At 36.0% G+C, this 115,343-nt stretch carries 106 protein-coding genes and 2 tRNA genes (1 of these 108 running past the window's edge); 64 read left to right on the forward strand and 44 right to left on the reverse strand.

Going from position 1 to position 115,343, the window contains the following annotated elements; genetic code table 11:
• From IW15_RS19825 to fmt, 3 genes are all read left to right on the forward strand, one after another.
• On the forward strand, nucleotides 1–1,290 hold a 1,290-nt coding region (locus IW15_RS19825), incomplete at its 5' end, for an OmpA family protein (protein ID WP_034714937.1).
• A 77-nt stretch (nucleotides 1,291–1,367) separates the two neighbouring features.
• Nucleotides 1,368–3,269, forward strand: a complete 1,902-nt coding sequence (locus IW15_RS19830) for a RecQ family ATP-dependent DNA helicase (protein ID WP_034714938.1) — start codon at nucleotides 1,368–1,370, stop codon at nucleotides 3,267–3,269.
• A 229-nt stretch (nucleotides 3,270–3,498) separates the two neighbouring features.
• Entirely contained in the window at nucleotides 3,499–4,446 is a 948-nt protein-coding gene (fmt, locus tag IW15_RS19835; protein ID WP_034714939.1) for a methionyl-tRNA formyltransferase, read from the forward strand.
• Between the two features lie 103 nt (nucleotides 4,447–4,549).
• Here fmt and ribB read toward each other — a convergent pair whose 3' ends face one another.
• Both ribB and IW15_RS19845 read right to left on the reverse strand, forming a co-directional pair.
• The gene (ribB, locus tag IW15_RS19840; protein ID WP_034714940.1) at nucleotides 4,550–5,671 is read right to left on the reverse strand and encodes a 3,4-dihydroxy-2-butanone-4-phosphate synthase; all 1,122 of its coding nucleotides are present in this window, start codon (nucleotides 5,669–5,671) and stop codon (nucleotides 4,550–4,552) included.
• Between the two features lie 68 nt (nucleotides 5,672–5,739).
• Nucleotides 5,740–6,744 (reverse strand): LLM class flavin-dependent oxidoreductase, encoded by a 1,005-nt coding sequence (locus tag IW15_RS19845; protein WP_084681503.1) that lies wholly within the window; start codon nucleotides 6,742–6,744, stop codon nucleotides 5,740–5,742.
• A 195-nt stretch (nucleotides 6,745–6,939) separates the two neighbouring features.
• Between IW15_RS19845 and IW15_RS19850 the strand changes: the two genes are divergently transcribed.
• The 3 genes from IW15_RS19850 to IW15_RS19860 are packed head-to-tail and all read left to right on the forward strand — an operon-like array spanning nucleotide 6,940 to nucleotide 8,298.
• Nucleotides 6,940–7,377, forward strand: a complete 438-nt coding sequence (locus IW15_RS19850) for a hypothetical protein (protein ID WP_034714943.1) — start codon at nucleotides 6,940–6,942, stop codon at nucleotides 7,375–7,377.
• A gap of 24 nt (nucleotides 7,378–7,401) precedes the next feature.
• Nucleotides 7,402–7,851 (forward strand): hypothetical protein, encoded by a 450-nt coding sequence (locus IW15_RS19855; protein ID WP_185097432.1) that lies wholly within the window; start codon nucleotides 7,402–7,404, stop codon nucleotides 7,849–7,851.
• Nucleotides 7,852–8,298 (forward strand): hypothetical protein, encoded by a 447-nt coding sequence (locus IW15_RS19860; protein ID WP_131368601.1) that lies wholly within the window; start codon nucleotides 7,852–7,854, stop codon nucleotides 8,296–8,298.
• Between the two features lie 7 nt (nucleotides 8,299–8,305).
• Here the strand turns inward: IW15_RS19860 and IW15_RS19865 are convergent, their stop codons facing one another.
• Nucleotides 8,306–10,426, reverse strand: coding sequence for a helix-turn-helix domain-containing protein (locus IW15_RS19865; RefSeq protein WP_034714948.1), 2,121 nt, complete (start codon nucleotides 10,424–10,426; stop codon nucleotides 8,306–8,308).
• Between the two features lie 83 nt (nucleotides 10,427–10,509).
• Between IW15_RS19865 and IW15_RS19870 the strand changes: the two genes are divergently transcribed.
• The gene (locus IW15_RS19870) at nucleotides 10,510–10,962 is read left to right on the forward strand and encodes a hypothetical protein (RefSeq protein ID WP_034715220.1); all 453 of its coding nucleotides are present in this window, start codon (nucleotides 10,510–10,512) and stop codon (nucleotides 10,960–10,962) included.
• 104 nt (nucleotides 10,963–11,066) lie between these two features.
• On the opposite strand, the gene IW15_RS19875 is transcribed toward IW15_RS19870, so the two are convergent.
• Nucleotides 11,067–11,582 (reverse strand): gamma carbonic anhydrase family protein, encoded by a 516-nt coding sequence (locus tag IW15_RS19875; RefSeq protein WP_034714950.1) that lies wholly within the window; start codon nucleotides 11,580–11,582, stop codon nucleotides 11,067–11,069.
• A gap of 221 nt (nucleotides 11,583–11,803) precedes the next feature.
• Between IW15_RS19875 and IW15_RS19880 the strand changes: the two genes are divergently transcribed.
• The 5 genes from IW15_RS19880 to IW15_RS19900 all read left to right on the forward strand — a co-directional run bounded on the left by IW15_RS19880 (nucleotide 11,804) and on the right by IW15_RS19900 (nucleotide 14,974).
• Nucleotides 11,804–12,682 (forward strand): NifU family protein, encoded by an 879-nt coding sequence (locus tag IW15_RS19880; protein ID WP_034714952.1) that lies wholly within the window; start codon nucleotides 11,804–11,806, stop codon nucleotides 12,680–12,682.
• Between the two features lie 10 nt (nucleotides 12,683–12,692).
• Nucleotides 12,693–13,220, forward strand: a complete 528-nt coding sequence (locus IW15_RS19885; RefSeq protein WP_034714954.1) for an NADPH-dependent FMN reductase — start codon at nucleotides 12,693–12,695, stop codon at nucleotides 13,218–13,220.
• 16 nt (nucleotides 13,221–13,236) lie between these two features.
• The gene (hemH, locus tag IW15_RS19890; protein WP_034714956.1) at nucleotides 13,237–14,265 is read left to right on the forward strand and encodes a ferrochelatase; all 1,029 of its coding nucleotides are present in this window, start codon (nucleotides 13,237–13,239) and stop codon (nucleotides 14,263–14,265) included.
• Nucleotides 14,266–14,480: 215 nt separating this feature from the next.
• Nucleotides 14,481–14,711 (forward strand): hypothetical protein, encoded by a 231-nt coding sequence (locus IW15_RS19895; RefSeq protein ID WP_034714958.1) that lies wholly within the window; start codon nucleotides 14,481–14,483, stop codon nucleotides 14,709–14,711.
• A complete protein-coding gene (locus tag IW15_RS19900; protein WP_034714959.1) occupies nucleotides 14,711–14,974 on the forward strand; it encodes a hypothetical protein in 264 nt (87 codons plus the stop codon). Before IW15_RS19895 ends, IW15_RS19900 begins: the two co-directional genes overlap by 1 nt.
• A 109-nt stretch (nucleotides 14,975–15,083) precedes the next feature.
• On the opposite strand, the gene IW15_RS22205 is transcribed toward IW15_RS19900, so the two are convergent.
• Nucleotides 15,084–17,039, reverse strand: coding sequence for a M4 family metallopeptidase (locus tag IW15_RS22205; RefSeq protein ID WP_051882240.1), 1,956 nt, complete (start codon nucleotides 17,037–17,039; stop codon nucleotides 15,084–15,086).
• A 235-nt stretch (nucleotides 17,040–17,274) separates the two neighbouring features.
• Nucleotides 17,275–18,489, reverse strand: coding sequence for a type IX secretion system plug protein (locus tag IW15_RS19910; RefSeq protein ID WP_034714961.1), 1,215 nt, complete (start codon nucleotides 18,487–18,489; stop codon nucleotides 17,275–17,277).
• A 71-nt stretch (nucleotides 18,490–18,560) separates the two neighbouring features.
• Between IW15_RS19910 and IW15_RS19915 the strand changes: the two genes are divergently transcribed.
• Nucleotides 18,561–19,196 (forward strand): MBL fold metallo-hydrolase, encoded by a 636-nt coding sequence (locus IW15_RS19915; protein WP_034714963.1) that lies wholly within the window; start codon nucleotides 18,561–18,563, stop codon nucleotides 19,194–19,196.
• Between the two features lie 76 nt (nucleotides 19,197–19,272).
• Here the strand turns inward: IW15_RS19915 and IW15_RS19920 are convergent, their stop codons facing one another.
• From IW15_RS19920 to IW15_RS19930, 3 genes are read right to left on the reverse strand one after another with little or no spacing between them, the layout of a single operon-like run.
• Nucleotides 19,273–21,714: a TonB-dependent receptor gene (locus IW15_RS19920; RefSeq protein ID WP_034715224.1), complete on the reverse strand. Its 2,442-nt coding sequence runs from the start codon at nucleotides 21,712–21,714 to the stop codon at nucleotides 19,273–19,275.
• Between the two features lie 23 nt (nucleotides 21,715–21,737).
• Entirely contained in the window at nucleotides 21,738–23,219 is a 1,482-nt protein-coding gene (locus IW15_RS19925) for a trehalase family glycosidase (protein WP_034714965.1), read from the reverse strand.
• A 2-nt stretch (nucleotides 23,220–23,221) separates the two neighbouring features.
• The gene (locus IW15_RS19930; RefSeq protein WP_034714967.1) at nucleotides 23,222–24,451 is read right to left on the reverse strand and encodes an MFS transporter; all 1,230 of its coding nucleotides are present in this window, start codon (nucleotides 24,449–24,451) and stop codon (nucleotides 23,222–23,224) included.
• A 123-nt stretch (nucleotides 24,452–24,574) separates the two neighbouring features.
• Between IW15_RS19930 and IW15_RS19935 the strand changes: the two genes are divergently transcribed.
• Both IW15_RS19935 and IW15_RS19940 read left to right on the forward strand, forming a co-directional pair.
• Nucleotides 24,575–25,480, forward strand: a complete 906-nt coding sequence (locus IW15_RS19935; protein ID WP_034714969.1) for an AraC family transcriptional regulator — start codon at nucleotides 24,575–24,577, stop codon at nucleotides 25,478–25,480.
• Between the two features lie 104 nt (nucleotides 25,481–25,584).
• A complete protein-coding gene (locus IW15_RS19940) occupies nucleotides 25,585–25,872 on the forward strand; it encodes a DUF3892 domain-containing protein (RefSeq protein ID WP_034714971.1) in 288 nt (95 codons plus the stop codon).
• Between the two features lie 108 nt (nucleotides 25,873–25,980).
• On the opposite strand, the gene IW15_RS19945 is transcribed toward IW15_RS19940, so the two are convergent.
• The gene (locus IW15_RS19945) at nucleotides 25,981–26,538 is read right to left on the reverse strand and encodes a thioredoxin family protein (RefSeq protein WP_185097433.1); all 558 of its coding nucleotides are present in this window, start codon (nucleotides 26,536–26,538) and stop codon (nucleotides 25,981–25,983) included.
• 153 nt (nucleotides 26,539–26,691) lie between these two features.
• Between IW15_RS19945 and IW15_RS19950 the strand changes: the two genes are divergently transcribed.
• The 4 genes from IW15_RS19950 to IW15_RS19965 all read left to right on the forward strand — a co-directional run bounded on the left by IW15_RS19950 (nucleotide 26,692) and on the right by IW15_RS19965 (nucleotide 33,670).
• Nucleotides 26,692–27,288 (forward strand): TetR/AcrR family transcriptional regulator, encoded by a 597-nt coding sequence (locus tag IW15_RS19950; RefSeq protein ID WP_034714976.1) that lies wholly within the window; start codon nucleotides 26,692–26,694, stop codon nucleotides 27,286–27,288.
• Between the two features lie 361 nt (nucleotides 27,289–27,649).
• A complete protein-coding gene (locus tag IW15_RS19955) occupies nucleotides 27,650–28,810 on the forward strand; it encodes an efflux RND transporter periplasmic adaptor subunit (protein WP_034714978.1) in 1,161 nt (386 codons plus the stop codon).
• A gap of 42 nt (nucleotides 28,811–28,852) precedes the next feature.
• Nucleotides 28,853–32,035 carry an efflux RND transporter permease subunit gene (locus IW15_RS19960; RefSeq protein WP_034714980.1) on the forward strand — a complete coding sequence of 1,061 codons (3,183 nt, stop codon included), beginning with the start codon at nucleotides 28,853–28,855 and terminating at the stop codon, nucleotides 32,033–32,035.
• Between the two features lie 222 nt (nucleotides 32,036–32,257).
• On the forward strand, nucleotides 32,258–33,670 hold the full coding sequence (locus IW15_RS19965) for an efflux transporter outer membrane subunit (protein ID WP_034714982.1): 1,413 nt from the start codon (nucleotides 32,258–32,260) through the stop codon (nucleotides 33,668–33,670).
• A 285-nt stretch (nucleotides 33,671–33,955) separates the two neighbouring features.
• Here the strand turns inward: IW15_RS19965 and miaA are convergent, their stop codons facing one another.
• Nucleotides 33,956–34,870, reverse strand: a complete 915-nt coding sequence (gene miaA, locus IW15_RS19970) for a tRNA (adenosine(37)-N6)-dimethylallyltransferase MiaA (RefSeq protein ID WP_034714983.1) — start codon at nucleotides 34,868–34,870, stop codon at nucleotides 33,956–33,958.
• A gap of 132 nt (nucleotides 34,871–35,002) precedes the next feature.
• Here miaA and IW15_RS19975 point away from each other — a divergent pair, with 132 nt between their 5' ends.
• The 3 genes from IW15_RS19975 (at nucleotide 35,003) to nadA (ending at nucleotide 37,567) form a co-directional block, all read left to right on the forward strand.
• Nucleotides 35,003–35,860, forward strand: coding sequence for a YicC family protein (locus IW15_RS19975; protein ID WP_034714984.1), 858 nt, complete (start codon nucleotides 35,003–35,005; stop codon nucleotides 35,858–35,860).
• 70 nt (nucleotides 35,861–35,930) lie between these two features.
• Nucleotides 35,931–36,497 carry a guanylate kinase gene (gene gmk, locus IW15_RS19980; protein WP_034714986.1) on the forward strand — a complete coding sequence of 189 codons (567 nt, stop codon included), beginning with the start codon at nucleotides 35,931–35,933 and terminating at the stop codon, nucleotides 36,495–36,497.
• A gap of 50 nt (nucleotides 36,498–36,547) precedes the next feature.
• Nucleotides 36,548–37,567 (forward strand): quinolinate synthase NadA, encoded by a 1,020-nt coding sequence (gene nadA, locus IW15_RS19985; RefSeq protein ID WP_034714989.1) that lies wholly within the window; start codon nucleotides 36,548–36,550, stop codon nucleotides 37,565–37,567.
• Between the two features lie 38 nt (nucleotides 37,568–37,605).
• On the opposite strand, the gene IW15_RS22895 is transcribed toward nadA, so the two are convergent.
• The 5 genes from IW15_RS22895 to IW15_RS22655 form a co-directional block, all read right to left on the reverse strand.
• The gene (locus IW15_RS22895; RefSeq protein ID WP_165585233.1) at nucleotides 37,606–37,773 is read right to left on the reverse strand and encodes a bacteriocin-like protein; all 168 of its coding nucleotides are present in this window, start codon (nucleotides 37,771–37,773) and stop codon (nucleotides 37,606–37,608) included.
• A gap of 51 nt (nucleotides 37,774–37,824) precedes the next feature.
• A complete protein-coding gene (locus IW15_RS22640) occupies nucleotides 37,825–38,046 on the reverse strand; it encodes a hypothetical protein (RefSeq protein ID WP_131368602.1) in 222 nt (73 codons plus the stop codon).
• 34 nt (nucleotides 38,047–38,080) lie between these two features.
• A complete protein-coding gene (locus IW15_RS22645) occupies nucleotides 38,081–38,269 on the reverse strand; it encodes a bacteriocin-like protein (RefSeq protein WP_131368603.1) in 189 nt (62 codons plus the stop codon).
• 36 nt (nucleotides 38,270–38,305) lie between these two features.
• Nucleotides 38,306–38,488, reverse strand: a complete 183-nt coding sequence (locus IW15_RS22650; RefSeq protein WP_131368604.1) for a bacteriocin-like protein — start codon at nucleotides 38,486–38,488, stop codon at nucleotides 38,306–38,308.
• Nucleotides 38,489–38,563: 75 nt separating this feature from the next.
• Nucleotides 38,564–38,749 (reverse strand): bacteriocin-like protein, encoded by a 186-nt coding sequence (locus tag IW15_RS22655; RefSeq protein ID WP_131368605.1) that lies wholly within the window; start codon nucleotides 38,747–38,749, stop codon nucleotides 38,564–38,566.
• A 399-nt stretch (nucleotides 38,750–39,148) separates the two neighbouring features.
• Here IW15_RS22655 and thrA point away from each other — a divergent pair, with 399 nt between their 5' ends.
• The 8 genes from thrA to IW15_RS20025 all read left to right on the forward strand — a co-directional run bounded on the left by thrA (nucleotide 39,149) and on the right by IW15_RS20025 (nucleotide 49,420).
• The gene (gene thrA / locus IW15_RS19990) at nucleotides 39,149–41,599 is read left to right on the forward strand and encodes a bifunctional aspartate kinase/homoserine dehydrogenase I (protein ID WP_034714990.1); all 2,451 of its coding nucleotides are present in this window, start codon (nucleotides 39,149–39,151) and stop codon (nucleotides 41,597–41,599) included.
• Nucleotides 41,600–41,716: 117 nt separating this feature from the next.
• Nucleotides 41,717–42,664, forward strand: coding sequence for a homoserine kinase (locus IW15_RS19995; protein ID WP_034714992.1), 948 nt, complete (start codon nucleotides 41,717–41,719; stop codon nucleotides 42,662–42,664).
• A gap of 10 nt (nucleotides 42,665–42,674) precedes the next feature.
• Nucleotides 42,675–43,979 carry a threonine synthase gene (gene thrC / locus IW15_RS20000; protein ID WP_034715226.1) on the forward strand — a complete coding sequence of 435 codons (1,305 nt, stop codon included), beginning with the start codon at nucleotides 42,675–42,677 and terminating at the stop codon, nucleotides 43,977–43,979.
• A gap of 4 nt (nucleotides 43,980–43,983) precedes the next feature.
• On the forward strand, nucleotides 43,984–44,352 hold the full coding sequence (gene folB, locus IW15_RS20005) for a dihydroneopterin aldolase (protein ID WP_034715228.1): 369 nt from the start codon (nucleotides 43,984–43,986) through the stop codon (nucleotides 44,350–44,352).
• A gap of 34 nt (nucleotides 44,353–44,386) precedes the next feature.
• Nucleotides 44,387–45,751: a DUF4403 family protein gene (locus tag IW15_RS20010; protein ID WP_034714994.1), complete on the forward strand. Its 1,365-nt coding sequence runs from the start codon at nucleotides 44,387–44,389 to the stop codon at nucleotides 45,749–45,751.
• Between the two features lie 69 nt (nucleotides 45,752–45,820).
• A complete protein-coding gene (locus IW15_RS20015) occupies nucleotides 45,821–46,282 on the forward strand; it encodes an RDD family protein (protein WP_228384412.1) in 462 nt (153 codons plus the stop codon).
• 50 nt (nucleotides 46,283–46,332) lie between these two features.
• Nucleotides 46,333–46,403, forward strand: a tRNA-Cys gene (locus tag IW15_RS20020).
• Between the two features lie 2,186 nt (nucleotides 46,404–48,589).
• A complete protein-coding gene (locus tag IW15_RS20025) occupies nucleotides 48,590–49,420 on the forward strand; it encodes a glycosyltransferase family 2 protein (RefSeq protein ID WP_228384407.1) in 831 nt (276 codons plus the stop codon).
• A 524-nt stretch (nucleotides 49,421–49,944) separates the two neighbouring features.
• Here IW15_RS20025 and IW15_RS20030 read toward each other — a convergent pair.
• A complete protein-coding gene (locus IW15_RS20030; protein ID WP_034715000.1) occupies nucleotides 49,945–50,394 on the reverse strand; it encodes a hypothetical protein in 450 nt (149 codons plus the stop codon).
• 266 nt (nucleotides 50,395–50,660) lie between these two features.
• Between IW15_RS20030 and IW15_RS20035 the strand changes: the two genes are divergently transcribed.
• From IW15_RS20035 to IW15_RS20070, 8 genes are all read left to right on the forward strand, one after another.
• Nucleotides 50,661–51,212 (forward strand): YMGG-like glycine zipper-containing protein, encoded by a 552-nt coding sequence (locus tag IW15_RS20035; RefSeq protein ID WP_034715002.1) that lies wholly within the window; start codon nucleotides 50,661–50,663, stop codon nucleotides 51,210–51,212.
• 53 nt (nucleotides 51,213–51,265) lie between these two features.
• On the forward strand, nucleotides 51,266–52,897 hold the full coding sequence (locus IW15_RS20040; protein WP_034715004.1) for an LIC_10190 family membrane protein: 1,632 nt from the start codon (nucleotides 51,266–51,268) through the stop codon (nucleotides 52,895–52,897).
• Nucleotides 52,898–52,950: 53 nt separating this feature from the next.
• Nucleotides 52,951–54,021 (forward strand): chorismate synthase, encoded by a 1,071-nt coding sequence (gene aroC, locus IW15_RS20045; RefSeq protein ID WP_034715006.1) that lies wholly within the window; start codon nucleotides 52,951–52,953, stop codon nucleotides 54,019–54,021.
• A gap of 15 nt (nucleotides 54,022–54,036) precedes the next feature.
• Nucleotides 54,037–54,600, forward strand: coding sequence for a thioredoxin family protein (locus tag IW15_RS20050; protein WP_034715008.1), 564 nt, complete (start codon nucleotides 54,037–54,039; stop codon nucleotides 54,598–54,600).
• Nucleotides 54,601–54,645: 45 nt separating this feature from the next.
• The gene (locus tag IW15_RS20055) at nucleotides 54,646–55,185 is read left to right on the forward strand and encodes a TlpA family protein disulfide reductase (protein ID WP_034715010.1); all 540 of its coding nucleotides are present in this window, start codon (nucleotides 54,646–54,648) and stop codon (nucleotides 55,183–55,185) included.
• Nucleotides 55,186–55,267: 82 nt separating this feature from the next.
• Entirely contained in the window at nucleotides 55,268–55,612 is a 345-nt protein-coding gene (locus IW15_RS20060) for a YkvA family protein (protein ID WP_034715230.1), read from the forward strand.
• A gap of 124 nt (nucleotides 55,613–55,736) precedes the next feature.
• On the forward strand, nucleotides 55,737–57,095 hold the full coding sequence (pyrF, locus tag IW15_RS20065) for an orotidine-5'-phosphate decarboxylase (protein ID WP_034715012.1): 1,359 nt from the start codon (nucleotides 55,737–55,739) through the stop codon (nucleotides 57,093–57,095).
• A 73-nt stretch (nucleotides 57,096–57,168) separates the two neighbouring features.
• Entirely contained in the window at nucleotides 57,169–59,991 is a 2,823-nt protein-coding gene (locus IW15_RS20070; protein ID WP_228384408.1) for a gluzincin family metallopeptidase, read from the forward strand.
• A 58-nt stretch (nucleotides 59,992–60,049) separates the two neighbouring features.
• Here IW15_RS20070 and IW15_RS20075 read toward each other — a convergent pair whose 3' ends face one another.
• From IW15_RS20075 to IW15_RS22210, 3 genes are all read right to left on the reverse strand, one after another.
• Nucleotides 60,050–60,907 carry a lamin tail domain-containing protein gene (locus tag IW15_RS20075; protein ID WP_034715017.1) on the reverse strand — a complete coding sequence of 286 codons (858 nt, stop codon included), beginning with the start codon at nucleotides 60,905–60,907 and terminating at the stop codon, nucleotides 60,050–60,052.
• A 188-nt stretch (nucleotides 60,908–61,095) separates the two neighbouring features.
• Nucleotides 61,096–61,929 (reverse strand): lamin tail domain-containing protein, encoded by an 834-nt coding sequence (locus IW15_RS20080; RefSeq protein WP_034715019.1) that lies wholly within the window; start codon nucleotides 61,927–61,929, stop codon nucleotides 61,096–61,098.
• Between the two features lie 89 nt (nucleotides 61,930–62,018).
• Complete coding sequence (locus IW15_RS22210) at nucleotides 62,019–62,957, reverse strand: T9SS type A sorting domain-containing protein (protein WP_051882241.1); 939 nt, start codon at nucleotides 62,955–62,957, stop codon at nucleotides 62,019–62,021.
• A gap of 188 nt (nucleotides 62,958–63,145) precedes the next feature.
• On the opposite strand from IW15_RS22210, the gene IW15_RS20090 reads away from it, so the two are divergent.
• Together IW15_RS20090 and dusB are read left to right on the forward strand one after the other, a co-directional pair.
• Nucleotides 63,146–66,340 carry a hypothetical protein gene (locus IW15_RS20090; RefSeq protein WP_034715021.1) on the forward strand — a complete coding sequence of 1,065 codons (3,195 nt, stop codon included), beginning with the start codon at nucleotides 63,146–63,148 and terminating at the stop codon, nucleotides 66,338–66,340.
• A gap of 98 nt (nucleotides 66,341–66,438) precedes the next feature.
• A complete protein-coding gene (gene dusB / locus IW15_RS20095; protein WP_034715023.1) occupies nucleotides 66,439–67,434 on the forward strand; it encodes a tRNA dihydrouridine synthase DusB in 996 nt (331 codons plus the stop codon).
• 57 nt (nucleotides 67,435–67,491) lie between these two features.
• Here dusB and deoC read toward each other — a convergent pair whose 3' ends face one another.
• From deoC to IW15_RS20120, 5 genes are all read right to left on the reverse strand, one after another.
• Nucleotides 67,492–68,232 (reverse strand): deoxyribose-phosphate aldolase, encoded by a 741-nt coding sequence (deoC, locus tag IW15_RS20100; RefSeq protein ID WP_034715025.1) that lies wholly within the window; start codon nucleotides 68,230–68,232, stop codon nucleotides 67,492–67,494.
• 4 nt (nucleotides 68,233–68,236) lie between these two features.
• Entirely contained in the window at nucleotides 68,237–68,707 is a 471-nt protein-coding gene (locus tag IW15_RS20105; protein WP_034715028.1) for an Lrp/AsnC ligand binding domain-containing protein, read from the reverse strand.
• A 15-nt stretch (nucleotides 68,708–68,722) separates the two neighbouring features.
• Nucleotides 68,723–69,661, reverse strand: a complete 939-nt coding sequence (locus tag IW15_RS20110) for an endonuclease/exonuclease/phosphatase family protein (RefSeq protein ID WP_034715029.1) — start codon at nucleotides 69,659–69,661, stop codon at nucleotides 68,723–68,725.
• Between the two features lie 379 nt (nucleotides 69,662–70,040).
• A complete protein-coding gene (trmD, locus tag IW15_RS20115; RefSeq protein ID WP_034715031.1) occupies nucleotides 70,041–70,712 on the reverse strand; it encodes a tRNA (guanosine(37)-N1)-methyltransferase TrmD in 672 nt (223 codons plus the stop codon).
• Nucleotides 70,709–71,971, reverse strand: coding sequence for an NAD(P)/FAD-dependent oxidoreductase (locus IW15_RS20120; RefSeq protein ID WP_034715033.1), 1,263 nt, complete (start codon nucleotides 71,969–71,971; stop codon nucleotides 70,709–70,711). Before IW15_RS20120 ends, trmD begins: the two co-directional genes overlap by 4 nt.
• A gap of 65 nt (nucleotides 71,972–72,036) precedes the next feature.
• Between IW15_RS20120 and IW15_RS20125 the strand changes: the two genes are divergently transcribed.
• Nucleotides 72,037–72,900 (forward strand): glycoside hydrolase family 25 protein, encoded by an 864-nt coding sequence (locus IW15_RS20125; protein WP_034715035.1) that lies wholly within the window; start codon nucleotides 72,037–72,039, stop codon nucleotides 72,898–72,900.
• Between the two features lie 62 nt (nucleotides 72,901–72,962).
• Here the strand turns inward: IW15_RS20125 and IW15_RS22215 are convergent, their stop codons facing one another.
• Nucleotides 72,963–74,609, reverse strand: coding sequence for an alpha/beta fold hydrolase (locus tag IW15_RS22215; RefSeq protein ID WP_051882242.1), 1,647 nt, complete (start codon nucleotides 74,607–74,609; stop codon nucleotides 72,963–72,965).
• A 287-nt stretch (nucleotides 74,610–74,896) separates the two neighbouring features.
• On the opposite strand from IW15_RS22215, the gene IW15_RS20140 reads away from it, so the two are divergent.
• Nucleotides 74,897–76,789 carry an ABC-F family ATP-binding cassette domain-containing protein gene (locus IW15_RS20140; protein ID WP_034715037.1) on the forward strand — a complete coding sequence of 631 codons (1,893 nt, stop codon included), beginning with the start codon at nucleotides 74,897–74,899 and terminating at the stop codon, nucleotides 76,787–76,789.
• Between the two features lie 71 nt (nucleotides 76,790–76,860).
• Here IW15_RS20140 and IW15_RS20145 read toward each other — a convergent pair whose 3' ends face one another.
• Nucleotides 76,861–77,919 carry a Gfo/Idh/MocA family oxidoreductase gene (locus IW15_RS20145; RefSeq protein ID WP_034715039.1) on the reverse strand — a complete coding sequence of 353 codons (1,059 nt, stop codon included), beginning with the start codon at nucleotides 77,917–77,919 and terminating at the stop codon, nucleotides 76,861–76,863.
• Nucleotides 77,920–78,110: 191 nt separating this feature from the next.
• Between IW15_RS20145 and IW15_RS20150 the strand changes: the two genes are divergently transcribed.
• The 3 genes from IW15_RS20150 (at nucleotide 78,111) to IW15_RS20160 (ending at nucleotide 81,672) form a co-directional block, all read left to right on the forward strand.
• Complete coding sequence (locus IW15_RS20150) at nucleotides 78,111–80,309, forward strand: TonB-dependent siderophore receptor (RefSeq protein WP_034715041.1); 2,199 nt, start codon at nucleotides 78,111–78,113, stop codon at nucleotides 80,307–80,309.
• Nucleotides 80,310–80,404: 95 nt separating this feature from the next.
• Nucleotides 80,405–80,920, forward strand: coding sequence for a membrane protein (locus IW15_RS20155; protein WP_034715043.1), 516 nt, complete (start codon nucleotides 80,405–80,407; stop codon nucleotides 80,918–80,920).
• A gap of 161 nt (nucleotides 80,921–81,081) precedes the next feature.
• A complete protein-coding gene (locus tag IW15_RS20160; RefSeq protein ID WP_034715045.1) occupies nucleotides 81,082–81,672 on the forward strand; it encodes a hypothetical protein in 591 nt (196 codons plus the stop codon).
• A gap of 112 nt (nucleotides 81,673–81,784) precedes the next feature.
• Here IW15_RS20160 and IW15_RS20165 read toward each other — a convergent pair whose 3' ends face one another.
• On the reverse strand, nucleotides 81,785–82,420 hold the full coding sequence (locus IW15_RS20165; RefSeq protein WP_034715047.1) for a peroxiredoxin: 636 nt from the start codon (nucleotides 82,418–82,420) through the stop codon (nucleotides 81,785–81,787).
• A 235-nt stretch (nucleotides 82,421–82,655) separates the two neighbouring features.
• Here IW15_RS20165 and IW15_RS20170 point away from each other — a divergent pair, with 235 nt between their 5' ends.
• The gene (locus IW15_RS20170; RefSeq protein WP_034715049.1) at nucleotides 82,656–83,534 is read left to right on the forward strand and encodes a mechanosensitive ion channel family protein; all 879 of its coding nucleotides are present in this window, start codon (nucleotides 82,656–82,658) and stop codon (nucleotides 83,532–83,534) included.
• A gap of 71 nt (nucleotides 83,535–83,605) precedes the next feature.
• Here IW15_RS20170 and IW15_RS20175 read toward each other — a convergent pair whose 3' ends face one another.
• The 8 genes from IW15_RS20175 to IW15_RS20210 all read right to left on the reverse strand — a co-directional run bounded on the left by IW15_RS20175 (nucleotide 83,606) and on the right by IW15_RS20210 (nucleotide 92,757).
• On the reverse strand, nucleotides 83,606–85,798 hold the full coding sequence (locus IW15_RS20175) for a reprolysin-like metallopeptidase (RefSeq protein ID WP_034715051.1): 2,193 nt from the start codon (nucleotides 85,796–85,798) through the stop codon (nucleotides 83,606–83,608).
• A 19-nt stretch (nucleotides 85,799–85,817) separates the two neighbouring features.
• Nucleotides 85,818–86,267 carry a hypothetical protein gene (locus IW15_RS20180; protein WP_034715054.1) on the reverse strand — a complete coding sequence of 150 codons (450 nt, stop codon included), beginning with the start codon at nucleotides 86,265–86,267 and terminating at the stop codon, nucleotides 85,818–85,820.
• A gap of 113 nt (nucleotides 86,268–86,380) precedes the next feature.
• Nucleotides 86,381–87,571 (reverse strand): ADP-forming succinate--CoA ligase subunit beta, encoded by a 1,191-nt coding sequence (gene sucC, locus IW15_RS20185; protein ID WP_034715055.1) that lies wholly within the window; start codon nucleotides 87,569–87,571, stop codon nucleotides 86,381–86,383.
• 131 nt (nucleotides 87,572–87,702) lie between these two features.
• Nucleotides 87,703–88,980, reverse strand: coding sequence for a chloride channel protein (locus IW15_RS20190; RefSeq protein WP_034715057.1), 1,278 nt, complete (start codon nucleotides 88,978–88,980; stop codon nucleotides 87,703–87,705).
• 96 nt (nucleotides 88,981–89,076) lie between these two features.
• Nucleotides 89,077–89,745 carry a hypothetical protein gene (locus tag IW15_RS20195; RefSeq protein WP_034715059.1) on the reverse strand — a complete coding sequence of 223 codons (669 nt, stop codon included), beginning with the start codon at nucleotides 89,743–89,745 and terminating at the stop codon, nucleotides 89,077–89,079.
• Nucleotides 89,746–89,802: 57 nt separating this feature from the next.
• Nucleotides 89,803–90,189, reverse strand: a complete 387-nt coding sequence (locus IW15_RS20200; RefSeq protein WP_034715061.1) for a DUF423 domain-containing protein — start codon at nucleotides 90,187–90,189, stop codon at nucleotides 89,803–89,805.
• 2 nt (nucleotides 90,190–90,191) lie between these two features.
• A complete protein-coding gene (locus tag IW15_RS20205) occupies nucleotides 90,192–91,184 on the reverse strand; it encodes a hypothetical protein (protein ID WP_228384409.1) in 993 nt (330 codons plus the stop codon).
• 244 nt (nucleotides 91,185–91,428) lie between these two features.
• Nucleotides 91,429–92,757: a hydroxymethylglutaryl-CoA reductase, degradative gene (locus IW15_RS20210; protein ID WP_034715065.1), complete on the reverse strand. Its 1,329-nt coding sequence runs from the start codon at nucleotides 92,755–92,757 to the stop codon at nucleotides 91,429–91,431.
• A gap of 144 nt (nucleotides 92,758–92,901) precedes the next feature.
• On the opposite strand from IW15_RS20210, the gene IW15_RS20215 reads away from it, so the two are divergent.
• Nucleotides 92,902–94,161: a putative DNA modification/repair radical SAM protein gene (locus IW15_RS20215; protein WP_034715067.1), complete on the forward strand. Its 1,260-nt coding sequence runs from the start codon at nucleotides 92,902–92,904 to the stop codon at nucleotides 94,159–94,161.
• A 130-nt stretch (nucleotides 94,162–94,291) separates the two neighbouring features.
• Nucleotides 94,292–95,050 carry a TIGR03915 family putative DNA repair protein gene (locus tag IW15_RS20220; protein ID WP_034715070.1) on the forward strand — a complete coding sequence of 253 codons (759 nt, stop codon included), beginning with the start codon at nucleotides 94,292–94,294 and terminating at the stop codon, nucleotides 95,048–95,050.
• A gap of 80 nt (nucleotides 95,051–95,130) precedes the next feature.
• Here IW15_RS20220 and IW15_RS20225 read toward each other — a convergent pair whose 3' ends face one another.
• Nucleotides 95,131–95,931, reverse strand: coding sequence for a DNA alkylation repair protein (locus tag IW15_RS20225; RefSeq protein ID WP_034715072.1), 801 nt, complete (start codon nucleotides 95,929–95,931; stop codon nucleotides 95,131–95,133).
• A gap of 110 nt (nucleotides 95,932–96,041) precedes the next feature.
• Here IW15_RS20225 and IW15_RS20230 point away from each other — a divergent pair, with 110 nt between their 5' ends.
• The 4 genes from IW15_RS20230 to gap all read left to right on the forward strand — a co-directional run bounded on the left by IW15_RS20230 (nucleotide 96,042) and on the right by gap (nucleotide 99,485).
• Nucleotides 96,042–96,383 (forward strand): winged helix-turn-helix transcriptional regulator, encoded by a 342-nt coding sequence (locus IW15_RS20230; protein WP_034715075.1) that lies wholly within the window; start codon nucleotides 96,042–96,044, stop codon nucleotides 96,381–96,383.
• A gap of 128 nt (nucleotides 96,384–96,511) precedes the next feature.
• Nucleotides 96,512–97,384 carry a DUF4846 domain-containing protein gene (locus IW15_RS20235; RefSeq protein WP_034715077.1) on the forward strand — a complete coding sequence of 291 codons (873 nt, stop codon included), beginning with the start codon at nucleotides 96,512–96,514 and terminating at the stop codon, nucleotides 97,382–97,384.
• Between the two features lie 83 nt (nucleotides 97,385–97,467).
• On the forward strand, nucleotides 97,468–98,454 hold the full coding sequence (gene pfkA / locus IW15_RS20240; RefSeq protein WP_034715080.1) for a 6-phosphofructokinase: 987 nt from the start codon (nucleotides 97,468–97,470) through the stop codon (nucleotides 98,452–98,454).
• 26 nt (nucleotides 98,455–98,480) lie between these two features.
• Nucleotides 98,481–99,485, forward strand: coding sequence for a type I glyceraldehyde-3-phosphate dehydrogenase (gene gap, locus IW15_RS20245; protein ID WP_034715082.1), 1,005 nt, complete (start codon nucleotides 98,481–98,483; stop codon nucleotides 99,483–99,485).
• A 136-nt stretch (nucleotides 99,486–99,621) separates the two neighbouring features.
• On the opposite strand, the gene IW15_RS20250 is transcribed toward gap, so the two are convergent.
• A complete protein-coding gene (locus IW15_RS20250) occupies nucleotides 99,622–100,422 on the reverse strand; it encodes a hypothetical protein (protein WP_034715084.1) in 801 nt (266 codons plus the stop codon).
• Between the two features lie 434 nt (nucleotides 100,423–100,856).
• On the opposite strand from IW15_RS20250, the gene IW15_RS20255 reads away from it, so the two are divergent.
• The 9 genes from IW15_RS20255 (at nucleotide 100,857) to IW15_RS20295 (ending at nucleotide 109,733) form a co-directional block, all read left to right on the forward strand.
• The gene (locus tag IW15_RS20255) at nucleotides 100,857–101,633 is read left to right on the forward strand and encodes a LuxR C-terminal-related transcriptional regulator (RefSeq protein ID WP_034715087.1); all 777 of its coding nucleotides are present in this window, start codon (nucleotides 100,857–100,859) and stop codon (nucleotides 101,631–101,633) included.
• Between the two features lie 84 nt (nucleotides 101,634–101,717).
• Complete coding sequence (locus tag IW15_RS20260; protein WP_034715090.1) at nucleotides 101,718–102,914, forward strand: oxygenase MpaB family protein; 1,197 nt, start codon at nucleotides 101,718–101,720, stop codon at nucleotides 102,912–102,914.
• Nucleotides 102,915–103,116: 202 nt separating this feature from the next.
• Entirely contained in the window at nucleotides 103,117–104,124 is a 1,008-nt protein-coding gene (gene recA / locus IW15_RS20265; RefSeq protein ID WP_034715093.1) for a recombinase RecA, read from the forward strand.
• A gap of 330 nt (nucleotides 104,125–104,454) precedes the next feature.
• Nucleotides 104,455–106,350, forward strand: coding sequence for a molecular chaperone HtpG (htpG, locus tag IW15_RS20270; RefSeq protein WP_034715095.1), 1,896 nt, complete (start codon nucleotides 104,455–104,457; stop codon nucleotides 106,348–106,350).
• A gap of 89 nt (nucleotides 106,351–106,439) precedes the next feature.
• Nucleotides 106,440–107,525, forward strand: coding sequence for a hypothetical protein (locus IW15_RS20275; RefSeq protein ID WP_034715096.1), 1,086 nt, complete (start codon nucleotides 106,440–106,442; stop codon nucleotides 107,523–107,525).
• Between the two features lie 15 nt (nucleotides 107,526–107,540).
• Nucleotides 107,541–108,092 (forward strand): LemA family protein, encoded by a 552-nt coding sequence (locus IW15_RS20280; protein ID WP_034715099.1) that lies wholly within the window; start codon nucleotides 107,541–107,543, stop codon nucleotides 108,090–108,092.
• A gap of 2 nt (nucleotides 108,093–108,094) precedes the next feature.
• Complete coding sequence (locus IW15_RS20285) at nucleotides 108,095–108,457, forward strand: hypothetical protein (RefSeq protein WP_034715101.1); 363 nt, start codon at nucleotides 108,095–108,097, stop codon at nucleotides 108,455–108,457.
• Between the two features lie 10 nt (nucleotides 108,458–108,467).
• Nucleotides 108,468–109,253, forward strand: coding sequence for a hypothetical protein (locus IW15_RS20290; RefSeq protein ID WP_131368606.1), 786 nt, complete (start codon nucleotides 108,468–108,470; stop codon nucleotides 109,251–109,253).
• 99 nt (nucleotides 109,254–109,352) lie between these two features.
• The gene (locus tag IW15_RS20295) at nucleotides 109,353–109,733 is read left to right on the forward strand and encodes a helix-turn-helix transcriptional regulator (RefSeq protein ID WP_034715107.1); all 381 of its coding nucleotides are present in this window, start codon (nucleotides 109,353–109,355) and stop codon (nucleotides 109,731–109,733) included.
• A 290-nt stretch (nucleotides 109,734–110,023) separates the two neighbouring features.
• Here IW15_RS20295 and IW15_RS20300 read toward each other — a convergent pair whose 3' ends face one another.
• The gene (locus IW15_RS20300; RefSeq protein ID WP_034715110.1) at nucleotides 110,024–110,320 is read right to left on the reverse strand and encodes an MGMT family protein; all 297 of its coding nucleotides are present in this window, start codon (nucleotides 110,318–110,320) and stop codon (nucleotides 110,024–110,026) included.
• Nucleotides 110,321–110,408: 88 nt separating this feature from the next.
• Here IW15_RS20300 and IW15_RS22900 point away from each other — a divergent pair, with 88 nt between their 5' ends.
• Nucleotides 110,409–110,555, forward strand: coding sequence for a hypothetical protein (locus tag IW15_RS22900; protein WP_165585234.1), 147 nt, complete (start codon nucleotides 110,409–110,411; stop codon nucleotides 110,553–110,555).
• Nucleotides 110,556–110,840: 285 nt separating this feature from the next.
• On the opposite strand, the gene IW15_RS20305 is transcribed toward IW15_RS22900, so the two are convergent.
• The 5 genes from IW15_RS20305 to IW15_RS20325 all read right to left on the reverse strand — a co-directional run bounded on the left by IW15_RS20305 (nucleotide 110,841) and on the right by IW15_RS20325 (nucleotide 114,820).
• A complete protein-coding gene (locus IW15_RS20305) occupies nucleotides 110,841–111,815 on the reverse strand; it encodes a deoxyhypusine synthase family protein (RefSeq protein ID WP_034715114.1) in 975 nt (324 codons plus the stop codon).
• Between the two features lie 26 nt (nucleotides 111,816–111,841).
• On the reverse strand, nucleotides 111,842–112,486 hold the full coding sequence (locus tag IW15_RS20310; protein WP_034715116.1) for a hypothetical protein: 645 nt from the start codon (nucleotides 112,484–112,486) through the stop codon (nucleotides 111,842–111,844).
• Between the two features lie 149 nt (nucleotides 112,487–112,635).
• The gene (locus IW15_RS20315) at nucleotides 112,636–113,016 is read right to left on the reverse strand and encodes a GreA/GreB family elongation factor (RefSeq protein WP_034715239.1); all 381 of its coding nucleotides are present in this window, start codon (nucleotides 113,014–113,016) and stop codon (nucleotides 112,636–112,638) included.
• A 334-nt stretch (nucleotides 113,017–113,350) separates the two neighbouring features.
• Nucleotides 113,351–113,743 carry an alternative ribosome rescue aminoacyl-tRNA hydrolase ArfB gene (arfB, locus tag IW15_RS20320; protein WP_034715120.1) on the reverse strand — a complete coding sequence of 131 codons (393 nt, stop codon included), beginning with the start codon at nucleotides 113,741–113,743 and terminating at the stop codon, nucleotides 113,351–113,353.
• Nucleotides 113,744–113,785: 42 nt separating this feature from the next.
• Nucleotides 113,786–114,820 (reverse strand): AMP-binding protein, encoded by a 1,035-nt coding sequence (locus IW15_RS20325; protein ID WP_034715123.1) that lies wholly within the window; start codon nucleotides 114,818–114,820, stop codon nucleotides 113,786–113,788.
• A 99-nt stretch (nucleotides 114,821–114,919) separates the two neighbouring features.
• Between IW15_RS20325 and IW15_RS20330 the strand changes: the two genes are divergently transcribed.
• Together IW15_RS20330 and IW15_RS20335 are read left to right on the forward strand one after the other, a co-directional pair.
• A tRNA-Gln gene (locus IW15_RS20330) sits at nucleotides 114,920–114,990 on the forward strand.
• A 288-nt stretch (nucleotides 114,991–115,278) separates the two neighbouring features.
• Nucleotides 115,279–115,343, forward strand: partial view of a glycosyltransferase family 2 protein gene (locus IW15_RS20335; RefSeq protein WP_228384410.1) — the start only. 763 nt of this gene lie beyond the right edge of the window; 65 of the gene's 828 nt are visible here — the first part of the coding sequence; the start codon lies at nucleotides 115,279–115,281; its stop codon lies off the right edge, out of view.

The following is a 115,343-nucleotide window of genomic DNA, read 5'->3' on the forward strand; positions in this document are numbered from 1 at the left end:
AAGAGATTCAACGACTGGTCTATTTCAGCAGGTGCTGGAGTACCACTTATGCAGTCAGCAGATTTAACGTCTATAAAGAATGGTAATGGGAAAAACCTTTTTGGATATTCTGCCTATGTAAGTATCGATAAGGCCATTACTCATGCTTTTGGTTTGAAATTACAATATGACAGAGGTGAAACCAGACAAGGTTGGTTTAACACAAAAGATGCTGCTCCCGATGCAACAGCAGTAGGGGCAAGAACTCAATACGATGCACTCTCTTTATTAGGAGATATCAACTTCTCTAATCTTTTGAGAAGAGTTGATAACCACTCTCCTTTCAGATGGGCGTTGCACGGATATGCAGGGATTGGTACTATTGCTTACAGAGCTTACCAAAAAGATGCAACCGGTCAAAGAATGGTTACTGAAATCAAACCTTTCCAATTAGGCTCTATGTTCGCACAAGCGGGTGCAGGTTTGAAATTTAAAGTAAACAGAAGAATCGATATCGAAGGTAGATTGATGTACGTGGTAACTGGTGATGATGAATTCGATGGAGGTGGTGACAAATATAGTGCAATCAACCAACGTGAAGAGCAGGTATCTGATAACTTCTTTAACGCTACTTTAGGGGTTACTTTAAAATTAGGAAAACACGAATCTCACTTAATGTGGCATGATCCGCTTCAGGAAATCTATTACAAACTGGATGTTTTGGCTAACAAAAATCAAGATATTGAAGTTTGTAAAAAAGGTGATGCTGATAACGACGGAGTATGCGACGATTGGGACAGACAACTTGATACTCCTGCCGGTGCAAGAGTTGACGGTGCAGGTGTTGCCCTTGACACGGATCTTGATGGCGTAATTGACCTTTACGATAAATGTGTAACCGTTCCTGGACCTGTTGAAAACAACGGTTGTCCTACAACTCCTACAGGACCTGTAGTAGAAACGGAAACTAAATTAGAAGGGATTGAGTTTGATTTAAATTCTGATAGAATTTTACCATCAAATACTCCAATTCTAAACAACGCAGTAAACTATATCAATTCTTCAACTGGTTCTTACAGTGTAATTGGAGCAACAGATACAAGAGGTACTGATGCTTACAACCAAAAGCTTTCTGAAAGAAGAGCGAATAACGTTAAGAATTACTTAATCAAAAACGGAGTTCAGTCTACTAAGATTAACGCTTTAGGAAAAGGTGAAAAAGACCTTAAATACCCTGAATGTGAACCTGCTACTAAATGTCCTGAATGGAAAAACAGAGCAAACAGAAGAGTTTACTTCGAAGCTAAATAATAAACTTTTAGTAAATTATATAAAAGTCACGCTATGCGTGACTTTTTTTGTTGTAATACTTTCCTTATTTTTACCTCATGATTTCTCAGCAAGATTTTCAAAAATTAAAATATGATACCCTAAAATATTTTTGGGGATATGATGATTTTAGGGATTCTCAGGAAGAAATTATCAATGCTGTTATCAACGAAAAAGACGGTTTGATTCTCTTACCTACCGGTGCCGGAAAATCACTCTGCTACCAGCTTCCAGCTCTACTGAAAGAAGGAACATGTCTTGTTATTTCTCCATTGCTTGCCCTGATGAAAGATCAGGTCAATCAACTTAAATCCCGCGGGATAGAAGCCGAATATTTATCTTCTGAACTGGATGAATATGATGCAGAAACCATTTACAGCCGCTGTAAGGAAGGACTAACAAAACTTTTATATGTTTCTCCTGAAAGATTAACAAACAATCAATTCCTTCAAAATATTCAGGAAATACAATTGTCATTTATTGCCGTAGATGAAGCACACTGTATTTCAGAATGGGGGCAGGATTTCCGTCCAAGCTATCAGAATATAAAAAATTTCAGAACAAATATCCCTGAAATTCCTTGTCTGGCGTTAACGGCAACTGCTACTCCAAAAGTATTGGAGGAAATTAAAACCAAACTGGAACTTAAAAACCCTAAGGTCTTTCAAAAAAGTTTTAAACGAGAGAATATTAAAATTTTCACGGAAGAAGTTTCTGATAAATTCCAGCGTATTTTTGACATTTTAAAACATACCAATGATTCAGGAATCGTTTATGTACGTACAAGAAAAGAAGCTGAACTGCTAACTGAGTATTTACATAAAAACCAACTGAAAAATGTTGATTATTTTCATGCAGGATTAACGACAAAAGAGAAAAATGCCAGACAAACGATCTGGAGCAACAGTGAAACTAATGTATTGATTTCTACCAATGCTTTTGGGATGGGAATTGATAAGGATAATGTTCGTTTTGTAATCCATTATTCTCCGGCTCCTTCCATTGAAAATTATTATCAGGAAATCGGAAGAGCGGGAAGAGATGGAAAAGACAGTTTTGCGTTTATGCTTTGGAATAAGCAGGAACTTTTAAATTTCGATCAGATCTTAAAAAATCAGATTCCTAATAAAGCAGAATTTCTGAAAATTGTCAGTTACCTCTACTCTATTTTCCAGGTGGCAGAATTCGAATTACCTGAAAAAGTATTCCAGCTGAATACAGTCGGAATCCAAAACTTTACAAAGTTATCCAGAGCTAAAATTAATAATGTACTGAACTTCCTGCACAACCAGGAAATCATTTATTTTAACGACAACAAAAGCCTGTCTTCTTTACAGCTTTTAATGCAGGCTGATGAGATTGATCAGCTGCCTCAAAAAGACGCCTATTTCATAGAGCTTATGCTTCGTACCATTTCCGGTATTACTACCCATAAAGTAATGTTCAGTGAACAACAGGCCAGTAATAAATTAGGAATCAGTATCGACCTGATTAAAGAACGTCTAAAGGAATTGCAGAAGAAAAATTATCTGGAATATGTGGATGGTGCTTTATCAAGTATAAAATTCTTAAAACCCAGAGACGAAAGAGCTGTTAACGCTGCCTACTGGAAGTTGTTTGAACACATTCAGCGAAATAAGATCCAGAAGTGGGAGGAAATGAAGTTTTATGTAGAGAACAAAGATTACTGCAAAATGAAATTAATTCTTTCTTATTTCGGAGAGAAGAATTCTAAAAACTGTGGCCAGTGTTCTGTTTGTGAGAAAAATAAACAATCGATTTTTGGAAAAAATATTTCTTTGCAGATCATTAATTTATTATCCAAAAGAGCCTCAACGATTGAAGAACTGTCTGTTCAGCTGAGCTACCATTCCAAGGAGAACATTTTAGAAAATCTAATTTTTTTGTTGGATTCCGGAAAGGTAAGAATGGTGAATTTCAGAACGTATGCACTGGCGTAGGTGTTTTCTTTAGTGTTTAGTGTTTAGTGTTTAGTGTTTAGTGTTTAGTGTTTAGTGTTTAGTGTTTAGTGTGAAAATACTTAACCAAATTCTAAAAAGTATCAACTGCCAACCAAAAATTACCAGCCAAATACTAAAAACCAACAACTATCAATCATCAACCAACCACCCTCCATCAATATCTTCAATTTTTATTTTTCAATAATCAAAAGACTCCTATCTTTGCAGTATGAAATCATTGAAAGTCGTTTTCCTAGGTACTCCAGAGTTTGCAAAGACTTCACTGGAAGCCATCCATCAATCAAATCATGAAGTTGTAGGTGTAGTAACCGTTGCTGATAAAGCCAGCGGACGCGGACAAAAAATCAATCAATCTCCGGTAAAAGTATATGCAGCAGAACATAATATTCCGGTTTTTCAACCTGAAAAATTAAGAAATCCAGAATTTTTGGAATCACTCCGAGCATTAGATGCTGATGTTTTTGTAGTCGTTGCTTTCAGAATGATGCCTAAAGTTCTTTTTGAAATGCCTAGAATGGGTACTTTCAACCTTCACGCTTCTCTCCTGCCCGATTACAGAGGTGCTGCCCCTATTAATTATGCCGTGATCAACGGGGAAGAAAAAACAGGAGCCACTACATTTTTCATTAATGAAAAAATAGATGAAGGAAATATTCTTCTGCAGGAAGAAATCAATATTCTGCCTGATGAAAATGCAGGAAGTCTTCATGACCGGCTTATGGAAATGGGTTCTAAGCTGGTGGTAAAAACGTTGGACGGATTAGTAGAAAATGCTATTGAAGAAAGACCGCAGCCTCACGTAGAACACCCGAAAAACGCCTATAAAATCTTTAAAGAAGATACCAAAATAAATTGGGATGCTCCTTCAAAAACGGTTCATCAGTTTATCTTAGGAATGTCGCCTTATCCTGCAGCATTTACCACATTAAAAATTGGAGATGAGGAAAAAGGATTGAAAATATATGCCGGAAAATTTGAAATTGCAAACCACGGAAAACCTGCCGGTACCTTAGAAATTTCCAAAAACAGCTTTAAGATCTATACTCAGGATGGATTTTATGAGCCTTTGGAATTGCAGCTGGAAGGAAAGAAAAGAATGAATATTAAAGATTTTCTGAATGGATTCAGAAATTTCGACGAAATAAAAATGGCTTGATAAATCAAGCCATTTTTATTTCGTCGAAAGCCATATTCAATAATAAGTTAACAACACTGTAAATAATCAGTAAAATTGAATATTCAAATAGCAAACATGTATTTTATAATTGAACCAGCTCAGTTACCTCAACATCATATCCTCCTACCTGAGGTTTAACATCAGGATTCTGAGTAATTACTTTGAATTTATTAATTCCCAGATTTTTCAGAATCTGTGTTCCGATACCGTAATCTCTGTAATTGTATGCTAACGTTGGACGTTTTTCCTGACCATCCTGATAATCCAGAAACTGCTGTAATTTCTTTAATGTATTCTCAGAATTGGAAACATTATTGATGAAAATAATGACACCCTTCCCTTCTTCATTAATCATATTGGTCACTTTCTCCAATAGTGGCTTTTCACCATTGTTAAGTCTTGTCAATACATCAAAATAAGAATCTGAAGACTGAACTCTCACTAAAACAGGTTCATCCACGGTCCATGATCCTTTTGCCAATGCAAAGTGAATCTGTTCGTTGGAAGTTTCTCTGAAAGCATAAAAATCAAATTCTCCGTAATGGGTTTTAACTTTTCTTTCTTCCAGTCTGTCGATAAGATTTCCTTTTTTAAGCTGATAATGGATCAAATCTTCAATAGAAACGATCTTCATATCATGTTTCTGAGCAAATGCATAAAGATCAGGCAAACGGGACATGGTACCATCTTCATTCATGATTTCGCAAATCACCCCTCCTTCTTTCAATCCTGCTAAATTCGTAAGATCAATTGCAGCTTCAGTATGACCGGCTCTTTTCAAAACACCTCCTTTTTTTGCACGAAGCGGGAAAATGTGTCCAGGTCTCATGAAATCGGTAGGCTTTGAACGTTCGTCCATCAATGCCAAAATCGTTTTTGCTCTGTCACCTGCAGAAATACCTGTAGAAGTTCCATTTCCAAGAAGGTCAACGGATACGGTAAATGCAGTTTCTTTAGGATCGCTGCTTCTGCTTACCATGATATCCAAACCTAGCTCGTCACATCTTTTTTCCGGAAGCGGCATACAGATTAAGCCTCTTCCATGAACGGCCATAAAATTTATAAGCTCAGGAGTTGTAAGTTCCGCAGCACAAAGAAAATCACCTTCGTTTTCTCTGTTCTCATCATCTACTACTATGATTATTTTACCATTTTTAAGGTCTTCAATAGCCTCTGGAATAGTATTTAATTTAATATCAGACATTTTTACTTTTTGATTTTTGCAAAGATACTCATAATAATAAGCATCTGCCAATTAATATAAACGGTTTATTAAGCTTTGAATAAGGAGTCTGCTGCCTTTCTGAATATATCGTAAGACTCAAGTCTTTTCTGATGGTCATAAATATGGGAGTTGATCATTAATTCATCAACATTGAATTTTTCCTGAAAATTTTTCAGCTTTTCTTCTATTTCTGATTGATCTCCTATGAAACTGTATCGTAGCTTCTGCAATACCATAGATTTTTCCATGGGCGACCAGATATCGTCCATATCATCAACCGGTGGTGCAAAAGGCTTTCTGTCGTTCCTTACAATATTGATAAACGCCTGGAATAATGTTGTTGAAAGCTGATGAGCTTCTTCGGATGTTTCGGCGGCTATCCCATTAATACAGGCTAAAATATAAGGTTTATCCAGCTGTTTTGAAGGTTCAAAATGTTCCCGGTAGATCTTGAAAGCCATCTCCATCTGTTCAGGAGCAAAATGTCCCGCAAATGCATACGGAAGCCCTAATTCTGCAGCCAGCCATGCACTGTCGGTACTGGATCCTAAAATATAAATCGGAATATCCAATCCTTCGCCGGGAATGGCACGCACCAATGCATTAGAATTTTCTTTGGAAAAATATTTTTGCAGTTCCAGGATCTGTCTTGGAAACTGTTCATTAATGATTGCTGGGTTTCGGCCTAATGCCTGAGCGGTTAAACCGTCTGTTCCCGGCGCTCTTCCCACTCCCAGATCAATTCTTCCAGGGAAAAGAGATTCCAATGTTCCAAACTGTTCGGCAATGATCAGTGAACTGTGATTGGGCAGCATGATACCACCTGATCCCACTTTAATTTTTTTTGTTCCATTGGCTATAAAACCGATTAACACAGACGTGGCAGAACTTGCAATACTTTCCATATTGTGGTGTTCGGCAAGCCAGAATCTTTTATATTCCAAATTTTCAGTATGGTTTGCTAAAGACAAACTGTCCTGAAACGTATCATGAATGCTTTTTCCCTGCTTTACGGGAGCAAGGTCTAACACAGAAATTTCAAAATTTTTCATAATCTTTACATTGTTGGTCTAAAACCAAACAAATGTAAAACATATAAACTGCATTAGTTACTTTTTGTAATTGATATGTTTAATGGCTGTAGTGAGAGAAAAACTATTGAGAATTATTTAGTTTTCTTTATTTTTTTTGTAATAAAAAAATAGTTTATTTACACATTTAAATAAAAACTAAAATTTAAACTAGAAATGAAAAAATTTTATCTGTTAATGATCACATTCATTTTAACCAGCTGTTCTTTTAATCAAACTTTTTCTAATAGAGAATCGGATAAAGAGGACGCTGAAAAGATTTCGAAAAAATTTTATTGGGAACTGCGATATGGAACCGATCATGATAAAATTTATAAATTATTTAGTGATAAGTTTTTTGAAGTGACCAACAGAGAAACACTTGATAAAATGATTACCGTTTCAGAAAATGAAATCGGGCCGATTACAGAATGTAATCTGGTGAAATGGGAAACCTTAGTTGTAAAGGGAAGTAATTCAAAAAGTGAATACGACCTTACCTATGACATTAAAAGAAGCAATGGTAAAACAGAGGAAACTTTTTCAATGCATGAAGAAAATGGAACAATTAAAATTGTGGGATATAGGATTAACCAGGATATGTTAAATAAATAAACCCAACAATTAATACTCGTGACTATGAAATCTAAAATAATGTATCTCGAAAATAAATCAAATGGCCACAATGGATTGGCTTGGATTGGTTTTGTTGAGTTTTCAAAATCAGGCCAAACAGTTTATTTTGATAATAAAGCTTTGAAAAAGCTTAAAATATCAGGAATCAGCGGGAATTATTTTGATATAGAAACAGGAGAAGAATATTGGGTTTCTGGTATTAAAAAAAATGGACAGGACCGCCACCCTTTAGGCAGTGGAAAAATAATGCTCGACAAAAGTTCAATCGAAGAATATCTAAAATTGGTAGATTTTAAAACAATCAATGAACAAAAATATACAATAACCGAATTCAGCAAAACTGATAAAACACGTTTTGACATTAATGAAAATGCTGAAATTGAACTTAGAGACGAAAGTCGGCAGGCAACTTTCTATGATAATAATCGAAGAAAATTAATAAATAGTTATTAAATGAAAAAGTGTTATCCGATTATTATATCATTTCTAATGTCTTTCATTCTAGGTTGCAACCCATATAAAGAAGATAGTGCAACCTTGATGGAAACAAACAAATATATTGTTTATACTTCAAAAGAAAACATTAAAAGAGTGTTCCAAAAATGGTTAAAAAGTCAAAAATATAACACTTCAATTATTGAAGAGGATACAAATTTATATAATGAAATAGTAAAAAAAGAAAATAATAATCCTTGGAATATTTACAAAACTGCAGATAGCTTAAAACAAGGCCGAAGATTAAATTTTCATACAGCTTTTTTATTAGAAACAAATCAAGCCTTCATTTTTAATAAAGTTTCTCACAAATTAGAAAAATTAACTATCGAAAAATCCGATAGTGACAGAAAATTTAAAGTAAATGACACTATCATTTTACACGTAATAGATAAATTTTATTAATCTAAGTTCACTTTTGCTTCTTAAAATTATAATGATTAATCAGAATCCTGATTTCATTAAATTCAAACTCATTTGGTAACGCAGCTTTCCATTCTGACAAGGTTTCATGAGGGTTTTTATAGAATTCATTTTCAAAAGCCTTGATCTTATCTGTGGTGATTACTCTTGAAATATCCAATAATCCCTGCTCGGCAAATTTGGCCAAATGTCCAATGACCGTTTCTTTCACCAAACCTCTTTCAAAAGCGACTTCAGCAATCGTTTTTCCCTGCTCAAATAGTTGGAATGTAAGCACCTGAGAAGGTACTTTTGCAATAACCATGCTAACTTCCTTATCATTTTTCTCGTCCAGCAATCGGGTTTCCAGAAGGTAGATGTCTTTTAAACTGTTCAAATATTCTTCAATATCTTCCAGCCAGTCCCTTAATTCGTCATTATACTGCTTCAGTCCTTTAGCCCCTTTAATTTCAGCATAAAACTCTTTTAAAGGGTTAAAAATTTTATCCTTAACGGCCATAAAAAAGAAATTAACAGCTCCTTTTGACTTCGTTTCAATCTCCGTCCATTCTTCTTTTTCGATAATGAAATTACTGACTTTCTGAAACAGAATTTTCTCCAATTTTTCAAAAATTTTCCCAAGCTGGGTCGTTTCATGTTTTAACTGAAGATAAAGCTGGTTGCTTTTTGCATTGTCAATACTTTTTGTAGCCATAGAAAGTTTATTCCACTTTTCCACTTCATGTAAAAACCATCTTGAATCCAGTGTACGCAACACTTTTTTGATACTGTAATCATATTTTTCCTGGTTGAGGATAGCCTCTACATTATCATTGGCAAAAGTAGATCCCTGAAACTGCAAGATCCTGTTGTCTTTAAAAATAACTTCAGGAGTGATTTTGGATTTTAAAACAATTCCTTCCAGCGTACGGCATCTCGATAAAGCAACGTACACCTGACCTGCGGTAAAACTTTTCCCGGCATCAATAATCACTTTATCAAAAGTAAGTCCCTGACTTTTATGGATCGTCACGGCCCAGGCCAATTTGATTGGAAACTGTTCAAAGCTTCCCAATACTTCTTCTTTAATATTTTTATCGGTGTCCAGAAAATATTTTTTCTGTTCCCAAACTTCTCTTTTTACGGTAATTTCTTTTTCGCTTCCGTCCAGAACGACTCTAATCTCGCTTTCATCCAGACCAACAATTTCACCCAGTTTTCCGTTGAAATATCTTTTTTCGGGAGAGATATCATTTCTGATAAACATAATCTGGGCTCCCACTTTCAATTCTAAAAACTGTTCATTCGGGAACTGATTTTCTTTAAACTCCCCAAAAAGCTTCGCTTCATAGGTAGAACCATCCACTTTGATCTCTTTCAGTTTTTCCTGATTGATCTCATCAGCCATTTTATTGTGTGAACACAGATAAACATATGAATCTTCCCCCGCATTAAAACCAGGATCATATCTCTCATTAAGATGTTCAAAATCAATATTGTCTACATCACCGTCACGGATGGCATTCAGAATAGCTAAAAAGCCTTCATCAGACTGTCTGTAGACTTTGGTCAGCTCAATCGTCAGCAAAGGAATATCTTTGATTGCAAGGCTGTCGAAGAAGAACGGAGACTGATAATACATTTTTAAAATATGCTCATCCCTTACCACCGGTGGCAGCTGATAAAGATCCCCGATGAACAACATCTGAACCCCGCCAAAACGCTGGGTGTTCCGTCTGATGAATCTCAGAGAAAAATCCATCATATCCAAAACATCTGCCCGAAGCATAGAAACCTCATCAATAATAAGAACTTCTACTTCCCGAAGCAGCTTAAGCTTATCTTTCCGGTATTTGAAATGAGGCATAAGATCGGCAATATTATTCCCGATGCTCTCATCGATCCGTTCTGTAGTCGGTAAAAAAGTTCGCAAAGGCAAACCAAACATGGAATGAATGGTAACGCCACCTGCATTGATGGCAGCAATTCCCGTAGGTGCTACCACGATATGTTTTTTCCTTGTCTTTTTTACAAAATCATTTAGGAAGGTTGTTTTACCCGTTCCCGCTTTCCCTGTAAGAAAAACACTTCGGTTGGTATGTTCTATTAAGTCAAAAAAATGATTGTTCATCGCTGCAAAATTACGTAAATGAATTTGATTTTTCTATCTTGGCATACGTTTTGAAAATTATTGACCAGAAAAAAAGATTTATTGTGAAAAACTTATTCATAAAAATACCTCTGTTAGTATTATGTACTAGCTTAACCGTTATTTCGTGTAAAACCCAAACTCCTGCGACAGAAAATTTACCCAAAGACATTTCTGAAAGACCTGCCGATGAAAGCAGCCAGAAATATGATCAGGCGCAGCTGGATAAATTAAAGGCAACGATAAACAGTGAAATTTCCAAGGAAAAATGTACGGGCAACACCGACGAATGGGCATCTGCACCTATGGGATCAAAAGCCTGCGGCGGACCAAAGTCTTATATCGCCTATCCTAAAAAATTAGAAGCTTCCATCTTACCTAAAATTGAAGATTACAATAACAAAGAAAAAGATTTCAATACCAAATTTGGAATCACTTCAGACTGTACTTTAGTTGGAGAACCCGCAGGAATACGATGTGTCAATGGAAAAGCGGAAGTAATTTACCCTGCACAGTAACATATGATATCCCTTTTCAATCCATTGGATTGATCATTAATGATTTAATTAAAAAGCTTCATCTTTCGGATGAAGCTTTTATTTTTATAATGTTCTAAATTCTGTTATTCTTTATACCAAGAAGAATATTTCACATAATTATCTGCTATTCTATTCACTTCTCCTTCCAACAGCTGGGCAGAGATATCTTTAATTTTTCTGGCAGGAACGCCACCCCAAACTTCTCCGGATTTAATATGAGTTCCCTGCGTTACGACGGAACCCGCTCCTACAATAGAATTTTCCTCTACCAGGCAGTCATCCATAACGATAGAGCCCATCCCGATCAATACATTATCCTGAATGGTACATCCATGCACAATCGCGTTATGCCCGATCGAAACATTATTCCCGATTTTCAGAGGAAATCTTTCATAGGTACAGTGCAGCATCACATTATCCTGAACATTCACCTTATCACCCATGGTAATATAGTTTACATCTCCTCTTATCACTGCATTATACCAAACGCTGCAATTTTTTCCCATCGTAACATCACCAATGATAATTGCTGTTTCCGCTAAAAATGTATTCTCACCAATCTGTGGTGTTTTTCCTAAAAGTTCTTTTACAAGCGCCATATTTTTAATTTGATAAATTAAATTGTGTTAATCTGAAAATACGCTAATTTGATTATTATCATTGCTGCTTTCAATGCCGGTCAGCTTTTATGCGTGACATTCCCTGTCTTCCTTTAGCCTTCTCATTTTTTCTAAATCGCAGTGATAGCAAAAATCTAACTTCCAATCGCTAGCTTCTAACTTCTAATTGCGTATTTTTGTATCTCAAATTTAACGAAAAAATGCGTACGATACTTATAGAACCAACTGAAAACCCAAAAGTGATGAAATTTGTTGTTGATTACAACTTGATTCCCGGATCTTTAGAATTGGACAGAAGTTCAGATATTTCAGAAATTCCTCTTGCACAGGAGCTTTTCAATTATCCTTTTGTAGAAAGAATTTTCATCACAGCCAATTTTGTAGCAATTGCAAAGCAAGATACTATTGAATGGGAACATGTAGTGGAAAGCCTTAAAAATGTTATTGAAGATGAATTGCTTGCCAATCCGAGAATCTATCTTCAAAAGAAGAAAGAAATGTATCAGATTTATGCTGAAATGACTCCCAATCCTAATGTGATGAAGTTTGTTTCCAGCCAATTGCTGATTGATGGATTTGTTGAAGTAAAATCTAGAGACGAAGCAGAAGGTGTTCCTTTGGCTCAGATTATTTTTAAGGAGTTTGATTTCACTAAAGAAGTTTTTATCTCTGATAATTTCGTGGCGGTAACCAGAGATCATTCTGTAGAATGGCACCAGGTAATGATGGCTGTACGCGGACTGATCGCTGAATATTTACAAAATGGAGGCGAAATTTCCAATGTTGAAGCTCAGAGACATGAAAATCCGGTTGAAAAAATTATCAACAGAGAGTATACAAACGACGAACAGAAGATTTCTGATATATTGAATGAATATGTGGCTCCTGCTGTAGAAAATGATGGTGGAAAGATTTCTTTAATGGAATATGACGAAGCCAGCAAAACAGCAAAAATGCTTTTACAGGGCGCATGTTCAGGTTGTCCAAGTTCTACCGCTACCTTAAAAAACGGAATCGAAAGTATTTTAAAACAATTCGTTCCTGATTTGGTAGAAAGAGTAGAAGCTGTCAACGGATAATCACAACCAAATGGGTAATAGAAAAAAAATTGTAGTCATTATAGGCAGTGCTTCAAAAAACTCCAGTAATATGAAGTTAATTGAGCAAGCTATTGCATCAGACAATGGCACTGATTTTCAAATTTATGATGATCTTTCTATGCTACCCCATTTTGATACTTCGTTAACAGATTCTAATACACCTGCAGAAATACTTAAGATCAGAGACGATATTAATCATTCGGCAGGCGTTATATTTTCTACTCCGGAATATATTTTCAGTATTCCCAGCAGGTTGAAAAACCTATTGGAATGGTGTGTTTCCACCACCATTTTTTCTGAAAAGCCGACAGCTGTCATTACGGCATCAGCAAATGGAGAAAAGGGACATGAAGAATTAGTATTGATTCTGAAAACCCTGGGTGCAGCATTAGAAAATAACAATCAGTTGATCATACAAGGCATAAAGGGAAAAGTCAACAATGATGGCATTATTGAAGACAGTACTTTAGCCAAAGTATCAAAATTTATAGTTGATTTCGAAAACTCTATTTCATAATTAAAAATTAAAAATATTGGCTAAAAAAGGAATTTTACTGGTAAATCTCGGTTCTCCAAGATCTACGGAAGTAAAGGATGTAAAGGAATATCTTGATGAATTTTTAATGGACGAAAAGGTAATTGATTACCGATGGATTTTTCGTGCATTATTAGTACAGGGAATTATTTTAAATACAAGACCTCCAAAATCCGCTGCTGCCTACAGAACAGTATGGACAGATGAAGGTTCTCCCCTGATCGTCATTACAGAAAAAATTCAGAAAAAACTTCAGAAAATTGTTGACGTTCCTGTAGAAATAGGAATGAGATACGCGCAGCCAAGTATTGAAGCCGGAATTCAAAAACTTGTTGATAAAGGAGTTACTGAAATTGTTCTTTTCCCATTGTATCCGCAATACGCTATGAGTACTACGGAAACAGTGATTGATAAGGCAGAGGAAGTAAGAAAGAAAAAATTCCCGACAGTAAAGATCAATTATATACAGCCTTTTTATAACAGAGAGATCTACACCGACTGTTTGGCGGATAGCATCAGGGAAAAACTTCCTGAAAACTTTGACGCGTTACAATTCTCCTATCATGGCGTACCGGAAAGACATATTTATAAAACGGATCCTACAAAAACCTGCAATTTAAACGACTGCTGTTCAAGAGATGAAAATCCGAGCCACCAGTTCTGCTACAGACATCAATGTTTTAAAACAACAGAGACTGTAATTTCTAAATTGGGTCTGCCGAAAGAAAAAGTAATTGTGTCCTTCCAGTCAAGATTAGGAAAAGACAAGTGGATGGAACCTTATACCGACGAAACGTTAGAAACGATTCCTAAAAAAGGCATCAAGAACTTAGCGATTGTTTGCCCGGCTTTTGTTTCAGACTGTCTGGAAACCCTGGAAGAGATTTCTGTGGAAGGTAAAGAGCAGTTTCAGCATGCGGGTGGAGAAAATTTCCATTATATCCCTTGTCTGAATGATGAAGACCGATGGATTGAAGTGGTAAAAACACTATGTGAAGAAAAGCTTAATGAGTTTTATCTGGTTTGATACAAATTCGCGATATACATACAAGGCACTTGGTTTTTAACTAAGTGCTTTTTTTATTCAAAAACACAACTACCCCCACAAAAATCTCATACTTTAATTTATTTTTTTTTAAATAATTTAAATACACCCCTATAATTTTAATATTAAAATTACAAATTATATATTTTTTCATACCTTTACCCCATCAAAAACATTATTAACTTTAAAAAATAATAATGATGCATACTACAGCCGACTTATTAAAGCGGAAGATTGAAAATCTTACCCCCGAATTACTGAAAACCGTTGCAACAATGGTAGAAAATCTCGAAATGGAAAACAGCCTGTCTATTCCACAGTTTCAAATGGATGAAGTTTTGTACCGCATTCAGTTTCATGATGACTACCCTAAAACAAAACTTGATTTTTACGAAAATATTTCCGAGCTGAAAAAGAGCATCGCCTGATGAAAGTACTCCTCTCTTCTATCGCCAAAAATGACATCAAACTGCTGATGAGGGTATTCAATGCGGAAAGGGAAAATAAAGGGATTGAATTTCTTGATGATCTAAAGGAATCCATCACTAAAATCCAGGAACATTCCCAAACCCGGCTGATAATAGAAAAACAGATTACCGTTAATAAGATGCAGAATTTCCCTGTTCATATTCATTATATTTTTGAAAATGAAGACAGCTTGCTGGTGACTGCAATTTTTAAAGAAGATTGAATTGTTAAGAAAATTATTAAGATTAATAACCCATAAAAAATCCGGGAAATTTAATTTCCCGGATTAGTACTACACCTATGTAAGATGAGTCAATATTAAAATTTGTTTCTTATTTCTTAAGTAAGTTTCCAGCATTTTGTCCATTCACCATTACTATATACACTCCTGGAAGCATATTGGATGGAAGATTTACCTCTAATTTGTTTACCCCATCTGTTATTTTAAATCTTTCTGAAATCTCTCTTTTTCCTGTTAAACCAATCAATTCAACAAGTCCGTTCCCTTCTTTTCCTTCAAAACCTACTGTGAATTTGTCGGTTGCCGGGTTTGGACTGATCGTATAAAGTGATACATTAGCTACCGCCGCAGATTTTCCCGCCGCAGAAGTACCTCCGCCAACTCCAACTGCGTTCCAGGCATTAGTCGTCTGTGTTACTTCATTACTGCCTGCTCCGTATAAATCGGCTGCAGCCTGAAGCGAATAGGTTCTGGCATTAGCATAGGTAGAGGAAGAAGTAAGATATGTGGTCAATGTTCTATAAGCAATTGCCCCAGCCTTATCCAGTCCAATTCCTGAAACGTTATAAGCGAAGCCCTTATCATTAGTTCCGGTTCCGCCGGTTACTAATAAATAATACCAGAAATTCAGAACTCCTGAATTGGTATGAACACCACAATAGTCATTCTGCTGGTTAGGTGATGCACATCCTGAGGTAGTTGTAGTCTTCCAGTAAGTTCCCATATAGGTATCCGGCTGGCTATACGCATTAGGATTAGACATATCCCTGATAACATAATTAAAATCTTCTCCTAATTTCCAGCTCGCTTTAGTCGGTCTTGCCCAGAATTCTATACTGTTTCCAAAAACATCAGAAAAGCCTTCATTCAATGCTCCGGACTCTCGTTGATAAGCAAGGTTTGCTGTTTTAGAAGTCATACCATGGGTAATTTCGTGGCCGCAAACATCAAGAGCCGTTAATGGTTTTCCGCCATTGGTTGAAGCGCTTCCATCTCCATAAGTCATTCTCGTCCCATCCCAGAATGCATTGAAATAATTGGTTGAGTAATGCACATAGGATTTGATCGCAAAATGATTGTTATCGATACTATTTCTATTGAATTTTGTTTTAAGATAATCTACGGTTTTTTCTGCTCCCCAATGCGCATCAGTAGCATATTGGTCCAGGCCTGTATTTACATTGTTCCATACATTATCCGTATCTGTAAAATCTACAGCAGATGCATAATTAGTACCTTTTTTCAGATTATATGTTTCTACAGATGTTCCACCATTACGTCCTGTTTCTCTTAATCTATAGCTGCCGTTATAAGAATCAGCTACGATGGCCTGGCTTCCACTATAAACGGTAGTTGCCGTTCCCGGAGCATTGGTATCATGAATTAAGGCATCCGTTCCAAGAATTTCACCGTTTTTAGCATCTACAAATACATACTGTCTGCTTAATGGTTTTTCCGCATAGATATCAAACTTATATGCCAGTTTTAATTCCCCTAATTTTTCTTCAGAAGGATCTGAATAGTATACCAATTCTCCTTTAGGAGCAAAAGTGGCGTTAGGGTTTTTAGAATCTTTTTTAATAAAATCTTCTTCGTCTTTATTCTGCCATTTATAGGAATCAGCTTTTACAAAAGATAAGGCACTTTGCAGCGCAATACTTTCAGAAATTCCGGCTTTCTTCTCTAAAGTGGGTACTTTCAGAAGCCACTTGCCGGTTTCACCTACAATTTTACCTCCTTTTGTCTGTACAGCCATCATCCCATATTCTACAGGGATATTATTGATCGTCTGTTGAAATCTGTGAGTTTCAAATCCCAGTTCATCTTTTTCGAAGCCCACCTTTACCCCTTGCCCCTGAGAAATCCTATTTGATTTTTCATCAAATAATACTGGGCTTCCCTGAAAGTCAGGACCGTTTTTGTCGAACCTGATCAGTTCCGCATGAAGTCCGTTTTTACCGGAGATTATTTTTGATGGTGTGGTGTCTTGCCCAAATAAAAAGGCAGAAGCAGCAATACTTACTGCAAAGATAAATTTCGTTTTCATAAAAATATATTGTTAATTGTGAAAAACTAATTTATAGCTTTTTCACAATAAAACAATACTAAAATTAAATAAAACATAACTTATAAACGAAATTACCATTTATAATTCAATAGATTTTTCAAAGCATTACGACTTAGATAAAACATTTTTATTCCTACAAGAATTATAGACTAATAATTTTTACATAATTCTCTTTTTTATGAAATATTTTTTTCAACATGCATTGCATAGTATTTTATTTGCCAATTGGGGTTCTAAATTCACCGTACCCCATAAGACCGTCATAACTTCTTCCGAAAGGAGCATAGTATAGAAATCCCTGATAAAGATTTTCCGTCTGCCAGAAATTACCGTTGATTTCCCCAAAATTCAAAGATCCATCAGCTCCTTTTGTTGCCAGAAGGTAGTTATAGAAACCTTGCTTCAGGAAAATCTTAGCTACATATCTTTTGTTGGCAGCGTCATATTGCATCTGATTTTCTTTACTCGGAGTAAAATTGTTAAAACCACCCAATACATAAATATCTTTATCCGCAGGATCAGATTCTAGTGAAAAATATACCCAAGAATAATCAGCTTCTCTTTCCGCATCTCTTTCACGGCCAATGTCATTCCTTCTGTAATACCAGGCTCCATTTACGTCCGGCTGGTATTGATAATTTAAAGGAAACGCCCAGACAGGATGCAGGTACGTCTGATTGACGCCATCTTTTAATTCAGTTGCCTGAACCATATCTGCTGCGACATTCATATTTTTATTATCGAAATAATAAAACTCATTATTTCCCGGAAACGTCAGACTCATCTGCTGAAAAAGCAGCTGAGTTCCCAGTGTAGCACTCGGTTTAAGATTACTGACTGTGATATTGGGATTGTTATTCTGCATCACCTTGAGACTCATAGAATTCACATTAGAGGAAAGGTCTCCGCCTTTGGAAACAGCCTGTACTTCTACTCTCTGATTGACATTTGGATTTTTTGCATCTGCAATTCTTGAAACTTTTAATCCTAAAGTTGCCATGTCTTCCACCAAATAAAATCTTCTTTTAAAAAGAGGTTTATCTGCGGAATCCTTATAAACGATCAGCTCATAGTTTCCTGAAATTTTCGGCTGTATCTTTTCGTTCGGAAAAGTAAGTTTATAATGGGTATAAGGCTGCAGGGTATTGAATGAATACTGAAACTGATCTAATAAATCATTTAAACTTCCATTGGCAAATTCTGTAAAGAAAAGATTGTCGTCATTCCAGTTTCTGTCGTAATGTTTCAATGTGTATCTGTAAACCTGGCTTGAATTCGTAAGGTCGTCAAAGCTTAAAACCAGTTTTTCATTAAATCTGATGACCGGAGTTTCGTCGTTGGTTTGGGGATTGAACAACTGGATGCTTTGGATGTTCTGCCCAAAAGCCAATCCGCTCAAAGAAAGTAAAAGTATTCGCAAAGTTTTCATTATGACGAAGATACCAAAAAATCGCCATTTTCTTAATAATATCGTATTTTTGATAAAAAAATATTAAACCTATGCTTCAGATACAAGGATTCGTATTCAATTTTGCGAGCGAAAATACATATGTAGTTTATAATGAAAATAAAAATGCCTGGTTAATCGATCCGGGGAATGCAAATGAACAGGAAACAAAGGCGATCGACAATTTTATTACAGAAAATGGGTTGAAAATCCAGAAAATTATTTTAACGCATGCTCATATCGATCATGTTTTGGGGCTGCAGTGGGCTTTTGACAAGTTTAAAGTTCCTGTGTATATGCATAAGGAGGATCAGGATGTTTTGGATATGCTTCAGGCCAGCGGAATGAGATTTGGAATGAACATCAATCCTGTAAAAGTAGATGTACACTACATCAATGAAGGAGAGGAGCTTGATCTGGACGGGGAAAAATTTAAGATTTATCATGTTCCAGGGCATTCTCCGGGAAGTGTGGTTTATCACAATGTAAATCAAAAATTCATGATCTCAGGTGATGTTCTTTTTGAAGGAAGCATCGGCAGAACGGATTTGTATAAAGGAAATCATGAACAGCTTATTAATGGAATCAAAACTAAGCTTTTCGTTTTAGAAGATGACACCCAGGTATTCTCCGGGCACGGAAATCCTACGACAATTGGATCTGAAAGGCAATACAATCCTTTTTTCTAAAGATTGTTTGATTTAAAATATACATAAAAACCGTCAGAAATTCTGACGGTTTCTCTATATTATAAAGAAATTATTCTTAGAAATCTAAAGTAATAGAACCTCTTACAGCAGCTCCCATAATTGGTCTTGCCATTCTGATATTGGATACAGAAGCATCCTGAGATCTTGGATCTCCTTCTGTGATTCCGATGGTGTTGAAAATATTGGTTCCGTCGATCGCAAAACGTATTTTGCCAAGCTGATAGGAAGTTCCTGCCCCGAATTCACTGAATGCAGGCAATACATAATCCTCCGTATTCGCTTCGTTCTGGAAACGTTTTCCGTAATAATTATAGCTTACATACGCTCGCCATTGTTTTGTAATATTTACTGAAGGCGCAATGTTGAAATAAAACTTAGGAATTCTTCTTACCGTATTTCCGTCATAATCGAATATGGTTCCGTCAGCATTTTTCCCTGTAAAGTTTTTATATTTCGGATTCTGGAAGGTTCCGTTAAATCCAACTTCCAGCAGATTGTTAAATAATCTGGCATATCCTTCTACTTCTACCCCAAGGTTACTGGTGTTGGCAAATTTATTTTCTGAAGTACCATCAGAGAACACATCGGTAAAGGAAAGGTTTTTAAGCGTAGAATAAAAAGGAATCACCCCGATATCGAAAGTACGCGAATAATATTTATATCCAACTTCCAGCTGATTGGTCGTTACCGTTTTCAAAGGTCCATCCTGAGTTGACGTGAAATAATTGTAATATGCTTCTTCGTTTGGAGATCTGAAACCGTGAGAAAAACGTGCATAGACTGCATTTTCATTATTGATTTTATAATTGGATGCCAGCGTATAGGATACTTTATCTACGTTATAGCTCCAGTAGCTGTATTTATTTCCCAGCACAGACATATTATCGTCTGCTGTAGTCGTTAAGAAACTGTGCGTTCCGTCAGTCGTTAATCCGGAATTATTTAAATTGGCTGTCGTTGTATTGACTGAATATCCTTTATAAAAATCACGGCTGTAACGGATTCCCCCATTGAAGCTCAGGTCGTCTGTAATTTTATAATCAAGATTTAAGTAAAGATCATTTAAGCTTCCCTGTGTTTGTGAGTCTCTAAGGAGAAAAGACATATCGGTAACTCCATTATACGTTTTGGAGTATCCTGTAGAATTCGGAGTTAGAGAAGTATCTACCAAGTTCAGAAGCTGAGGTTTATCTGATACGGTAGTCAGAATATTACTCCAGTTCCAGTACTGATTGGATTTCCAGTTGGATTTATAAAAACCTGCTGTAACATTTCCTTTGTCAAATTTGTAGCTGAACTGAAGGTCATTGACGAAATTGTTCATTTTCTTATCAATAGCCCAATATCCTAGTTCCTGAACATACTGAGGATTAATAGCAGCACCATTAGATACCAGAGAATATTGATAATTATTTCCGGCGATTCCGTTGCTATTGGCAAATGCTGCAGCTGTTTTAGGAGCTCCTGCCGGGAATATTCCCGTATACGCCATATTGATATCCGTATATCTCGTTTTGTTTAAAACACTGAAATTATTCCCCAGGTCATATTTAAATTCAGCCCCAATCGCGTCTACTTTCGGATGAATTCCATCTTCTAAATTTCTTTTGAAGAATCCGCCACCCGGCTGCGGAATGTTAAGCTGGCTGATGGTTCTGTAGCTGTATGTTCCGTAATTGGCATTGAAACCGGGGAATTCTTTTAAGTCATTGGTCAAAGGAATCGGAAGATAGAATGTATTTCTGTCGTCCAGCTTTTTGTAATAGATTTTAGCATAGCCTTTATCAAATACATACTTTAAATTCATTCTGATCTGGCCTCCGTTATTGGCTTTAAAACCTGTTTTTCTGATTCCGTCATCCGTTCTGTAAAAACCTCCGACATTAAAGAACAGTTTATCTTTCACCAAAGCTCCCCCTACATTCAGGTCGGTACGCATTAATCCGTATGTACTGGTTTCAAGTTTAGCAGTTCCTTTAAAATCATTCGTACCCTCCTTAGTAATAAAGTTAATCAATCCTCCGGGAGAGTTATTGGCATAAATAGAACCTGAACCTCCTCTTAAAGCTTCCAGCCTGCTCACACTGTTATCGACACGGAAAAAGTTATCGGCATTGGCAAATTGCAATGCACCGTCTTCAAAAACAGGAAGACCATCCTCCTGTACCTGTACAAATTCATAGGCTCCTGCGGAAGGAATCCCTCTTGCAAAAAGGTTATTTCCAACCTCTCCTCCTGAAGTTTCTACGGCAAATCCTGGTACACGCTGCAACAAAGCAGCAGCACTGATAGGATTCTGCTTCTGAATTTCTTTTGCGGTGAAAGTAGAAATCGCCGTACTGGATTCAATTTTCTTTTTCGGCCCCGAGTTCCCGGTGATAACAATCTGATCAATAGAAGATGTTTTTATCGAATCTTGTGGAGTTTCCTGCGCATACACATTATTGAAATACAGTGTGGCAGTGGCTGCGAGTAAAAAAATCGATTTTTTTTTCATAGTCATGACTTTTTTATATTTGTTTAGTTTAGTTTCAACTTTAAATAGACTCCGTTTGTCCAGCCAAATCCATCTTGATTAGGATATTCTCCACCTCCCGCAATCGTTTCCGTGTCTAATGCATTATATTTTTCCATCAGTTTTCCGGTGTTGTTATACACCCGCTCTACGTTGGAGCACCAATTATTTTTTATTTCCTCTGCTATTGCTGTAAAGCCGTAATTCATCATTGCTTTATAACCCAGCCATTGATAAGGAGCCCATGCATTGGGAAGATCCCACTGCTGTCCGCTATTTTTCGTAGTCGTCACAAGTCCGCCCTGGTACAGAAATTTTTCAGCTATGATTTCAGAAACAGCTTTTGCCTGTTCCTCATTGGCCAATCCCAGGAATAAAGGGTAAAGAGCAGCAATATGTTCAGAAGATGTTTTTTTGTGTTTTTTTAGGTGATAATCTTTATAAATTCCGGTATTTTCATCCCAGAAATAGAGATCGATCATCCGCTTTCTGTCAGCTGCTCTTTGAGTAAAATAATTATCTTTTTCTGTGAAACCCTGAAGGGCTGAAGACTTTGCCAATGTTTTTTCCAAATGCCATAACAGGCAGTTTACATCTACCTCAGCAATATTCAGTGTTTCTATCGTTTGTATCGTTTCGCCGTCTTCAAACCACCTGCTGGAAAAATCCCAGCCGGATTCGCAGGCACTTCTTATATTTCTGTAAAATTGCTCACCGGAAGCATTTTCAGCATCTTCAATATCTATGACATAACTTTCTGGTCGCGGGGTGTTTTCAGCATCATAATAACGGTTTAAAACATCACCCGAATTTATTTTCACTACCCTTTTTATACTTGAATCCTTTTCAAGCCCCTCTTCTCCGTCCATCCAGAATGCATATTCTTTTTCTAAAGTAGAATGGTATTTCGTGTAAATGGTTTCATCTTTTGTCGTTTCAAAAAGCAGATCAAGCATCAGCGAAAAGTAAGGCGGTTGGGAACGGCTTAAGAAATGAGTCCGGCTTGCGTTAGGTACAAATCCTACATTATGAATCAGGTAAGAACAGTTTTCAATGATATTTTCCATCATTTCCACTCTTCCGGAAACCTGGAGTCCAAGCATGATAAAATAACTGTCCCAATAGAAAAACTCATTAAAACGGCCGCCGGGAACAATGTAAGGTTTAGGAAGCTTCAGCAATGTCCCTTTCTCTTCATATGCCGTGCGCGTCAATTCATCCCAAAGCTTTTCTATATGCTGGTCAATCGGTAATTGTTTTTCTCTTTGAATGGAAATTTTTGCTCCTAAAAAATCAAAATTCTTCAGTACAAAATCTTTCAGATTAAAACCATCAGTCTCTTTTTCCTTTTCATATTTCGCATTAATTTCAGCAATAGGAAATAACGGAACAGCATCAGTCATCATCTTTTGGTCTGAAAAAATCTTCGACCGCTGGACATCATCAAAAAGACTTTGAATTTCGTTTATGTATAGTTGATTGCTCATGTTTATTTTTTAGGATTTATTTTTAATTTATTCATGAAAATTGCAGAAATGATCAATAAGGTCAACGGGATCAGGGAGAGATAAAATGCCCGCTGTCCACTGAATTCCTGAAATACAAAACCGGTAATGATGGAGCCTACCGTTCCGCCAATGGCAGAAAAAACAACAATAAGCCCGGACATTGAACTGTGTAAATATTTTGGAATCGAAGCAAGAATTACAGAATTAATGCTTGGATAAATTGGTGCCAGCAATCCGCCCATTAATGGGAATAGATATACTACTAGAGGTGCATTAAACCAATTGGTAGTGGCATCAATATGAACGCTATGGGTTAAAGGCAATACCAGAATAAGGCTGACCGCAAAGCCAATTACACAGAAGGAAACAACATAGATCCAACTGAATTTTTTCGAGAAGAATCCCGATAAAAATCTTCCCAGCGCAAAAGCTCCCGCCAAAACAGCACCCGCCTGTATACTCATTGAAGTTGGAACTTTTAAAATTTCCTTATAAAAAGTAGGAGTCCAGGTCTGAAAACTTTGTTCTACCAACACAAAAAGGAAAGCGCATAATAAAAAGAACAAGACTTTTCTATAACTGAATAAACTAATACTGTTTTTAATATCACCCAACAGATCTGTTTTTTCACTTTTCGCTTCTTTCTCATTTAGTTTAGAAAAGGACAAAAACAAAAATGACAGGGTTGACAGAATTCCCAATACCCAGTATACATTGAGCCAATGGGTAGATTTTGGATTATGATCATCAATAAACAGACTGAAAATGACATTTCCCACCAATACTCCGATCATGAAAAATCCTTCTAAAAATCCCATAAAACTGGAATGTTCTTTATCGGTATCCGTAACAAGACCTATAGAGGTGAAAACCGAAATCTTTATCAGAGCGAAAGAAATTCCCACAATGGCAAAAAGTAATTTGAAAAACCAGAAATCATTTGAAAAAGGCATCACAAAGCACATACAGCTCACCAAAAATAAAGCAATCAGCATCGAATTCTTGATTCCTATTTTGGGTAAAAATGAGGCTAAAATAAATGAACAGATCGCAATGGGAAGATCTTTAAAACCTTCCAAAACACTTGCTGAAGATTTCGATATTCCAAAATTCTGCTGCACCTGAAGGATTACCGTTCCTACAGAATTCAACAGAATCGCAAATACGAAATAGTTCAAAAATAAAACTGCCTTAATATTGAAATTTTTCATTAAAATAATTTCTTGACGGCTAAGATAGAAGCATTTGTCTTAACGTTAATTTAACATAGTAAACATATATTTGAACTATATTAATATAATTATTATTTTTACTGAATAAATAACATTAATTGAATGAAAGTTAGTTTCGAAAGGATCATTCCCAATCAAAAAAGCTCTTTCCGTACCCTTCACAACAACTCTCCTATTTCAGAGTTTAAATGGGAGTATCATTATCATCCGGAAATTGAGCTGGTCTGCGTGGCTTCCGGCAGCGGAACCCGCCATGTTGGCTATCATAAAAGCAATTATTCGAATGGTGATCTCGTCCTGATAGGAACAAATATTCCACATTCTGGTTTTGGACTGAATTCTATTGATCCGCATGAAGAAATTGTGCTGCAGTTCCGGGAAGAGATCCTGCAGTTTCCACAACAAGAGGTTGAAGCCCGATCGATTCAAAATTTACTGGAACTTTCAAAATACGGGATTCATTTTCATCATAAGATTAAAAAATCGATTCTTCCCAAGTTGAGACTCATGGTAGAATCTGAAGGCTATAAAAGATATTTGCTCCTACTGGAAATCCTTTTTGAGCTTTCCCAATGTAATGATTATGATCTGCTGAATAAAGAAATCATGCCCTACACGATTATCTCAAAGAATAAGACCCGTCTGGAAAATATCTTCACGTATGTAGAGCACAATTATGAAAAAGAAATCAATATTGATGATGTAGCCAAGCTCGCCAATCTGACTTTACCCGCCTTTTGTAATTTTTTCAAAAAAGCGACCCAGATCACCTTTACAGAATTTGTAAACCGCTACCGGATCAATAAAGCCTGTTTATTAATGGTGCAGGATAAAAGTATTTCAGAATGCAGCTACAGCTGCGGATTCAATAATGTGACTTATTTTAACCGAATGTTTAAAAAATATACAGAGAAAACACCATCTGAATTTATTAAAAACCATTCCCATAATAAAGTGAAAGTTGACTTGAAGGTTGAGAGCGAGGTGAAGGTTAAAGCTAGTTTTTAAAGATTAATCCAAATAATTCTTCTGTTTATGGAAAGCCGTAAGGATAAGCAATTAGGATCATTTATTTTCGTAAAAATAATATCAACAATCTTAATTACAAAATTATGGCAATTACAATTACATGTATCAACAAAGACAGTGGAAACCATGAAAATCCTAATTTAGCAATTACCCATTTGGGATGGATAAGTACGGAAGGGAAACTAGTTAAAAATACCAGATTAGAAATATACAATTGGATAAAGGATGAAAATGGTATAGCCTATGTTACAGATAGCAATAATAAAGTAAAAGTTATTACTGCTGAAACCAGTAATGGAACAAAGTACTTAAAAACTGAAGCAGATAGTTCAACAAAAAATAATCTCCTATCACTTCCTGAGTGTAAATAAAATCATTCATTACTAAAATTAAATAAAAAAGCTGTTCTCTGAGAGAACAGCTTTTTCTATTTTGCAGGTAAAAGCTATCAACTGATAACTCTTAGCAATCAACGAAATCTACTTCCATTTAATATTACATCCCATACTTGGTCTTTGAATCTCTTCCTGGAGCTCACCTAATAAAAGGTTTTCAAAAGCGATGATAAGATCTTCACCGGTAACATCTTTATGATTTCCCGGTCTTGAATCATCCATCTGCCCTCTGTACACAAGATCTAATTTTTCATCAAAGAAATAAAAATCAGGGGTACATGCCGCATCATATGCTTTTGCGATCGCCTGGCTTTCATCGTATAAATAAGGAAAGTCGAAATTTCTTTCGATCTGGAATTCAATCATCTTTTCCGGAGAATCTGCCGGATATTTTTCAACGTTGTTGGCATTGATGGCGATAAATTCTATTCCTTTTTCGTTGTAATCTTCATATAATTCATTCAATTTATCAATTACATGAAGAACAAACGGACAATGGTTACACATAAAAATGACCAAAGTTCCTTTTTCTCCTTTCAAATCATCTAATGACTGAACTTCATTAGTTTTTGATGGATTCGGAAGTTCAAAGAAAGGTGCCTTTGTTCCTAATGCTAACATATTTGAAGGGGTATTCATAATCCTTATTTTTCTTTACGGCAAAGATAAAATTTCTTTTATGAACTGACAATTCGTGTTTTATAAACTTGCGTTAAATGTTAAAATCCAAATATTATTTGGTTGGTATGGGTAAATGTTTGTAGTTTTGCTAACACTGTTAGTAAAAAATAATCAATGGGCCTACATGAACGTCGCCAAAGAGAGAAGGAATCCATCCGTGCAAATATTTTGCAGGCTGCCTTTACATTGGCTAAAACAGAGGGCTGGGCATCACTTTCCATTCGTAAAATAGCGGATGCTATTGAGTACAGTGCACCGGTTGTTTATGATTATTTTGAAAATAAAGAAGCCATTTTATATGAAATTTCATTAAACGGTTTCCATTGTCTGCATATAGAGCTGCTAAAAGCTCAGAAAAAACATGACAATCCCGAGGATCAATTGATCGCAATTGTAGATACCTACTGGAACTTCGCTTTTAAAAATAAAGAATATTATCAGCTGATGTTTGGTCTTGGAATGCAGTGCAGCGGTAAAGGAATGATGAAAGAAGAATTTTCTTCGTTCCAGGATATGATTTATGACTGCACACATGAGATTATTAAGAAAAACGGATCGAATCCTGATAATGCATGTCATATGTCTCACGCGTTATTTTCAGCAGTACACGGCCTTATTTCAATTATGATGATGCGTAATACAGATATTCCGGCAACGATGAACAAAACTACCCTTGATGAAACAGTAGCAGCTTTTGTTAAGTCTTTGTAAATTTTTTTTGAATCAAAAATTAACGCTGTTAGGAAAAATAACATGGAATAATTTAACATTATCCAATTATAAATTAAAATAAACTTTAAAATGAAAACTAATTTCATATCACTATTATATGCCATTTTTTTCCCTTATCATTAACACTGTTAGGAAAAATAACATCACCAATCGTTAAGATACAATCAACATTAAACAAATAAACTGCAATTATGGAAACGACAATTTAGCACTCTATTAAGAATTCTGTAATTTTTTTTGAACTAATTATTAACAGTGTTAGAAAAATTAACAGGATTTATTAAAAACAACATTACAATACTTTAATTTCAAACTCTTCATTAAAAATTTAAACTTAAAAATGAAAATACCTGGAAAAACGGGGATTATTGTACTTATATCAAGTATCATCCTTTTACAGAACTGCAGTAAAGCCGCTGAAAACTCAAATCAGGCTCCTTCTGCACCAGCATTGCCGGTTTATACGGTAATTACTTCTCCAGCTACAACATATCAGGAATTCCCGACAGCATTGGAAGGGAAAAACAATGTAGAAATAAGATCTCAGGTAGACGGTTACCTGGACAGAATATATGTAGAAGAAGGATCTTTTGTAAGAGCGGGACAGCCGTTATTTAAAATAGATTCAAGAGCATACGGAGAACAAATGAATATGGCACAGGCTAATTTACAGGTTGCTGATGCCAACATTCAGAAAGCTAAAGTGGAAGTAGACCGACTACAGCCACTGGTAGCCGCAAAGGTAGTTTCTGAAGTACAGATGAAAACTGCAAAAGCTAATTATGCAGCAGCAGTTGCCTCAGCAGCTCAGGCCAAAGCATCGGTAGGAGGTGCCAGAATTAATGTAGGATTCACGACCATTACAGCACCTGTAAGTGGTTATATCGGAAGAATTCCTTACAAAAAGGGAAGTTTAATCTCCAGAACAGATCCTAACCCTTTGACGTTATTGTCTGATATCAGCGAGATTTATGCTTACTTTTCTTTAAGCGAACTGGATTTTATTGCTTTTCAAAATAAATATCCCGGAGCTTCCGTAGAAGAAAAGCTGAAAAACATGCCAATGGTAGATTTGGTAATTGCTGATAACAGTACCTATTCTGAAAAAGGAAGAATGAGCATTGTTGATGGCCAGTTCGATAAAAGTACGGGAGCCATCAGTGTACGTGCCGTATTCCCTAATGCACATGGTACATTAAGAACAGGAAATACAGGGCGAGTGCGCTTACCTCAGCTCCTGACCAACGTAGTGGTTATTCCACAAGAATCTACTTTTGAGATTCAGGATAAAACCTATGTATATATCCTTGGCAAGGACAATAAAGTAACCAGCAAACCTATAACCATCTCTGGAAAAACAGACAGTTATTACTTCATCTCTGAAGGACTTTCTGCAGGTGATAAGATTGTATACACAGGACTTGGCAGCTTAAAAGACGGCGCTTCAATACAACCGAAACCGATCTCTTCTGACAGCCTGCTGAAAGCAAAACCTTTGTAAACATCTTTACTAATACAGAAGACTTAAATAAATAAACTTCTTATGTTAAAACAATTTATAGAAAGACCGGTACTCTCTACGGTCATCTCCATAATACTCTTATTATTGGGAGCACTGTCTCTCTTTAATTTACCCATTGCCCTCTTTCCGGATATCGCTCCACCGAGTGTTCAGGTAACCGCCTTTTATCCGGGAGCGAATGCTGAGGTAGTGGCGCGTTCTGTGGCAACTCCGATTGAGGAAGCCGTGAATGGAGTGGAAAACATGACCTACATGACTTCCAACTCCAGTAATGACGGAACGATGACACTGAGTGTATTTTTCAAGCAGGGATCTGATCCCGATAATGCTGCGGTAAACGTACAAAACAGGGTATCAAAAGCAATGAGCCAGCTTCCTCAGGAGGTTGTTCAGGCCGGAATATCCACTCAGAAGGTACAGAACAGTATGATCATGTTCATGGGATTATCGAGTGATGATCCAAAACAATATGATGAGCTTTTCCTTCAGAATTACCTTAAAATTAACGTAATTCCTCAGATTCAGCGTATTCCGGGAGTTGCTCAGGCTCAGGTGTTCGGGACAAGGGATTACTCCATGAGAATCTGGCTGAAACCGGATAGATTAGCAGCCAACAATCTTTCTCCACAGGAAGTGCTTGCAGCGATTAAGGATCACAATCTTGAAGCTGCTCCAGGACGTCTTGGACAAGGGAGTAAAGAAACGTATGAATACATTCTTAAATACAAAGGAAAGCTGAATAAAGGCGAAGATTACGAAAGTATTGCGATTAAAGCCAACAGTGACGGTTCATTCCTGAGATTAAAAGATGTAGCAAGAGTTGAATTTGGTTCTTATACGTATACTGCAACGAACAGAGTAGACGGAAAACCGGTTGCCGGATTTGCGATCCTTCAAACTGCAGGTTCAAACGCGAACGAAATCTTAACGGAAATTGAGAAACAGGTTGATCAGCTTAAAACCACACTTCCAAAAGGAGTGGAACCGATCATCATGTACAATTCCAAAGACTTTTTGGATGCTTCTATCCATCAAGTAGTGGAAACACTTGTCATCGCATTCGTTCTTGTATTTATTGTTGTATTTATTTTCCTTCAGGATTTCAGATCTACATTAATTCCGGCTATTGCCGTACCGGTTGCGATTATTGGTACCTTCTTCTTCCTTCAATTGTTTGGATTTAGTATCAATATGTTAACCCTGTTTGCATTGGTACTCGCCATTGGTATTGTAGTGGATGATGCAATTGTGGTCGTAGAAGCTGTCCATTCGAAGATGGAACAAACCGGAATGCCGGTGGAGCAGGCAACACAGAATTCCATGAGTGAAATTTCCGGGGCTATTATTTCCATTACCCTGGTGATGTGTGCGGTATTTATTCCGGTAGGATTCATGCAGGGACCTGCAGGAGTTTTCTACAGACAGTTTGCCTTCACTTTAGTGATTGCGATTCTGATCTCTGCAGTCAATGCGTTAACGTTGAGCCCAGCTTTATGTGCAATGTTCTTAAATGATCCTCAGGGAGAGTATGGTGAACACGGTCATAAAAAAGGTTTTGGAGCAAGATTCTTCAATGCCTTCAATGTGAGTTTCAACAATATGACTAAAAAATATATTTACAGTCTTAAATTTTTAATTAAAAATAAATGGGTTGCCGTAGGAGGTTTAGTCCTTATTACCGCAGCAAGTATTTTCTTAATTAAAAAAGCTCCTTCAGGATTTATTCCTACGGAAGATCAGGGATTTGTATTATATGCGGTAAATACTCCTCCGGGAAGTTCACTGGAAAGAACCCACAGAGCTACTGCCCAGATTGATAAAATCATCAATGGAGAAAAGGCAACCAATCACCTTTGGGTAGCAGATGGAATGAACTTTATCAGTAACGCCAACGCCTCTCCTTATTCTGCAGGTTTTATCAAACTTAAAGATTATGATAAACGTGGCGATATGAAAGATCCTAACGAAATCGCCGCAACATTAACAGGAAAAGTGAGCCAGGTAAAAGATGCCAATGCATTCTTCTTCAACTTCCCTACTATTCAGGGATTCGGGAACGTTTCCGGTTTTGAATTTATGCTTCAGGATAAAACCAACGGTTCTTTTGAACAGTTAGGAACCACCACACAGGCATTCATCGGGGAATTGATGAAACGTCCGGAAATTGCGTTTGCATTTACCACTTATGCAGCCGGAAACCCACAATACACTATTGATGTAGATACGGATAAAGCAAATCAGCTGGGGGTTTCTGTAACGGAACTGATGCAGACGATGCAGATTTATTACGGAAGTAGTTTCGTGTCGGATTTCAACAGATTTGGTAAATACTACAGAGTAATGGCACAGGCAGACGTTGCTTACCGTACGGATATTAATTCTCTGGAAGGAATTTATGTGAAAAATAAATCCGGGGAAATGGTTCCTGCTAAAACACTGGTGACTTTAAAGAGAAGCTTCGGACCTGAAACGGTAACAAGAAACAACCTCTTCAATGCAGTAACCATCAATGGAACTCCTAAACCGGGTTACAGTACCGGAGATGCCATTAAAGCGGTAGAAGAAGTAGCCAAACAATCGCTTCCAAGAGGCTATGGCTATGAATGGACCGGGATTACCCGTGAAGAAATCAAAACAGGCGGACAGACTATATTCGTCTTTATGTTGAGTATCCTATTTGTGTATTTCCTGTTAGCAGCACAATATGAGAGCTATATCCTTCCGTTTGCGATTATCCTTACCATTCCTACAGGGATTTTTGGAGTATTTGCTTTCACAGGTTTAGCCGGAATTGATAATAACATTTATGTTCAGGTAGGATTGATCATGCTTGTAGGGCTTTTGGCAAAAAATGCGATTCTGATTGTAGAATTTGCTGTTCAGAGAAGAAAAGCAGGGAAAACACTGATTGAATCGGCACTTCAGGCTTCAAGACTGCGTCTAAGACCTATCTTAATGACCTCTTTCGCATTTATTGTAGGGATGCTTCCGCTGATATGGACTCAGGGAGCTTCTGCACAAGGTAATCATTCCATTGGGTACAGTACCGTAGGAGGAATGCTTACAGGAGTAGTGTTCGGAGTGTTCATCATTCCGGTGATGTATGTGATCTTCCAGTACCTGCATGAAAAAATGCCAAGCAGAAAAAATAAAAGATTGCTAAAACAAAAACAACAGGAAGAACTTTTAGCATCTTCTCATTAATAAAAATGATTTACAAAACTTTGAGAATATTTTTAAACCACAAACCTTTCATAAATAGCTACAGTCATCTGTGAAAATCTGTGAAATCAGTGGTCAATAAAAAATAGAGCAGCAACTATTCAAACTGCGATTATAAAAGCAAAGCATATCTCCTACTAAAGACTACTTTGTATAAAAGATCTCTCAAAGTTTTGTATTCAATTAAAAGTTTATATAAAAACTATGAAAAGAATTAAGAATATTTTTCTAACCATTATATTAGCTGTCATTGCGGTTTCTTGTGTAACAAAAGTTGCATACAAGGAACCGGACTTACAGCTTCCTGAGGAATTCCGGTTTACAGCTACTGCTGATACGGCAAGTATTGCCAATCTGGAATGGAAACAGTTTTTCAGTGATCCTATTCTTCAAAACCTGATAGAAAAAGGAATTACCCATAATTACGATCTTCAGATTGCATTAAAGCAAGTGGCTTCTTCACAGGAAAAACTGAAACAAGCGAAATATCTTCAATATCCCGATGTTGGTTTCGGAGTTTCAGCACAGATTTCCAAGCCTTCCAAAAACAGCATGAACGGGCAGAGTCTTAATTTATTTTTAGGAAAAGACTATGTTGAAGATTATAATGCAGCATTCAATTTATCTTGGGAAGCTGATATCTGGGGTAAAATTAAAAATCAACAGGAGGTTTCAAGAATGCAGTACCTGCAAACATATGAAGCCACTAAAGCGATCCAGACACAAGTGGTCGCAGCAATTGCCCAAGGATATTATAACCTGCTGATGCTTGACAAACAAATGGATATTGCAAAATCCAATTTGGAATTAAGCAGCAATACGTTGTCTATTACCCAGAAAATGTGGGAAAGCGGAGATACAACTTCTCTCGGTGTACAGCAGGCAACAGCACAGAAGCAGTCTACAGAACTGTTGATTACTCAGCTGGAACAGAATATTGCCATTCAGGAAAATGCATTGAGCATCCTTGTCGGTGAAAATCCAAATACCATCAACAGAACAATCGAAATGTCTGATACCTCTTTGCCACAAAGTATTTCAGCAGGACTTCCTGCAGCAATGGTGAGCCGTCGTCCGGATGTTCGTCAGCAGGAATTGTTTCTGTTAGAATCCAACTCGATGGTAGGGATTGCTCAGGCTAATATGTATCCTGCGTTGAAAATTACCGCTACCGGAGGAGTAAATTCTTTCAAAATAGACAACTGGTTTCAGATTCCGGCATCTTTATTCGGATCGGTATTGGGAGGACTTACCCAGCCTATTTTTCAAAAGAGACAGTTGAAAACAGATTTGGCAGTGGCTAAACTTCAGAGAGAGAAAAATGTACTGGCGTTCCGTCAGTCTGTTTTAAATGCTGTGGGAGAAGTTTCTGATGCGTTGGTTTCTAATGAAAGTTTAAAAGTCCAGGAACAGAAAGCTACAGAGCAGGTTCAAACGTTGAAAGACGGTATAAAAAGTGCCCAAATGCTTTATAAAGGCGGCATGGCAAATTATTTAGAAGTAATTACCGCTCAGGGAAATTCTTTACAGGCAGAACTTAATCTTGCATCCGTAAAAAGACAGAGATTAAGCAGCATTGTAGATTTATACCGGGCGTTAGGTGGCGGTTGGAAGTAGTAAATTAAATTATATTGTTAATGGAATGCGGTCTTTCGGGATCGCATTTTTTGTTTTAATTGAAAGAAAGATTTATTTCCACTTATACTGTTACTGTCATTCAGAACGAAACAAAGTGAAGTGAAGAATCTATTTCTAGCGTGCAAAAGATTCTTCCTTCGTCAGAATGACAATTCTACCATTAAGGACAATGAAGAAAAATAAAATAGATTTTAAGACTTAAGACAAATCCAAACTTAATATTCTTAACCTCTTAATAAAAATTTTAATGGTTAAAAATTACATTTATTTTTGAGTTTGTAGAGTAATATATTCAATCAATCTATCAAAATCCTCCTGCGAATATCCCAATTTCAAATAATGAATATCATCCGCTTTCCGGTACCAGGTCAATTGGCGTTTTGCATACCGCCGGCTGTTTTTCTTAATTTCAGAAACGGCAAAATCTAAATCCCACTCTCCGTCGAAATACTTAAATAATTCAGCGTAGCCTACCGTATTTAGAGCCGTCAGACCTTTATATTTTTCAAGACCTTTGGCTTCCTCCAGCAGGCCTTTTTTCATCATAATATCCACTCTTCGGTTGATCCGGTCATACAGTTCTTCGCGGGTAGCTTCAATCCCAATTCTGATAACTTTAAAATCTCTGGAATCCTGGGAAACAGCAATCAGTTCAGAATACTTTTTATTCGTCTGCCAGATGACATCAATTGCTCTTAAAAGCCTTCTGTGGTTATGAAAATCTACGACTTCGTAATAATCAGGGTCCAGTTCTTTCAATAGTTCCTGAAGTTTTTCAATTCCTTCAGTATCCATAATCTGTTGTAATTTTTCCTGATTTTTAGTATTGGCTTCGGGAAGATCATTCAATCCTTCAATCACTGCTTTTTCATACATCATACTTCCACCGACAAGAATGACGGTTTCATGATGTTCAAAAAGCTCATTGAGTTTTTTCAGGGCATCCTCTTCATACTGCCCGATAGAATAATAATCCTGTACCGATAGGTTTCCAATAAAATGATGAGGTGCCTCGGCAAGTTCCTCTTCTGATGGTGAAGCAGTACCTATTTTCATTTCCTGAAAAAACTGACGCGAGTCACAAGAAATAATTTCAGTCTTGAAATAATTAGCAAGATCAATAGCCAGCCTTGTTTTTCCAATTCCGGTGGGTCCTACTACAGAAATCAAATTTTTCATAGGTAGGCTATTTTATTTGTTTTGTAAGGGTCATATGGAATCGTAAATCTCCATTATTGTTTGTCTTTTCCAAATCACAACGATTTCACAGTGCTAATTTAAATGTTTATCTTTGTACGACAATAAAAAACTATGATTTTATCAATGACCGGCTTTGGTAGAGCCGAAGATGTTTTTGAAGGAAAAAAAATAACCGTAGATGTTAAGTCACTGAACAGCAAAAGCTTTGATTTAAACATCAAGATACCGTTGCGATATAAAGAGAAGGAATTTGAAATCAGGAAAATTCTTAACGACAGAATTATCCGTGGAAAAGTAGATTGCTATATCAATATCGAGAATCTTGAAGAATCCAATGATGTAAAAATCAATAAAAATCTTATTGATTCTTATATGAACGAACTTCGCAACATTGCTTCCGATGCTCCTGAATTTGAGTATCTTAAAATGGCAGTACGTCTTCCGGATGCGATCACATCAAGACCTGATGAGCTTACAGAAGGAGAATGGGAATCGCTGGCAAAGATCGTGAGCAACGCTGTAGATAAATTTGAAAACTTCAGAAAAACAGAAGGAAAAATCTTACACGAAGAACTGGAAAAGAATATTCAGAATATCGACAGATATTTATCTGAAGTCATTCCTTTTGAAGAAGTGAGAATCAACAGTGTGAAAGAACGTTACCAGAAGTCTCTGAAAGAATTCGAAAACGTAGATGAAACCCGTTTTTATCAGGAAATGGCTTATTTTACTGAAAAACTGGATATTTCTGAGGAAAAAGTAAGACTGACACAGCATTTGAAATACTATAAGGAGGTAATGGATAATGAAGATTTCAACGGAAAAAAATTAGGTTTTATTTCTCAGGAAATCGGAAGAGAGATCAATACATTAGGTTCAAAAGCCAATCATGCTGAAATTCAGAAATTAGTCGTAATGATGAAAGATGATCTTGAAAAAATTAAAGAACAAACGCTAAACGTATTATAAAAGTTGATGGTTAATAGTTGTCTGTTGATACATAAAAACCGGCAACTATCAACTGTCAGCCAGCAGCTATATGGAAAAAGTTATTATATTTTCGGCGCCGTCGGGAAGTGGGAAAACAACCCTTGTAAAACATTCTTTAGAACAATTTTCAGAACTGGAATTCTCAATTTCATGCACGACAAGACAACCTAGAGGAAGTGAAATTCATGCGGTAGATTATCATTTTTTAAGTCCCGATGAATTCAGACAAAAAATTGCAGAAGATGCATTTGTTGAATTTGAAGAAGTATACACTGATAAATATTACGGTACGTTAAAATCTGAAGTCGAAAAAATCTGGAATCTGGGAAAAGTAGTCATCTTTGACGTAGATGTGAAAGGTGGTACTTCTCTAAAAAAATACTTTGGAGAAAAAGCACTTTCTATTTTCATTGAACCCCCTTCTATCGAGGAACTGGAACGAAGATTGATTTCACGAAACACAGATGATGCAGAAACCATCAAAACCCGTGTAGAAAAAGCAGAAGAAGAAATTTCATATGCCGGAGAATTTGACAAGATCGTCATCAATAATGATTTGGACGACGCCAAAAAAGAAATAGAAAGTTTAATAAAAAATTTTATCAGTAGTCATTAAAAACGCTTAGAAAATTTCTACTTTTAAAGAAACAAAACATTGAGGTTGATATGAGTACCGAAACATTAGAAAAAGCTAAATCTGCGATTCCTGTAAGAGGATTTTTAGATATAAAAGATATCGCGATTCCTCAAGGAAAAGAGCTTGTGAAGGCTATTCTTAAGCTTAAAGAAGAAAAAAATGCCGTTATTTTAGCGCATTATTACCAGCCTGGAGAAATCCAGGATATTGCTGATTTCCTTGGAGATTCTTTACAGCTGGCCAGACAGGCAAAAGATACCAACGCTGATATGATTGTATTCTGCGGAGTACACTTTATGGCGGAAGCTGCAAAAATCCTTAACCCAACGAAAAAAGTAGTATTGCCTGATACGATGGCAGGATGCTCTTTAGCTGATGGATGTTCAGGAGAAGGATTGAGAAAAATGCGTGAGCAGCATCCCAATGCTTTAATTGCAACGTACATTAACTGTAATGCAGAAACGAAGGCGGAAAGTGACATTATCGTAACAAGTTCCAATGCAGAAACAGTTATTGAAGCTCTTCCTAAAGACCGACCGATTATTTTCGCTCCGGATAAAAACCTGGGAAGATATCTGTCTAAAAAAACAGGACGTGATATGATTCTTTGGGATGGAAGCTGCATCGTTCACGAAGCTTTTTCTATGGAGAGAATTGCGCAGCAATTAGCTGACAACCCTAATGCAAAAATGATTGCCCATCCTGAAAGTGAGGAAGCTGTTTTAAAGCTGGCTCATTTTATAGGCTCTACTTCTGCCCTTTTGGATTATGTAGAAAAAGACGACTGCCAGACATTCATCATTGCTACCGAAGAAGGAATTCTTCACGAAATGAGAAAACGTGCACCGCATAAGCAGTTGATTCCGGCTTTAGTTTTTGATGAAAGCTGTAACTGCTCAGAATGTTTCTATATGAAACGTAATACTATGGAAAAATTGTATTTGTGTATGAAATACGAACTTCCTGAAATTATCATCGAAGAAGAACTTCGTCTGAAAGCATTAAAGCCAATTGAGGCAATGCTCGATCTTTCGAAAAGTATAAAATAAATGAAAAGCACTGTTTTTACAGTGCTTTTTTATTTCTATTACACCAAAGGTGTATAACAAGTTCCTCCTTGATTTCGCCAACAACCCCAGCCTCCTTTTCGGAAACATACATATGCTTCACCACCACAAGCATCTATCTGAATTTGCGTGAAGCCTCCCTGAATTTTTGTTTGTTCTATTCTTGAGAGTTTTTTTAGATTTTTCATAATTTATTTAGTTTAGATTAAAAATATAGAATCTCACTCTTACGACATTTTTTAAATCGCAGAGATTTGAACAAAACAATCTACGCTCACCATCACACACATTTTACAGGTCTCAGACAAGCCAAAATAAGCTTCGCAAGAAGCACTAGACGTATTATAACCTCCTCCTCCAGGACCAAAAACAATATGACTAGGACAACCGTCACAACGGGAAACTCCCGATCCGTTTACCTGTTCTAAATCTCTTCTGTTTAATTTTTTTATATTTTTCATGGTTGTTTATTTAATTTGTTGAGTTTTTTATGAGTTATAATGGAGCAATTTCAGGACACGTTATCGGATTGTTAATGTATAAACATACATTCCGTCCTTTTAAGTCCCCGCACAGTGCACAGCCTGTAGGTCCGCAATCAAGATCTTTCTGACATTGATCAGGCTGTATACTTCCGGTAATCACTCTCAGATGCTCTCTGTTTAATTTTTTTAGATTTTTCATAGTCGTTTATGGTATTAGTTTTAGTATTTGCGTTGATTATTGAGTAAGAACCGGACACGCAAGCGGATCATATAAGTATAGGCAAACCCTGCGTCCTCTGAGATCTGTACACCAGGCACAACCCGTAGGCCCGCAATCCAGATCTCTCTGGCAATCGACCAACAAGCCTCCGTTAAGTGATCGCAGGTCTTCTCTGTTTAATTTTTTTAAATTTTTCATGGTAATTTAGTTTGGTGGTGATAAAAGTATCAGTAGAAGAATTAACAAAACACTGTTTTTACAGTGTTTTATATTTTAGTCAAGAGAACATTCGTAGCTCAATAAAACCTTAGACTTGCAGCACGTTGGCAGCGCATCATAATCTGCACATGATTTTGGGAATCCAGGTCCGTAAGGTCCCGGAGGACATACATAATTACAAGTTCCACCACCATTTACTGATTTCAAATTGTCTCTGTTTAATTTTTTTAGATTTTTCATAATAATTTGATATAGTTTAGTTTATAAATATAATAAATATTTCATTTGAAACTAAAATTAATCACTATTAAAAGAATTAATATAAAAAACATCCATAAAATAGTATCTTTTACAAGGATTATAATTTCTTTTATCCATCAAAAATAAAATGTTAAAATTGAAAAAAAATGCCTGTTATCTAAAATAATCTCTACATTTGTTCTGTAATAATGAATTATTTAAGAAACATATCTGATATTTCTACCGCGAAGCTTTCTGCTTCCGGAGTATCTTCTATTTCTATTACAACTACAACAACTACCCCATAACGGGGTATATTTTCACATATTATTTCAGGTACACCTGCTCTTTTTTTAAAGAGTAATTTATTCAATTGATCATAACCTAAAAAAATAAGTGATGAAAATCCTAAAATTCGGAGGCTCTTCTGTTGCCAATGCCAACAACATCCTGCAGGCAGAAAACATTATAAAAAAAGAATCCTTACAAAACAAAATCATCGTTGTTGTTTCTGCACTACAAGGCGCAACAGATTCATTAATCAAAGCCGCAAACTACGCTTCTCATAAAGATGAACGCTATATTTGGCTTATCAAAGAACTTGAAGAGAAGCATCTTAATCTCGTAAAAGAACTGATTCCGGTACTAGATCAAAGCGCATGGCTGAGTTTTGTTAAAAAACATTTTAATGACATCGAAGATCTCTGCAACAGCATTTTTGTCTTAGGAGAATTCACAAACAGAATTAAAGATAAGATCACTTCTTACGGCGAATTTCTTTCTTCCAATATAATTGCTGCCAGATTGCAGTATGAAGGACTGGATGCTATCTGGATGAATGCGATGGATCATATTCTTACAGACAGCGCTTTTACTAACGCCAAAGTAGATCTTGAAATTACAGAAAAGAATATACAGAACTATTGCAAAGAACATCAGAACCATATTATAATTGTTCCCGGTTTCATTGCGAAAGATGGAAAAGGAAATATAACTACGCTTGGAAGAGGAGGATCAGATTACACTTCTTCTATTATGGCAGCGGCTTTAAGTGCTGACGAACTTCAAATATGGACAGATGTAAGCGGTATGATGACCGCAGATCCAAGACTGGTATCTAATGCAAAACCTATCCCCGAAATTTCGTATCATGAAGCCATGGAACTGTCTCATTTTGGAGCGAAGGTTCTCTATCCGCCAACCATCCAGCCGGTCATGATAAAAAATATAGACCTTAGGATAAAAAACACCTTTAAACCTGAGGCTGCAGGAACATTGGTTACTCACAATATCAATGCTTCAGATTCAGAAAATAGTCCGGTGGCAGTAGGAATTTCCAACATGAGCCATATTGCCCTGTTAACTCTTGAAGGCAGTGGAATGGTAGGAATTCCCGGTATTTCAGCACGATTATTTCAATGCCTGAGCCTGGAAAAAATTAATGTAGTGCTCATTACACAAAGTTCTTCGGAACATTCCATTACTCTTGCGATCCATGAAAATGATGTTGTACATGCAGAAACAGCAGTGAATTCTTCTTTTGCAGACGATGTGAAACTGAAGAGAATCGCTCCTGTAAAAATAGAGACCGGACTTTCAATCGTAGCGCTTGTGGGGGAAAATATGAAAAACAGAAGCGGTGTGAGTGCAAAAATGTTTGGCTGCCTTGGAAATAACGGTATCAACATAAGAGCAATTGCCCAAGGATCATCAGAAAAAAATATCAGCATTGTTATTTCAGAAAAAGATATCAAAAAAGCGGTCAACGTTCTTCATGAAGAATTTTTTGAATCCGAAATAAAGCAAGTTCATCTCTACCTCTGCGGAATCGGAAATGTGGGCCATAAACTGATCCAGCAGATCTACGAACAGAATGAATATCTTAAAGAACATATTTTGATTAATCTTCGGATTGCAGGACTTTCCAACAGCCGGAATATGTGCTTTCCGGAATCAGGAATTTCTAAAGACGAATGTCTGGAGCATCTCAAAAATGGAGAAAAAGCTTCTATCGAAAAATTTGCTGAAGAAATTATTTCCCGTAATCTTCGAAACTCTGTTTTTGTAGATGTTACCGCCAGTGCAGAAATTCCGAAGATTTATGAAAGCCTTCTTAAAAAAAGTGTCAACATCGTTGCCTGTAATAAAATTGCCGCTTCATCAGATTTTGAAAAATACCAGAGTCTTAAAAATACTGCTAAGAACCACAGCTGTAAATTTTTCTTTGAAACCAATGTAGGGGCTGGTCTTCCTATTATAGGAACCATTAATGACCTGATCAGAAGCGGGGATAAAATTACGTCGATACAAGCGGTCTTAAGTGGCACATTGAATTTTGTTTTCAATAATTATGACGGAAACATTCCATTTTCGGAAGTGGTAGCCCAGGCACAGAAAGAAGGATATACAGAACCTGATCCAAGGCTGGATCTCGCAGGTACAGATGTTGCCCGGAAAATTTTGATCCTCGCCCGTGAAGCCGGATATCCGCTGGAATTCCACCAGATTGAAAATATTGGTTTTCTTCCGGAAGAATGTATGCAGGGAGATGTGGACAATTTCTACCAGATGTTGCTGAAATATGAAGATCATTTTCAAAACCTGGTAGCAGAAGCGAAAGCAGGGAATAAAATATTAAAATATGTTGCCACCTTCAACCATGGCAAAGCGCAGGTAGGCCTGCAGCATATTGCTCCTGAAGACGATCTTTACCACCTGTATGGAAAAGATAATATTGTCATCTTTAAAACCCTACGATATTCTGAACAGCCACTGGTTGTGAAAGGTGCCGGAGCGGGAGCTGACGTTACCGCAAGTGGTGTCTTTGCAGATATTGTGCGTGCGGTTTGAGGGAATAATAGATGTTAGATTTCAGATTTTAGACATCAGATTCCAGACTTTAGACTTATCATCATCTTTTATTATTGATCATGAGATGATGAAAAATAATCATTATACCTAAAAAATATGAAAAAGATAAAAATAAAAGTTCCTGCTACAGTCGCCAATCTTGTATGTGGTTTTGACATTTTAGGAATGGCTGTCCATGAACCTTATGATGAAATGGAAATCAGTATTTCAGAAAATCCAGAGATCATCATCAGGCATACGGATCATTATGGGCTCCCCGAAGAAGCTTCAAAAAATGTTGCCGGAGTTGTTTTATTAAAAATTCAGGAAGAACTTGATCTCAAACACGGTTTTGAAGTCATTATTCATAAAAATATTAAGCCTGGAAGCGGGCTCGGCTCCAGCGCGGCAAGTGCCGCCGGAGCCGCCTTTGGAGCCAATATATTGCTAGGAGACAGATTATCTAAGGAAGAAATTGTACATTTTGCTATGTTTGGGGAAGAGCTCGCATCCGGAGTCCGGCATGCAGACAATATTGCCCCCTGTATCTATGGAGGTATTGCACTGGTAAAATCTTCAGATCCTATAGATATTATCCCCCTACAGTCTCCGGATTTATTTGTGGCAGCCGTTCACCCTCAGGTTGAAGTAAAAACTTCTGATGCCAGACAAATATTAAAAAAAAGCATTTTACTCAAAGATGCTGTTAAACAATGGGGAAACATTGCCGGTTTGGTAGCCGGAATAGAAAAAAATGATCATGCCTTGATCGGAAGAAGCCTGAATGACGTGATCATAGAACCGGTACGAAGTATTCTCATTCCAAAATTTGATGAAATCAAAACAAAAAGCCTTCAGCTGGGAGCTTTGGGAGGCGGCATATCAGGTTCGGGGCCTTCCGTTTTCATGCTTGCCGAACAAGAAGAAACTGCCCAACATATAGCAAAAATGATGAAAGAGGTCTACGATAAAATTGAAATTGACAGCTTTGTATATGTTTCCAAAATTAACCTAATAGGAATCGAAATCATTAATGAAACTGAAGGCAACAAGCCCCTTAACTAAAAATAATCCAATGAACTACTATAATTTAAAAGACCGACACGAGCAGGTTGATTTCAAAACAGCTACTATTAAAGGACAGGGAAAAGAAAAAGGATTATTTTTCCCTGAAGTGATACCTCAGTTTGAAAAAGAATTCATTAATAATTTATCTCAATTTTCCAATGAAGAAATTGCCTGGCGATGTATGGCAGATTTTGTTGGCAACGAGATTCCTGTTGAAGTTTTAAAAAAAATCACTGCTGAAACCATACAGTTTGATATTCCGTTGAAAAAAATCAATGACAGCATTTCTGTTCTTGAACTTTTTCATGGTCCTACCCTCGCCTTTAAAGATGTGGGTGCAGGTTTTATGAGTCGATGTCTGTCCTATTTCTTACAAGACGAAAATAAGAAGGTCACTGTATTAGCTGCTACTTCGGGAGATACCGGTGGTGCTGTTGCCCATGGATTCTATAAAGCTCCGGGAATCGATGTGGTGATTCTCTATCCCAAAAACAGAGTCAGTAAAGTTCAGGAAAAACAACTTACCGCTCTCGGTGAAAATATTACAGCATTAGAAGTGGACGGAAGTTTTGATGACTGTCAGCATCTGGTAAAACAGGCATTTGCAGATGAAGAAATTAATCATCATATCCTATTAACATCCGCTAATTCTATTAATGCGGCAAGATGGCTTCCGCAACAAATCTATTACCTGCTGGCCTTAAAGCAGTGGCAGCAATCTGAAAAAGAAGCTCCCGTGATCTGCGTTCCAAGCGGAAACTTTGGAAATATCTGTGCCGGGCTGCTGGCTCATTTCCGGGGACTGCCTGCCGATCATTTTATTGCAGCCTGTAATGAAAATGATGTAATTCCTCAATATCTTAAAACACAAACCCTTAACATCAAGCCTACTGTTGCCACCCTTTCCAATGCCATGGATGTAGGCAATCCAAGTAATTTCGTAAGAATCCTGGAACTTTTTGACCATCAATTCAACACCCTTAAAAACACGGTGTCTGGTTATTCCATTGATGATAAAACAACCCTGGAAACTATTGCAAAAGTGTATACGGAATATGGATATATGCTTGACCCCCATGCTGCTGTTGCGTATGCTTCTCTGGAAGAATATCTTACCCTACATCCTGATAAAAAAGGGTTTATTTTAGGTACTGCCCATCCGGTAAAGTTTCCTGATGCCGTGGAAAAAGCAACAAAGGTCGAAATTAAGATTCCGGATTCCCTGGGAGATTTAATGAGCAGAGAGAAAAAAACTGTGGAAATTAATTCAGATTTTAAAGAATTAAAACGATTTTTGCTTGACAAAAATTAAGGCAATGAGTAAAATATATCTTGAAGATGTAAAAATATATGGCTACCACGGTGTTCTTCCGGAAGAGAACATCATTGGCACCTATTATATTATTAATGCGGAACTGCACACCGATCTATGGAAAGCTGCTGAAACAGATGATTTGCACGATACCATAAGCTATGCAGATATCAATGAGATTATCCATAACGAGATGAATATCAAATCAAAATTACTGGAACATGCAGCCGGCAGAATCATTTCAAAGATTCATAACAGTTTTCCCCAGGTTAGCTATATCAAATTAAAAATTACCAAAACATCCCCGCCGATGCAGGGAGAAATGAAAGGAGCAAGTATTGAACTCGAGCGAAGCTTTACGTCCAATCAGTAAAATAGTATTATTTTCACATAAAAATCATAAAGAATTGAGACTTATCACCATCATATTTTTATTAAGTTGTATTAGTATTTTCGGGCAGACCAATGTCGACAACCAGCTGGCAGCTTACAATTTTCCAAAGATCAAGTCAAGTATTACGATGCCTGTTACCATTCCGCTTTCGGAAATCAGTAATATGATTAATGCGTCTGTAAAAGAACTGATCTACCAGGATGATTCTTACACAGACAATAACAATGACCAGTTTAAGGTTAAAGTATGGAAAACAAGACCTATCCGCTTGGTAGGTGGTACCAATCAGAATCTCCTGATTGAAGTTCCATTAAAAATATGGGCAGAAAAAGGAATCGGCACATTGGGAGTGTACACCTATCAGAATACAACTTTTGAAACCGTAATGTCTTTTAATACCTCTTTAAGCTTAAGAAATAATTGGACGATTGCTACCAATACCCAGCCCAACGGTTTTAAATGGGTTACAAAACCCGTTCTGGACTATGGAAAAATTAAAATTCCCATTACCTCTGTGGTAGAAAAAAATCTTAAGGAGCAACAGGAAAAATTTGCTAAAACAATTGACCAGCAAATGGCAACACAGCTGAACTTCCAGCAGTATGCAGTAATGGCCTGGAATGTTTTTTCGCAACCCTTCAATATTTCAGAAGAATACAACACCTGGCTGAAAGTAAGCCCTGTAGGAGTAAATATCACTCCGCTTACATTTTACGCTAACCAAATTGATGCTAATATTGGAATTGATATTTATTCCGAAACGTTTACAGGAAGTAAGCCAACGTCTTCCCAACCGGTGAAAACACCACCCAACTTTCTTGCCACCCCCGTTCTTGCAGATCATTTTATATTGCAGACAACAGCGAATGTTCCTTTCTCTGAAGCAACGAATATTGCGAGAAATATGTTTTTAAACAAAGAATATGATGTAAGAGGTTCCAAAATTAAAATCAAAGATATTAAAGTATACGGCGTAGAAAACCGCGTGATGATCGAAGCTGAAACGGAAGGCTACGTTAATGGAAAAGCTTTTATCTCGGGAATACCGGTATATGATGAAGTAAAAAAGAAAATTGTGCTGTCTAATACCAAATTCAATCTTAGGACTGCAAATATCTTACAGAAGACCGCTACCCTGCTCTTTAAAGGAAAAATTGTAAAAATGATTGAAGAGGAATACGGAATTCCTACACTGGAACTGGAACAGACTTCCAAAAAAAGTATTGAAGAATCATTCAATAAAGAATATTATAAGGGCTTAAAGATGACCGGAAGAGTTTTCAATGTGAAACCCAGCAGCATTCTTTTGAACCCTTTAGGAATCACCGCTGTAATTGATACTAATGCTACATTAAGGCTTATCGTTAACGGATTTTAAGTTTATAAACTAAAAACATAACCATGAAAAAAATTTTAAAAATCGTAAGATAATAAAGCTTCATTAGGTATTAGATTTGCAAATCTGCTGATAGATAGGGCTATGATCTATTTACTGTTTTTTCTATACGGAGTATTTTCTGTATTGATCTATGAACTGCTTAATATTGAATTTTTCGTCAATATAACAGATAAACTGAGCTCAATGAACAGGATTCAGGATATCCTTTTAACATCAGCAGTCTATTTCATTTATTTATTTTCAATGGAATATTTTACAAAAGGGAGGACAGTAGGAAAGTATATCACCGGAACGAAAGTTTTGAGTACTGACGGCACCCAACCTACATTACAGGATTATTTTATCCGAACAATCTCGAGATTTGTTCCTTTTGATCCATTTTCTTTTTTCGGATATAACGGATGGCATGACAACTGGAGCAACACACGAGTGATTAGCATCAAAAAATATGAGGCTGATAGACAGGCAAAAAGCGATATAAACGCCATCGGCACAAAAGAAATTGCATAAAAAACTTTTGTTGAATGAATTTTTTTGTTATATTTGCACACTTCAAAAATGGTACTTTGGCCGAGCGGCTAGGCAGTGGTCTGCAACACCATCTACAGCGGTTCGAATCCGCTAGGTACCTCTTAAACCTCTAATCAATGATTAGAGGTTTTTTTATTCCCAACTCACACATTAGACTATCTGGCTGCACTCTGATTAATCCCGCTAAAAAATATCATTAGCAAGCAGTAGAAAATACAGCTTGAACACAACACATAGGTTCCTTAATACTGCAACAATCCAACTTCTTATTTACAGAAATAAAAAATCCCCGGATTTCTCCGAGGATAAAAACTAATAACCATGAAAACTCAAATTAAACATGAGTTGCTATCTTACATTGAAAAAACGTGCCAATAGTTTTATTAAATTATATTTTATGATTTTTTTAATACTTCTCAAATCGTAGGTTCAAAATTCAGAAACAAAAAAATAATCTCAGGTCTTCCTCTTAATACCATAACCACAAAAACACCACCTTCTGCCTTGAAAAGAAAGTTATCAACTTTAATTTTCCGACTTATCAAGAATACAACAATCTCAAAATAAGCACAATAATAAAGTTATCCACATCTTAACAAATAAGAGTTATCCATATTGAGTTTTATAATAAATAGTTTTCTCGCATTTATCACTGAAAAACACCCAATTAACCTATATTTATTTCAGTAATATAAAAGTTATCAACCACAATTTTATAAATTATCAACATTATAAATAACTGATAATAAATCTAATATGAAAGTTATCCACATTTTAACAAACATGGAATCAGCATTTTAATAATTAAATAAAACACAGCGCATTAACACCTCTTTTAACCACAAAAAAAATTTACATTAAAAACTTAAAACAATTAATGAAATAAGCTTCGGGTAATAGAATACAGCAAATGGAAAAAACTGAATAGAATTTTAAGAAATATCGAAAAAGCCACAGATCTAACCCAAGCCTCCTCACAAGATCAGCAAGGAATAACAAGATCTAATATTTAATGATCATACATCCGAAAGAAGTACGAGTAAATTTATTAATGGGAATCAATAAAAATCCCCGGACAAGTCCGGGGATAAAACTAATAACCATGAAAACTCAAATTAAACATGAGTTACTTTCATATATTGAAAAAACATGCCAATATTTCAAACGGATTATATTTTAAGATTTTTTTAATACAACCAATTCTAATAATAGAAAAATCAACTCTTCTATTACCCAAGAATATTCCCAATGCTTAAAAATTATTTCATCAAACAAGAAAGTTATTCACTATAAAAATACAAGTTATTAACATTATAAACACCTATACATTAAGCAAATAAAAAAGTTATCCACATCTTAACAATATCAAATTTCATATTTGAAAAAGCAGACAATAGGAAAATTATATTTTTATAAAAAATAAATCTTGATAAAATTATGGGGTATAAAAAAGAGATAGAAATTTCTACAGAAAAGAATAAAAAAAATCCTCGGACTTCTCCGAGGATAAAAACTAATAACCATGAAAACTCAAATTAAACATGAGTTGGCTTCTTACATTGAAATATCGTGCCAAAAATTAATTTTTAATAATATTTTTCAAAATAATTTTTATATTGAGCTTCAAGTAATTTCAATCCTATAATGATATGCATGCAAACAACTAATAATCAAACAATTGTTTAATTATCTCAATTTCATTTATATATTCATATTAATCATAATTAATCCAATTTTCTGCACAAAATAGAATCAAACAAAAAAAGACCCCCAACAATGGAGGCCTCAAAAACACAAATGATGAAAAAAAAATTTTTATTTATATCAGAAATATAATTATCTATCATTAAATTCTAATCAAAACTACAATGTATTTTTTTTATATTTTATGACTGTACTCATAAACACATAATTTATTATATCAATATGAGTATTAATCGGCAACTCCTCTTACATTCCTCATTTTTCAGTCCTGCTTATAATCCATATGCTATATTAAGTATCTATATAAATATTGCAAACCAAAAAATTTCACCTACATAAGAGAAAACACACCCTAAAATCAGTCTTAATTTCCGATAAAGTTACAGGAAAGATGAACGGAATTATAAATCAGCAGACTATTTTGTTATTATTGTTTTAACACTAATAAATAATTATTAACAATCAATCTACATCAATAACAGGTAAAAGATAAGAAAAAAATATCAAATAGCCAATGATTAGGGTCATGTTTTTTAATTATTTTAATTCCTATTTTTATGAAATAATTTAATTCATAAAATTGTGATAAAAATTTCTGTACTTATAGCCAACTATAATAATGGAAAATATTTTGCTGATTGTTATAACTCACTTCTCAGTCAAACCTATACAAACTGGGAAGTAATAATTGTCGATGATGCTTCTACCGATGACTCTGTTGAAGTTATTAAAAATATCATAAAAAATGACGATCGTTTCAAGTTATATCATAATCAAGAAAATAAAGGATGTGGCTTCACCAAGAGAGAATGCATGAAATATGCACAGGGTGATATATGTGCATATCTGGACCCTGATGATGCCCTTTACAGTACAGCTTTGGAGACCTGCGCATTTGAGTTTGCCAAGAATACAAATATTGTAGCCTTGTATTCCCAGATGATGCTGTGTGATGAAAATCTTACTCCGGATAAGGTTTTTGCCAGCACAAAACAAATTTATAACAGCCGATACTTTTTTAACTGTCCAACTCAGTTTGCTCATTTCTTTGTATTTAAAAAAGAAACCTATTTTAAAACATCCGGTATTAATGCAAACCTAAAAAGTGCAGTAGATCAGGATCTCTATTTGAAAATTCTTGAGCATGGCGGAGTAACATTTGTCAAAGAACCACTCTATCTTTATAGACTTCATTCTAACGGAATTTCGCAACACAGTTCCAAACAAACCGCAAAAGAATCTTTTGCCAAGGTGATTCATGAAACGATGAAAAGAAGAGGAATAAGAAAAATAAACAATCGAACAGTTCCTGATCATTATACTAATGCTCAGGAAATTTACCAGCTGCTGAACTATCAGACCAATAAAGTACATCGATTCATCAATAAGTTAAAACTTACATTAAATCTATAATCTATTACACTCCTCTTATGAGGAGTTTTTTTATGCTCTAATAATTGGAATCCTTCCAAAAGTCATATTAGTAGTATAAAAATATCGCGCTTAATAATTCTGCATAAAAACGGCCCCCTTTTCAGGAGGCCTAAAAACACAAATGATGAAAAAAATCTATTCAGAAAATCCGAACAGAATATTGTAAAAGCTGTTATCTGGTATTCCTTTTATTATTATACTTTTTCCAATATGGAAAATCATAACTGTAAAATAAAAAATCGGAGGTATGATTTATCTTCCGGAGAATAAGGCTACAACCAAAAACAACAAGCATTAATAAAATAAACAAAATGATGAGTTTAAAAATAAATGAATAGTCATAAATGTCCATAAGTACAATCGTTTTTCAGTTTTTAATTATGTTAAAATTACTATAAATATCCTAACAATGTGAATAAAAAACTACTTATGCCACTAAATTCATCAAAAAAACCCTCTATTGAAAGAGCGTAAATTTAGGTAAATATTTTATTTCCACAAAGTTATTCTTCCCAAGTTATCGGAATATATACTGTAACATATCCATCTGCATCCACCTGCGCATCCGACACTACTGCCGATACAGATCCATATCCTATCCAGCCCCCTTGTCCCTGCATAGCAGAAAAAACATATGTTCCCGCCGGAATACCCCCATAATATTGCGGAAGAGATTGAAAACCTCCGCTATAATAGGTATCATAGGCAACGCCTGTAGTGGTATCAGTAGCAATAAAACTTCCTACATCATAATTTCCAGAAAGAAGTTTCGTCCCGCTTTTAGAAAGAAGTCCATACCGGATTTTATACGTTTTTGTTTTTAAAGCCTCTTTCGATACAACAGACTGAGCTGAGGGCTGAGATTCAACAAGCAATTCATCATTAGAAGAGCATGAGACAGCCAGAGCCGACAAACCTGTGAAGGCTATTACCTTCAGTATTACGTTTTTCATATTATTATAATTTGGTAATTCAAAAATACCCAATTCATATGAATCAAATAAAAACTATTAATTAATATACAATTACATTCCCTGCAAATACCTTCGACCTAAGGTTCAGACAAAAATTAATACAGCATATTCTAGCATTTTAATTGAATAGCCAATGATACTTTAATTAAACTTTAACATCCTTTAACTAAAACTTGGCTTCATAATTGAAAATAATAGTAAAGATTTAATTGCTTAATTGAATCTTACGTATTAAAATTTGAATTATGAAAAAGGTAGTATTAGCAGGTTTTATATCCGTCATGGTAATGACAGCCTGCAAGAAGGATAACCAGACCGCAGAAAAGTCTCTGCAACAGCAGAAAATTGAATTTCAGGCCAGACAGCTTGATATAGAAAAACAAAAGCTGGCTATTGAAAAAGAAAGAATTGTGTATGAAGCACAAAAGAAAGCAGACAGTATAGTAGCAGATAAAAAAACAAAAGCTGTCGCAGAAAATAATTCAAGACCACAGGTAATAAGAGAAACCAAAACCGTTTACAGAGATAGAGCATCCAGTTCAAATTCCAGTAACGGAACTTATGCCAATAACGGTAGCAGCAGTAGCGCTTCCCAAGGAACTACCAAGAAAAAAGGAATGAGTAAAGCTGCAAAAGGAACGATTATAGGAACGGTAGGTGGAGCCGCAGCAGGAGCCATTATCAGTAAGAACAACAGAGGCCTTGGTGCTGTCATAGGCGGTGTTGTAGGGGGTGCTACGGGATATACCATCGGTAGAGCCGGCGATAGAAAAGACGGAAGGGTACAACCCAAATAATTAATATTTTTAGAAAGAATAAAAGATTGCTTATTTTTAAGCAATCTTTTTTTATGATCTTATTACTCCTTTCTTCCATTTTCATCATCCCGGCTTTAATGGGCCTGGGGAAAGTTGTGGAATCTTTTCTGGGCTCTTTATATACCGGGATTTCAGGGAATATAATATCCGGAATAGTAGGAATCAGTCTAATCTGGTCTGTTCTTGCATTTTTCCTTCCTTTAAATATCTATATAGAAATCCCAACTCTTCTGATAGGTTTTTTTTATTTTTTTAAAGAAAAATTATTTCTGAAATGGTATCATTTTTCAAAACAAGAGAGTGCTTTAGCCTTAAGCATTATTCTTATCATTGCGTTTTGCAGTTCTTATTATCCTTATATATTAGACCATTTTGGATATTATGTACCCACCATTCAATGGCTTACGGAATATGGCATGGTAAAGGGAATGTCCAACCTTGATCTTACTTTGGGACAGATGTCGATATGGCATATTTTCCAGGCAGGGTTTTCGAATTTCTCAGATCCGTTCTTGAGAATGAATGCTGTTATATTGATCATTTATACCATATATATTATAGAAAAGAAAAGCTGGGCCCAGCTGTGTTTTCTTCCTGTACTTCTTTTATTTTCCCAATCACCAAGTCCTGATCTTCCCGTGGTTGTCTTTTCTCTTATCCTATTAAATGAAATAGTATCCGGAAACAGAAAAACAGATCTCTTGTTTGGATTTTCAATTTTTGTATTTGCCATTAAACCTACGATGATATGGATTCCGATACTAAGCTTTCTCTATTCTATTCTGATTGTAAAATCTAATTTCAAAAGTTTGTTATTTGGAGGAGCAGTCCTGCTTTTATTCTTTGTAAAAAATATATGGACATTCGGGTATCCTATTTTTCCGATTTCTATAATCGATCTGGGGATAAGCTGGAAACCTAATCCCGAAATTTTACAAAAGTCGTCTCAATACGCGATCTTAAAAACGTATGATATGCAGTACAGTTATCAGGAAATTCAAAATTTTTCATGGTGGGAATATGCTAAAAACTGGTTGTTTTTAAATGGAATAAAATCGAAGATCAATATCCTCTTTATCCTAAGTTTATTAGTATTCACCATTTTTGCTTTCTTCAAAAAAAACAAGATGGTAACGCTTATTTTGATATCTATTCTTATTAAAAGTATTCTTGTCCTTTTATTCTCTGCCCAATACAGATTTTTTATCGATGTATTTTTTGTAATCTTTTTTGTCCTGTTTTTCAAACAGATTAATAAAACAACTTCAATCGCTGCTTTTTCAGGATTAAGTATTGTTCTTATCATATTTCTAACCTTTCCAACTCTTCTTCAACAGTATCTTCCAAGTTTCAGATTGGGAAGCTTTATGGGACCATTTGAAAAAAAACAATTGTACAGCCCTTCAGTCTATCACTATAAAAGTTTTGACTCATTTAAGACAGGCAACTTAAAATTCAATGTTTCAAAAAATTATCCATATAATTTTGATACTCCTATCCCTGCAATTTCCCGAAGTTATATTATAGATGACATTCATGCAGGCATTTTTCCTCAGTATATAGATGAAAAAAATGTAAAAAAAGGATTTATATGGAAAAAGCTGAATTCCAAACAGATAAAAGACACCCAAAACATTATTTATAGTATCAAAAACACTCATTAATAGAACAAATTCCGAAACTTTCTTATCTGAAGAAAAAAAAGTAATTTTGTACTATGTTCAATACTTTAGGTAATCTTCTCAGTCTTACAACATTTGGAGAAAGTCACGGTGTGGCTTATGGTGGAATCATTAATAATTTCCCGGCAGGTTTAACGGTAGATTTCGATAAAATTCAATATGAATTGGATCGGAGAAAACCTGGGCAATCAGCTATTGTCACACAAAGAAAAGAAAGTGATACTGTAAAATTTCTTTCAGGAATTTTTGAAGGAAAAACTACCGGTACTCCCATTGGTTTTATCATCGAAAACGAAAATCAGAAGTCAAAAGACTATGATCATATCGCTGATTCTTATCGTCCAAGCCATGCAGACTTTACGTATGATCAAAAATTTGGAGTAAGAGATTATCGCGGAGGCGGAAAATCTTCAGCCAGAGAAACCATTAACTGGGTCGTAGCGGGTGCACTTGCAAAACAATTGTTATCAGACATTGAAATCAATGCCTATGTATCTTCTGTGGGCGAAATTTTTTGTGAAAAACCATATCAGGCTTTAGATTTTTCGAAAACTGAAAGCAATGAAGTTCGTTGCCCGGATGCTGAAACCGCTGAAAAAATGATTTCTAAAATCAAGGAAATCAAAAAAGAAGGTAACACGATCGGAGGAACCATTACCTGTGTCATCAAAAATGTTCCTGTAGGTATTGGCGAACCGATATTCTCCAAACTGCAGGCTGAACTGGCAAAAGCAATGCTGAATATCAACGCATGTAAAGGCTTCGAATACGGCAGCGGTTTTTGTGGAGCAAAAATGACGGGAAAAGAGCACAACGACGCCTTTAATACAGATTTCACGACACAATCTAACCTTTCGGGAGGAATCCAGGGAGGAATTTCCAATGGAATGGATATTTATTTCCGTACCGCTTTCAAACCTGTGGCTACAATTTTAAGACCTCAGGAAAGTGTAGATAAATATGGGAATCCTGTTATTGTAGAAGGAAAAGGCCGTCATGACCCATGTGTAGTTCCGAGAGCAGTTCCTGTAGTGGAAAGCTTAGCTGCATTTGTACTGGCTGATCTGTTTCTGATCAACAAAACAAGAAATATAAATAATTTTTAACCTAAGATTTATAGTATGAAAAATTACTGGGACCAGGGAATTTATTTTGAAAAATACATAGAAATCGCAAAAGAAAGATTAGAGAATCCATCTAATCAGCAAGAAGCAGAGTATAAGCAATACTATGAATTGGGACTTCAGAGAATGGACAGAACACTGAAAAAGTATGTTCCGGATGAAGAACAGTTGAAAGAACTGGCATCAAAAAATTTTGATGGTAAGATTTTAATTATTTCCGAAGCATGGTGTGGTGATGCAAGCGCAACAGTACCTGCACTATTCACATTTTTCAAAGGTCATAATGAAGTCAGAATTTTCCTGAGAGACAGTGATAAAAGCTTAATCAATCAGTTTTTAACCAACGGCACAGAGTCAATTCCGAAAGTAATTATTTTAGATCAGGATTTTAAGGTAAAAAATTCATGGGGACCCCGTCCAAAGCAGGGACATGAATTACTTATGAAGCATAAAGCCGATCCTGAGGGATATCCAAAAGATAATTTCTATAATGACCTGCAATTGTATTATGCTAAAAACAGAGGTAAGGATGCCGTTCAGGAAATTTTAGAATTGTTATAATATGATGAATGTAATGCAGCAGACCACAACAATAAAAAATAATTCATGAAAAAAAATATCATCTACTTTATACTGATCATCATTATTTGTATTATTGCTTTTGTTCCGGGCGTAAAAGATTTCTTAAGAGATCAGTTTTTTCCAGTGGCAGCCATTGAAAAAGCCGTGCATATAAGTGACGAAGATTATGATATTGAATTAAAGGGAATCAATGCACCCAATACCAATCTTAAAAACTTTAAGAATAAACCGGTCTTTTTAAATTTTTGGGGAACCTGGTGTCCGCCATGCAGAAAAGAATGGCCTACGATACAGAAGCTCTATGATACCCGAAATGGAAATGTAGATTTTGTACTGATTGCAATGAATGATCAGGAAGAAGCGGTAAAAAAATTTTTAAAGGATAATAATTATACGGTTCCTGTATATATCGCACAAAGTCCAATTTCTGAAAACCTGTTGCCAAAAGCCTTCCCTACTACGTTTTTATTAGACAAAACAGGTAGGATTTTAATCAAGGAAGATGCCTACAGAGACTGGAATACGGAATCTGTGCATCAGTTTATCGATAACATTGTTAAATAAGTTTAACTAAATTTTATCCTGAGTTGGTATAAAATTTGCGAAATTTACAACATTGGAACTTTATTTTAAAACCAAACACAAAATGAAATATTCAAAATTAAATTTAGCAAAAGAAGCAATCAGCCATAAGGGCTTCGTAAAAAAAATCCCGGACATTTTCAGAATGGTAAGAATGTGGAAAAAAGGAGTCTATCCTATAAAATCCATTGACATTATTCTTCCCCTCTTGGGAATTCTGTATGTGATTTCTCCCATAGATCTTCTTCCGGAAGTCGCAGTACCGGTATTAGGAGTTTTAGATGACCTAGCGGTTCTATCTTTAACAATTCCTAAGTTGATCAAAGAGGTTGATAAGTTTCTTCTTTGGGAAGCTGAACAAAAATACAGCGGCATCACTAAAGTAATAGATGCCGAAATTATAAACTAATAGTATATCCCTACTATTTCAAGCCATTCCAGTGCATACTGAAATGGCTTTTTTGCGAGAAAATGATGATAAATTTTTAAGCCTTATTTCAAATCGTTAAATTTGCAATATCTAATAAAAAATAATGGAAAGTAAAAAAGAATTCTTTTTAGAGTGCTACAAGCTGGGCATCATTAAATTCGGAAGGTTTACCTTAAAAAGCGGTATCGAAAGCCCTTTTTATGTAGATTTAAGACCTCTGGCTTCAGATCCTAAGATCTTAAAAAATCTCGCTAATTATTTATTGGAAATGCTTCCTTTAGATAATTTTGATTTAATCTGTGGGGTTCCTTACGCGGCACTTCCAATGGCTACAGCCATGTCACTGGAAAGCTATATTCCATTAATTATTAAAAGAAAAGAAGCGAAAGACTACGGTACCAAAAAAATGATTGAAGGAATTTACCAGAAAGGACAGAACTGTCTGTTGGTAGAGGACGTGATCACTTCCGGAAAATCTCTGTTAGAAACCATTCCGGAGATCGAGCAGGAAGACCTTAATGTTTCTGATATCGTTGTGGTATTAGACAGAGAGCAGGGCGGAAAACAACTGTTGGAAAGTAAAGGCTACAGAGTTCATACGCTTTTCAATATTTCAGAAGTCTGCACGATCCTTCAGGAAACCGGAGATCTTTCTGAGGAAGAAGTAAAAAGAATTCAGGATTTCCTTTTGGGAAACCATATCCAGTTTGAAGAAAAAACCAGATGTTCTTATGAACAGAAATTAACACAGGCTCAACATTCGGTTTCAAAAAAACTATTAGAAACAGCTTTAGCAAAAAAATCAAACCTGATTGCTTCTGCAGATGTTACCACTACGCAGGAATTACTAGCTCTTGCTGATAAAGTAGGACCACATATTATTGCATTAAAAACGCATATCGATATTATTTCGGATTTCGAATACGAAAAAACAATCACTCCTTTGAAAGAATTAGCAGCAAAACACCAGTTTTTACTGATGGAAGACCGAAAATTTGCGGATATTGGAAATACTCAGGAACTTCAGTTTACAAGCGGAGTTTTTAAAATTACAGACTGGGCAGATTTTGTAACCTCACAGGTTATCGGTGGTTTTGAATCTTTAGACTGCTTCAAAAATGTAGGTGTTGTGGCCATTATCGGAATGTCTTCCAAAGGAACTTTAACAACCAATAATTATCGTGAAGAAGCGCTTAAAGTAGCTCTATCACATCCTAATGTTATTGGCGGGGTTTCTCAGAACCCAATTCCGGATGATATCTTATTATTCACTCCGGGAGTCAACCTTGCAGATTCAGGGGATGGAAAGGGACAACAGTACAATACTCCGGAGCATGTTTTCAAAACCCTTCATACGGATTTCATCATTGTAGGAAGAGGAATTTACAAATCTGAGAATCCGGAAGCTGCCGCTGTAGCTTATAAAAACGAAGGTTGGAATGCCTATGTGAAATCTTTATAAAAAAAAGGAATTCCAAACTAAAATCTTAAGAAATATATTCAAAATAAGTTATATTTGGGCTTTATCAGGAATATTGAAAAAGATCAGCATTTGCCTTATTTTGTTTTGGGGAGTTGTACAGGTTTCTGCACAAAAAGACAGTATATATATTGAAGCTAAATTATCTTCAGACAAAAAAATACTGGAAATTAATCAGGAGCTTATCTATTACAACCACTCTGACAAAGAGGTAAACAACATAAAACTTTTAAACTGGGTTTCAGCTTATAACAAGAGAGGAACATCATTGGTCTACCGGAAACTGGAAGACCGGAGCAGCGATCTGCATTTTGCAAAACAGGAGCAGCTCGGCAAACTTTTGGAATTGGATATTAAGAATTCCGAAAGCCAGCCTGTTCCTGTAGAAAATATTACAGACCAGAATCTTTTTCTTCCTCTGTCTAAAGCTTTACGGCCAGGCGAAAGCATCAAACTGCAATTGCATTACCGGATGCAGCTTCCTAACCAGAAATTTACCGGTTATGGAACATCCGATAGAAACGTTGCCTTAAAATACTTCTTTATTGTTCCGGATCATTTTGATCCGGACAATATTTCCAAAAGAAGCTATAACGATATCGAGGAATCCGTCAACTTCAATACCTACTGGACAGTTAATTTTGATCTCCCGGTGAATCATTTTATTGACAGCAACCTGCCTCAGATACAAATGAATTCTTTCAAAGGATATCTGGATTCTGATCCCGAATTCTTAATCTCTCAAAACGAATTTCCCTCTATCAAAATCAATACGGAAGGTATCCATACCGAAATTAAATTCGGATATAATTTAAAACCTGAAGAAAAGGAGAATCTGGAGTTTTATCTTCCTTTGCATCTTCAATTTATTAAAGAAAAGATCGGTTTTGTTCCGGATAGGATTTTTATTTCTGATAAATTCAGGGCGAAAGAGGATTTTTTTGGAAATAATGATATCAGCTTCTGGAAATTCAGGTTTCAGTTATTTAATGATGCAGAAAAAACCGATATGGATTATTTTGGAATCATTGCTAAAAAAATCCTGGATGAAAGCATTATCGCTGATAAACAAAATGATCATTGGTTTAAAAATGGACTAAAATCTTATCTTGAGATGCAGTATCTGCAAAAATTTTATGCGGACACCAAACTTCTGGGAAGTTTGCCTGAGAACAGTATTTTTGGAATTAAGCCTTTAAAATTATTCCATGCTTCAAAAGTTAAGCTGCTTGACCGGTATGGTTTGGCGTATCAATACATCATGTCCCAGAATCTGGATCAGAAAATTGACGAACACTTTACAGCATTGAGTAATTTCAATGATATGGCGATCAGCAGTTTTGAAACAGGAAGTCTGTTCAATTATTCAGCGGAAAAAATGGGCTATGAAAATTTCAATGCGATAGTAAAAGATTACATTACCCAAAACACTGACAAACAGATCAATCCAAGAGATTTTCTAAAAAAAATTGCAGAGAAGGACAAGGCAACAACGTATTTGACACCTTTCCTGGAACAGAAAAACAGGGTTAACTTTAGTCTGAAAAATTACAAAAAAGATGGAGATTCACTTCACATCAACATTGCAAGAAATACGGATACCGATATTCCTGTAAAGCTGGAAACCCAAACACGGGAAGGCGAAAGAAAGACCTTCTGGATAGAAACGGAAGAGAATGAAAAGATCAAAAATGTATCTCTTCCTGCCTCTGAGGACGTATCTAAAATTACATTGAATAACGATTATATATTTCCTGAAGCGAATTACCGTGATAATTTTCTGTATGCAAAAGGTTTCTTTTCTCACACGAAAAAAATCAAATTTAAATTTATAAAAGACATTCCCAATCCTGAATACAACGAAATTTATATAAGCCCCAGAGTACGTTTTAATAATACGTATGATAAATTTCTTTTTGGTGTGAATTTTAAGAACCAGTCTTTATTTGATCAGAAATTCCTCTATTCTATTACCCCTACTTACAGCTCAGGGACAGGTAAACTGACAGGTTCAGGTTCTGTAGCCTACTCTTTTTTACCGGCTGAAAGTATTATCCGAAGCCTGACTTTTGGGGTTTCAGGCTCTTACTACCATTATGATTACGGGCTTGCTTACAGAAAGGGATCTTTATTTTCCAATATCAATTTCAGAAAAAACCCAAGAAGTACGGTAAGCAGAGGGATTGGACTATCTTATAATTATTTGGAAAGAGATTTGAGTCCTCTCATGGTTGCCAACAAAGACTATGGAAAATACAACCTCTGGAGTGTGGGATATGGATATAGCGACAGCCAGATGATCCATGAGAAAAGCTTAAGCATAAGTACACAGGGCATGGAAGACTTTAATAAAATTACAGCTGAAGGTTTCTACAGATGGGAATTTGCGCCTAAACAAAAACTCAGTCTGCGTGTGTTTGCAGGATATTTTGCAAGAAATGAGACCAGGAACAGTATGTTTAATTATGGAATTTCCAGGGTTTCAAATTATTCTTTTTCTTATAATCTTTTAGGAGAAAGTGCCAATAGCGGTATTCTTTCGCAACAGTTTATTCTGGCAGATGGTGGCTTTAAATCATTTATCCCCGGAAGTGTTAATCAGTGGATTACCTCTTTTAATGTAGATTCAAGTATCTGGAAGATATTCCATGTGTATGCAGATGCCGGAATTTATAAAAATAAAAACCGTCCTACTGAATTCATATGGGATAGTGGGATCAAAGTAAAATTAATTCCTGATTTTCTTGAAATTTATTTTCCGGTGCAGTCGTCATTAGGCTTTGAACCTTCATTTAAAGATTATGCCCGAAGAATCAGATATACACTGGTCATTAATCTGGGTGCAGTTATCAATGCAGCCCGACGGGGATGGTATTAAAAAAAAGGGACAACTGTAGATACTACAATTGTTCCCTCAGCAAAAATTATTTTGAAAATTAATCTTTTACAATTCTTTGAGAAACCGGTTCATTATTAATGGTTCCGGTAACAATATAATCTCCTTTCCGTACTCCCGTAACATCTAAGGTAATAACTGCATTTTTAGTAGATTTTTTTACCACCTGCCCATATTTATCAAAAACTTTCACATCTTTAATTTCCGTCACGAAATTAATTACATTATTTTTAATAAAAGCATTCTCTACAAAGCCTGATCCTACATTCTGTGTATCTACTACAGCTTGCGTATTCCCTAAAGAATTAACAGGTTGTACTGTTGATACTACAAAGTCAGTCTTATTATCATTGTTATCCTCAGCTATTCTTTTTATCGCTACAGTACCATTCAGCGATGGAGCCGGACCGCTCCCTTCAAATTGATTGGCCATTGGTCCATATCCTACAAAATCCAGAATATGATCTCCTGTTGGTCCTGTAACCATTGTTGTATTACCCACCAACGCGATTTTTCCTGAAGTGGCTAATGCTATTCCTTTAGAAGCATTAAGAGTACCATTAAAATTAACCACATCGGTTGGTGCAAAATCTGCAGCAGGAAAATCAACATCATCTTCACTGCTTACTGTTTCCTTAATCAGGTAAGATTGTCCCGGACCTAAAGTAAGGGTTGGCAAAGTATGGTATTGAGTGAAACTTCCTCCTTCCTGCGCATATTGTATGGTCGCACCCGACAATGAAGCTGAGAATCCCCCCACATTCTTTAATAGTATGTAATTATTCTTTACTATTGATTCTGAATTTCCACTTCCTCTATATATTTCACTAATCACAATTTGTGCATTAGCAGATGAACTGATTAATATTAATCCAATAATAGTAAATATTTTCTTCATAACTATAAAATCTTTGTGTTATATCATGAAAAATATCAAAAACAATACCACAACTTTAAAAAAAATCTAAAAAATAACAATATTTCCTATTAATACATTAAAAAAGATAAATGATAATTTACTTATCAAAAAAATCCAGCCATTTCAATGAAATGGCTGGATGATATGTTCTTTAAAAAGAATTTAGATTAGTCTTTTAAGATCTTCTGAGAAACCGGCTCATTATTTACTGTACCTGTTACGATATAGTTTCCTTTAGCCAAGTCAGAAACATTTAATGTTCCATTTTCTTTTACCGAAGCTGTTTTTACAACCTGTCCAAACATATTGTACACTTTTACATCTTTAGCATTGGTTCCAAAAGTAATTTCGTTGTTTTTAACAAAAGTATTTTTAACGAAACTTCCTTTTACATTCTTTACATCAGAAACAGCTAGTGTTCCAGAACTAGAATTTTGAGGCGTTGGTGTACCTGCAACAAAATCTACAGAATTATTATTGGTATCCCCCGCTGTTCTTGCAATAGAAGTTGTATTTGATGGTGCGGTCGCAGGTGCTGTTCCTTCAAAAGCGCTAGCAGTAGTTCCATAACCTACAAAATCAATAACATTCGAGCTTGTAGCACTTGTTGGAGCTGTACTATTAGTAGTTAATGCAATTTTTCCTGCACTTCCTGATAAATTGATTGTTCCAATGCCATCCGGAGTAGGTAAATTTCCTCCAGCTGTTCCGACACTACCTTCTTGTAATAGGTAAGTTTGTCCAGGCGATAATGTTATAGTAGGAAGAGCATGATTACTATTCCCCCCATTAAAATTACCCGCAGCAGCAGCGTATTGTAAATAAGCACCAGTTAAAGTAACCGTAGTAGATCCAATATTTTTTAATTCAACAAAATCATATTTATACAATATAGAAGAAGTACTTCCACCTCCTGCTCCATAAATTTCATTGATTACAATTTGTGCATTTGCAATAGCAGATACCGAAATAATACTTAAAATAGTAAAAATCTTTTTCATAAAATATAGTTTTAAATTTATATGATAAAATTACAAAAAAACAGTCAGTTAATTTTAATAACAGTACAAAATTAACATATTGTTAAAGTTTATTTTTTTAAAATCTTCTCTGAAACGGCTTTCCCATCTACATTTCCGGCGACAATATAAATCCCTTTCTGGAGATCAGCGATGTTCAATACTCCGTTTTCAGAAACTGAAGCCGTTTTCAATAACTGACCAGCTACAGAGTAAATTTTCACCTCTGATTTTACTCCGAAATGAATTTCATTATCCACTGAAGTAGTTTTTACAAACACTTTTTTAGAAGCAGTATTTTCAGTGGTTGCTAATGATGTAGACTGTTGAGGCGTTAAAGAAAAGTCATCAACTGCCAAACCATCATCTGTTCCGGCAACATTTACATCCACAAATCTGATCCAGAAGTTTTGCCCTGCAGCAATACTTAATGCTGTAATTGTGGAAGTTAAAGTTGTTCTGTAATTTGATGCATTTCCATCTCTAAGTCCTGCAGTTCCAGTGATTTCATTACTGTTATACGTTAAAGCAGTAACAGGCGTCCATGTTCCTGTAGTCAGTGAAGTTGCATTGGTACTGATTTCAAAATTAACCTGATCATTAATCCCTCTGGTTGCATCTCCCATTCTCCACTGTTCCCCGGTATATGATATCAATAATTGAGTAATAGTGCTGCCGGTATCATTTTTAAATTGAGCTCCCCATCTTGATAATACATTACTACTTGCAATAGCTCCTAATGCTCTGTCAGTACTTCCTGTAGCACCAAAACTGTAAGTATCTCCAGCATTTACAGACCCATTATTCGTAGCATATGTTGTATTAGCACCAGCAGCTGTTTCTGAAATACTCCAGCCTGCAAGACTCCCTGTTAAGGTCGTAGAAGCAGTACCCGTACTTACCAGCCCATCAAAATTTTGAGTGTATGCCGTATTAAGTGCCGGTAAGCTAATTTGTGCAGAAGCAAAACTGGCTAACCCAACCAAAGCTAAAGAATAAAATTTTCTCATAATCTAGTTATTTCAATAATTAATAATTTCTACGGCAAAAATAGCAGTATTTTTTCCTATCATACAATAATTAGATTAATTTTCTGTTAATAATGCTAAAACCCTCCCCGTTAACATTTTTTAGCTATTTTTACGAATTATTTTAAAAAAACTTGCGGAATTTTATTCTTCTCCTTACTTTCTTTTTCATGGGCATATTTTCGGGTAGCGCACAGATATTTTCATGGAAAAACCCCAACCTTCCCAAGGATACCATAAAGAAGGACAGTATTCTTGCCGCCATGCTTGAACAGGACATTTTCGCAAAAGACACTTTAGACTTCGTAAGAACCAATAACAAAATAGTTATAGACGAAGCCGTACTCGCCAAAAACGATAAAAAAAGATTTCTGGGAGAGCTTAATTCCAAAGGTTCCATTATCCGCGGAATAACATTCGGTAATAATCAGGGGCAGTCTGTACAAAGTTCAATGGATCTTCAGATCTCCGGAAGGCTTTCCAAAGATGTTACTATTTTAGCAAGTATTTCAGACCATAATCTCCCTATTCAGGCAGATGGATACACGCAGACCCTGGAAGAGTTTGATAAGATTTATATGCAGCTTAATATTAAGGATAAATCCATCCTTAGGGCGGGACATCTCGATCTGGTGGAATCTAAAAATTATTTTGCAAAATACCAGAGACGAAGTATGGGACTTGAGTTTCAGACAGAATTTGGAAAAGAAAATAAAACCTTTGTAGATGTCTCTATGGGCGTTGCACGAAGTGAATTCTTCAGAGTCCGTTTTCAGGGGGTTGAAGGCAACCAGGGACCTTACCGTTTAACGGGGAAAAACGGGGAACAGTTTATTACCTTAATCTCAGGATCTGAACAGGTTTTCATTGATGGTATTTTAATGAAACGTGGTGAAAATCAAGATTATGTCATTAATTACAACACTGGCGAAGTAACTTTTACCAGTTTTCGTCCTATTTTCCAACAGAATTTCATCACCATTTCTTATAATTACGCCAATAGAAATTATTCAAGATATTTATTCACAGGAAAGCTTGAACATCAGAGAGAAAAATTAAAAGTAGGTTTAAGCTGGTTCATGGAAAATGACAATAAAAATGCACCACTTTCCCTGAATTTATCAAAAGAAGACGAACAGATATTAGCCAATGCAGGTAACGATACCAACTTAATGTATGCACCCTCTGGTGTGGTTACCGAATATGATGTGAATAAAATTTTATACCGTCTGAATCCTAATGGAAATTTCTATGAATTTTCAACTGATGCAGCACAAACCCTATATCAGGTTTCTTTTACTTATTTTGGCGTTAACCTCGGAGATTATAAAATTACACAAACCACTAATAACGGGCGTGTTTTTGAATATGTAGGTCCCAATATGGGAGACTATAGAGCGGTACGGAAGCTTCCTTCCCCTCAAAAATCTCAGGTATATTCCGTTAACTCTGAATATCTGTTAAAAGATGGGAAAATAGGAGCCGATTTCTCACTGAGTAATTATGATCTTAATCTATTTTCATCAAAAGATTCAGATCAAAATATGGGATATGCATTTAGAATTTTCGGGAATAAAACGCTTACTAAAAACAAATGGAAAGGTACTCCAAGCTTTGAATACCAATATATAGACAAGCAGTTTCATATTTTAGACCGAATCAATGATGTAGAATTTTCCAGGGATTTTAACTTAGCTCAGGAATTCAGTCAAAGAACCCAGAACAGGTTTACGTTCAGTTTCCTTAATAAATGGAATAATACCTCTACCCTGAATTACCGTGTCAACTATTTAGATGAACAGAATTCATATAAAGGACTTAAAAATGATCTTGATTTCAGCTGGATCAAAAATAAGTTCCTGACAAAAGGAAATCTGTCTTATCTTAATACCAATGCAATCCTTCAGGACACCAAATTTATCCGTGGTGGAGTTTCTACAGAATATACCGGCAAAAAAGGAAGCTGGGCACTCGGGGGAAGCATGGAGCATAATGAGAAAAAGTACAATGATACCCAGCTGATGGACGTGAGCAGTTTCAGCTGGAAAGAGCTTTTTGTGCAAAAGAAAATTGGTGACAGTACAAGAACGAAATTACTGGCTAAAGTATATATGAGAGATAACGACTCTGTACGCGACAATAAACTCCAAAATATGAATAATATTCTGGGGATTATGGCCGAAAGTCAATTAATCAAAACTGAAAAAACAACCCTAAATGCTTTAGTTCATTATAGAAAATTCTTTTATCAGGCTGATAATGCCACTGATGTTACCCGAAATAATGATTTTGTAGTCGGAAATATTCTTTATAATCAGCAGCTTTTTAGAAACGGAATGCGACTTCAGGCTTTTTATGAACTTGGAAACGGACAGGAAGCACAGCGGGAATTCCAATATCTGAAAGTAACAGACGGACAGGGTATTTACAAATGGACGGATTATAACGGAGACGGCATCCAGCAGCTCGATGAATTTGAGATTGCGGAATATTCTGATCTAGCACAATATATCAGAGTGTACACCAATTCTGTACGCTACATTCCTTCCAATAAAAACAAAATACAGCTGGCTCTATTTGTGAATCCGGCCATTGTCCTCAACTCAGAAAATTCATTTTTAAAGCGCTGGAATTTTAATATTTCATTGAATTCTCAAAATTCATTCTATAAAAAAGACAAGGTATTGGTTCTGAATCCTTTTGAAAAAAATGCAGACCAGATCCTTAAAAACCAAAATATCTTAGCTTCCATACAGTTTAATCCGACAGAAAAATCTGGCTGGAACGGGAATTACCGTTTTATTTCCAATGATAATCTTATCAATGCCAATTTCAGCAATGAAGAACGCGAACAGACTTCTCATTTTCTGAATATCGGGTATTGGTTTAACAAAGAATTCAGGGTCGACTGGGAAAATTCGGTACATGATCTCAAAAATTCTTCACAGCTTTTTGCCACTAGAGATTACCGTTTGAATAATTTTGAAACAAAACCTAAGGCTACTTATAAATTCACAGATGCCATTCAGGCAGAGCTTTCGTCCGCTTTCAGACAAAAACAAAGAGTCGATGGCGAAGAGCTTCTGAAAGCGTTTGATATTACAGGAACTATTCAGTGGGAACGTAGAAAAACGTCTATCAGAGGGAACTTTTCTTTCATCAATAACAATTTCAATGGAAATAATTTCAGTATTGTAGGAAACCAGATGCTGGACGGGTTAAAGCCAGGGAAAAACCAGGTTTGGAGTGTATTCATTCAGCAGGCCATTAACTCTTTCCTTCAGTTGAATTTAAATTATGAAGGCAGAAATTCCGGTGACAGAACCATTCACATTGGAAGTATGCAGGTGAAAGCAAGCTTCTAAATCATCGATAATCAAATAATTAATTATTTTAACTAGCCCCAAAACTTATTCGTGAAAGAGTTTGCACTAGTCATTTCAGAATTTCGTAAATTTGCACCATGGTAAAAATAGGCAACATACAACTGCCGGAATTTCCGCTTTTGTTAGCTCCAATGGAAGACGTTAGCGATCCGCCTTTCAGACGCTTATGCAAGATGCATGGTGCAGATTTGATGTATTCAGAATTTATTTCTTCTGAAGGCTTAATTCGTGATGCGATGAAAAGCCGTAAAAAGCTCGATATTTTTGATTACGAAAGACCCGTAGGGATTCAGATTTTTGGTGGAGATGAAGAAGCGATGGCCATGTCTGCAAGAATTGTAGAAACGGTAAATCCTGATTTAGTGGACATTAATTTTGGATGTCCGGTAAAAAAAGTAGTATGTAAAGGAGCGGGAGCAGGAGTTTTAAAAGATATTGATCTTATGGTGCGTCTTACAAAGGCCGTTGTAAGCTCTACCCATCTTCCGGTTACTGTTAAGACCCGTTTAGGCTGGGACAGTAACTCTATCAACATTGATGAAGTAGCAGAGCGTCTTCAGGAAACAGGAATTAAAGCATTGACCATTCATGCCAGAACCCGCGGACAAATGTACAAAGGGGAAGCAGATTGGGAGCATATTTCGAGAATCAAACAAAATTCTAATATTGAAATTCCAATTTTCGGAAATGGGGATATCGACTCACCTGAAAAAGCATTGGAATATAAACAGAAATATGCATGTGACGGGATTATGATAGGCCGTGCTGCCATTGGTTATCCATGGATTTTTAATGAAATCAAACATTTCTTTGCAACAGGTGAACGCCTTGCTGCACCTACCATTTCAGACAGGCTGCTTGCTGTACGCCAACATGCAGAATGGAGCGCAGAATGGAAAGGGGAAAAGTTAGGTCTGATTGAAATGAGACAGCATTACAGCAACTATTTCCGTGGAGTTCCGCATTTCAAAGATTTTAGAAAAAAATTCCTGGAAGTCTTTACTTTGGAAGAAATGGATGTATTGATTAAAGAAACCCAGAGGTTCTACGAAGAATATCAAGCACAGCTATAGTTATAAATAAAAAAACCATCAGAGAACTGATGGTTTTTTGTATGTGTGTATAAGTGTTTAATATCCTTCTGAAGCGGATTGATTTTTGATTAACGCTAATGCAGAGGAAGTTCCGATTCTCTTTACTCCCAGGTTGACCATTTTTTCAGCATCTTCCGGAGTTCTTACACCACCTGCCGCTTTTACAGGAAGTCTTCCTGCATGATCAAGCATAATCTTTATCCCTTCAAATGTAGCGCCATTGGGCTTTCCATCTGCAGTTTCATAAAAACCGGTTGAGGATTTTACAAATATATTGGCAACTCTATCGCTAAAGTTTTCTTCTGCCCAATTGGAAATGTTTTTAGTAAGGTCAGCAATTTCCGAATCTGTTAAAGCCGCAATTTCAATAATCCATTTTACTATTTTATCATGCTTCAGGCACAGTTCGGTACAGGTAACGAATTCTTTCTTTACCAATTCCAAATCGCCTTTTAAATAGGCTTGATAATTAATTACAAAATCTAATTCATCAGCTCCGTCTTCGATAGCTTTTAAGGCTTCTGTAAGCTTCTCGTCAATAGAATGAGTCCCTTCATGAAAACCTATTACCGTTCCCACCACAACATTTGAATTCCTTTCCTGAATATACTTCTTAATCTCAGATACGTAATCCGGGCGTATCATCACAGCAAAAATATTGCTATCTATTGCTACTTGTGCAAGATCTTTATTTATCTGTAATGTTTCTTCGTTTGATAATCCTGACTGTGCAGGGGTCTTCAAATAGGTTGAATCCAAATATTGGGCAATGTTCATATCGTTATACTTTCAGTTGTCTATAAATACCTTGTTCCAAAGATATGAAAGTTTCCGTTCTTGTTACCCCTTTTAGCTTCTGAAGTTTGTTAAGAATCTGCATTAAATGGTCATTATCTTTACAAAGAACTTTTAAGAAAATTGTATAATTACCGGTTGTATAGTGAGCTTCCACTACTTCATTAACGTCATGCAATGATTTTACAACTTCAGGATAATGGCTTGGCTGATCTAGAAACACACCAATATAAGAAATTACTTTATACCCGATTTTTTTTGGATTCAGGAAGGAGATCGAATTTTCGATTACTCCTGCATGTTCCAGCTTTTTAATCCTTTGATGTACTGCCGTTGTGGAAATTCCCACATTTTTTGAAATATGGGCTAAAGAGGTTTTAGCATTATCCATCAGCATGTAGATGATTTCTTTGTCAATTGAATCTAAATGGTAGCTTGCATTGCTTGAATTTTTCATTCTCTACTTTTTTTATTATTTATGTTTTTCTTTAAATGTTACAAAAACCGGGAAATGATCACTATACCCTCCTAAATACCGTGTACCGGCATAAGTTCGGAAGGGTCGGCCTTCAAAATTCCTGGTTCGGCTGCTAATATTCTCAATATTGAACACCTGTGCGTTTTGAAAATTCAAAACGTTATTATCAAAAAGAGATTTTGATAAGATGATCTGATCATACAGCAGCCCCGATTTATAATGAAAAGTAGAATAATTTCTGGTAAGGAACAACTCTTGAAAAGGGTTTATTAAAACCGTCTCCTGATTGTTGTCATAGAGAATTTTCACTAAATTTTCATCATCTGGGTTCTCGTTAAAATCACCACACAAAACTACATGTTCTTTATCTTCATGTACAATATTCATAATCCGTTGCCGGATTTCATTAAGTATAAAAGTTCTTTTAGGCTTATTAACATCTTTTTCTCGCTTGGAGGGAAGATGGGCGATAAAAACATTAATAACTTCTCCTTTATATTTAACTTTTGAATAAAGTACGTCCCTGGTTGTGTCGTAATACTTTGTGTTTTTATTTGTAATTTCAAAGAAGAAGGTAATGGTTTCTGAGTCTATTACTTCTACTTTACTCTTATCATATAACATGGCTACATCTACCTTTCTTTCATCCATAGAATTATAATGAATAATTCCATATTCTGAATTAAAAGGTTCCATTTCCACAAGGTCTTCCAAGACTTTCCTTCCGGAAACTTCGGACAGTCCTATCATAAACGGTAACACTCCGTTTTCCTCCTTCATCAATTGAAAAACATGTGATATTTTGTAAAGCTTATTCTTATATCTTTTCTCATCCCAATTTCTCAGGCCTGACTTCGTTGGATCCAATGGATGAATCGGTTTAGGATCAGGTAGAAATAAATTTTCAACATTATAAAAAGAGAACAGCTCCATCTACACGCATTTCAGTTCTTAAATTTTTAATACTTCAATTTCAGAGTGTAAATTTATTATTTTTTTTGAAATTTCATTAATTAATTTACAATATATTTAAATTAATTTCATACTCAAAACACGGAATATTTCATTAAAATTATTATAGATTTTGAATTATGATAATGATATTATTAATCATATCAACAATATCATAACACTATACAAAATTAAAATAATATAAGATTTTTAAAATATCCTGTATAAAATTACTTTGTGACCCATATTGGCACAAATAAATTACTCTAATATTTATTCAGAGCAATTATTATTCCATTTTCAAAAAGAGGTATTCAAATGATAAAAAAATAATCCAGTTTTTTAACTTGAAAAGGTATTTTTAGAGTAAATCGGGACGTTTTTCTTTAGTAATTCTTATCGCCTCGTCATGTCTCCATTCTTCAATGAGAGCAAAATTACCGCTTAACAGAACTTTAGGAATTCCTAATCCTTTATAATTTTCAGGTCTTGTATAAATTGGAGGCGACAAAAGGTCGTCTTGAAAACTGTCTGTTAATGCACTCTGTTCATCATTTAAAACACCCGGAATCAGTCGTATTACTGAATCTGCAAGGACGCAGGCAGCCAATTCTCCTCCGGTAAGCACATAATCTCCGATTGATATTTCTTTGGTGATATGAAGATCTCTCACTCTTTGGTCAATCCCTTTATAATGTCCACACAGAAAAATCAGATTATTTTTAATAGAAAGTGTGTTGGCTATTTTCTGGTTTAACGTAATACCATCTGGGGTAAGATAAATTACTTCATCATAATCCCGCTGAGATTTAAGCTCCGAAATACATTTATCCAAAGGTTCAACCATCATCACCATTCCGGCTCCGCCTCCATAAGGCTCATCGTCTATCTGCCTGTGTTTATTGATAGCCCAGTCTCTCAGCTGATGGAAATGAACTTCTACCACTCCTTTATCCACTGCTCTCTTCAAAATAGAAGTTTTGAACGGACTTTCCATTAATTCTGGAAGTACGCTTATAATATCAATTCTCATTGTAATGTTCCGTTTTTTTTGTTTGGCAAAATGATTAGTCTCAGAGAAGAATCTTTGTTGAAATAGCTCCACATCCAGTTGAAAAAGACAGCAAGTTTATTTCTTACACTTAAAATAAGCATTAAATGCAGAAACATCCAGAAGTACCATGCGAAAAATCCCTGGAATTTCACAAATGGTAAATCTACTACAGCTCTGTGTTTACCGATGGTTGCTAAAGAGCCTTTGTCATCATATTCATACTCCTGCCAGTTTTCTCCGCTCTTCTTCAAAAGATTCTTCCCTAAATTTTTCGCCTGATTAATCGCTACGTTCGCAACCTGAGGATGACCTTGTGGATATTTAGGAGTTTCCATATAGGCGATATCTCCGATTGCATAAATATTATTATAGCCTTTTATTGTATTGTATCGATCTACGATATATCTGTTTCTATTTAATTTTTCCGGAGAAAATCCATCTACCACGTTCCCTGTAACTCCGGCTGCCCAAATTACGTTATTGGAAGGAATCTCTTTACCGCTTTTCATAAAGACCTTATCTCCGTCATATTCGGTAACCACTTCTCCACTCATAAAAGTCACTCCCAGATCTTTAAGATATTGTTCAGATTTTTGCTGAGCTTCGGGACTCATTACGGCAAGTGGTTTTTCTGTAGAGCTTACCAAAATGATTTTGAGCTGATCAAAATTCATGTAAGGATAATCTCTCGGCAGGATTTCTTTTTTCATTTCGGCAAATGCTCCTGCGAGTTCTACGCCTGTAGGTCCGCTTCCTACGATCACAATATTCCAGTTTCCGCTGTCACTTCTGCTTTTTTCTATAATAAGCTTTTCGAAAGTCATCAACACGTGATTCCTGATGCTTATAGCTTCCTGAGTGTTTTTCATCCCAAACGCCTTGCCTTCCAAGTCTTTATTACCGAAGAAATTAGTTTTGCAGCCTGTTGCGATAATTAATTTATCATAGGTGAATTCTGCTTCATCAGTAATCACTTTATTGTTAACAGGATCAATTTCTTTAACCTCTGTCAAACGAAACTGTGTATTTCTGGACTGCTGAAAAATCTTCCTGAAGGGAAAGGAAATATTAGACGGTTCTATCCTTCCACACGCCACCTGATAGAAAAGAGGCTGAAACATATGATGATTGACCCTATCGAGGACAATTACCTTTTTGTTCTTGTTATTCAATGTTTTTGCAAGCTGCAGCCCCGCAAATCCTCCTCCTATAATGATGATTTTTTCGCGTGTTTCCATAATAGACAAATTTACTGATTTTATTTAGCATTTAGTAGTGAAAAAAGTTAGTTTTGCAAAACTTTATGACACCGAAAAAGTACACCAAAAAAACTGCCAAAAAGGTTCATGATACCCGGCGAAAAAATTATTTTTTCCGGCGAAAAGTGGTATTGGCGATTTTAATTTTGGCATTAATAGGAACCGGGTTCTATTTAAAGCAGTCTGTAAGCTACTATTACGCATTATATTTCAATAAATTCTCACATAAAAAGCTTCACAACAATGAAGTGGAAACACTGAGGATTCAAAAAATACTTTCCAATAATCTAGATAAAACCTATGGGTTTGATATTTCTCATTATCAAAATAAAGAAGATATCAATTGGGACAGCCTGAGTATCGGAAATAAAACCATTCCATTGGAATTTGTGGTAATGCGCGCCACTATGGGAAATCGAAACGCCGATAAACATTTCGGGGAATTCTGGGGACTGGCCAAAAAACATGACCTGATCCGCGGAGCTTATCATTTCTACAGAGCTGATGAAGATCCCGTGATTCAGGCCAATAATTTTCTGGAAAATGTAAAATTGGAAAGCGGAGATCTTCCCCCTATTTTAGACATTGAAAAAATCCCGAAACGTAAGACCAATAAAAAACTGATTGAAGATTTAAAGGTTTGGTGCAAGATTGTTGAGGAAGCCTATGGTGAAAAACCTATTATTTATACTTACTACCATTATTATAAAGATTTTTTAAAAGGAGAATTTGATGATTATCCTTTGTGGCTGGCTAATTATAATGATGTTCCTACTCCATCACCGGACAGTAACTGGGATTTCTGGCAGTTTACCGAAAATGGAATCGTTCACGGGATCAATACCAAAGTAGATCTGGATATCTACAATGGTAGTACGTGGTCGTTGAAAAGACTGACACTGGATTAATCAAGAGAAATCAATCTGATATCTACCAGCCTCTTTCCAACTTCATTCTTTCATCCCAATCATTATTTTTCCAGGAATTTCAGAACATCTTCATTCAGCTCATCTGCATGCTCAAAAGGGATCATATGGGTAGCGTTTTTATAGATCTTAAGCTCAGCATGAGGTATCTCTTTTGCTATCATTTCAGTATGATCCTGCTTTATTACATCTTTATCTCCCGCTATCACCAACACCGGACTTTTTATTTTTGAAAGATCTTTTTTACTGATGTGTGGCTCATTCAGCATGATTTCTACCAGTCTGCGTTCGTTGAATGTCCCTGGCTTATTTTCTATGTCCAATACGAGAAGCTGATTTTTCATCCGTGAAACCAATCTTTCGTTGACACCTTCAGGAAAAGCATTAGCGCCTACAGTAATTAATTTATTAAGATTTTCAGGATATTTCAAAGCAAACTCAAGTCCTGTGATTCCTCCATCACTCCATCCGATAACATTAATTTTATGAAGATTCAGCTTGTCGGTCAGCGCTTTTACATCTTCAGCAAATTGTTTATAGGTAAAATATTTTTCAGAAGTATCAGCACTTTTACCCTGCCCCCTGGTATCCACAGCAATCACTTTGAAATGTTTGGAAAGAACTGGGATCTGCTGGTAAAAATCCTGTATACTTCCCGAGTTGCCATGAAGAAGAAAAAGCGGCACTCCTTCACCGTAGACTTCATAATAAAGTTTGGTGTCTTTCAGTTGAAGATATGCCCCCGCAGATTTATTTTTTCCGTATATAGAATTTTTTGATTCCATTTGATATTGCGAAGTATCAGAAACCATTTCCTCAAGATCATCTCCCAGCGCTGCAGTTTCATCTTTAGTATTTTTTGCACTTTTATCCACTTTTACATCGATATTAATAGCAGGTGCTGCCAGTGTCATTTTTTCCCAGTCGCCATAAAATTTCCTGATAAAACCGGTTCTGAATAAAGCAGCACTGATATTAACCTTTCCTTCAAATTCTTTCAAAAACTGAATTCCTATAAAAAACTTACCCTGAATCCAGATATTACGGTCATTGACATCAAGCGTATACGTTCCATCTTTGATCATATCTTCTGTAAGTTCCACTGTGATTTCTTCATCCAGAATATTTTTATCCGGAAATCCGTTTTTTTCACTATAAATACTATATCGCATCAAAACCGGCTTATCAGAAGCATAGCTGGCAATATTCAGATTGATATTTTTAATCTTTGATCTTTTGCTGGCATTAAATTCCAATGCCGTTTCACCTAAAAAATCTTCTTTTTTGAATTTAGGATTAACGGAATACAGAACGCTTTTCGTTTTGGTAGTAACACCCCAGTTTTTATCGACCAGCTTTTTAACTTTAATATTGACTTCCTTTATATTTTTAACCTTTTCTTTTAAAAATATCCGTTGCTGATCCTGTTTTCTGAAATTCTGGACGGTTTCAGTATAGAGCTCATAGCCAGGAACTTCTATTCTGAGTTTTCGGGAAGCATCCATTCCGGAAAGATCAATAGAAAAATTTCCTTTCTCATCGGAGACCGTTCCAGCATTTTCTTTTTCAACCCCAATTCTTACATAGGGAACCGGCTGGTTTTCAGCCTTGGAAACAACAGTTCCCGAAATGACCTGAGCATTGAAGCAGACTGCAGAGAAGAGCAGAAATAAAGTATTGAGTTTTTTCATGGTAAAAATTTGAAGCAAAAATCTCTATTTCCCACATCAAACAATCATAACGACGTATTAAATTTAAGAACCGTTTAGTTAAATTAATGGTAAAAAAAATCTTTTTATCTGTCAAAAATTATAAAAATATTTAAAATACCGACCAACAATTGTTTTTGGATAAATTGAATTTAGTTTTAATCAGCCCGCAGCAAAAATCAGTCTTGTAAGTTTATTCGGAAGTTTCTTGCTGTATTTTCGTACTTTTGCGCTTCAATTGAAAATCAAAATCAAACCCTTACCATCCAATGAATTACGTTTCTGTCGAAAATCTCACCAAATCTTATGGCATCAAAGTTTTGTTCGAAAATATCTCTTTCCATGTGAACGAAGGAGACAAAATTGCTATTGTTGCCAAAAACGGAAGCGGAAAATCTACCCTTCTTAAAATATTGATGGGCAAAGAAATTGCTGACAGCGGAACCGTAAACATCAACAAAGATATTCAGGTTGTTTTGTTTGATCAGGAGATTGATTTTGATTCTGACCTGACGATTGATGAGTTTATGATGACTCTTGATTCTGCACCTATTCAGGCACTGAAAAATTATCATAAATCTCTTCTTTCTACAGATTATGATTTCATTGAAAAAGCATTAGCAGAAATGGAAATTCATAAGGCCTGGGATCTGGAGAACGACATGAAACAAATTCTGTCTCAGTTGAAAATCACAGATCTTGATGCTAAAATGGGAACGCTTTCCGGAGGACAGATCAAACGTGTTGCATTGGCAAAATTATTGACAGAAACCAGAGCGGAACACAGACACACTCTTCTGATCATGGATGAGCCTACCAACCACCTTGATGTGGAAATGGTAGAATGGCTGGAAAGTTATTTAAGCAAGGCCAAAATCACATTAATACTGGTAACCCACGACAGATATTTCTTAGATGCAGTTTGTGGAATTATCTGGGAAATGGAAGATAAAAATCTGTATTTCCATAATGGTTCTTATGCGACTTATCTTGAAAACAAAATGATCCGTGAGGATAATATGAATTCTACCATCGATAAGGCCAATAATCTTTACAGAAAAGAACTGGAGTGGATGCGAAGACAACCCAAAGCGAGAACTACAAAATCGAAATCCAGACAAGATGACTTTTACGAAACTGAAAAAATAGCCAAAACCGATACAAGAAAAGAATCTCTGGAGCTTGATTTCGAAATGAAAAGGCTTGGAAATAAAATTCTTGAACTTAGAGATATTTCTAAAAGCTATGGTGATAAATTACTACTAAAAGATTTCAGTTATCAGTTTCAGAGAGGTGAGAAAGTAGGAATTGTAGGAAAAAATGGTGCTGGGAAATCTACTTTATTAAATATTATCCAAGGACTTGAGCCAAAAGATTCCGGAGAAATTGAAACCGGAGAAACTATCAAATTCGGTTACTTTTCACAAAAAGGACTTAAATATAAAGAAGATGAAAGAGTAATTGATTTTATTAAAGAAATTTCTGAAAACTTTCCTTTAGCAAACGGAAGAACAATCTCTGCATCCCAGTTTTTAAGATTGTTTTTATTTGATGATCAAACCCAATATTCGCCGATTTCCAAATTGTCGGGAGGTGAAAAAAGAAGATTGCATTTGATGTATATTCTGTATCAAAATCCAAACTTTTTGATATTTGATGAGCCTACCAACGATCTTGATCTTCCTACTTTAACGGTATTGGAAAATTTCCTGCTTAACTTTCAGGGAAGTTTGATTATTGTTTCTCACGACAGATATTTTATGGACCGTATTGTTGATCATATTCTGGCTTTTGAAGGGGATGGAAAAATAAAAGACTTCATCGGGAATTTCTCAGAATACAGAAAAAATTTAAAATTAGAGGAAAAAAATCCAAAAGCTGTCGTTGAGAAAAAAGTAGAAGCACCTGCTCCGGCTCCTGTTTCAACACCACAGGCTCCTAAAAGAAAACTTTCTTTTAAAGAACAGAGAGAACTGGAAACGATTGATAAGGAAATCCCTGAGCTGGAGAAAAAACGTACTGTTATCCTTGACCAACTGAATAATGAAACTGAGTATGAAAAAGTAGCCAAACTTTCAGCTGAATTAGAGAGTATTTCGGAGAAATTAGAAATTCACGAAATGAGATGGCTTGAACTACAGGAAGTTTTAGGCGAAGAGTAATCTATACTATATACAAAAAAGCTTCAATTCCATAATACGTAGAATTGAAGCTTTTTTATGTTTATATGCTATTATATTAAATTCATAATCTTACCTTGCTGGCTGCTTTCAATAGCTGCATCAATAATTTTCATATTCTGAATAACTTCTTTTCCCGGTGAAGGCAACGGATATCCGAAAACAATATGTTCGTAAATCTGCTGGTAATAATTCATATAATTTCCGGGCTCACTGGATGTCACTATTCTTTCTGTTTCATTATTTTCATTCAGGAAATTTAAAATCCCATCAGATCCTGTAATTGGTTTCGTCCAGTCTTTTCCATAAACCGGGATAGAACCGGAAACCAATTCGGCTTCCTGATTATCTGTCCTTTCCTGAAGAAAAGTTCCTTTACTTCCATGAATTACATAAGCATAATGGGCTTCTTTGCTGAAAACAGAAGACTTCAGCCTCACTCTCATATTATTTTTATACAACAAAAGAATTTCAAAATAGTCGTTTGCAAAATCTGCTCCTTTCATAGAAAAAACATCTGCGAAAAGCTTTTCCGGATATCCGAAATACTGCACGGCCTGATCTACCAGATGAGAACCTAAGTCATGAAGAGAGCCGGAACCTGTCTGTTCAGGATTTTCTTTATGCTGCTTTCCACTTGGTTCGGTACGAAACCTGTCAAAACGGATCTCAGCTTCTTTAATCTCCCCTAATTTTTTATCATTCAATATCTTTTGTACCTGCAGAAAATCACGGTCGAATCTTCTATTTTGATACACACTCAAAAAAAGTCCTTTTTGTTCTGCCAAATTCACCAATTCTTCGGCTTCTTCTACATTTACGGTAAAAGGTTTTTCAACAATTATATTTTTTCCGGCTTCCAGCGCTTTTTTTGCGTATTCATAATGGGTCTGAACAGGTGTATTGATGACAACAACTTCTATATCTGCATTTTGAAGCATTTCTTCTACCGAGTGATAGATCACAGCTTCCGGATACTTCTCTTTAGAATCCTCTTTACTTCTTTCCACTATGGCAGAAATAAAAAATCCGGGATGTTCCTTCAAAAAAGGTGCATGAAATATTTTCCCACTCATCCCAAAAGCACAAAGCCCAACTCTTACCAATTGCATATCTCTATTTTTTAACAAATATATTTATAAAAAAGTTTTCAGAGACTTGTATCAGACTTTTTAACGCCGTCAATCTGCTATCTGTCAAAATATGACAAAAATCAGATAATTATTTTTAATAATTCTAAATAAAATAAGACTTGAATTCCTACTTTTGCAGCTTATTTAAAACTGCTCTAAATAAAAATAAGATGAAAAGAAGAATTACTGCTTTAGGTTTATTAATGATTTCCGTGTCTTTTAGCGCACAAATGGGTCACAAATCTGACAATGATACAATCAGAATTCAGACTATTGAAGATGTGAATCTTCATAAAACAGGAAATCCTAATAAAGCAATTCCATTATCTACTAAGTCCAGCCTGACGGTAATGGAAAATCCCCAGCCTATTGCTATTGTTACTCATGAAATCATTGAGCAGCAGCAGGCAAAACAACTGAGTGATGTCATCAGAAATGTAAATGGTATTTATATAACTTCTGCAAGAGGAGGTTCACAGGATAGTTTTGGAGGAAGAGGATTTACTTTTGGTAATGACAATACGTTTAAAAACGGAGCAAAAGTAAACAGTGGAGTTTTTCCCGAAGTAAGCAGTCTTGAGCGAGTGGAGGTTCTGAAAGGTGCTAACGCCATGCTGTATGGTAACGTAGGTCCTGGGGGAATTATAAATCTTATCACTAAAAAACCAAGATTCGATTTTGGAGGTTCTGTCGGATTCAACGCAGGAAGCTGGAACTCTTATAAACCCATGATTGATATTTACGGACCTTTAAGCAAGAACATTGCTTTCAGAATGAACGGTACTTATGAATATGCAGAGAGTTTCAGAGATTTAGTAAAGTCACAAAAAAATTATTTCAACCCTTCATTCCTTTTTAACCTTAGTGAAAATACACAGCTTATTGTAGAAGGTGATTATCTGTATCAGCATTTCACTCCTGATTTTGGAGTAGGAAGTGTGATAGATGATGCTACCGGAATTTCAAGACTGGCTACAGAAATTGACAGAAAACAATTTTTAGGAGCCAGCTGGCAGTATCAAACGAATCAGCAGGCGACAACAGATATTGTTTTAAACCATAAATTCAGCAGTAAATGGAGTTTGAATGCTGTTGCTTCTTATCAAAATTATACGAAAGATTATTTTTCTACGGAAAGAACAACATGGGCTTATAATTCAGCAGTTGGCAATTTCAGTCCGGAATGGAAGAGACCATTGGGAAGAAACTATACGGAACAAAACTATACTTCATTACAGATTAATCTAAACGGAGAATTTAAAACCGGAACCATTAATCATAAAGTATTAATTGGGACAGATGGTGACTATGGACTGGCAGATACGTATGCTTATAAATTTACAAATTCTGCGGCCAGTAGTTTCGGATCTATCTTTCTGGACAAACCTTCTTCTACATGGACTAATGATGGAGCTATGCCGGATACTTACAGATCATCGAGAAACAGAATTGCAACAAAAAGATTTGGACTGTACGTGCAGGACCTTATCAGCATTTCAAAAGAGTTTAAAGTATTAGCCGGTGTCAGATGGTCTTACATTAAAAATGACGATACAAAAGTTAGAGATTTTATCACTAACCTGGACACTGAAACAGCTAAGAGTGGTGCACAGGATCATGCATTTTCACCAAAAATCGGGTTGATTTACAATCCTAATGACAACCTTTCTGTTTTTGCAACATACACAAACTCATTTACCCCTAATGCAGGGTTTGACGAATTTGATCATTCTCTGAAAGCATCTACCGTAGATCAATATGAAGTAGGAATCAAAAAAAATCTATGGAATAATGCGATTGCTGTAAACTTAACAGCTTACCAAATCAATAATACCAATGCTTATACCGCTCCTTACCTTCCAAGCGGAGCGCTGGCATTATACAGAGTATATGCCGGAAATATCAGAAGCAGAGGGGTTGAACTGGATATTACCGGTAATCCAATGAAGAATCTATCTTTAATAGGAGGTGCATCTTATAATAATGCAGTCTACACCAAAACGCCTGATAATGGTTTTGTTGAAGACCAAAGACTGGTAAGAACTCCCGCATTCACCGCAAATGCATCCGCATTCTATACTTTTACAACTTTTGTAAAAGGACTTAAATTGGGGGCTACCGCATTTTATACCGGTGACAGAAAAGCAGGATGGAATGATGTAAAAGGTCAGAAACAAGTAACCAGAATGATTGATGTAAAAGGCTTTACCACAGTAGACATCAGTGTAGGATATGGCTGGAGCAGATTCTCAATTCAGGGAAAAGTGGGTAACTTATTTGACGTTCTTAGCTACAACGTTCATGAAAACTATTCTGTAAACCCTATTACACCTAGAAACTATTATTTTACGCTTACTTATAAATTGTAGCATTAAATACGATTAATAATTTTTCAATTAAAAGTGGAAGTTGCATTTTTGCAGTTTCCACTTTTTACAATTAAGATAAACAATACGATTAAGATATGGACAAGATTAAAGACACAAGAAGTTTCATGAGAATCACACACCGTTATCTGGGATATTTCCTGGCTGGGATTATGGCAGTGTATGCCCTAAGCGGAGTTTTATTGATTTACAGAGATACCGACTTCTTAAAAAACGAAAAAAAGTACGAAAAAACAATTGAGAAAAACCTTTCAGAAAAAGAACTGGGAAAAGAATTAAAGATCAAAAACCTGGAAATAGAAAAAACTGAAGGCGATATTGTACATTTCAAGCAGGGCACTTATAATCTGGCTACCGGAAAAGCTGATTATGCTAAAAAAGAATTACCTTTTCTATTGGACAAAATGACCAAACTTCACAAAGCACAGTCTAAAGACACTTTATCTCCTCTTAACGCTTTTTTTGGTTTTGCTTTGTTTTTCTTTGTGATTTCAAGCTTCTGGATGTTCAATCCTAAAACCAAAGCATTCAAACGCGGGATGGTATTTACAATTGCCGGGCTTGTGGTTTCCATCATTCTTTTGCTTATTTAATATTATAGAATAGATAATTAAAAGCTATTATTTTAACTATTCCTCATTCTTCCCAATTTAACATTAATTTAGAAAAATTAAGTAAAAATAAGTATTCTGGCACATTTATTGATTTTCACCAGCTATAGAATAATAAGCATTAATTATTAAAATTATAAATTATGAAAAAACTAATTCTAACAGGAATAATAGCAGTAGCTGGTTTAACTACAACTGCAAACGCTCAAATTCAAAAAGGTAACTGGATGGTAGGTAGTAGCATTGTTGCAAGTAATTTTGGATTAAATACAGGTGGTGGATATAATATTTCATTACAGCCAAAAGCAGCTTACTTTATTGAAGATAATGTAGCTGTTGGTGGATATGTTGATTTAGGATTTAATAAGGTTGCAAAAGGATCTCCTACAAACTTTGTTTACAAAGTAGGTGCTTTAGGACGTTATTATGTATCACCTGGAGAAAAGGGTGTTGATAATCTATTAAACCACGGACGTTGGTTCTTCGAAGGTAACGTTGGTGTTGGTGGAACTTCTACTGAAGGAGGAAACTCTACAACTGGGTTAGACTTCGGTGCAGGTCCTGGATATTCTTATTTCATCACTCCAAATATCGGTGTTGAAGGTCTTGTAAAATACAATGGTGTTGCAGGTTTCGGAAACGAAGGGTTAACTTCTACACTTACATTTAATGTAGGATTTAGTATCTATTTACCAACTTCTAAAGGTAAGCAGGTTATTAACGACGTAAAGTAATCACCATTACGAAATCACATTTACACATATAGTTTAAATGAAAGCGCCTCGAAAATATATTTCGAGGCGCTTTTCGTACAAATTAAAACTAAACTATAAAAAATCAAATAAATCATGTATTAGGTTGTGGAGTATATCTCAGATAAGGTTTTATTTCTGTAACTCCTTTAGGAAATATTGTTCTTGCATCTTCCGTAGAAATGGCTGGCGGTATGATAACATCGTCCCCGTTTTTCCAGTTTACCGGTGTTGCAATTTTGTGCGAGTCTACCAATTGCAGGGAATCAAGCACCCGTAATATTTCATCAAAATTTCTTCCGGTTGAAGCAGGATAAGTAATAATCAATCTTACTTTTTTCTCCGGGTCTATAATTAATAAGGAACGAACCGTTGCCGTTGCTGAAGCATTAGGATGGATAAAGTCGTATAGTTCAGAAACTTTTCTGTCCTTATCTGCAATAATAGGAAAGGATACTTCTGTCTGCTGGGTTTCATTGATATCTTTAATCCAGTTTTGATGGTCTTCTACTCCATCTACACTTAAGGCGATAACCTTTGTCCCTCTTTTGTCAAATTCCGATTTTAATTTTGAAGTATATCCCAATTCTGTAGTGCATACCGGCGTATAATCTGCAGGATGAGAAAATAAAATCCCCCAGGAATCTCCCAGAAACTGATAAAAATTAATATCACCTAAAGTTGATTCTGCCTGAAAATTGGGTGCTGTATCTCCTAGTTTAATTGACATAATATTTCGTTCTTATTAGTCTACAAATTTAGTAGACTTTTTCGAACTGGCAAATTATTTTGGAAAAATTTATACTTTTATTATTAAAACTTATCGGAACCAAAGACTGAACCGTAAAGCATAACCCTTGTCTTTATGATTTCCTCTGTTAATTCACAATTATTTTTATTAGTCTATCTAATGAAACTGGCAAAATTTTTGTTGAAAATGTATATATTTAATTAAAAAATCATTCATGGAGAAAAATAGTTTAAGCTACATCGAAGTTGTGTATAGAGTTTTGGAGAACTGGTATATGAAATTTGCCGAGCTCACCCCGAAACTGGTGGTTGGAATTTTAGTTTTTTCTTTTTTCCTTTTTACGAGTAAGTATTTAAGCCAGATCGCTGTAAAATTATTCCATAAATTCTTTCCTAAAAGCAAAAAAGAAAGTTCTCTGGTTACCTTGATAGGAGTTTTCAGGTTCCTGATTATGATCATGGGAACTTTTATCGCGTTAGAAATCATGGGTTTCAGTGGATTTCTCTGGAAATTTATCGGAAGTTTGGGAGTTGCCGGGGTGATTGCCGGGGTGGCTCTGAAAGATTTGGTATCCAGTATTTTTTCAGGAATGCTGATTGGAATTGACAAAGCCTTTAAAGTGGGAGATTATGTGAGTATTGGAGCCAATTCCGGTACAGTACAGGAAATAGGATTTCTTACCACAAAAATAATCAGTGACGACGGCAAAAAAGTATACATCCCGAATCAGGTTATTTTTAATTCTCCTTTTTCAAATATTACGGCTTCTCCTCAAAGAAAAATCATTTTAAATTTTGAAATTCCTGCAGATGAAGATATCAGCAAAGCTCAAAAAGGAATTTTAGATGTTGTTAAAAATCTTGAAGATGTAGACAAGCTTGATACCGCCGAGGTCATATTTACCGATTTAAAACAGGGTGTTTTCAACCTTCAGGCAAAATTCTGGATCAAAGTAGGATCTAATATCGTCCATGTAAAGGATGAGGCTTTCCTAAAGATTAAAAAACGTCTGGATGCAGACAGTATTCAGCTTGTTACTCCGACCAGCATTAGCATCAGCCAGCCGGTTGCTGAGGGAGAGAAAGAAGCTTAGGAGATGAAAAGCAAGAAGCAAGAAAAGGAACCCTTTGGCTCCTTTTCTCGTTTTAGATATGATATGTTTATTTATTTTTTAATTATTAATTTTTCAGAATACTTTTCTCCATTTTCTAGGGTGATACTAATCAGATAATTTCCTGTCGTTACGTTATTCAGTGTAACTTTTGTTTCTCCTTTAAAGCTTCCGCTCTTAACTAATCTTCCTGAAGCATCCAGCAAAGCATACTCTGCTTTTTGAGATGAATTTTTAAGAAGAATATTAACCTCATCCTGGGAAGGATTAGGATATACGACAAAACTTTTCACGTCAGCAGTTTCCCGTGTTGCCAATGTTTTCCCAATTGAGAAATTGGAAGCATTTACCGCAAAATAAATATTATTAACTGCTTTCACCATAATTCTTGCAGAAGCTACATCTTCATTTGGCAAGTTGACTACCGCAGAACCATTATTGGGAACACTTGCAGCCAGCACAGTATTAAAATTAGCGCCGCTATTCTTCGATAATAAAATGGTAACATTCTGGGTATTGATAGTGCCCGTATTGGTTCCGGCAACATCCCATGTTACCGTTGTGGGAACTCCTCCTGAACACTGTGTATTAGTAGCCTGTGAAGTTACCGTAAAAGGTCCGTCATTCGTTACAGTGACAACCATTGCATCGCGTGCGGTCTGATTTCCTGTTGGCCTGTTATCATTCACCAGAAGTGAAAAATTTAAAGTTCTTGCTACGCCAGGGGTTACTTCCCATTTCGGCACTAAATTATTAGCCAGCACAGAAGTCATATTTGGAAAATATCTTGTCGGAGCTGCTACCGGAGTTAATGAACGATATACCGGACCTACCGTAGCTGTAGCAACCGGCGGCTGTGTATTATTCTGATTGTCATATTGCTCCCATAGATAAGTAACAGGATCGTTATCAGGATCTGTACCCTGTCCTGTCAGCACGAATGCAGTTCCTTTAGGAATAATATAATCTGCTCCGGCATCGGCTGTAGGTACTCCATTATTATTGGATACTTTTAGAGCACAGTCTGTTGAACGCTGCAAAACGGCATACATTTCAACCACACTTGCAGCATGGAAATACGCATCACTGTTTGATTGAACATTATTGGCTGTACCGCAAATTCCCGCGTATGCCATTACTGTACTTCCGCTCCCCGGTTCATATGCTGTGGCATTGTTGGCATTTCCGCTACAAGAACCTGAACTCGCTCTGAAAGTATGGTTAGCCCCAAACTGATGTCCCATTTCGTGAGCTACATAATCAATATCAAAAGGATCCCCTACCGGTGCTCCTGAACCGGTAACCCCTCTTGCCTTAGAAGTCGTACACACTACCCCAAGTCCGGCAAGACCTCCGCTGTTGGTCCCAAAAACATGTCCTATGTCATAATTGGCTGCACCAATAATACTATTAATGTTAGTCTGGTTCTGTGTGATCATCGTTCCCGGTGTTCCATTGGTATACGGATCTGTAGTGGCATTGGTATATACAATAAGATTATTGTTAGCCACCATAACCATCGTCACTGAAATTGTTTTTTCATAAATTCCGTTTACTCTTGTCATTGTAGTCGCCATTGCAGCCATTGCCAAAGGAATTGTTCCGCCCTGGAAAGCAGTATACTCTCCGGTCGCAGCTACGGCAAGTCTATACGTTCTGAACTGACCGTCAGAAACTAAAGGAGCTTTCATCACCGTATTGTTTTCTATGGCATTATCCAGTTCATTCTCAACATGGCATTCGAAGATTCTGTCATTTTTAGGCAGATCTTTTCTTTTATACAGAATAAAAGATGAGTTATCTTTCGCATAGCCATCCAGGTAACTGATGTCAGAACCATCAAAATACATGATGTTCATTCCTGTTGACGGGGTAAGACTAAAACGGATGGTATGCAGCGGATTGTTTTTCTGCCATCCAATATAAGAACGGATATCCGGAAATTTCGCCTGTAATTCAGGTTCCATTACCGAGGCTTCCTGTACAATATAATCTCTGTAATTCCCGTCTGAATCAGGAAATTTAATGACTAAACTTTTATCCTTTGAAAATCGTTGGGGTGCTTTCGCTAGATCCTTTTTAATTTTTTCTAAATCTAATGAATACAAAGAAAAAACGGTAGGAGTTGTCATCCTTGGCCTGAGATCCTTATTGGTCGTCCGGGAAATTTTTGCCCAGTAATTCTGCTGGCTGAAGCCCATCGCAGCTACTAAAAGGCAAAGAATAGTAAAAATTCTTTTTGTCATGAGGTGTAATTTTTATATATTAATATTGAGTGGTTATTTTTTTAACAGAAACCTTTTTCATCAGTTTGAAAAGCACATCCGGTGAAGTTCGGCTCTCTTTTTTGAAGTCCGGGTTATCAAATTCTTTTATGGTAACCGTTAATACCTTATTATTCAGAGACACATTTTGTATGATAATGTCGTTGCTGTTCTTAAGTACAGGCTTTATAATAATATAGGTTTCATAGGGAGTAACGGTGGGAATCGGAGCAAGCCTTCCGCCATCCGTTTTCTGATGGATAACAGCAAAGATCTGATCCATTTTTTCCTGCGTATCAATGACCAGAAAATTGTTTTTAATTAGCGAAAAAGGATAATGGAATTGATCTTCAAAGGGAATATTGGTAATGCCAGACCTATCAATTTTTCTGACAGCTAATGACTGACAATTCGCAAAGGAAATCAATAAAAAACAAAGAATAAATTTCATTTCATGAGTGTGTATTGTAAATCTAGCAATTTTTTATATTTATTTAATACTTTTTACGCATAAAAAACCCGCTTTTGTATAAAAGCGGGTTTCATTATTTTATAAGCGGAGTCTTATGCTAAAACTTCTTTCACTTTATTTGCAGCTTCTTCCAAAGTAATTGCAGAATGTACAGGAAGACCTGATTCGTCAATTAATTTTTTAGCTTCTACAGCATTCGTTCCTTGTAATCTTACGATCAATGGTACCGGAAGGCTTCCCATTGCTTTGTAAGCGTCTACTACACCCTGAGCTACTCTGTCACATCTTACGATACCACCGAAGATATTGATCAAGATTGCTTTTACGTTTGGATCTCTTAAGATGATTCCGAAAGCAGTCTGTACTCTCTGAGCATCAGCAGTTCCTCCTACGTCAAGGAAGTTAGCAGGGTTACCACCAGATAATTTGATGATATCCATCGTTGCCATCGCAAGACCGGCACCGTTTACCATACAAGCAACGTTACCGTCTAATTTTACGAAGTTAAGACCAGCTTCACCTGCCTCAACATCCATTGGATCTTCTTCTCTTGTATCTCTTAATTCAGCTAAGTCTTTGTGACGGAACAATGAGTTGTCATCTAACGTTACTTTAGCATCTACAGCGATAATTTTGTTATCAGAAGTTTTTAATACAGGATTGATTTCGAAAAGAGAAGCATCAATTCCAATATAAGCATTGTAAAGACTTGTAATGAATTTTGTGAATTCTTTGAATGCATTTCCTTCAAGACCCAGGTTGAAAGCAATTTTTCTAGCCTGGAAACCTTGTAATCCTAAAGCAGGATCAATAATTTCTTTGTGAATTAAATGAGGAGTTACTTCTGCAACGTGCTCAATATCCATTCCTCCTTCAGTAGAATATACGATTGTATTTTTACCTTCAGCTCTATCTAAAAGAATAGAAACATAAAATTCTTTAGTTTCAGTTTCTCCAGGATAATAAACATCTTCTGCAACCAAAACAGAGTGTACTTTTTTACCTTCAGCAGAAGTTTGTGGCGTTACCAACTGCATTCCGATGATGTTCTGTGCATTTTCTTTAAGTTTATCCATATTTGGAGAAAACTTAACACCACCACCTTTACCACGTCCACCTGCGTGAATTTGTGCTTTTACTACCCAAGCTTTCGCTCCGGTTTCAGCCGTAAGTTTTTCAGCAGCTGCTACAGCTTCGTCTACATTATTAGCAACGAAACCACGTTGTATTGCTACTCCGTACTTTGATAAAATCTCTTTTGATTGATACTCGTGAAGATTCATATTATTTTTATTATTTTATTTTAAATTTTAAAGGTTGACAAATTTACTAAAAAGACATGGAAGTTCAAGATTCTTGGCTTAAAAATTAAAGCGTTGCGAACTTGATTTTTAACATATCTCTCAAATCTGCCTTATTCTTCGGCTAATTTCTCAGACTGTGAACCGATAAACGGAATTTTTGGAGCGAGAAAATAACCGGTTAAGCTTGCAAAAAGAATAGGAACGAAATACGTAAAACCGGTTAATGTTCCCAAAATAATTGTTGTACTCATCGGGGTTCTGGTCACACAGGCATTAATAGCAGCCATACAGCTTACAATTGCCAGCGTGGTATCTACTGATGGAAAAAGCTGATGGATAATAAGTCCTAGTGTTGTTCCCACAAAAAATAGCGGGATAATAAAACCACCTCTCCAGCCGGATGTTACGGTAATAGCAATCGCCAGTATTTTAAAAATAAGGATACTGATTAAAAAGTTCAATGCAAAATTTCCGTTGATGAGCTGATTAATCTCATTATGCCCAAAATATCTGGTCAGTGGAAAATAAAAAGCGATAATCCCCAGAATAATTCCACCGGTTAGTGTTTTAATGTAGATGGGAAATTTCCTGTATTCAAAAATTTTCTTGAAAAACTTTACAACAAAAATAAAGATCCAACCAAAAAGTGTTCCCACCGCACCAAAGGCTACTGCATAGGCGAAATCATAAACTCCGGTATAATGATAGGCTTTCAAATCCCATGTTGCTCCTATTCCCAAATGAATGATCAATGCAAAAACCACATAGCTGAAACAGCTGGCAACTAAAGCAGGAATAATTGCTTTATAATACTCTACAGCATGCTTGTGATGTAATATTTCCAGCGAGAAAAGACTTCCTCCGAGCGGCACCCCAAATAAGGCAGTAAACCCGGACGCCATCCCCGCAATGCTTAAAGAACGTAATTCTTCTCCCTTCAGCCTGAAAACTTTTCCCAGCCAGCTTCCTGTAGAACCCGTTACCTGGACCAAAGGCGCCTCAGGTCCCAGACTTCCGCCTGATGCAACACAAAAAAGCGACGATAAAATCATCGAAGGATTATTTTTAGGATCTAATTTTCCTTTATTAAACCTTATGTTATCAACAATCAAATGAATTTCTCCCGGATCACCCATACAATGAATCACAAGCCCGGCTAGAAGCCCGCAGACTGCCATGGTAGGAATAACCATCCAGCCATGAAAGTGTGCTAATAATTCCGTGAAATGCTCCAACACAATCCAATATACTCCAGCGATTACGCCTCCTACTAAACCCGTAAGCGCCCACATGAAAAAAGTACGGCTGAATACAAAAGGATTGAACTTTATCGGCTGATCTAAAAGATCGAATGTTTTGATAATCCTTCTTCTTCTATTAATCTTCATTTTAATTGATTTTAAAAATAAGGAATGTCATCATTTGTTTTTATTTTAAGATCTGAATCAGGATTGATTATGTCTGTTTTACATATATCTTTTTATTTACTCAAACCTTAGCACAATCGGTTGCGAAAAATTTCGAGCAATAGGAATTTTGTTGTAAAACAAAGGTTTTTCCAGCGTCCCAATCGCATACAGAAACAATGCACTGATGATACCGAATTCCGTATTAGACGATCCACTGTATTTTACATTTTTGAATTTTCCATCCACATCAATGTTGAAATTTAAAATACACCGATATATTCCGCCCTCATAATCTTCTAGTAAATAAACAGGAAAATTCTTCGTGAGCTGTTTTCTCAACTCTTCAAGTTGCTGATAATTTTCAACCTCAGTAAAATCAATAGATTTATTTTTTGCACCTTCCACAGATACATTATTTTCTATTTGTACTCCATTGATTATTTTGAATGAAATATTTGGATCTATCTTTCCAATCATCACTTCTTTATCATAGATTTTTTGATAAAGATTTTCCAGATTTTTTATTTTTTCACTATAAAAAATTCTGTATTTTACAAGATATACAGCAGAATCTTTTTTGTAGTCATAACGATTAAGACTATCAGAAAAACGCTTTTGTATATTTTTTACTTCCTTTAAAATATTTCTATCCAGTAATTTATTTTTCTCTTGTGCATTGATATTTTGAACACTTAAAGAAGAAAAAATAAGGGTAAGAAAAAATAATAAAAAACGATTGTTCATTGTATACTTCTTTGGTAAAATCCTAAGCCTGGCATTTTATAGCTCAAATCCTGATTGCTAAATTCTATTCTTAGCAAAATAAAGAATCAGCATTCCCCAGCTCAGGATCATCAATAATCCTCCAAGAGGGGTAATAGGTCCTAAGAATTTTAAATTAGCTCCCAAATAATCCTGCATGCTTAAGAAATAGATACTGAATGAAAATAGCATGGTGCCTGCAATCATTAATATAGAAATCCATTTTTCTGATGAAGTTTCAAATTTTAAAATATACCCAGCAATCAATAAAAAGAATGCAGCATACATTTGATATCTTACTCCGGTCTCGAAGCTTTCCAGCCTTTCAACAGATAATATTTTCTTTAAAGCGTGCGCGCCGAATGCACCTAAAATTACTGACAGCATGCCGTAAACAGCACCAAAGACTAAAGTTATTGTTTTCATTTTTATAATTCTTCTAATTCTAGATTTAAATATTTTTTTGTTTTATAATCCTGCCAGGTTCCTATGATTTTATTACCTTGTACATCTGCTTCTACAAAACCTCTAAGCATCCATTGTCTGGCTTCCTCACTATAATAATCGCTTTCCGTAAGGGAAATATGGTTTCCTTGTATCTTCCCATTCCACTCGATGAGTTTCTTATTTTTGTCATACCAGTACATCGCAGAAAAACTACCATCCTCATACAGCTGTTTGATAAAAACAGTAATCGGATATTTTCCATCAATTTTTCCTTTATATAATGTATTGCTTAGACTTGTTTTATCAATTTGTGCAGAACCTGACAACAAATTTTTCGCATAAGAACTCCAATATGTATCCAGTTCTTTATAAGAGAACTCAACAACATGACTATCCAGCTCATCCAAAGCTCTCATTGCATGATTGGCACATCTGCCTGCAATAAATCTTATTTTATCCTTTCCGAAATAATATTTGATATCTCCCAGAGTATATTGTGTAAAACACCCTTCATAGATAGCAATCTGATCCAAAACTTCTTCTGAAGGATTTTTCTCTGATTTTAACTGAACAAGAAAATCATCAATTTCTTTCTTTACCTGTTTCTGAATAAGACCTTCAATTTCTTTAACGGCGTTTGGCTGGAAAAGATCTTTAGCATTGATAAAATTTCCTGTTCTCAAATCAAAATTCTGCCAAATTAAAAAACTTTCAGGATAAGCTCCTGAAGCTTCACCATCCAGCGCAATACTTAAAATATTTTTAGGGGTTTCCAGCTTTTCCCAACTATAAAAATAAACGTAATTGGAATATGACGTTTTTCCCGCAGAAACAAGCTTGAAAGGATTTCCTTCTGCTCCGGGAATGTACTCCAACTGGTCAACCTGCAAAAAAGTATTGATTTTATTTTCGACCCTAGGATTCACTGAATAAGAAACCAATGGAAAAACAGAATCTTCAGACTTCGGTTTCAAATCAGTTATTTTTAAATTTTTCTGTTGTGAAAAACTTAAACCGGAGATGAGCAAAAAAAATAAAATCTTACTTTTCACTATTTTGATTTTAAATAGAGGATAATAAACCGGGCTACCAATGTAGAAATCCCCAAGATGATAAACATAATGGAGAATTTCTTTGAACTTTGAAACCCTTTTGATTTCGTAACTTTTAAAAAGATTCCGAAGAGGATAAATATAATGGGTAAGATAATCTGAAGCATTATTGAGCTCTTAATCTGTTAAATTCGTTGATAACTTCGTGGTGGGTAACTGTTTTATCTTTAAAATACGTCACAAAATGCTGTTTCTCTTCTTCCGTAGCTCCCATTTGATTCAAAATATTGAACAAATGCATTTTCATATGACCTTTTTGAATCCCTGTCGTCACCAAAGAACGTAATGCTCCAAAGTTTTGAGCCAACCCGGAAACGGCCAGAATACTCATTAATTCCTGAGCAGAAGGTTTTCCAAGTAAAGCTAAAGAGAATTTTACCAAAGGATGAAGATTCGTTAAACCTCCCACAACTCCCACAGAAATCGGAAGATCAATCCAGAATCTGAAAACACCGTTATCTGTTGTACAGTGGGTCAAAGATCTGTATTGTCCGTCTCTCGCTGCATATGCATGTGCACAAGCTTCCGTTGCTCTGAAATCATTTCCCGTAGCGATTACTACTGCATCCACCCCGTTCATTACCCCTTTATTATGGGTCGTTGCACGAAAAGGTTCTATTTCAGCAATGGTAACGGCCTGTTTAAACTTTCTCGCAAATTCTTCATTGGAAATTCCACTGTCGTCTTTTAAATCCTCTATTTTACAGGAAACCTCAGCTCTTACGATACAATCGGGGGTAAAATTAGAAAGGATATTCATCACAATTTGTAGAGAATCTTTTTCTTCATGGGTAAAATCTGTACTGTCTGCAATTTCTGCTTTCAGTGTTTTCCCAAACTGTTCCAGACATGAATTGATAAAATTCGCTCCCATGGAATCTACGGTATCAAAACTTGCTTTCAGCTGATAATAATCAGGCATTTCTGAAGTTTTATCAATCAGCTGAATATTTAAAATTCCGCCGCCACGCTTTCTCATATTGGACGTGATGCTTTCCGTAGCTGCCATTAATTTTTTCTTTAAATTGAAATTAAAGAAATGTAATAGTTTATGCGGTTCTACATGGAATATAAAATGGGTATGACCCAGTTTTTCGGTATTGATGATGGTTGTTTTAAAACCTCCTTTATCGATCCAGAATTTTGCCGCTTTAGAAGCTGCAGCAACTACTGAACTTTCTTCAACAGCCATAGGAAGTGCCACCAGTTTATTATCAATTAAGAAATTCGGTGCGATTCCATAAGGCATATAGAAGTTGGAAATGGTATTTTCAGAAAATTCTTCATGAAGTTTCTGAAGATCAGTATTTTCGTTCCAGTACTGTTTTAATATATGTTGATATTCCTGGTTTCCTTCAAGATATTCGTTAACGAGCCAGTCGATTTTTCCCTGTTTCGTAAGCTTGGAAAAACCTTCGATTGGTTGATGATTCATAGTATAACTTTAGTGAACCGTAAATATAATGATTTTGCAGCTTTCTATTGTTGATAACTTTCTTTAAAAAAATGTGATTTTTCTCAATTTTGGACCTAATTTTGAACATAAATAAGATATACAAGTTGATATTTTTAATTAAAAATGAATTTTGACCGTCTAAAAGAAAAGCTTGAAATCCTTGCTGATGCTGCGAAATATGATGTTTCCTGCTCTTCCAGCGGAGGTACCCGGAAAAACACCAAAGGTGCTTTAGGAGACAGCTCCATAAGCGGGATTTGTCATACCTATACGGAAGACGGACGATGTGTTTCTCTTCTCAAAATTTTATTGACCAATCACTGTATTTACGATTGTGCTTACTGCGTTTCAAGAAGTTCAAATGATATTAAAAGAGCTGCTTTTACGGTAGAAGAAGCGGTGGATTTAACGATCAATTTTTATAGAAGAAATTATATTGAAGGTCTGTTTTTAAGTTCCGGAATCTTCAAAAATGCAGATACTACGATGGAACGTCTGGTAAGGGTAGCCAAGAAACTTCGTCTGGAAGAAAATTTTAACGGATATATCCATTTAAAATCTATTCCGGGAGCAAGCGATGAGCTGATGCAGGAAGCGGCGATGTATGCCGACAGGTTATCCATCAACCTTGAAATTCCTACAGAAAGTGGTTTGAAGCTTCTGGCTCCTGAAAAAAACCGCCAGGATATGATCAATCCTATGCGGTATATCCAAAAAGGGATTACACAATATAATGATGAAAAGAAAATTTTCAGGAAAGTTCCGAAGTTTGCCCCTGCGGGACAGTCGACCCAGATGATCGTTGGTGCCACCAACGAAAATGACCTGCAGATCATTAAAGTCGCAGACCATTTTTATAAAAATTTTAATCTGAAAAGAGTCTACTATTCTGGCTATGTTCCGGTTTTGGAAGATAAAAGGCTTCCTTCATTAACGACAGAAGTTCCGATGCTGAGAGAGAACAGACTGTATCAGTCTGACTGGCTGATGAGATTTTACGGCTTCAAAGCGGAAGAGATCCTGGATCCGAATATGCCGTTCCTTGATCTTGAGGTAGATCCAAAATTAAGCTGGGCTTTGAGGCATCTGGATCAATTCCCGGTAAATCTACAAACTGCCGATTACCAAATGATTTTAAGAATCCCTGGGATTGGAGTGAAAACAGCAAAAAAAATTGTGAGCGCCAGACATTTTCAGGTTTTACATATGGACCATCTCAAAAAACTAGGCGCTGCCGTAAATCGCGCAAAGTATTTTATAGATTTTAATGCCGGAAATTTGTATCTGAAATATCTTACGGATCAGAATTTAAGGAAATTGCTAATTGGAGGAAGTTCATCCAAGTTTCATAATCAGTTTTCGCAACAGCTGACTTTATTTTAAATTCAAACACAAATTGAAAACAATGAGTTGTCATTTAAACGGAATGAAGTGGAGTGAAAATCTAAATTAAATTACAGAGATTCTTCCTTCGTCAGCATAACAAAAAGTAGAAAATTATTACACAACGCCAATGACCACCCTACTCTATGACGGAAGTTTTGACGGACTTTTAACATCAGTATTTGAAGTTTTCGAATACCGGTATAAAGACGTGGAGATATTCAGTAAGCAAAACTTTTATCAGGAAAATATCTTTGCTGAGATTCATGAAGTCATTACGCAGAATGATAAAGCGGAGCGTGTTTTCAACAAATTAGAACAGAATATCGGCAGATCGGGAATTCATCAGCTGCTGAAAGTTTTTCTGTCCGAAGATCCGTTACTGGAACAGCTGATTCTATCAGCCATAAAACAGTCCATTCAGCACCCTACGGAAAATATTCTTCAAAATTATGCAGACGATGACATATTGGCGATTTCAAAAATCTGTAAATCTGTCGATCGGGAAAGACACCGAATGACTGCTTTTGTACGGTTTGAAAAAATGCAGGACAATGTTTTTTTCGCTAAAATAGATCCCGACTTTAACGTTCTTCCTCTTATACGGAAACATTTCAAAGACCGCTATCAGGACCAAAAGTGGATGATTTATGATCTTAGAAGAAATTACGGAATTTTATACGACCTGGAAACCTGTGATTTTTTTTATCCTGAAGAGAAATTAGATCTTAGTAGGTATCAGCAGCAGTTCCATGAGGAGGAAAATCAGTATCAAAAGCTTTGGCAGCGGTATTTCACGAAGACCAACATTGTGGAAAGAAAAAACCTGAAGCTTCATATCCAGCATGTTCCGAGACGGTATTGGAAGTATCTGACGGAGAAATGGTGATTTCCGGTCTTTTACTCTCGCAGATTGGGCAGATCACGCAGATTTTTTTGATTGAAAATAATATTTACTGAATTACCCTCCTATTTTTTCTCAATCGTTCTTAAAGCTCTTTTGAAAATATACTTTGTTTCTTTTGCAGGACATTCTGACATCCATCTTTCACAAATATTTTTTACCCACACAGGTTGTGATTTACTCGCATCATTCAGCCAGTTTCCTACACTGTCCTGAACATATTTTGAAGGATCAGACCTCAGCGGTTCTAAAATGATAAGTCCTGATTCAGGATTTTGCTTAAGTTTTTCAATATGGGCACACCAGACGCCACGAGGACGTGTTGACTCACTGGCGAAACGTCTGATATGATCATCTTCGGCTTTCGTCCAGTCAGTAAGTATCGATAAACTTTCCGAAAGATTTTTTGTTATTGCCGGCCTTACTGCCATCCAGCTGATCTCCCGGACTCCGAAATGTTTATCCGCAGCCAATTTCTTAATCTGTCCCAGCATTTCTTCAATCGTTACCTGATCATTCTGTCCAATGGTATAAGCCGACCAGCAACGGATAAGATCGGCAGGATGTCTTAAAATAAGAGAGATAATTTCATGATCATTGTGTTTTGCAGACAACTCTAAAATCCCTGTTCCTATTGCTTCATTAACCGTATTGACAGTTTGCTTTTTCAAACGGCTAATCTTTTCAACAAGGGGAATATAATATTCTTTGCGGTTATGTTCCGTAAGCAGATGTTCCAGTAACATTTTCTGATCTACCGCCAGCCATTCTGTAAGGTTAACGGTTTCGAGTTCCCCACGGTTTAGACTGTTTAAAATATCTATGGGAATATCTTTTATGGAACGCGCTCCTTTTCTTTCTTTCATTATGTAAACAGGCTCTTTAATAAATTTATTACTTTTACAAAGATCCGCAAGTGAATGAGAATAGGCAATACCGCATAATTTTCTCCCATAGGGATAAAAAAGTCAATGATATGAAAACAAAGGAAAGAGCTGAAGAAAATAAAATTTGTCCGTTAGAGGTTGCTGTTAATTCTATCAGCGGAAAGTGGAAAATTCCTATCGTATGGCAAATTCATGAAGGTAAAAAACGTCCAAGCGAATTTTTACGGGGAATTGCTAAAGTGGACCGCAGAGTGTTGAATCAGCAGCTTGGCGAAATGGTTGACAGCGGTATTTTAACCAAACAATCTTTTAATGAATTACCTCCGAGGGTTGAATATCAGCTTACTGAATTGGGTGAAAAACTGGTTTTGATCCTTTGGCAGCTGAATGACTGGGGGAAACTTTTGATTCCCGAAGATATAAAAGCTTAAAGTCTGTTTTTCATTCATACATCCGGATACAACTGATCTTCTATACTCTCGCAGATTGAGCAGCTAATGCAGATTTATTATTGTAATTATTGCTTAAAATCTTAATATTTGTGATTAAATAAAAACACATGAAAAAAAACATTTTCTTCCTGATTCTTGTAATAGTTATTTCAAGTTGCAAGAATGACCAAAATTCATCCGGCAGTAAAATCGAAATTGCCGGAGCTTCAGTTCTGGAAAGCAGCGTTCAGATTCACAATGATAAAAGCACAATTAAGGAACGGTTTTCTGCTCCCAAAGAGTATACGTGGGTTGAAGAACAGCCTGATTCTTTCGGATATTTTCTTGAAAATTTTAAACTGAAACCCTACGGAAGTCAGATTGTAAAATATGACGGAACTCCAATTGCTACACAACATCTTCATGAAGCCGTTTTTAATATCGATACAGGAAATAAAGATTTGCAACAATGCGCTGATGCAGTTATCCGTTTGAGAGCAGAGTATTTATTTACAACTAAAAAGTTCGATGATATACAGTTTCATTTTACCAGCGGAGATCTGGCCACATGGAATGATTATAAAAATGGGATAAGGGCATTTGTAAACGGTAATTCCGTTAGTTTCAGAAAAACTGCGGGCTTTGATGATTCCTATCAGAATTTCAGAAAGTATCTGGATCTGGTTTTTACGTATGGCGGAACGATTTCTCTTAACAAAGAAACAAAACCGGTATCCCAAAATGCTGATCTGAAAACGGGTGATATTTTAATTACAGCGGGCAGTCCCGGACATGTGGTAATGATTGCCGGAGTCTGCAAAAATAAAGAAGGCAAAAAGTTATTTTTATTAACAGAAGGCTTCACTCCTGCTCAATCGATTCACCTGCTTTCCAATCCTTTTAATAAAAACATTTCGCCGTGGTACGATCTTGATGTAAATTCTTCAGAAACCAAAACTGCGAGATATATTTTTAAACCCACAAATTTTAGACAATTTTAATCATTTATATTCAAAAGTCTTATCAAGTTACTACCATTATCTGAACTTGTTTTTGTAGATTTGTGTTCGAAATTTTTTACTAGATGAAAGAGAGTGCTGTAAAAAAAATTGCAGTTCTTACTTCAGGAGGCGATTCTCCGGGTATGAATGCTGCATTAAGAGCGGTGGTAAGAACCGCTAATTACTATAATATCGAATGCTACGGAGTAAGAGAAGGCTATAACGGCCTTATCCATGACGAATTCCTGAAAATGGGACCTCGTTCCGTAAAAAATATAATCAACCAGGGCGGAACCATTCTTAAATCTGCCAGATCCATGGAATTTAAAACCAAAGAAGGCCGTCAGAAAGCCTATGACAACTGTGTAAAACACGGTGTTGATGCTTTGGTGTGTATTGGTGGAGACGGAACTTTTACCGGAGCCAAGATCTTTAACGAAGAATTCGGAATCAGAGTATTGGGAGTACCGGGAACCATCGATAATGATATTTTCGGAACCGATAACACCATTGGTTATGATACTGCGTTGAATACTGCTATGGAAGCCATCGACAAAATCCGTGATACGGCAACTTCTCACAACAGAATTTTCTTTGTTGAAGTGATGGGGCGTGATGCAGGTTTTATTGCTTTAAACAGCGGACTGGCAACGGGAGCTTTGGATATTTTAATTCCTGAGAAAAAAGACAGCATATCTGATCTTTTCGCCAATTTCAGAAAAGGGGAAAAAACAGGAAAAGCATCAAGTATTGTTGTGGTAGCTGAAGGTGAAAAGCTGGCTAACATTTACGAATTAGCAGAAAAAACAAAACTGGAATTCCCTGATTATGACATTCGTGTGGCTATTTTAGGACATATCCAGAGAGGAGGATCACCTAGCTGCGCAGACAGAGTACTGGCAAGCAGATTGGGCTATGGTGCTGTGACAGGATTAATGGAAGGACAAACAAATGTAATGGTGGGAATGCGTTCCAACGATATGGTGTATACACCCATTGAAGATGCCATTAAAAAACATAATGAAATCAACAAAGATCTTTTACTGATTTCAGAAATTTTAGCAATCTAATATTTTATAATTTAAAACAAACTATTATGTCAACAATTAAAGTAGGTATCAACGGGTTTGGTAGAATTGGACGTCTTGTTTTCAGAGCAATGACTGAAAGAAGCAACATCGAAGTTGTAGGAATCAATGACCTTATCGATGCTACATACATGGCTTACATGTTAAAATATGATTCTGTACACGGAATTTTCCCTGGAGAAGTATCTGTAGAAGGTAACGATCTTGTGGTAAACGGTAAAAGAATCAGAGTAACTGCTGAGAGAGACCCGAACAACCTAAAATGGAACGAGATCGGAGCTGACTATATCGTAGAATCTACAGGTCTTTTCTTATCAAAAGATTCTGCTCAGGCTCACATTAATGCAGGTGCAAAAAAAGTAATCCTTTCTGCTCCATCTAAAGATGATACTCCAATGTTCGTAATGGGTGTAAACCATAAAGAACTTACTGACGATATCAAAATTTTATCAAACGCTTCTTGTACTACTAACTGTTTAGCTCCTTTAGCTAAAGTAATCCACGATAACTTCGGAATCGTAGAAGGTCTAATGACAACAGTACATGCTACAACGGCAACTCAGAAAACAGTTGACGGTCCTTCAATGAAAGACTGGAGAGGTGGTAGAGCTGCATTAAACAATATTATCCCTTCTTCTACAGGTGCTGCTAAAGCAGTAGGAAAAGTAATTCCTTCTCTAAACGGAAAATTAACAGGGATGTCTTTCAGAGTTCCAACGGTAGACGTTTCTGTTGTTGACCTTACTGTAAGATTGGAAAAAGCAACTTCTTACGAGGAGATCTGTGCTGCTATCAAAGCTGCTTCTGAAGGAGAATTAAAAGGAATCTTAGGATATACTGAAGATGCAGTAGTATCTCAGGATTTTGTAGGAGATAAGAGAACTTCTATCTTTGACAAAGATGCTGGTATCATGCTTTCTCCTAACTTTGTAAAACTTGTTTCTTGGTATGACAACGAAATGGGTTATTCAAACAAGTTAGTAGATATGCTTGTACATTCTGCTTCTTTATAATACGTTACAAGAAATATACTATAAAAAAAACCTTCCTCATGGGAAGGTTTTTTGTTTTTAATTACCAACATTCGCAACTGATTCCGAAATGTTTTCAATAACAAAAAACGTCATAAATAATAATGGTATGCACATTTTATTTACTAACAAAAGGATTTTTATCAAATCTGAATGATATACCTATAAACGGATTAGCTCTATACTGCATTTTATTAAGATTATCGGAAGTTACGGAGCTGTCGATATTTTGTCCTATGGTATAATCAAGGTTTGGTCGATTTTGTTTATGTACTGCAATACCAGCTGTTAAAATAATATTTTGCCCTATACCCAAGGCGCCACCAGCAAAAACTGATAATTCTTCAAAATTAAAACCTAAACCACCTGTAAAACCAGGAGATAAATTTTCATGATTATTTATAAATGTAAACATTATTGACGGCATTAAATCCATCATTTTTCCATCTCTTACTTCAATAACCTTACTATCTAAAGAGGTAAACTTGGAACGATTTGTAAATAAGATGGCATTGGCCCCAAAAGAGGTAGTCCAGCTCCAGTCAGATTGGCTTTTAATTTTATAAATTCTTTCCTTAGGCTCATCATCCGCATAAATAGTAATAATGTATTCAGTATTTTTCCTGTAGACCATCTTATTATTCATTTCCTTACTATTTTTTTTATCATCTCGACTGCTATCATTTTTTTTAATCTCAGTGGATAAAGGATGCTGTAAAGCTGCATTTCTTGTTATAGAAATACTATAATTCTTTGGATTTTCAATCTTATAATTATAGGTCCCGCTTTCTACAATTATTTCGAAAGATTTCACTGGCATGTCAGCGTAAATAGTTATCATTGTACCATTTACACTTATTTGTCCGAAAACCATTCCCGCCCATCCCAGCAGAAATAGTACTAATACATTTGTTTTCATGGCTATTAATTTTAAACAAATGTTGGAATTTAATACGTGCGGGGAAAGTACCCGTTTGTGTAGTTTTCACTCTGATTATTGGCGGAAGGAATAATGTACATAAAAAGCCTCTCAACGCATTGAGAGGCCGTTCGTTTATCATTTTCAAACAACTAACAAGAAAAAGCTAAACTTTATTTATAACATTCATTCATAGATTTTGATCTATCTATTTGATTTGTAACAAGATTACCGTATTCTATTTCCATATTCTCCCAGCTAAAAAGCGAAGCACAGAAAAATATAAAACCGTACCATTTATACAGCTTATCATCAATTGGGTTTTCCTGGTTATTAGTTTGTACAAATGTTGGAATTTTATTAACATAAAAAAATCCCACTTTAGTGGGATTTTCTTTAGATTTTAATTATTTTAGCCTTTAAACTAAGTATGCATGAAAAATTCAGAAAAAAAACATTCTCTTATTGAAGTTTGGGACACCTATCCAGGTGTAAGGAATGCGAGCAGAGAAATTCTGAATACACCATCCATTGAGCGCATTATTGGTGAAATGTTTGCCGTCGGTGAGTTTTATTATTATCTTTTAAATCTTACCAACAGTACCCTCTCCCATCACCATGAAAATATTTTAAAGCTCCATGGACTCAAAGAATATCCGAAAAATCTAAAAGAGGTCCTTGATCTTACCCATCCTGACGATATACCTTTTGTAATAAAAGCTGAAAAAACAGTTATTGAAAAAATGGCAGAAATCGGTTTTGAGAATCAGCTGTATTTAAAACTAAGCTATTGCTTCAGAATGAAAACAGCAAACGGTAACTATGAAATGTTCCATCATCAGGCCATTCTTACGATGGAAGATGAAACCGGCCAGCCTATTCAGGCCATCAATATCCATACAAATATCAATCATATCACGAAAGAAAATCCTTACACCGTTTTGGTGACAGGAATAAGCCCGCGAAACGATTTCCATCAAATAAAATTGTGTAATTTTTCGCAGTCTACTAATTTTTTCGAAAACTTAACGAAAAGAGAAACGGAAGTGCTGTCTTTTATTCTAAAAGGCTTTTCGGCATCGGAAATAGCCAAAGCACTGATCTTATCTGAGCATACAGTCCGAAGCCACCGAAAGAATATTTTAAGGAAAACCAACTCTAAAAACAGCAAAGAACTATTAAAAAAAGCTTTTGAATGGGGTTTACTTTAATTTTATACTCATTATTGGAAAATTCTCAATGCCTGACAAATCTCACCATGAAATTCTGATATAAAACTCGTATTTTTATACATCATGGAAAGATTTACTGTACCACCACGTTTTAAAGATTCACCTCACTTCAAAGATTTTTGGGAAAGCGGCAACGGAAAACAGCTTATCGAATTCTCCGGAGCTGAGATCAATTTTAAGGATTTTGAAAAATTTTCTCCTTACTTTTACCATGTTGATGAAGCAGGAGATGATGTTGTAAAAGAGGTGTACTTCACTAAAAAATTCCAGGAAGCTTCTAAAGAAATCGAACAGTATATCCGAAATGGTGTTTCTGAAAATGATCCTATTCCGGAAAGCGTAAAAAAGCTTTTTACCCAAACCCAGCATATTCCCGAATGGCTGGATCATAATCTATTAAAAAGCGGTGCAGAGCTTTGCATGAGAGGCAATATCGATTCTCTGATCTCCTTACGGGATTACTGCCTGATGGGTGGTTATGATTATGCCTACCTCAACAAACCTTTAATTGTGACAGAAGCCTTAAAAAAAGGAGCGGTGAAACGTCTCTCCGAAACATTAGATTTTTGGGTGAATGTAACAAGGTATAATGCGCTGGAAATTCATGCAAAGGGATATGAATTTGCTATTAAAACCCGCCTTATTCATTCTTACGCAAGACTTTCCATTAAAAAGCATTATAAAGATTGGGACACTGAAAACTGGGGTGAACCTATTAATTCATGGGATATGATGGCGACTTACATCGGCTTTAGCTTGGTTTTTCTTCATAGTCTCCAAAAATTGGGCAATACTTTTTCTGAAGATGAAGAAAAAGGACTTTTCCACCTTTGGAAATATGTAGGGTATCTGCTGGGAATTCCTGAAAACCTTATGCCTGACAATAAAAAACAGGCTACTGAATATTTTTATCTATGGACCTCTGTGCAACCATCTTCCGACAAAGATTCGGTTTTACTGGCCCATTCGTTACTGAATGAATCATTGGAAAATCCAATCCTGAAATTTCAGTTTCAGAGAAAAAACCTTCGCTATCTGCATATCTGTTGCACCTGGTTTTTACTGGACGATGAAGTTTGCAAAAGGTTGCAGATTCCGGATGTTCCCAATAAGAATTTATTTCCGGTAACAAAAAAGGTGATCAATAAAATATACGACAAAACCGTGAGTCGTGAAGCCCGGATAAAAAAGGGGAACAAAGACCAGTTAAAAGTGTTGGAAGACTATTTAAGGGTCACAAAAAATTCGAATTTTCATTAAATAAAACAATGATATTCTGATATTCTTCCGTAAAATTTCATTTTATATTTTCAGATTATGTATTGATGCATCAGCTTCGTTCTGAACCTGATCAGCATCTTCAATTTTATTATTTTTTAACGCTTAAAACAGCTTTTCAAGAGAAATAATATTAGTTTTTGATGTTTAAATTATGTATTTTTGAGAAATTATTTTAATCGAGATGAGCAATATTGATGATAAGAAAAAAGCACTTGCATTGGTGCTTGACAAGTTAGATAAAACGTACGGAAAAGGGACTGTAATGACATTGGGCGACAATACTGTCGACAATACAATAGAAGTAATTCCTTCCGGTTCTTTGGGCATAGACATTGCGCTAGGAGTTGGTGGATACCCAAGAGGAAGAATCATTGAGATCTACGGCCCTGAATCTTCAGGTAAAACAACCTTAACGCTTCATGCAATTGCTGAAGCACAAAAAGCTGGCGGTATTGCAGCGTTCATTGATGCGGAGCATGCTTTCGACAGAACCTATGCTGCAAAACTAGGAATTGATCTGGAAAACTTAATTATATCTCAGCCGGACAACGGTGAACAGGCTTTAGAAATTGCGGATAATCTGATCCGTTCAGGAGCGATTGATATTGTCGTTATTGACTCTGTTGCTGCTCTTACTCCAAAAGCAGAGATTGAAGGTGAAATGGGAGATTCAAAAATGGGTCTTCATGCAAGATTGATGTCTCAGGCATTGAGAAAACTAACAGCTACCATTTCAAGAACGAAATGTACGGTAATTTTCATCAACCAGTTAAGAGAAAAAATCGGAGTAATGTTCGGAAACCCTGAAACAACTACCGGTGGTAATGCATTGAAATTTTACGCTTCTGTAAGAATTGATATCAGAAAGGCCAGTGCACCGATTAAAAATGGTGATGAAGCAGTAGGAAGCCGTGTGAAAGTGAAAATTGTTAAAAACAAAGTAGCTCCACCTTTCAAACAAGCTGAATTCGACATTATGTACGGTGAAGGTGTATCTAAAACAGGTGAGATCCTTGATCAGGCGGTAGACTTAGGAATTGTAAAGAAAAGCGGTTCTTGGTTCAGCTATGAGGAAACTAAATTAGGACAAGGCCGTGATGCGGTAAAAGATGTTCTGAAAGACAACCCTGAACTTTCTGAGGAATTGGAAAACAAAATCAAAGAAGAATTGAAAAATAAAGTAAAATAATTTTTCAATGAGTAATAATGTAAAGGCAGCTTTCGGGCTGTCTTTTTTTGTTATACTCTTTTTTACCATGGATTGCACGGATTTTCACAGATGATTATGTTTATTTTGAATATGGGGTTTGTGGGATTTTTATTTAATAATATTGTGGTTTTGGCTAAAGCCAGATGGATTTTTTGTTTTTTTTAAGTGGGTTAAAACCCACTTCTATTGAATAACCAAAATCTTTTATCTTTTATCTTTTAATCTAATTCTGTCAATCTGTCACTTTTCTGGGCGTGGTATTTTTTTTGTGCAAGATGAGAATGAACTATAATCAAAAATCAACATATTATGACTAAAGGAAATATTAACGTATCGGTGGAAAACATTTTCCCACTTATTAAAAAATTTCTTTACAGTGATCACGAAATATTCTTAAGAGAGCTTATATCCAATGCAACGGATGCTACTCTTAAGTTAAAACACCTAACGAGTATAGGTGAAGTTAAAGTAGAGTACGGAAATCCACAGCTTGAGGTTAAAGTTGATAAAGAGCAGAAAACGCTCCGCATCATTGACCAGGGAATTGGGATGACCGCTGAAGAGGTAGAAAAATACATCAACCAGGTTGCTTTTTCCGGCGCTGAAGAATTTCTTGAAAAGTATAAGGACACGGCAAAAGATTCAGGAATTATCGGCCATTTCGGTCTTGGATTCTATTCTGCGTTTATGGTGGCAGAAAAAGTAGAAATCCTTACAAAATCTTATAAAGACGAACCTGCAGTACGTTGGATCTGCGATGGAAGTCCTGAATTTACACTTGAAGAAACAACCGATAAGACAGATCGTGGAACTGAAATCATTCTCCATATCGCTGAAGATTCTACGGAATTCCTTGAGGAGTCTAAAATCCGCGAATTATTATTAAAGTATAATAAATTCATGCCTGTTCCCATTAAATTCGGAACTAAAACCCAGACGCTTCCTGTACCGGAAGATGCTCCGGAAGGCACGGTTGCAGAAACTGAAGAAGTAGACAACATTATCAATAATCCAACTCCGGCATGGACAACGGCGCCGAGTGATCTTACTGATCAGGATTATCTGAAGTTCTACCATGAACTGTATCCTATGCAGTTTGAAGAGCCTTTATTCCACATTCACCTGAATGTTGACTATCCGTTCAATCTGACCGGGATCCTATTCTTTCCGAAGTTGAGCAATAATTTAAATATTGATAAAGATAAAATCCAGTTATACCAGAATCAGGTATATGTAACGGATGAGGTGAAAGGTATTGTACCCGATTTCCTAATGCTTCTGAGAGGAGTTATCGATTCCCCGGATATCCCGTTAAATGTTTCCCGTTCTTACCTTCAGGCTGACGGTGCAGTGAAGAAGATTTCTTCTTATATCACGAAGAAAGTAGCTGATAAAATGTCTTCATTGATCAATGAAAACCGTGAAGATTACGAGAAAAAATGGAACGACATCAAAATCGTTATCGAATACGGAATTGTTTCTGAAGAGAAATTCTACGAAAAAGCTGATAAATTCACCCTATACCCTACTGTTGACGGAAAGTATTTCTTGTGGAATGAGCTGACTGAGAAGATCAAACCTTCACAAACGGATAAAGACGGTAATTTAGTGATTCTTTATGCTACTAATGCTGACGAACAGCACAGCTATATTCAATCTGCGAAAGATAAAGGGTATGAAGTTATTTTATTAGACTCTCCTATCGCTTCGCATATCATCCAAAAACTTGAAACGTCTAAAGAAAAAGTTTCATTTGCAAGAGTGGATGCTGACCACATCAACAATCTGATCAAGAAAGATGAGCCGGTTATTTCGAAATTAAATGAGGCCGACAAGGAATCATTAAAAAGGAATGTTGAAGAGGCAATAAGCGATGCTAAATTCACCGTACAGCTTGAAGATATGGACAGCAATGATGCACCGTTCACGATTACACAGCCGGAATTTATGAGAAGAATGAAAGACATGCAGGCTACAGGTGGTGGCGGAGGAATGTTCGGAATGGGAGGATTCCCTGAGATGTACAATCTGATCGTCAACTCCAACAGCGAATTTGCCAATCAGATCTTAAAGACCGAAAATACTGAGGAAAAAGTAAGTCTGATACAACACGCCTTAGATCTGGCGAAACTTTCCCAAAACTTATTGAAAGGGAAAGATCTTACTGACTTTATCCAGAGAAGCTATAAGCAGCTAGAAAAATAAAATCATCAAAAACGGCATAGTGTTATCATCTATGCCGTTTTTATAATCTATTATCCTGAATATGATTACATTTGTGAAAAACGTAATCCATGTTCGAAATATCTCTTGGAATGCTTCCCATTCTATTCCTGTTCAGCTTGGGGATTGCTTTGTTCCATACATTCATTTTATCGGGAATTTTTAATATCCGGCTAAAACCCAGCTGGGTTATGTTTGTTATAGATCCCGCTATTTTAGGTATTGCATTCCTGTTTTTCCAAAAAGAATCAGGATTTATTTTCATGGGATTATTTCTGTCTGTTTTTGTGATGGGCATTATAGGAATTATAAAACAGGGAATTCAATCTACCATTGAATCTTTCAGGGAACAGCGGAAAAAGAAAACTCCGGTCTGGAAAATTGTTGGGGGCGCATTGTTAGCCCTTTTCGCTTACCTCGCTTTTTTCTATTTAGGAATCTATTCTTTCTTTCTTATTTTTTCCGTGATCATTTTAAGCGCTATTCTTCCCAATACGACCAATCGTTTTTATTTTTATCAAAGAGTCCTTCCCACTTCCACGATCCAAAGTGTAGCCATGGGGCTTGCTGAAATTTCAGGGAAAGCAAAAGCCATTCAGCCAGTAACTTCTCCCGACACTGATACTGTATGTGTAGGATATATTTATACGGTTGATCAAATCAGTACTTCCACCGATGACGATGGAAGAACGTCCACTTCTTATCATGAGATCTCAAGAAAAACAAATCTTAACAATTTTTATATTGAAGACGAAACCGGAAAAATAGAAATCATTCCCGACAAATTACAGTGGATTAGCTTTTCACCTACCCACTCAAGGGAAGACGGCTCAAGACGGTATCAGGAATTTATCCTTGATGAAAAAACAGACTTCCTTCTGATCGGACAGGCTTTTTATGAAGGTTCTACCTCTATTTTTCGCTTTGATGAAGGAAAGAAAGTATTTGGAATTGCTCCTTTGGATATTGTGAATTTTGCGAATAAATGGAGGCCTTTAAAATTGAGAGCGTTAACAACATTAGCCTGTATCGCAGTATTGGCAGCGATGATTCTTTTTACTCCGATTACAATGAATGGAAATACAATGGTGATTGAACAGCGAAACTGGAAACAAATACTGAAATCCAACCCTTTTGAAGGTATTTTTAACCGTTAATATACTTCTGAACATATGATCCCCCTTTTACTTATCATTATCGTTGCTGTCGGTCTGATTACTTTTTTAATCAATACCTACAACCGGCTGGTGATGCTGAAAAATAATTCTCAAAAAGCTTTTGCCAATATCGATGTGGTTTTGAAACAGCGAGCCGATGAAGTTCCTAATCTCGTAAGGACAGTAAAGGCAACCGCACTGAACGAAAACACAATTTTAAAAGAACTCGTATCGCTTCGATCTCAATATCTAAACACCAAAGAAAATAACGAAAAAATAAAAATTGCTGATAGTATTGACGGAAGGTTAAAATCTTTTATGATCACCGTAGAAAGTTATCCTGAAATAAAAGCCAGCCAGTCATTTCTCGAACTTCAGAAAAGACTGAGTGAACTGGAAGATATTATTGCAGACCGACGGGAATATTTCAACGATTCTATTAATCTGTATAACACCGGAATTGAAGTGTTCCCGGATTTTATCTTTGCTAAAATGATGAATTACCGGAAAATGGAAATGCTGCAATTTTCTGATGCTGAAAAACAATATAACACCACCACATTATAATTATGGAAATAGACTTAGGTATTTTAGGCAGTTTCATTAATTCTAATTCTGAGAAGTTTTTCGGAAGCCTGGCCATTGGTTTCCCTGTTCTTACCATCGGACTGCTTGCACTTTACAGCGTTTTCAGGAAAGTATATTTTATTAAAAAAATTCTTCAGTTTATTATTCTCACCTTCGGTTTGTCGGTAATTGTTTTCATTCCTTTTGTTTTCTTCTCGGCATTTATTGATTTTGAAAAATTAAAACTGGCATTGATCTATTTCTCCATTCTGGTTTGTGTAACGGGTTTTACCTTATTCAATACAGAAGAATCCATAAATTTCTTAAAAGATCTTCCGAAATTAAAAGACAAACAAAAACGTTAAAAACAGAAACATGGGAAAATTTATCTTATTAACACCTCTCATTTTTACCCTGTTTATCCTCTTTATGAATTACAGGAGGAAATCCCAGCATGATGAGACGGTTTCACTCGCTTCTTTTATCTTTCCGGGAATTGTAGTCTATGCGATTTCGAGTTTATTTTTCGGATTGATAGCCATGATCTCTTCTCCGGTAATTTCCCTTCTGTCTGAACCTAAATATGAAGCCAAAGTTGTAGGTTATGAAACCATGGAATCCAGCGACAGTGATGAAACCAGAGTGGCGGTTGTTGAATTCAAAAATGATAAAAACCAACTGATTAAAAAACCTTTAAACTACGGAAGCAGTGATCCTGTAGACATGGGAAAAATAATAACCATTGGATATAAAGATGGAAATCAAAGTGTTACTAATTTAAGTTTCGGGACCCAGAAACTGATCATATTCATGGTTGCTCTTTTTCTTTTTGTATTGGGACTTGCCATGACATGGATTCTATTATATTCTTTGGGAAAGGATTATTCTATTGTTTTCCGGATAGGTATGGGTTTTGTCGGCTATCTGGTTTTTCCGGCCGCCATGCTGTTTTTCATCGGAGCAATGTCCTGGGCGATCTGGGAATATTTTCAAGGAAAAAGAAATGACATGCCAATCTGGGCATTGGGAATCTGTAGTCTTTTTGTAACACTCCTTATTCCGGCTTTCTTAGGATATATGAAAATGCTTTTTTCTAAAGAAAAGCGCATCATTAAATCATCCAAAAAAATTTCCAAATTCAAAAAAACAGATCTTAGGTAATTATTTAAGATAAAAGTCCTGGTGCATATTTTTTGAATTTTTATTGTACAAGTGTTGTACACATTGCGGTTTTTTTCCATTTTTGTATAAAATACGGATATGCAAAAAGAAAAATTACGTTTATTAAGAAAGAGAAAGGGATATACACAGCAGCAGATCGCTGATATTATCGCGACTGACGTATCCAATTACAGCAGAAAAGAAAGTGGAGATGTAAGGATTATCCATGATGAATGGGAAAAAATCGCACGTTTTCTGGATGTTTCAATGGAAGAGATTTATGAAGATGAAGATGCTAAAGTGGTCGTTAACAATGATCATCCAGTTTATAATGACAACTCTTCGGGTGGAAATATTAATAATCAATTCAACAGCATTCCAGGTTCTATTATTGAAAATCTTCAGGGATATATTGCTTTATTAAAAGAAGAAAATGAGCGATTGAAGGAGGAATTGAAAAGCCCGACCAGAAAAAGATAATTTTGATATTTAATATCTGATTTAAAAGCTTTACACATTTTTGTAACCTATTCGGTTTACAGCTTAATAAATAAAAAAGATTCCAGCGGCTTCGCCGCTGGAATCTTTTTTATTTATTAACTTTTTTCTACTATGCGGACAAAATCTGCCTAATCTGTATGATCTGCGAGCGTCTGAAAAATTGCGTAATATTTAGGATTCATCTGTGTGAATCTGTGAAATCTGTGGTTGTAAAAATTTAAACCACAAAGTCACAAAATTTTTTCAAACACATAAGTTTTTATCTTAAACTAAATTTCTTCCAGTGCGTTCCAGAATAGTTTTTTAAAGTCTTTTATCCTCAAATTTTCAACTGTAATTCCTTCTGCTTCCAGTCTCGGCTGAAATTCAGGAACAGATAGGACGCCTGAAGCTGATATCACCCGATGGGCAGGAACATCTTCGGGGCACCCTCCCATTGCTTTTCCTACATGACGTGAATGGTTGGGATAACCTACCGCTTTTGCTATAGCTCCATAACTTGAAACCCGGCCTTTCGGGATCAGCTTTGTAATTTCATATACCTGCTGTTTGAATATTTCGTTCATATAAGTTTATATTTTGTATTTATAATGATTTTGCATCATTTTTGGAGTACAATTATTTCAATGATGTTTCACATTACCCTATAAAGTTATGAAAAAATCATTTTTCAGGATGCTGAACAGCGTTAATAAAATGCTTCTTCCTAAATTAAGCAATAAAGATCCCAATACACTCACCAAAATTCAAAAGGGAATTCTTGCCTACCGGTATTTCGTTCTGGTACATTCTCTTGACTAATATTGCGTGAGGGATATGGAGGGTGCGAGCGAAGCAAGCAGTATCCTGTGACGGACTGAGCACAGGCAGGATACCGGAACGAAGTGGAACCCGGAGCAGCCCGACCCTGGCGAAGGATATGGTATGGAAAGGGGCACGCCCCAATGATCTGTTTTCTCTCGCAGATTGAGCTGATAAAGCAGATTCTGCAATCAATGCGAATAAAAAAACGCTCCAACAGGTTGAAGCGTTTTTCTTATTTAAACGGCAAACATCAATATACTGAGGCTTACCAAGTTGTATTAATTAAGAATTCTCTAAAATATAAGAGAACATTAATGGCGCACAGATGGTAGCATCACTTTCAACGATGAATTTCGGTGTAGTGATGTCCAGTTTACCCCATGTAATTTTTTCGTTTGGAACTGCTCCTGAATAAGAACCGTAAGACGTTGTAGAATCTGAGATCTGACAGAAATAAGACCAGAAAGGAATGTCATGCATTTCCATATCCTGATATAACATCGGCACTACACAAATTGGGAAATCTCCTGCAATACCTCCACCGATTTGGAAGAACCCAACTCCTTTACCTCCTGAATTTTTTGTATACCAGTCAGCCAGATACATCATATATTCGATCCCTGATTTCATTGTAGAAGCCTGAAGCTCTCCTTTGATACAGTATGAAGAAAAGATATTACCCATGGTAGAATCTTCCCATCCCGGAACTACAATCGGAAGGTTTTTCTCTGCTGCAGCAATCATCCAAGAGTTTTCTCTAGGAATTTCATAATACTGCTCAAGAACTCCTGAAAGGATCATTTTGTACATATATTCATGCGGGAAATATCTTTCTCCCTTCGCTTCTGCATCTTTCCAGATTTCCACGATATGTTTCTGAAGTCTTCTGAAAGCTTCTTCTTCAGGAATACAGGTATCCGTTACTCTGTTTAATCCTCTTTCCAACAGATCCCACTCCTGCTGAGGCGTAAGGTCTCTGTAATCAGGAACTCTCTCGTAGTGAGAATGTGCCACAAGGTTCATTAAATCTTCTTCAAGGTTGGCTCCTGTACAAGAGATAAAATCTACTTTACCCTGACGGATCATTTCAGCAAGGATCTTCCCTAATTCAGCAGTAGACATCGCTCCTGCCAGCGTGATCATCATTTTCCCTCCGTCTTTAAGATGGGCAACATATCCTTTAGATGCATCCACCAAAGCCGCTGCATTGAAGTGCAGATAATATTTTTCTATAAATTCAGTAATCGGTTTGCTCATTATTTTGATTTTTGCAAAGATAAAACTTAAAAACGGAATGTAGCAACCGCACTCAAAGAAACTCTGGTTAAGCCCTCTTTTTCATCGTCAGGAAAATCATAAGTCATTCCATTATACGTCATTTTAGACAGTGTTCCTGCGGTAAAACCAAACTTCGGACCTATGAGAAACTGTTTGGCAACCTGGTATTGGTACCCGAAATCAGCTTCCAGACCAAGAGTAGAGCCCTTTCCTTCTATGTTTCCTGTTGTGGTCTTGTACGTCATCACTCCAAGCCCTATATCATAAAAAAGTTTATGTCTTGTAGGCTCATTAAAATTAGAAAACATAAGAGCCGGACCGAAAAAAGTAATTTTATCTTTAGTACTTACCGTTGCGGTAAAGATCTGCCCGCTGTTATCCGAAAAAGATAATCTTCCATCGCTGGATGCACTGTAATTAGAGTATTTCACCCCTAATCCAAGCTGGGTATTAAGGTTATAATAAGCCGAAATATCAAAATTGACTCCTTTTTTCAGGCCTTTCAGATATTGTTTTTCCTGATAATTCAGTCCGGAAGGCATCTTAGCTGTTCTCCAGGCATATCCTATAGAGGGTATTATTGAAATTTTCTGGGCTGAAAACATACAGGAAATCGAAAAAGCACTTAGTGCTATTAATTTTTTAATCATGGTTTACGAATTTTGGCAAAAATAGTATTTTCAATGACATTTCAAAACTTGAAGTGCTTGTTTTCTCTTCTATCAGGCACTTTTTTCCCTCTGAAATAAAAAGTACAGCTTATTTCTAAACTGTACTTTGATTATTTCTGTATTAAATTCTAACCTTTCCAGGGTTCTACTTTTAGAATTTCAATTTTCCGTTCTCCATCTTTAAAAGGCCAATCGATAATATCACCGACTTTATAGCCTACCACGGCAAGGGCAATTTCAGAAAATATAGAATGTTTATTTTTCTTTGGTTTTGCCTTCACTGATGACACAAAAATGTATTCGTTTTCGAGGTTCTGCGTATGGTCTTTGAGCGTTACTTTTCTATCCACAGTGACTACATCAGCAGGAAGATCTCTTCTCCGCACCTGTTTTGCTTTTCTCAGTTCTTCTGCAAGCCTCTTTTCTTCCCCAACGCTGACTTTTTTCCGTCTAAGGGTATCTTTTATAGCGTCATATATTCCGGTGGTTACAATAATATTACTGGTCATTTTTTTAATTTTAAGATGAATAAGCTGCAGCCATTCCAATGATCCAATGTAGCGATACAGACATACGCCAGCATTTCCGCTATGGAAAACTGCAAAACAATAAGTAAAAATATTAATTTGGAATACTCCCTGCCTTGGATCCTGACAGGGCTTAATTAATGAAGTCTTTGGAACTTTTCAGAAAAGAATCGGTATGCAAATAAAGCAACGACAACAAAAACCCTGAGAAACGGCTTTTTGCAGATAAAGAGATAAGTGTTGTCATAAGATTGTTACTTTAATTTTGAAGCAAGATAGCAAATAAGCGGCTAGAAAGCAAATGTTTAGGGTTTCATTACATCTTAAACTTTCTGTTTTCCTTTTTCTCGGAGAGTTTCTTTTTGGTATTCAATCTTTTTTCTTTTTTGGCTCTGGATGGTTTTGTAGCAATTCTTGTTTTGGGAATAATCAGGGATTTGGCGACTATTTCAAGAATCTTTTCAATGGCTTTATTTTTATTCATTAACTGGGTTCTGCTTTCAGAAACCGTTAAAAAAAGAAAACCTTCAGCATTGATTCTGTTTTTTAATTTGGTTTGAATTAATTCCTTTTGTCTGTCATTGAAAAATTCAGATTCTGCGACTTTCCAAAGTACGGTTACGGAAGTTTCCACTTTATTCACATTCTGTCCTCCCGCTCCGCTGCTTCGGGAAGTTTTGAAACTGAGTTCTTTTGAAAAGTCTTTCATTTTTTATAGTTGAGAGTAAAAATTCAGGATTCACAAAGAAAGCTACATACTTTGTTCAATGGCTGTACGCAGTTCGATTCTATTGATTTTACCATTCGGTGTTCTCGGTATTTTTTCGATAAAGATAATTTCTTTTGGCTTGTGAAATTTTTTTTCAAAGGGAATTTCCATTATTTTTTTTGTGATCTCTTCAGATTCCTTCCCTTCGATCACCAATACTAATTTCTGTCCCAGAAGTTCATCCTGTATTCCTATGAAAACAGCTTCATTGGAAATTTCTTTTTTCACTAATGCTTCAAGTTCTTCTGGGAAAATTTTTGCGCCTCCCGAATTGATGACATTATCCAAACGTCCCAAAAACCTGAACTTATTTCCCTCTTTAATTTCAACTAAATCATTAGTCTGCAGTACTTCAGCATTTACATTGGGAGCAAAAATCCTTAAACAGCCTCTTTCATCTTTGGAAATTTCAACATTCTCAAAAATAGTAAAATAGTCTTCAGCCTGGGGCATTAATTGTTTTAAGGCAATATGGGAAAGCGTTTCAGACATTCCGTACGTTTCAAAAATGAAATTAGTGGTCGCTTTTTGTTCTTTATTTTTTAAAAGTTTAGCTTTCAGGTTTTCTGATACTCCTGCACCGCCAATAATCAGGTTTTTAATCAAATGAATTTTGTCCAGTGAATTCTCCACCTGCAAAGGAGTCATTGCACAAAAGTCTATTTGAGTGTCTAAATCGGCAATGGGTTTTACAGAAGGATCTGCAACGGTCAGTTGTAATTTTCTTACCAGAGACCTTACCACCATCATTTTCCCGGAAATATATTCGATGGGCAGACAGATCAATGCAGTATCTCCTTCTTTTAATCCTAAAAAATTGCAGGTCATTTCTGCAGAATTGATCATGTTCTTTTTTTGAATGGCAAAAATTTTAGGTGTCCCCGTAGACCCCGAAGTCTGCACGTTGACCGTTTCCTGTTTTGAAAACCATTCTTCTAAAAAAAATATGATTTTTTTTTCAAATTCAGTTTTGAAGGATAATTTATTAGTATTGAGATTCTTAAAGTTTATCAGCATGTTTATCTTCTCTAAATGACGAAGTAAATTTAAAAAAAACTTTAAAAAGTTCTTGTATCTAAAGAAAAAAGCTATAAATTTGCATCACCAAAATAACACAGACCCATAGTGTAACGGTAGCACTCCGGTTTTTGGTACCGTCAGTTGGGGTTCGAATCCCTGTGGGTCTACAAACCATTCTTTTTTAAGAATGGTTTTTTTATTTTCAGACCCTGACTTATTATTTCTACACTAAATATTCTAAAATAACATTCTGCCAGACAAAATAACTCCCCAAAACTGATAAATATTTTTCATTAAAGGCAAAATAATAAATGAATGATTATCAATTAATTAAAATACATATTATTTGACACATAATAATTGATCTTCTAAATATTCTTATGGATAGACTTTTCTGCATCAAATTTGCTAAGTAATTTTTTCATGCGGATTTATAATAATCCCCTACACACTTGATGAAAAAAATTTCGGTGCTTATTGCACACTATAATAATGGAAAATATTTTGAAGATTGTTATGC

Source organism: Chryseobacterium soli (genome assembly GCF_000737705.1).
Taxonomy (GTDB): domain Bacteria; phylum Bacteroidota; class Bacteroidia; order Flavobacteriales; family Weeksellaceae; genus Chryseobacterium; species Chryseobacterium soli.

What these genes read in the sequence shown, in the direction of transcription:
- IW15_RS19830 (WP_034714938.1), top strand. Translation starts at nt 1,368, where the DNA reads ATGATTTCTCAGCAAGATTTTCAAAAATTAAAATATGATACCCTAAAA.
- fmt (WP_034714939.1), top strand. Translation starts at nt 3,499, where the DNA reads ATGAAATCATTGAAAGTCGTTTTCCTAGGTACTCCAGAGTTTGCAAAG.
- ribB (WP_034714940.1), bottom strand. Translation starts at nt 5,671, where the DNA reads ATGTCTGATATTAAATTAAATACTATTCCAGAGGCTATTGAAGACCTT.
- IW15_RS19845 (WP_084681503.1), bottom strand. Translation starts at nt 6,744, where the DNA reads ATGAAAAATTTTGAAATTTCTGTGTTAGACCTTGCTCCCGTAAAGCAG.
- IW15_RS19850 (WP_034714943.1), top strand. Translation starts at nt 6,940, where the DNA reads ATGAAAAAATTTTATCTGTTAATGATCACATTCATTTTAACCAGCTGT.
- IW15_RS19855 (WP_185097432.1), top strand. Translation starts at nt 7,402, where the DNA reads ATGAAATCTAAAATAATGTATCTCGAAAATAAATCAAATGGCCACAAT.
- IW15_RS19860 (WP_131368601.1), top strand. Translation starts at nt 7,852, where the DNA reads ATGAAAAAGTGTTATCCGATTATTATATCATTTCTAATGTCTTTCATT.
- IW15_RS19865 (WP_034714948.1), bottom strand. Translation starts at nt 10,426, where the DNA reads ATGAACAATCATTTTTTTGACTTAATAGAACATACCAACCGAAGTGTT.
- IW15_RS19875 (WP_034714950.1), bottom strand. Translation starts at nt 11,582, where the DNA reads ATGGCGCTTGTAAAAGAACTTTTAGGAAAAACACCACAGATTGGTGAG.
- IW15_RS19880 (WP_034714952.1), top strand. Translation starts at nt 11,804, where the DNA reads ATGCGTACGATACTTATAGAACCAACTGAAAACCCAAAAGTGATGAAA.
- IW15_RS19885 (WP_034714954.1), top strand. Translation starts at nt 12,693, where the DNA reads ATGGGTAATAGAAAAAAAATTGTAGTCATTATAGGCAGTGCTTCAAAA.
- IW15_RS19895 (WP_034714958.1), top strand. Translation starts at nt 14,481, where the DNA reads ATGATGCATACTACAGCCGACTTATTAAAGCGGAAGATTGAAAATCTT.
- IW15_RS19900 (WP_034714959.1), top strand. Translation starts at nt 14,711, where the DNA reads ATGAAAGTACTCCTCTCTTCTATCGCCAAAAATGACATCAAACTGCTG.
- IW15_RS22205 (WP_051882240.1), bottom strand. Translation starts at nt 17,039, where the DNA reads ATGAAAACGAAATTTATCTTTGCAGTAAGTATTGCTGCTTCTGCCTTT.
- IW15_RS19910 (WP_034714961.1), bottom strand. Translation starts at nt 18,489, where the DNA reads ATGAAAACTTTGCGAATACTTTTACTTTCTTTGAGCGGATTGGCTTTT.
- IW15_RS19915 (WP_034714963.1), top strand. Translation starts at nt 18,561, where the DNA reads ATGCTTCAGATACAAGGATTCGTATTCAATTTTGCGAGCGAAAATACA.
- IW15_RS19920 (WP_034715224.1), bottom strand. Translation starts at nt 21,714, where the DNA reads ATGAAAAAAAAATCGATTTTTTTACTCGCAGCCACTGCCACACTGTAT.
- IW15_RS19925 (WP_034714965.1), bottom strand. Translation starts at nt 23,219, where the DNA reads ATGAGCAATCAACTATACATAAACGAAATTCAAAGTCTTTTTGATGAT.
- IW15_RS19930 (WP_034714967.1), bottom strand. Translation starts at nt 24,451, where the DNA reads ATGAAAAATTTCAATATTAAGGCAGTTTTATTTTTGAACTATTTCGTA.
- IW15_RS19935 (WP_034714969.1), top strand. Translation starts at nt 24,575, where the DNA reads ATGAAAGTTAGTTTCGAAAGGATCATTCCCAATCAAAAAAGCTCTTTC.
- IW15_RS19940 (WP_034714971.1), top strand. Translation starts at nt 25,585, where the DNA reads ATGGCAATTACAATTACATGTATCAACAAAGACAGTGGAAACCATGAA.
- IW15_RS19950 (WP_034714976.1), top strand. Translation starts at nt 26,692, where the DNA reads ATGGGCCTACATGAACGTCGCCAAAGAGAGAAGGAATCCATCCGTGCA.
- IW15_RS19955 (WP_034714978.1), top strand. Translation starts at nt 27,650, where the DNA reads ATGAAAATACCTGGAAAAACGGGGATTATTGTACTTATATCAAGTATC.
- IW15_RS19960 (WP_034714980.1), top strand. Translation starts at nt 28,853, where the DNA reads ATGTTAAAACAATTTATAGAAAGACCGGTACTCTCTACGGTCATCTCC.
- IW15_RS19965 (WP_034714982.1), top strand. Translation starts at nt 32,258, where the DNA reads ATGAAAAGAATTAAGAATATTTTTCTAACCATTATATTAGCTGTCATT.
- miaA (WP_034714983.1), bottom strand. Translation starts at nt 34,870, where the DNA reads ATGAAAAATTTGATTTCTGTAGTAGGACCCACCGGAATTGGAAAAACA.
- IW15_RS19975 (WP_034714984.1), top strand. Translation starts at nt 35,003, where the DNA reads ATGATTTTATCAATGACCGGCTTTGGTAGAGCCGAAGATGTTTTTGAA.
- gmk (WP_034714986.1), top strand. Translation starts at nt 35,931, where the DNA reads ATGGAAAAAGTTATTATATTTTCGGCGCCGTCGGGAAGTGGGAAAACA.
- nadA (WP_034714989.1), top strand. Translation starts at nt 36,548, where the DNA reads ATGAGTACCGAAACATTAGAAAAAGCTAAATCTGCGATTCCTGTAAGA.
- IW15_RS22895 (WP_165585233.1), bottom strand. Translation starts at nt 37,773, where the DNA reads ATGAAAAATCTAAAAAAACTCTCAAGAATAGAACAAACAAAAATTCAG.
- IW15_RS22640 (WP_131368602.1), bottom strand. Translation starts at nt 38,046, where the DNA reads ATGAAAAATATAAAAAAATTAAACAGAAGAGATTTAGAACAGGTAAAC.
- IW15_RS22645 (WP_131368603.1), bottom strand. Translation starts at nt 38,269, where the DNA reads ATGAAAAATCTAAAAAAATTAAACAGAGAGCATCTGAGAGTGATTACC.
- IW15_RS22650 (WP_131368604.1), bottom strand. Translation starts at nt 38,488, where the DNA reads ATGAAAAATTTAAAAAAATTAAACAGAGAAGACCTGCGATCACTTAAC.
- IW15_RS22655 (WP_131368605.1), bottom strand. Translation starts at nt 38,749, where the DNA reads ATGAAAAATCTAAAAAAATTAAACAGAGACAATTTGAAATCAGTAAAT.
- thrA (WP_034714990.1), top strand. Translation starts at nt 39,149, where the DNA reads ATGAAAATCCTAAAATTCGGAGGCTCTTCTGTTGCCAATGCCAACAAC.
- IW15_RS19995 (WP_034714992.1), top strand. Translation starts at nt 41,717, where the DNA reads ATGAAAAAGATAAAAATAAAAGTTCCTGCTACAGTCGCCAATCTTGTA.
- thrC (WP_034715226.1), top strand. Translation starts at nt 42,675, where the DNA reads ATGAACTACTATAATTTAAAAGACCGACACGAGCAGGTTGATTTCAAA.
- folB (WP_034715228.1), top strand. Translation starts at nt 43,984, where the DNA reads ATGAGTAAAATATATCTTGAAGATGTAAAAATATATGGCTACCACGGT.
- IW15_RS20030 (WP_034715000.1), bottom strand. Translation starts at nt 50,394, where the DNA reads ATGAAAAACGTAATACTGAAGGTAATAGCCTTCACAGGTTTGTCGGCT.
- IW15_RS20035 (WP_034715002.1), top strand. Translation starts at nt 50,661, where the DNA reads ATGAAAAAGGTAGTATTAGCAGGTTTTATATCCGTCATGGTAATGACA.
- IW15_RS20040 (WP_034715004.1), top strand. Translation starts at nt 51,266, where the DNA reads ATGATCTTATTACTCCTTTCTTCCATTTTCATCATCCCGGCTTTAATG.
- aroC (WP_034715006.1), top strand. Translation starts at nt 52,951, where the DNA reads ATGTTCAATACTTTAGGTAATCTTCTCAGTCTTACAACATTTGGAGAA.
- IW15_RS20050 (WP_034715008.1), top strand. Translation starts at nt 54,037, where the DNA reads ATGAAAAATTACTGGGACCAGGGAATTTATTTTGAAAAATACATAGAA.
- IW15_RS20055 (WP_034715010.1), top strand. Translation starts at nt 54,646, where the DNA reads ATGAAAAAAAATATCATCTACTTTATACTGATCATCATTATTTGTATT.
- IW15_RS20060 (WP_034715230.1), top strand. Translation starts at nt 55,268, where the DNA reads ATGAAATATTCAAAATTAAATTTAGCAAAAGAAGCAATCAGCCATAAG.
- pyrF (WP_034715012.1), top strand. Translation starts at nt 55,737, where the DNA reads ATGGAAAGTAAAAAAGAATTCTTTTTAGAGTGCTACAAGCTGGGCATC.
- IW15_RS20075 (WP_034715017.1), bottom strand. Translation starts at nt 60,907, where the DNA reads ATGAAGAAAATATTTACTATTATTGGATTAATATTAATCAGTTCATCT.
- IW15_RS20080 (WP_034715019.1), bottom strand. Translation starts at nt 61,929, where the DNA reads ATGAAAAAGATTTTTACTATTTTAAGTATTATTTCGGTATCTGCTATT.
- IW15_RS22210 (WP_051882241.1), bottom strand. Translation starts at nt 62,957, where the DNA reads ATGAGAAAATTTTATTCTTTAGCTTTGGTTGGGTTAGCCAGTTTTGCT.
- IW15_RS20090 (WP_034715021.1), top strand. Translation starts at nt 63,146, where the DNA reads ATGGGCATATTTTCGGGTAGCGCACAGATATTTTCATGGAAAAACCCC.
- dusB (WP_034715023.1), top strand. Translation starts at nt 66,439, where the DNA reads ATGGTAAAAATAGGCAACATACAACTGCCGGAATTTCCGCTTTTGTTA.
- deoC (WP_034715025.1), bottom strand. Translation starts at nt 68,232, where the DNA reads ATGAACATTGCCCAATATTTGGATTCAACCTATTTGAAGACCCCTGCA.
- IW15_RS20105 (WP_034715028.1), bottom strand. Translation starts at nt 68,707, where the DNA reads ATGAAAAATTCAAGCAATGCAAGCTACCATTTAGATTCAATTGACAAA.
- IW15_RS20110 (WP_034715029.1), bottom strand. Translation starts at nt 69,661, where the DNA reads ATGGAGCTGTTCTCTTTTTATAATGTTGAAAATTTATTTCTACCTGAT.
- trmD (WP_034715031.1), bottom strand. Translation starts at nt 70,712, where the DNA reads ATGAGAATTGATATTATAAGCGTACTTCCAGAATTAATGGAAAGTCCG.
- IW15_RS20120 (WP_034715033.1), bottom strand. Translation starts at nt 71,971, where the DNA reads ATGGAAACACGCGAAAAAATCATCATTATAGGAGGAGGATTTGCGGGG.
- IW15_RS20125 (WP_034715035.1), top strand. Translation starts at nt 72,037, where the DNA reads ATGACACCGAAAAAGTACACCAAAAAAACTGCCAAAAAGGTTCATGAT.
- IW15_RS22215 (WP_051882242.1), bottom strand. Translation starts at nt 74,609, where the DNA reads ATGAAAAAACTCAATACTTTATTTCTGCTCTTCTCTGCAGTCTGCTTC.
- IW15_RS20140 (WP_034715037.1), top strand. Translation starts at nt 74,897, where the DNA reads ATGAATTACGTTTCTGTCGAAAATCTCACCAAATCTTATGGCATCAAA.
- IW15_RS20145 (WP_034715039.1), bottom strand. Translation starts at nt 77,919, where the DNA reads ATGCAATTGGTAAGAGTTGGGCTTTGTGCTTTTGGGATGAGTGGGAAA.
- IW15_RS20150 (WP_034715041.1), top strand. Translation starts at nt 78,111, where the DNA reads ATGAAAAGAAGAATTACTGCTTTAGGTTTATTAATGATTTCCGTGTCT.
- IW15_RS20155 (WP_034715043.1), top strand. Translation starts at nt 80,405, where the DNA reads ATGGACAAGATTAAAGACACAAGAAGTTTCATGAGAATCACACACCGT.
- IW15_RS20160 (WP_034715045.1), top strand. Translation starts at nt 81,082, where the DNA reads ATGAAAAAACTAATTCTAACAGGAATAATAGCAGTAGCTGGTTTAACT.
- IW15_RS20165 (WP_034715047.1), bottom strand. Translation starts at nt 82,420, where the DNA reads ATGTCAATTAAACTAGGAGATACAGCACCCAATTTTCAGGCAGAATCA.
- IW15_RS20170 (WP_034715049.1), top strand. Translation starts at nt 82,656, where the DNA reads ATGGAGAAAAATAGTTTAAGCTACATCGAAGTTGTGTATAGAGTTTTG.
- IW15_RS20175 (WP_034715051.1), bottom strand. Translation starts at nt 85,798, where the DNA reads ATGACAAAAAGAATTTTTACTATTCTTTGCCTTTTAGTAGCTGCGATG.
- IW15_RS20180 (WP_034715054.1), bottom strand. Translation starts at nt 86,267, where the DNA reads ATGAAATTTATTCTTTGTTTTTTATTGATTTCCTTTGCGAATTGTCAG.
- sucC (WP_034715055.1), bottom strand. Translation starts at nt 87,571, where the DNA reads ATGAATCTTCACGAGTATCAATCAAAAGAGATTTTATCAAAGTACGGA.
- IW15_RS20190 (WP_034715057.1), bottom strand. Translation starts at nt 88,980, where the DNA reads ATGAAGATTAATAGAAGAAGAAGGATTATCAAAACATTCGATCTTTTA.
- IW15_RS20195 (WP_034715059.1), bottom strand. Translation starts at nt 89,745, where the DNA reads ATGAACAATCGTTTTTTATTATTTTTTCTTACCCTTATTTTTTCTTCT.
- IW15_RS20200 (WP_034715061.1), bottom strand. Translation starts at nt 90,189, where the DNA reads ATGAAAACAATAACTTTAGTCTTTGGTGCTGTTTACGGCATGCTGTCA.
- IW15_RS20210 (WP_034715065.1), bottom strand. Translation starts at nt 92,757, where the DNA reads ATGAATCATCAACCAATCGAAGGTTTTTCCAAGCTTACGAAACAGGGA.
- IW15_RS20215 (WP_034715067.1), top strand. Translation starts at nt 92,902, where the DNA reads ATGAATTTTGACCGTCTAAAAGAAAAGCTTGAAATCCTTGCTGATGCT.
- IW15_RS20220 (WP_034715070.1), top strand. Translation starts at nt 94,292, where the DNA reads ATGACCACCCTACTCTATGACGGAAGTTTTGACGGACTTTTAACATCA.
- IW15_RS20225 (WP_034715072.1), bottom strand. Translation starts at nt 95,931, where the DNA reads ATGAAAGAAAGAAAAGGAGCGCGTTCCATAAAAGATATTCCCATAGAT.
- IW15_RS20230 (WP_034715075.1), top strand. Translation starts at nt 96,042, where the DNA reads ATGAAAACAAAGGAAAGAGCTGAAGAAAATAAAATTTGTCCGTTAGAG.
- IW15_RS20235 (WP_034715077.1), top strand. Translation starts at nt 96,512, where the DNA reads ATGAAAAAAAACATTTTCTTCCTGATTCTTGTAATAGTTATTTCAAGT.
- pfkA (WP_034715080.1), top strand. Translation starts at nt 97,468, where the DNA reads ATGAAAGAGAGTGCTGTAAAAAAAATTGCAGTTCTTACTTCAGGAGGC.
- gap (WP_034715082.1), top strand. Translation starts at nt 98,481, where the DNA reads ATGTCAACAATTAAAGTAGGTATCAACGGGTTTGGTAGAATTGGACGT.
- IW15_RS20250 (WP_034715084.1), bottom strand. Translation starts at nt 100,422, where the DNA reads ATGAAAACAAATGTATTAGTACTATTTCTGCTGGGATGGGCGGGAATG.
- IW15_RS20255 (WP_034715087.1), top strand. Translation starts at nt 100,857, where the DNA reads ATGAAAAATTCAGAAAAAAAACATTCTCTTATTGAAGTTTGGGACACC.
- IW15_RS20260 (WP_034715090.1), top strand. Translation starts at nt 101,718, where the DNA reads ATGGAAAGATTTACTGTACCACCACGTTTTAAAGATTCACCTCACTTC.
- recA (WP_034715093.1), top strand. Translation starts at nt 103,117, where the DNA reads ATGAGCAATATTGATGATAAGAAAAAAGCACTTGCATTGGTGCTTGAC.
- htpG (WP_034715095.1), top strand. Translation starts at nt 104,455, where the DNA reads ATGACTAAAGGAAATATTAACGTATCGGTGGAAAACATTTTCCCACTT.
- IW15_RS20275 (WP_034715096.1), top strand. Translation starts at nt 106,440, where the DNA reads ATGTTCGAAATATCTCTTGGAATGCTTCCCATTCTATTCCTGTTCAGC.
- IW15_RS20280 (WP_034715099.1), top strand. Translation starts at nt 107,541, where the DNA reads ATGATCCCCCTTTTACTTATCATTATCGTTGCTGTCGGTCTGATTACT.
- IW15_RS20285 (WP_034715101.1), top strand. Translation starts at nt 108,095, where the DNA reads ATGGAAATAGACTTAGGTATTTTAGGCAGTTTCATTAATTCTAATTCT.
- IW15_RS20290 (WP_131368606.1), top strand. Translation starts at nt 108,468, where the DNA reads ATGGGAAAATTTATCTTATTAACACCTCTCATTTTTACCCTGTTTATC.
- IW15_RS20295 (WP_034715107.1), top strand. Translation starts at nt 109,353, where the DNA reads ATGCAAAAAGAAAAATTACGTTTATTAAGAAAGAGAAAGGGATATACA.
- IW15_RS20300 (WP_034715110.1), bottom strand. Translation starts at nt 110,320, where the DNA reads ATGAACGAAATATTCAAACAGCAGGTATATGAAATTACAAAGCTGATC.
- IW15_RS22900 (WP_165585234.1), top strand. Translation starts at nt 110,409, where the DNA reads ATGAAAAAATCATTTTTCAGGATGCTGAACAGCGTTAATAAAATGCTT.
- IW15_RS20305 (WP_034715114.1), bottom strand. Translation starts at nt 111,815, where the DNA reads ATGAGCAAACCGATTACTGAATTTATAGAAAAATATTATCTGCACTTC.
- IW15_RS20310 (WP_034715116.1), bottom strand. Translation starts at nt 112,486, where the DNA reads ATGATTAAAAAATTAATAGCACTAAGTGCTTTTTCGATTTCCTGTATG.
- IW15_RS20315 (WP_034715239.1), bottom strand. Translation starts at nt 113,016, where the DNA reads ATGACCAGTAATATTATTGTAACCACCGGAATATATGACGCTATAAAA.
- arfB (WP_034715120.1), bottom strand. Translation starts at nt 113,743, where the DNA reads ATGAAAGACTTTTCAAAAGAACTCAGTTTCAAAACTTCCCGAAGCAGC.
- IW15_RS20325 (WP_034715123.1), bottom strand. Translation starts at nt 114,820, where the DNA reads ATGCTGATAAACTTTAAGAATCTCAATACTAATAAATTATCCTTCAAA.